This window comes from Prosthecobacter fusiformis (assembly GCF_004364345.1).
In the GTDB taxonomy this organism is placed as follows: domain Bacteria; phylum Verrucomicrobiota; class Verrucomicrobiia; order Verrucomicrobiales; family Verrucomicrobiaceae; genus Prosthecobacter; species Prosthecobacter fusiformis.
Genome location: NZ_SOCA01000002.1, coordinates 767,767 through 883,109 on the forward strand (window position 1 = coordinate 767,767; position 115,343 = coordinate 883,109).

Below are 115,343 nucleotides of genomic sequence, written 5' to 3' on the forward strand. Positions count from 1 at the left end.
CATGGAGACTGGATCTATGCTGACGACTATGGGTACGTTTTTCAGCCGATTGTGGCACAGACAGCAGATTGGGCACCTTATACCGATGGCTACTGGGCGTATACCGATGCCGGTTGGACCTGGATCTCTAATGAGGACTTTGGTTGGGCGACTTATCACTATGGCCGCTGGATCCAAATGCAGGGCGGCTGGGTATGGGTGCCGGGAACCGAGTGGGCGCCCGCCTGGGTATCCTGGCGGCAGACGGATGACCATGTAGGCTGGGCACCCCTGCCACCCGAGGCAAGCTGGTCAGTCAATATTGGATTTAACCAATGGTCAGATAGCTATTATGACATCGGACCATCCTGGTATAACTTTGTGCCTTTCAATCTCTTCGCCCGCCGCACATCGCTGCGGCCAGTGATTGTAAATCGCAGCCGTAACATCACTTACATCAACAGCTCGGTGAATGTGACGAACATCAGTTATAGGCAGAATGTGGTGAACAATATTTTTGTGGGCGGTCCTGATCCAGATCGCTTTGACCGGGGTGATAATCGCATTCGTCGGCTGAGCCTGCGCCGTGATGAAGACCGCTTTCGCCGTGACTGGATCGACAACCGTAGTGATCGCCCACGCAGTTTTGACAGCCTTTCCCGAATTGAGAGCAATCAACTCATTGTTGCCGCACCTTCTGTGAGAGGTGACCGTCCTGCCGGGCTGCCATCCCGTGTGCGTGAGCGTTTTGAACGTCCTGAAATCGACCGCGGCTGGCGTGATGCAGGAGACTCTCAGGCTGCTGAAGCTTTGCGTGAGCGCCAGCGTGCTGCCTTTGCCAAAGCTAAGCCTGCCGAGTTGCCAGAGAGAAAAGCTGTCATTTCCACAAGCAAGATACCGCCGCCAGCGATAGGCCGGTTGTTAAAGCCTGAGGAACGTCGTGGTGGAGGTCAGCGTCCTGATCCGCGTCAGGTAGATGAAGATGTGCGCAAAGGTCTCCCCCCTGGTGCTGCCGATAAATCTGGTAACAGGCCAGGAATGAGAGATGAGCCTCCTGGCCCGGGCGATACCCGCCGCCCAGGTATGGCTGACCGTGATGGTCGCCCAGGTGAGCGTCCAGAAGGTCGTCCAGGTATGCCAGACCGTGATAGCCGCCCAGGTGAGCGACCAGAGGGTCGTCCGGGGATGCCAGATCGCGATGGTCTCCCAGGTGAGCGACCAGAGGGTCGTCCGGGGATGCCAGACCGTGATGGCCGCCCAGGTGAGCGTCCAGAGGGTCGCCCAGGAATGCCAGATCGTGATGGCCGACCAGGTGAGCGTCCAGAGGGTCGCCCTGGAATGCCAGATCGTGATGGTCGTCCAGGTGAGCGCCCAGGTAGCCGTCCAGACATGATCCCTGGCAGCCGTGTTCCAGAAGGCAAACCGGACGAACGTCCAGGGATGTCTAAAGATGGTCCAGATCGCCGTCCCGGGGTGAAGCCTGAAGAGGCTCCACGTCCTCGCTTGGCCCCAGGTGTGGTTCCGAGTGATGAAGATCGCCGTCGTGGGGGAGTGCCGTCTGCGCCTTCCTCCACGCCATCCAGAACACAAAATGAACCGCCTTCAGCAGCGCCTGAACGGACGATGCCAACCCCGCCCAAGTCCCGTCCAGAGCTGCCTAAAGTGAATCCAAATTCACCGGGTAACCGTCCAGACCGTCCTTTCGAAGGTCGTCCAGGCAAACCATCCGAGGACCGTCCTTCTCCATCCACACGGCCATCTCAGGCGCGTCCAACACCAATGCCAGAACCCAAGGCGACACCGAATGCACGCCCAAGTCCGATGCCACGCCCGGAGCAGCCCAAGGCTAAGCCAGTTCCAATGCCGACTCCCAAGGCCAGGCCACCCCAATCCTCAAAAGGCGATGACAAGCGCCTCGAATCACCTTCCATCCGCATGACCAAGCCTCAGTCTGCACCTCAGCGTCCCGCTCCGCAGGTGAAAAAAGAGTCTCCTGCGGCCAAGCCACAAGTAAAATCAGCACCTCCAACTCCGAAGCCCCAAGTAAAAAAGACGTCCCCAAAACCTGAGGCAAAATCTGCCGCACCCAAGCCTCAGGTTAAATCGGCTCCACCCAAGGCTAAGCCCCAGGGCAGGCCGACTGCAGATAGGTCGCCAAGTGGGAAAAAGCAGGAGGAGCGGAGGAAAAAGGATTAACAAGAAGTATGGATGCTCGGCTGTAGTCAGCTTGTATAATTTCGAAGAACTATTTCCTGTCCTATCATTATCGAACGGCCCAGAGATGAATCATCTTTGGGCCGTTTTGTATGAGATTCGTTTCGTGGATAAACGGCATGATGAAATAACGAGTCAGATGATAGTGGGGTTTTGGTGAGCTAAAACTTTGGAGTACTTTGGGCTGGGTCCTTCTAAGGGGAGCGAGAATGATTGGAACGCCACTCTCCATGCGGAACTCATCGATCCGGCGCTCAGGGAACGGGTTTATCCTCAGCCGCAGAGTTCAAAGCGCCTGAGTGGTGCATGAACAGGCTATTGCCGTCCAATATCCAGTAGCGGTACTCAACAGGGATATAGCCCGCAAATTGTCCGTAACTGGCCGTCCACCCTTCAGGTGCAAATCGTTCGTATTCTAATGCCTCAGGAAAATTGGAGATAAGCACCCTTGAGTCGAAGTCGACGAAAAGGGCGGGAACTAGATGGCACACTTCATCTTAGTCGGATTGATCTGAAGCCTTTAACCTCGCACGAAGTTCGCCCGTGGTAATCAGATCAGGCTGCATGCAGGAGAGGAATTGATCTAGGGACTCCTCATTGACTATTCCGATGCCGAACCGGTCGGCGAATCCATGAGGAGTAGCGAACCCTGCATTTTCAAAAAAGGCCTTCCATTTTACTTGGTCGAGCACCCACCGTTCCTTTTCACTCGCATACCAGTTAAACGAGCTGGAGCGGAGAACTCCAACGATAATGTCACGTCCATATTCAATTTCGCGATACATAGTTTAGCCTCATCCAACTTTTCCACTGCCTAGCACTGCATACTCTTGCAGCCACTTCGACCACATCGAATGCACTATATGCCAGGCATGAATGCGTCGCGTTGCGGATCAGGGGTTTGAGTCGCTCTCATACGTTGGAATTAGCAGGAACTGAGTCGAGCCATCAATCACTGTTTGCCTGGCATCTTTTTCGGCGGCTATTAGCTCAGCCATGAGGGGTGGAAGGCGGCGAGTCGACGGGCACGGGTGTTTCGAGTTGAAAAAGCCATCCGCCGAGACTTTCACGCTCCTCTGATGGTTCAAGCCTGAACACTGTCGCGTCCCGTAGATCCCCAGTGAGAAGGTTACCAATCGGGCATTTGTAACGTGATGTTGGACTCCCGCTCAACGGTGCTGGCGATAGTGCTTTGCCTGTTCTAGATAGAGTCATAAACACATGGGGCGGAGGCGCATCTGGGAGTTCATCAAGCCACTCTTGATGAACAATCAACATTGGTTTTGATGCCGTCAAACCCAGTGGTTCAAGGGAAGTGGCGTCTTTGGTCCATTGGACAAGCAACGCCAGTCCTGTCGAGCAACCTGCTAGTGGCCCCAAGCCTTCCGGCGGCGATTCAACATGCCGATCCGCGTGATAAGCTGCTTCACCAGTCTCGTTCATCCACGCGGCCGTATCACGTAGCCTGTTCGCCGCGCAGACGGAACTTATGTAGTCAGAGAGTTTCATAGTTAGCATCCCCATCCTGCGCCACGAATTTCTGTTGCCTGGCATCTTTTTTACAGAAGACGGTGACCGGAGGCAGCAGGCGCACCCGCCTGGCCTTCGCACCTGGAGCTTTGGCAAAGAAGGCATCCGGCAAAAACGCAGCCAGCAGCGAGGAGAGATCCGGCAGCGCGAGCTGGCGCAGATCCTGTAAACCGGAAGCAAGGCGGGAGGCATCAGGTCTCTTGGCGCGCCCCTGGAGCAAGCGGGGGAAGTTAGGCAGGAAACAGGTTTTAAGAGCCATGCTTCTGCAACCCGGAAACCCGTGGTGAGTTGTACCTGCCACCCCCATATTTTACACCTTTTCAGACGGCTCAAAATCAACGACTATCTGCCTTAACTGAGTGCCATTCATGACTGGCATCTTTTTTTGGGACGGGACTTTCCGCGCAGCAGAGAACTTTCTTTCAGGTCTATTCACAGCGGAATGCCCTGCTCCATACGCGCGGATCTAATTTTTATTTCCTAAATGATCATTTATCAGACCTCTCCATGAATGAGTAATCGACTTTAGTGCGTCGTGCATTATATCTAAATCTACCATTGTCTTGGAATTTTTTTCATAAAAGGTTAGCGTATCGTTCATTTTAAGCACTAACGAATCTGTTTTGTTCTGCGGAATTATAACCTCTCGTGAAAATTCCGCATGACATTGTTGCGCAGCTACTCTTATCATTGTCCACAAAGGTCCGTCCATCAATTCAGAAATGTCATCAGGATCGAACTGCGTAAAACCAAAAAAGCGTTCTATATACTCTTCAAACAGTTCAATCAGCATATTCAACCGATTTGAGCTTGACTCTGTAGAATCGAGTTGGGCCATTAACCCATCCTTATATTCATTTTTAATAGGATCTTGGCTGTTCATTATTTTCGCAACGTTTTTATGAATTCTGCCAGTGCTTTTAAAGTCTCTTCCGGCGCAGGAAGCATATATTTGATGAGTCCATAGCCCTCACAACGCCATCCTTAACATCGCAAGTAACAGCCCTCGCACCTGGTGGAAGCACGCCTTTAAACTTATCTTTTATGAAGTTTAAGTGTCCATAAGAAATATGTCCGGGCGTTACCTTCCCACCTTTTTCGACAACTGCAATAAAAGGATAAACATTAAGACCTCTAGTCTGGCAGCAGCAGCTTTTGCGGCCGCAGATGCAGTATTAACTCCAACCTTTCATAAAAGATCCCAGGCATAAAGTGAATGAACATTTGCCGTTTCCAGCCTCCATTCCGCCCATGAAAACCACCTCGGCTCCGGACTCTCAACGCGATCTGTTGGATACGTTGAAGCAACAGTTCCTCGGCATCCAGGCCCAGACTGCTCCTTATCCCGCCGCGCGGTCCTTGTCCGGCGGACGGCGGCGGGTCGTCGGCAAATGCCTTTTTGAGGATGGCAAATTCCACCTAACACGGCTGTTGCCAGATTCACAGGCAGGCGCGTAATTGAATGTGCATGAATGCCATCCCCGCCTTCCACAGCATCTTTGTTTTCTTGGCTGGAGCCTCTTCGGTTCTTTCTGCGGACTGGCCTATTTGGCGAGGTCTGGCGTATGATGGTGTATCGGCAGAAAAAAACTGGCAACTGAGCGGAGATCCCAAGGTTCTTTGGGAAGCGGAGGTAGGGCTTGGGTTCTCCTCCTTTGTGGTTTCCAATGGGAGGGTGCTGACGACGGGCCATGCAGATGACCAAGACACTGTCTTTTGTCTGGACGCGAAGACAGGGAAGGAAATCTGGAAACATACCTATCCTGCCGATCTGGGGGACAAGTATTATGAAGGGGGGACGTCGGCCACGCCCACCTTTGACGGCGACAAGGCTTATCACCTGAGCCGGTGGGGGGACCTTTTTTGTTTTGAGGCGGCGACTGGCAAGGTGGTTTGGGAGAAGAATGTCCAAAAAGAGACAGGTGCGAATATTCCAGACTGGGGTTTTGCCGGAGCGCCACTGGTGCAGGGAGAACTGCTGATCCTGAATGTGGGGAAAGCCGGTATGGCGGTGGAAAAGGCGAGTGGTAAAATTGTGTGGAAGAGCGAGGTGGATGCTGCCGGGTATTCGACCCCTTACCCGATAACTTGGAAAGGCAGCAAGCTGGCGGTGATAGGCTCTGCGGATGCCTATGTGGCTGTGGATGTGAAGACGGGCCACCAGCTATGGACGCACCGATGGAACACTCGCTATGGAGTGAATGCGGCTGATCCTATTCTCAGCGGAGATGCTCTTTTTATCTCCAGCGGATACAATAAAGGCTGTACCGTGCTCAAGCTGGGCAGTGGCGATCCTGAAAAGGTGTGGGAGAATAAGAGCCTGAAAAACATGTTTAACTCTAGCGTGCTGATCGACGGGTATTTGTACGGGATTGACGGAGACCAAAACAGCCGTGCCGGACTGAAATGCGTGAGGTTTAGCGATGGGCAGGAGATGTGGGCCGAGAACATCGGTTTTGGATCGCTGATGGCGGCGGATGGCCGCTTGATTGTCCTTTCTGCCAAGGGGGAACTGATCATTGTGAAGGCCGGGTCGGAAAAGTTTGATGAGGTCAGCCGGGCCCAAATCCTGAATGGCAAATGCTGGAGCGCCCCTGTGCTGGCGAACGGACTTTTGTATGCACGCAATTCCGAAGGCCGGGTGGTCTGCTTGGATCTCAGCAAGTAATTTGGGGCATCGTCTTCTTCCGGCTAGAACAGACCGGTGGCTGCCGTTGACTGCCCTCCCTTTTCCTCATGTCCCTCCCGACCGTCCGTTTTAAGCATGCCCGTTTTTCCGCCCGTTTTCCTGAGGCGTACAGTTATTCCCGCTCGCATTACTGGATGGCACCGGTGGAAGATCAGCCTGGACTGTGGCGGGTAGGTTTCACAAAATTTGCAACGCGGATGCTGGGTGAGCTGGTGGATTGCGAATGGCCGACGAAGGAGGGCGATGCGATTGAACCTGGCAAGAACATCGGCTGGGTAGAAGGCTTCAAAGCGGCCTCGGATGTGTATTCGGTGATGAGCGGCCAGTTCGCCGGAGGGAATCCGTATCTTAAACAGGATGCGTGTGTGGTCCGGACGGACCCGTATGAGGTGGGCTGGCTATATGCGGTGAGGGGCGAGCCTGAGGCGGATCACCTGGATGTACACGGATACATTGAATACCTATCGGGTATCATTCATCGCATGGCGGAGGAAGGCCATGGGGAAGAAGGGGCAGGGGAGGAGTGAGGGCTGGGGCTTTCTGTCGTGAGAATTTTTGGGAGGTTTCAACCCAAGCGGCCTTGAGATCGCTTTTCGGGCAAAGGCAGCCTTCTCGTGCTGAGATCACGCTCTCACTCCAATCCTTTCGTTTCGCGGCTACGCAACCCCAGCCCTGAGGGCGAGGGAGCATGATGCTGGCCCTATTTGGGCTCTACACGCGCTCAGCTTTCGGGATACACGGCGACGGCCATGACCCCTTCATTGGGCATCCAGCCGACGACTTCGACACGACGAGGTGTCTTGGAAGTCTTATTGCCCATGCCCTGGCTGACGGTATCCAGAAGCTGTTTTTGTGTAGCTGCGTTGACGTCGCTGCCAAAGAAATTGGCCAGTGTGCTCAAAATAGGTGCGGGGGCATCCATGCCAAGGATGGTGACCGGGGTACGGTTTTGGCCGCTAGCCACCATTTGCTCACGCATCATTTCCGGGGACAGGCCACCAGGCATGAGAATGAGGCGGCGCAGGCGGGCGACTGTGGGTGTATGGACCTGCGGTGAGGCTGGCGCTGCGGCATTGGCCGTGCTGCTGGGCGGCTTGATGGACTTCGTCGGCTTCAGAAAAACAGTTTCTGAAGGGAGTGGGTCATAAGCTGGAAACTCAGGGCCACCCTCAGGCAGGGGCAGCAGGCTATCCTGTGCCGAAACGGTGGCGCAGAGGAGACTGAGGAGGATGGAAAAACGAGCCTTAAAAATCACGGATGCGCGGTTTTATCAGGGCGGGCTTTTTTCGACAATCTTTTTTTCGCCTAGAGGACTTAAATCGTCATGGAACTGTAACCGCCGTCCACAACCATTTCCTGTCCCGTGATGAAGCTGCCAGCCCCATTGGCGGCCAGCAGCAGGGCTGCGCCGACGAGTTCATTGGCGGTGCCAAAGCGGTTCATGGGGGTGTGCCCCATGATCTTGGCAACGCGGTCTGGGGTGAGGACTTTTTTGTTTTGCTCAGCCGGGAAGAAGCCGGGAACGAGGGTATTCACCCGTATGCCCAGGGGGGCCCATTCGCGTGCCAAGTTCTTGCTCAGGTTATGAACGGCCCCTTTGGACATGCTGTAAGTAAAGACACGGCTCAAAGGCAGGAGGCCAGACATGGAGCCGAGATTAATGATGGAGGCATTGATCTTCTGCTCGACGAAGTATTTGCCGAAAACTTGGCAGGCGAGGAACACGCCCTTGGTATTGATGCCCATGATACGGTCGTATTCATCTTCGGAGATATCGAGGAAGGGCGTGGCGGAATTGACCCCGGCACCGTTGACCAGGATGTGACAGCCGCCGGAGCGCTCCAGGACCTGATCCAGGAGGAGTTGCAAATCGGATTTGCGTGAGGCATCTGCGCTGACGAAGTATCCCTGGCCGCCAGCGGCATGGATGGCCTCAAGGCGTTTTTCGGCTTTGGCAGGATCCCGGCCAACGAGGACAACCTCAGCTCCGGCGCTGGCATACCCTTCGGCGATGGCACCACAAAGCTCGCCCGTCCCGCCGATGACGACTGCGGTTTGATTCTGGAGGGAGAAGAGTTCGAAGATGGAAGACATGATGAGAATGAGAAAGTGGCTCTGTTGAGTTAGAGCAAGGGATAAGGGGATGTCGAATGGAGAACGTTCGTCAAGCAGAGAAGGTGGTGTTTTAGAGACGATGTAAAAGTGGCACGGCGCGTGCTTATTCTGAAGTTTGTGGAAGCAACCAGAATCATTCCCATCACTAGCAACCGTCCCGTACAGGGGCAGCAACCCGCGAATGTCATCCGCATGGAACCCGACCCTGGTTTGATCAAGATAGACACATTGCAGGGGCGGGAATCCGTCTCAGGAGGGGATGCGGAGTCATCTCAACGCTTCGCCAGCGAGGTGAAGTATGTGTCCTATTATGCGCAGAAACTGGCTGAGACGCTGGGAATGCACCAATTACAAATGGGAATCGTGGAGGATCGGGAGGGCCAGACGGCTTTTCATCTTTCCTCAAGCGGATGGCACGGAGTGGTAAGCAGTAACCGTCGCTCATTGAAACAATTGAAGGAGTCCCTGGCGCGTAGCTGAGATCCTGTATGACTCTGAATTCTCTTATTGCAGCGGTGGCTGCCCTGCAGCGCCTGGAAGGTGTGGCGGGTGTGATGCTCTTCAAGGGCCGGAATACGATCCACCGGCACATGCCTTTTTCCGAAGGCCGGTCACTGGATCTTACGGATACACTGGGGCAAATGCTGGATGGATACCGGCAGGTGCGGCGAAAAATCAGGCAAGTGTATCTGGAATTTGACGGGGGGGTGCTGATGGCTCTCACCCAGGATGAATGTGTCCTCGTTTTTCTCCTGACCAACCGTGCCGATGCCGACTTGGCTGCTAGTGCTGCGACGGTATTGCTCAATGACTATGCAAGTCTGATGGCTAGGCTGCCCACAGAGGCGGGAGCCTCCATGCCACGCACTCAAGACGGCATTGAAGAACTGGTGGTAAGCAACCCGCGCCGTCTCCAGGAGATGACAGAAAAGGCGGAAGTGGTCGTCAACAACTGGGGGCAGGTGCGCAAGCAGGTCGAAAGTCTTTTGGGGAAGGTCATGGGGCGCGCGCAGTTGACCATGATGATTGACCGAGTGATGGCCCGGCGCGGTATCCAGGACCCATACCGTCTGCCTCCGGCGGAGATCCGCAAACTGGCTGAGGCCCTGATTGAACAAGTGCCTAACACGACAAAACGACAAGCCCTACTAAGCGAGCTGGACACGCTGCTGACTGATTAATTTTCCCCAAGATCCCTTTCCTACCCGATCAATGAATCCCCTCCGCCATCTCTCCCTTCTGGCTTTTCTTTTAACAACGACGCTTGCGTTTGCGCAAGACGGTAGCGTTCCTCCTTCTTCCCCGCCGCCACTGGAGCAAAAACTGGACGGCATCCTGGGTAAGCTGGATGCAAATGATCGTGTGAATACCCGCCTGGACGGTATTCTGGAAAAGCTGGATGCCAATGATCGTGTGGCCGATAAGCTGGACGGTATCCTTGAAAAGCTGACGGAGCATGAAAAGACGCTGGAAAGACTGGCTGTGACGCCATCTGCGCCAACGCCGATCCCAGCGGGTGAAGCTGCGACCCCTACGACTACCGCTGCTCCTAATGTTGCAGTGGCTGAGTTGCCAGCAGGTGTCGCGGAAACGCTTCAGCAAAACATCAACTATGTGTGGATTGTCATCACGGCTGCTATGGTGTTTTTCATGCAGGCTGGATTTGTGATGCTGGAGATCGGGGCCTGCCGAGCTAAGAACACGATCAATATCGTGATGAAGAGTTTCCTGGACTTTTGCATCTGCGCCATTGTGTTCCTTTTCGTCGGGTTTGCGGTGATGTTTGGCACATCCTGGAAGGGATTTTTAGGGACGGATGGCTTCTGGCTTTCGAGTTTCCCTGCAGATCATGGAGTGTGGGCTTTTTGGTTCTTCCAATTGGGGTTTGCAGGGGTTTCGTGTACTATCCTTTCTGGCGCGGTGGCGGAGAGGACTAAATTTCTCGGCTATCTCATTTACTGCGCATTGTTTACCGCGCTGATCTATCCAGTCATCGGTCACTGGGCTTGGGGCAGTTTCGGTGGGGCTTTTGGGGTGGGTGGTGAAAAAGGCTGGCTGGAAGCTCTGGGCTTTGTGGACTATGCAGGATCCAGTGTTGTACACGCCTGTGGCGGAGCCTGTTCTCTGGCTGGCATCCTGGCGGTGGGGCCGCGTGTGGGCCGGTTTGGTAAAGACGGGACACCACGTTTGATTGCGGGTCATAATATTCCGCTCGTGGCTCTGGGGGTGTTGTTGCTTTGGTTCGGCTGGTTCGGATTCAATGCAGGCTCCTCGCTGAGCGGCAGCGGTATCATTGGAAGACTGGTGGTGAACACGACGATTTCACCTTCAGCAGCGGGTATCGCTGCGATGGCGGCGATGTGGTTTATCCAAGGGAAGGCGGATGTGAACATTGCGATGAACGGTGCTTTGGGTGGTGCGGTAGCCATCACTGCCTGTTGCGGAAATGTGACGCCAGGGGCGGCAGTGATCATCGGACTTTTCGGCGGTATCATCACCACCGTGGCAACCATCGGGCTGGAGCGTATGCAGATTGATGATGCTGTGGGTGCAGTCCCAGTGCACTTGGCCTGTGGCTGGTGGGGAACACTTTGCGTGGCCTTGTTCGATGAAAAGGGCTTTAGCATTGAGCGACTGGGCGTACAAGCGCTGGGAACACTCTGCATCAGCGTTTACGCTTTCGTCGTTTGCTCCATCATTTTTGCCCTCATTAAAGTCATCGTCCGCACCCGTGCGACTGAGGAAGAACAGATCAATGGTTTGGACTTCTCTGAGCATTCAGCGAACGCTTATCCTGACTTCCAGACAACGGAGCAAGCGTAAGATTGAGCAAAGCGGGGTCGGAGAAGCCTCACGGTGAAGGGCGGGATGTGTTTTGGGCGCTGGCTGCAAAACACTCCTGCTTCGAGGGGGGCTAAAAATGCAATTCCGCGTCCTGGGAATGCGGTTTGTCAGCGAGGAGGATGCTTTATACCATGCTGATCGTTTCACGAGACTGTCAGTTGGGTATTAGAATAAACGCAAGTCGGGCGAGCGTAACCCCTCGTAGATAAGGGTTTCGGGCGGGTATTAGAACGTGCGTGGGATACACAGACCGGATGAACCCCCGAAGGAAGGTCTTGATAAGAAGTGCCTGAGTTGGGTGGGATCAGGATTCTTTGGCTGGTTCATCCATGATGAGAAATGCTTGTTCCATCACTTCGGGGACGGGTTCGACAGATTTGGCTTTGACCAGTTTGAGAGTCTCCAGGTCGTGGGTGAGCATGTCTTTTTCAGCGATGAGGCTTTTCACTTCGGCGAGCAACTTTTCAATTTCAGCGGCCTGGCCCTCGGTGGCTTTGAGTTTGGCTGCAGCCTCACTTGCTTCACTGAGACGGTACTCAAGCTCGGCGATTTTATAGCCGTCCTCGCGGGCTTTTTTCCGGGCTTCAGCTTCGGTCTGGGTGATCTTTGCCTCCAGCTCGATGATGCGCTTGTCGTTAGGTGCGGCGACTGCGGCGGCGGAGGGTTCAGGCAAGACACCGACTGCGCTCATGAATTCTTTTTGGACAAGAGCGGACTTGGCTTCGGCGGCGGCGAGTTGACGCTGGAGGCTGGTGATGCGTGCCTCGGCAGAGGTCTGGTAAGATGTATGGTTTTCTTTCAGCCGGGATATTTCTTCGTCCACGGTGGAGAGACGTGCCTGGTCTGAGGCGAGGGATTGCTCCCGCTCGGCCAGTTGCTGCACGAGGTCGGCTTCGCGTGTCTGGGCTTTTTCCTGATGCTGGGTGAAGCGGGACTGAGTGTCATCAAGTTTCTGCTCGATTTCCTGGGCCCGTGTGCGGGTGACTGACAGGGCCTGCTCCAGGGCCTGGATGCGGCCACGCTCTGCGGTGAGAGTTTTTTCCAGATCCCCGATGCGTGCCTGGGTGGAGGGGAGCTTGGCGGCAAGTTCACGAGTGGTGGCGAGATCTGCCTCAAGGGATCCTATGCGAGCCAGGGAATCATTTTCACGGCGCTGGGCGGCCTCCCGATGGAGTGCGAAGCGTTCCTCCACAACGGCGCATTCCGCTTTGGCATCGGCCAGGGTTTTGAGGGCCAGGGTGGCTTGCTTGGCGGAGATCGCTTTTTCATGCTCCATGGCGGTCTGCCAATTGCCCTTTTCCCGCTCCATCTGAAGGGTGAGCTGGCTGATGCTCCGCCCGTGCAACCAGCGGGCAATGCCAGCAGTCACCAGGGCTGCCAAGAGGGCGGCGCCGAGTGTTTCTACTTGAGTAAAAGCAGCCAGAAGAACGGGAGAATTCATCCGGGCAGTGAAACGGACATCCGGCCTGCTGTCGAGCACGGATCACTCTATGCGGGCATTAACCATTAAAAAACATGTTGGAGACTGGAAAGGCATCTGTGGCCACCGTCAGTCATACTTCAACTGGGCGGTGACGATGGCTGAAGTATCGCTAACGAAACGTAGCCAATAAGCACCATAGGCGGCGGGAAAGGTGTGATGAACGGGTGCAGCAGGGGCGACTTCAAACTCTTGATAAGGAACCCACAAACCGGTGCCGGTGATGTCCGCCTCAAGGCGAATTTTGGCTGGCTTATCGCTGGTGAGGGTGAGGTGCTTTTGGTCGTAACCAGTGAAGAGGTAGGGATCGCTGGGCACATTGGCGGTGACGGATGTATCCTTCCATGGGCCACCGAAACCGCGTGGTTTGCCGAATTTCCAAAGGTCATCCACGGCACCAGTCCAGAGGGCGGTTTTGCCGTCGGTGGAGCGAGTAATATGAGGGCCTTCCGCATCGGTGCGCAGGCCGCTGATGACAAGGAGACCACGATAGCTGGCGTAGTCCTTAATACGTCGGTTGTGGGTGGTGACGGGGCGGATTTTGGCAAAACCGCCGGCGTTTTCGGCTGGCAACTCAAAAAAGGTGCCGCCTGCATTGAAGAGGTCGCGTTCGGTGCAGACTTCACGGCAGACACGCTCTGCGCCTAACGAACTTTGCTGATCGGAGGCGGAATGACCGCGAGGGAGGCGCCAGCGGCCCTTTTCATCCGTGTACAGAATGGAGGCTGAATCGTATTCGAGCACGCCTTCGGGGATGGCGGCATTTTTGGAGGTCCACGAGAGGCCTGCGGGGTCGTCTTTGGGAGAAAGATCGAAGGCGCTGCCCATATCGTAAATAGCAGGTGGCTGGTCGGGGGCAGAAGAAAGAAAACGAAGGGTCCTGAACCCGGCTCCACGGGCATGCAGGACACCTCCGGTGACAGACTGGTCCTCTGGACCGGCTATGCCGTCAAAGATGGAGGAGGCCGTGACGGGGCGGGTATCGTCATTGCGGTAATGGAACACGGCACTGATTTTTTGAGCCTCAGTGGTGGAGATCAGCCGGATCCATACGCCTGGCTCCGTAGATAAAAATTCGAGCCACTGGCTGCCATGGGGGGCAATGTTGACGGTCTGTTTTTCCAGCCACTTGCCATCGCCCTTTAAGTCCGTTTGAATGATGATGCTGACCTCATGGTCACTGTGTGAGACAAGCTGTAAGGAGCGATGTTTATACCCAGCAAAAAGGTAAGGATCGCTGGGTGTCGATGCTTTGACCTCATCTTCCAACCAGACTGCGCCGCGACCAATGACTGGGCCAAGTTGATCGAGAGTATCGGGTGTGACGAACCATAGATTGGACTGTGATTTTCCTGGACCTGCAAGATTGCCTTTGGCTTTGCGGACATTGAGAAACTCTTTGTTAGCGGAGTCGTCGCAGCCCAGCACCAGGCGGTCGCCCCAGCGGGCGAAATCGCCAATGACTTTGAGGTAGTTGCTTCGTGGTGAAATGCCCGCGCTGCTGCCGGGGGTAAAGTTGCGGGGAAATTTCCAAAAGGTGCCGTGCATGGTCATCAGGAGATCGTCTTCACCGATGTCACGGATGCGTGGCCACTCGGTATTCCAGCCGTGGGCACCGTCATAGCTGTGGCTGGACTTGGGGAGACGATAGGCGTGCCAGGCAGGAGTGTCCGCACGATCTGTAGGCTCGCTTGCGCTGAGGCACATGAGGATTAAAGACCGGTGATCCCAGCCAATGCTCCAGATTGGATCTTTTTCTGGATGTGCATTGCCCATGATGCCGCCAGGGCCGGTGACTTCCGTGAACTGGTTGCGGCGTACGAGCTGCCAGTCCTGGCCGGGGGATGTCCATTCAGCCAGCGCTCCACTGGGGGTGGAGGGGTCGGTGAGGACTTTTTTGTCGCGGTCGCCATTGTTGGCGTAAACGAGGCGGCCGTGGCCGGAAAAGAGACCTTTGCCATGATAACCGGGTAGCTCAGAGGCGACTGTAGCAGGTTGGGTTTCTTTGGAGAAATCAGGCTTGGGTTTATTGCCGTCTCTAATTAGTCCGGTCACTTCGAGGCTACGCAGGTCCACCTCGTATAGGCCTTCCTCCATGGTCGCGTAATAGGCTTTGTTGGCAGGATCGGTCAGGTGCCGGGCATTGCCGGTGAGCCTGCCGGGCATGAGGGCAGGGGGAATGATGCGGACTTTGCGCTCTTGGTCGATGACGTAGGGGCCGATGAGGAGTTGCTGCGTTTCCGTGTGAATCATGCGGTTAGCCGGTGTGCCGCCGATGCTTTCAGGGCGGACGACCTGCTTGAGGTCCGGGGTGATTTCGTAGAGTTTGTCACTGGAGCCGAAGGGCAAATGTGGCCCATAAGTGATGACCCAAAGACGGTCTGCCCACGGCACAACCGCACCGGTCCCGCATTCCCCCTCATCGTTAAACATAGCTAGATGAGGATAGATGCCGCTGATGTGGCGCGGCTCCTGAGCAGTCAGGGTGGCAAGCGCGCCCAAAAGGAGCAAGCTGGTGAGGGTTGGTTTCATGCTCACAGTTCAGCATGGAGTGCAGGGCTGTGACAAGAGCGGAGGCTTATGCATTGATGAAATCGCTTACAGATTGAGACACGGTGACTCTGGAGTTGCGGATGCGTGCATCCACGCTCCGTTTTGTCATGCCCGCTTCCGTTCTCCTGACCCCAGCACTCTGGCAGAGTATTGTCTGCGAGTGGCTGTGGGTCTATGACGGCATAGCTCCGCGTGCGCAGGTCTGGTCGCAAAAAATCACGGTGCCTCCAGGTGTCTTCTTTGTACAAAGCGGGCAGGTGAAAATTGATGTTGGGCGCGAGGTCATCGTGGTAGGGAAGGGGGATGCCTTCTTTTCAGCCCCAGGGACACGGCGGCAATGGTTTGATGAAGATACACGTCTGCTATCTGTGGGGTTGCACTGCCGCTGGCCGGATGGTCTGCATCTCTATCAGACAGGGTTGGACGTGGCGGTGCCGGGCAAGCGGCTGAAGTTATTGCATGAGGCCACCCGCACACTTTTCACGCAGGTGCATGGCCGTCGAAAGCAGGTGGGGTATGTCGAAGCGACGACCACTGGCAGTCGAAGCTTGCAGGACTGGACGCGTCACGAAGCCGCCTATCGGCAATGGTTTGCTGAATTCGTGTCCACATTGAAGAGGCTAGGCATCACACCAAATCCGCGCAAGCGGGCGGAGGACCGGCGGCTGGAGCATCTGCGCGCTTGGTTGCAGTCCTGGCCTCTGGACCGGGCGCTGGATTTGAAGGCAGTGGCCTTGGAGGTGGAGCTCAGTCCTCGGCGCATTCATCAACTGCTGCGAGATGACCTGGGCATGACGGCGCAGGTTTACCAGGAGCGCCGACGCCTGGAGCACGCCCGTCAGCGGCTGACGCAGGGTACGGCTCCGCTAAAGGAGATCGCTTTTGGTCTTGGGTTCCGGCATCCGCCCCATTTCACGGCTTGGTTCCGCCGACATACGGGGATGACGCCGACGGCTTGCCGTGCGGGGTATGGGTTGGAAGGGGCGTGAGGAGGGCCCGGAGGCAAGTCATAGATCCCGGTTCGTCGAATGTCTCACCAGGAGGGCTTCCACCAGTTTTCGAGAGGCGCGAAAATTTGTGGATTTTAAGCGGGATAAAAGAGTTTGGAAATCACCCAGTCCTCTCAACGCCGCAGCATCGAGTACACCCAACGTTCCCATAAGTGTAAGGCCATTGGACCGGGCAATAGTTCTGCCATCCTGATCGTCCATCAGTAGGAGCTGAGCACGTTCTTTGAGTGCCAACTCAATAGCGGCTACCTCACCTCAATGAATGTGTGATCATTCAGGGCGTGCCAAAAAAGCATCCGTATGGACGATTAACCAATCAGGACGCTTCTCGGCCCATTCTCGCACCGATTGGGGGGCTGCGGGATCGGTTAATTCATCGATTACGGCCTGAAGAACGTGTATGGCACCATGCAGGGAGTGAAGTAGTTCTACAGCGTTGATTTGAATCAGGTAATTTAGCGGAGAAGTGTTGCTAACCACCATGTCTCAAGGATGGTTGCGCTGTTGAATGGTCTCTAGTTCAAGGGACACTTCTTCATCGGTCCAGTCGCGCTCTGCATGATGCCGCGCCACTAAAGTCTCAAAGGCAATGCGGCTGGTTATTCCCAGAGAGTTCATGGCGTCTGTTGAGGATAGCCTTCCTTCACGATATAAACCGCAGATCCGTGTCTGCTCTGCAGAGCGGACAATATCGCCCCCTTCTTCTCGCAGGCTAGCGAAGACAAAGTCAGGCAGGTTTAAAGCAATGGTCCTGAGTTGATAATAAGCACAACGGCACGATAGACAAATTTTCCTTTGTGAGCGCATGGCCAGTTCATCGGATGGTCGATAAACAAATTCGATGTAATGAGCTCAAAATGGCGGGCCCTGCATTAAGCGGTTTCATGATTTTCCTCCGCTCTCAAGCTGAGGCGAGGAAAAAAGAACACTGAACACCCCAAGAGATGGCCTTGTCTTTCGTCATGCGCATTGGTAAAAACCCATCCAGCGGTATGAAACATTTTTTCTGGCTCCCTTTTGTCTTTCTTCTCATGCCCACCCTCAGCCAAGCTCAAACAGCCGAAGAGGTGCAGAAGCGCATGGAGGCCCTGATCAAGGAAGGCAATCACCGGGAGGCGGCAGACCTGGGCAAAAAGATGGTGCTATCCCTAGCAGGCACGCCGAGTCTGCTGGAACTGACCACCCTGGCATTGAACCATCTCCAGGCTTTTCAGGAGCAGGAAGAGGTGATCGAGGCGGTGGTGAAAGCGCATCCGCAGCAGTGGGATATTCTGCTTCAGGCCGGCAAGAGTTATCGCCACTTACCTCAGGGGGGCATGCTGGTGGATGGTAAGTTCGAAAGAGGATATCCCCAGTGGGGTCGGGGCGGCGGCACCTATGTGCAGACGATGCTGCGCGACCGGGTGAGGGTTTTGCAGCTTTTAGAGGCGGCCTGGAAGGCCCTGCCTGCGGATGCGACGTCTGGAAACAAGATCGATATTCTCCCGGCGCTTTCGTCTGCGCTTGGTCAAAATCAGCATGGTGCAAACCAGGCCTGGGCGCTTCAACACCTAACAGATCTGACCGCCCTGCCGGATTACGATGACCAGAGCGGCCTGGACAGTCCTGCCACGGGTTACCCAGTGGATGCCGATGGCAATCCTGTTTACTTCAAAGCCGCCCAGTCTTGGGAAACCGCGAGGAACGATGGCGAGCGCCTGCTTTGGAGTATGCAGGAAATGCATAAGCTGGTGGATTCGCCCATCATGTCCACCAAGCCTGAGGTGGCTGACCTGGGTAGAGACTGGTTCTCCGTGCGTACGCTTGCAGGGTATGGGTTCCGTTTTGATGCCGATGAAACCGAGACAGCCCGTCGTGATGGCATTGCCGCCTTGCACACCCTTAGTGATGATGAAACGGTGGTCAGGCTGGCCACTGGACCCAAAAGGCTAAAACTGCCGGAGGAATGGCAATTTCTGAAGATCTATCGATCAGTCGCGGAGGATGTGCAGGTGGCTGCCACTCAGCGGGTGAGTTCGTGGATGAAGATCGCTGACGAACTAAAAAATCGCCGCCAGTATTCCCGTGCGGTGGAGGCTTTCCAAAAAGCACTGGAACTGCAGACTGATGAAGACCAGAAAAAACACCTTCAGCAGGAGATCAGCCTGATCATCGCACAGCAAGGGGAATTCGATCCTCAGCAACCGAAGCCAGCGGGAAGTGAAGCCGCGCTGTCTCTGACCTTTCGCAATGCGACCCAGGTCAAGCTCAGTGCACGCCGAGTGGATGTGGCGAAACTGCTGGCCGATACGGAGGCTTACCTGCGCACCTCCCCGCAGCAGCAGGACTGGCAGAAAACCAATGTGGGCAGCATCGGACAGCGTCTTTTAAATGAAGGCTTGGACAAGTATCTGATTGGTGAAGCGGTGACCTGGGAACAGAAGCTGGAGCCTCGCGCTAATCACTGGGACCGTCGCGTGAATGTGCCCACTCCTTTGAAGGAAGCTGGGGCCTGGCTGGTGGAAGGCCTTTTTGAAGGTGGGCACAAATCCCGTGCCCTCCTTTGGCTGGAAAGTCTGGTCATCGTGCATACCCGGCAGGAGGGTGCGGGCCATTATTTTTTGGCGGATGCCGTCACCGGTGCACCTGTGGCCGGAGCGACAGTGAAGTTCTTTGGCTACAAGCAGGAATGGACAGATAGCCGACGGAATAACAAACCTGTTTTGAAATACAGTTTCAAAGATTTTCAAATCATCTCTGATGCCCACGGGCAGGTAAGGGTAAAGGACAGTCAAGTGAATGAATATCAATGGCTCATCCAGGCCAAAGGAAAGGATGGACGCCTGGCTTACTTGGGATTTGAGCACCTTTACTTTGGGGATGGGCGCAACTCGTTCGGTGAACAAACCCGACTTTACACCATTACCGACCGCCCCGTTTACCGCCCTGGGCAGGAGGTGAAGTGGAAGGTCTGGGCACGGCGCGTGGGCTATGATCCCAAGGTGAATACCAATCCTTTTGCCGGTGCAAACATCGAGATGATCATCACCGATCCACGTGGTGAGGAGATTCTGAAAAAGACGTATAAGGCCGATGACTCTGGAGCCTTTGATGATGTGCTCACACTTGGCAGTGAAGCCACTCTTGGCCAGTATAACTTGAAGATGGAAAGGAAACATGCCCTGGGGGGGAGCGAGTATCTTGGCAACCATTACTTCCGGGTGGAGGAGTATAAAAAACCTGAGTTTGAAGTGAAGGTGGATGCTCCCTCCAAGCCTGTTGCTTTGGGTGATAGTTTCGAGGTGAAGATCAAGGCCGACTATTATTTTGGCGGTCCGGTGAAACAGGGGAAAGTTAAGTATAAGGTGCAACGAAGTGCCCACACGGAACGCTGGTTTCCTGCGGGACGTTGGGATTGGCTTTTCGGTGAAGGATACGGCTGGCGGGCGAATTATTATTCCTGGTATCCAGGCTCGGCAGACTGGTGCTTCTGCATTCCGCGATATCCCTGGATACGCTGGCATACTGACCCACCGGAACTGGTGGCCGAAGGCGAATCCCCACTGAATGCGGACGGCAGCTTTACCGTGAAGGTGGACACTTCGCTAGCGAAGGAACTGCATGGAGATGAAGATCATCGATATGCTATTGAAGCCGAGGTGACGGACGAATCTCGTCGCACCATTTTTGGCAGCGGCAGAGTGTTGGCGGCGCGTCGTCCGTTTGAGGTTTATGTCTCACTGGACCGTGGTTATTATCAGGCGGGTGAAGAGGCTACTGTCACTGTCCATGCCCGCACTATGGATGGACGTGAAGTGGATTGCGCAGGTCCGTTGACGCTTTATCGAATTACTTATGACAAGGACGGCAACCCAAGTGAAGAGGCTGTGCATGAGGAGCAGATCAAACATCCTGATGTGAACGGGAAAACGACGGCCATCCGGTTAAATTTTCAAAAGGCGGGACAGTATCGCGTGTCTGCCAAAATGAAGGATCTGGTAGGTCACGAAATCGAAGGCATTACCTTTGTCACTGTCCGTGGAGCAGGATTCAGTGAGGGCAAAGACTTCCGTTTTGATGATCTGGAACTCATCACGCAAAAGGACGAATACGAGCCGGGAGAAGAGGTGGAGATCACCCTGAATACCAATCGCCCCGGCAGCACGGTGGCGTTGTTTTTACGGACGCAAAATGGTGTCTATCCAGAGCCCGTCTGGATCAAACTAGAGGGCAAAAGCACCACTTACCGGTTTAAGCTGAGCGAGGCAGATCAGCCGAATGTTTTCCTGGATGCTTATACAGTCAGCAGTGCCCGAGTGTACCAGGTCACGCGTCAGATCATTGTGCCTCCGAAAAAACGCATCGCGACTGTGGAGCTCACACCTGACAGCGAAACCTATCTGCCTGGGCAGGGCTCCAACGTGAAGGTGCTGGTGAAAGACCAGGATGGAAAACCTTTTGCAGGAAAGGTGGTCCTGACCGCCTATGACAAGGCACTGGAGTACATTTCCGGGGGCAGCAATCAGGAGGACATCCGGCCCTTCTTCTGGGGCTGGAAGCGCAGTCATTATCCGCAGGTGAGGGATTCACTGCATGACCTGGAGACTGGATTGCGCAAAGACAATGAGCAATGGATGCAGCCGCTGGGAGTGTTTGGCGGCAGCGTAGCAGATGATGAAGGGGGTAAAAGTGGGCTGCAGGCTGCCAATGGCCTGGGGGATGGCCGACTCTATAAACGTGGAGGGGGGAGCTTGGGTGAGATGCGGGCCATGGCTGCTCCTCCTGCCCCGCCTGGGGCACCGATGGAAATGGCGGCCGCAGCTCCTGCCATGGCAGTTGCGGATAGTTTTGCCGCAGGTGGTGCTCCAGAAGGGGAAGCCCCGCAGCCGATGATCCGCAGTAATCTGGCAGACAGTGCGGTGTGGATCGCTGACTTCACCACGGATGCGGAAGGCCAGGGCGAGTTCAGTTTTAACCTGCCGGACAACCTCACCACCTGGAAGCTTCGCTCATGGGTGATGGGTTCTTCAACACAGGTGGGGGAGGCGAGTGTGGAAGTCATCACACGCAAGAACCTCATGGTGCGGCTGCAAGCTCCGCGCTTCTTTGTGGAAAAGGACGAGGTGGTCATCTCTGCCAATGTGCATAACGAAATGGATGTGGAGCAGAGTGTGAAAGCGGTGCTGGAACTGGAAGGGGGTGTGCTGGAGCAGTTGAAAGCAGAGGCTGGAGGCGAAGCTCCTGTCGTTGTCGCCGCGCATGGCGAAAAACGCTTCGACTGGCGGGTCAAAGTGACGGGCGAGGGCGAAGCGAAGATTCGCGTGAAGGCCCTGGCTCAAAAGGACAGTGACGCCATGGAAATGACCTTTCCCGCTTACATTCACGGGATGCTGAAAACGGATGCCTGGAGCCTGGCCCTGCGGCCCAATGAGACTAGCGGCAAGATCAGCTTCAAGGTGCCAGTAGAGCGCAAGCCGGAGCAGTCGCGTCTGGAAGTGCGCTATTCCCCTACTCTGGCCATGGCGTTGGTGGATGCGCTGCCTTACTTGGTGGATTATCCTTACGGCTGCACGGAGCAGACGCTGAATCGATTTGTACCCACGGTCATCACTTTGGGCGTGATCAAGGATCTCGGCGTGGATTTGAAGGATGTGAGGGACAAGCTGACCAACCTAAATGCGCAGGAGATTGGCAAACCTGAGGAACGGGCCAAACACTGGAAACATGGGTCTAACAAAGTGCCTGTTTTTGACGAAGATGAGGTCAAAAAAATGGCGAAGTCCGGGCTGGCGCGGCTGGAGGCGATGCGCAGTGCGGATGGTGGCTGGGGCTGGTTCCCTGGCGGCCGTGAATCGTCCCCGCACATCACCGCTGTTGTACTGCATGGACTCAAGGCTGCGGAAAGAACCGGTTTTGACATCAATGACGGTCTCATCCGCAATGGCGTGAACTGGCTCACCCAGCATGAGACGGAGCAATTGCGTCGCTTGGCGCTGCCAGAGAAAGATCGCGAGCACAAATCCGCTCCAGACAATCTGGACGCGCTGGTGCATAGCGTGCTGGTCGAATACCAGGCTGGTAACAAAGCGATGCGTGATCGGCTGTATGAAAAGCGTGAGCGTCTCTCCCGATACAACCTGGCCCTGCTCGGTCTAACTTGTGATGCGGTGGAAGAAAATGAGCGGCGCGATATGTGCCTTCGTAATTTGAAGCAGTTCCTCAAGCAGGATGATGAAAATCAGACCGCTTTCCTGGAGCTGCCGCAGGGTGGCTGGTGGTGGTATTGGTATGAGGACCAGATTGAAACACAGGCTGCTTTCTTGCGTCTGCTAGTGGCTGCTGAACCGAAGGGTGAAACAGCATCCCAAATCGCTAAATATCTGCTCAACAACCGTCGCAACGGTACTTACTGGAACAGCACTAAAGATACGGCAGCGGTGATCGAAGCATTGGCTGTCTATGCCAAAGCCAGCGGGGAATCCAACCCAAGCCAGACCATTGAGGTGCTAGTGGATGGCAAGTCCGTGAAGAAGGTGGAGATCACCAAGGAAAACCTTTTCACGTTTGATGGCACACTGGTCATTGAAGGGCAAGACCTAACCACGGGTGAACATACCGTGGAACTGCGAAAAACGGGGGAATCCCCTTTGTATGCGAACGCCTACCTGACTATCTTCTCCCAAGAGGACATGATTCCCGCAGCGGGATTGGAAGTAAAGGCACGGCGTAAATTTTACAAGCTCATTGAGGAGAAGCCTGAGCAGCAGGTGGCAGGATCTCGCGGTCAGGTGGTGACACAGCAAGGACTCAAATATCGGCGCGAGGAAATCGCCAGCGATGCCCCCATCAAGAGCGGTGATCTCATCGAGATCGAACTCTCAGTAGAGAGCAAAAACGACTATGAATATGTGCTCATCGAAGACATGAAACCGGCCGGTTTTGAGCCAGTCAAAGTGCAAAGCGGCTGGAGCTATGAGGGCCTGCCGGCCTATCAAGAATTCCGCGATGAGAAAGTGGCCTTCTTTGCCGAACGTTTGCCGCGCGGCACGCACAACCTCAGCTACCGTGTCAAAGCCGAGATCCCCGGACGTTTCAGTGCTCTGCCAACCAAGGTGGAGGCAATGTATGCGCCGGAGCTAAAGGGGAATTCGGATGAATGGAAGGCGAGTATCAGCGAATAAGGTTCTGACAACGGAAACCAGAAATAGATCTTCACAGCGGGCGGCCTGTATGGATGGGGCCGCCCGCTCTGTTCGTAAGAAGTCCTGAGCCACGGCGTATTCTGGCCATGCCGCGTCTATTGCTGACTTCCATCACAACTCTTCTACTGGGCTCTTTTGCCCACGGGGAAGAGCGGGCGGTCAGCTTTGTCCATGACGTTATGCCGCATCTGCAAAAGGCAGGCTGCGCTGCTGGAAACTGTCATGCCAAACCGGAGGGACAAAACAATTTTAAACTCTCCGTCTTTGGTTATGATCCGGCCAATGACTATCATGAAATTGTCCGGGATGACCGTGGACGTCGTGTTTTCATGGCTGCGCCGGAAGAAAGCCTGTTGCTAAAAAAAGCCACCGGTGCGGTGACTCATGAAGGCGGGGCTGTTATCACCAAAAGCAGCGAGACTTATGAGCTCTTGGTGCGCTGGCTGAAACAAGGTGCGCCTGCTGTGCTGGTGGGCGAGGCACTCGTGACAGGCGTCAATGTGGAGCCACGGGAGCGCAGCTATAAGAAGGGGGAGAAGCAACCGCTGAAAGTCACGGCGAAGTATTCAGACGGAAAGACAAAGGACGTTACTCCATTGACCGAATTTTTATCACAGGATAAGGAGATGGCCAGCGTGGATGAGCATGGCATGGTGCAGGCAGGACTTACCAGTGGCGAGGGCGTGGTGCTGGTCCGATATATGGGACATGTGGATGTGGCACGCGTCACGGTGCCTGCGGAAAATTTGCTGCCTGACGGCATGTATGCCGATCTGCCCGTGAATAATGAGGTGGACCGGCTGGTCTATGCCCGGCATCAAAAGCTGGGCCTTCTGCCCTCCGACATTTGTACCGATGAGGAGTTCATGCGCCGCTCATCATTGGATGCGATTGGGATGTTGCCCACAGCGGAGCGAACCAAGGAATTCCTGGCCGACAAGAGGCCTGATAAACGGGCGCTTTATATCGACGAACTTCTCGATCATCGTAATTATGCCGACCATTGGGCGATCAAATGGGGAGACCTCATCCGGCCCAATCCATCCCGCGTTGGGGTAAAGCCAGTTTATCTCCTGGACCAATGGTTACGGGATGCCTTCCGCCAAAACATGCCATATGACCAGATGGTGAAGGAACTGCTCACTGCTGAAGGCAGCACCCATGAATACGGTCCGGTGGCGGTTTTTCGAGATAAACGTGAGCCCATTGATGCCAGCTCTTTTGTTAGCCAGATCTTCCTGGGAGTGCGCCTGGACTGTGCCAAATGCCACCATCATCCGAGTGAGAAATGGACGCAGGAGGACTATTATCAGCTCGCCGCGTTTTTTGGACAGATGTCGCGCAAAGGGCAGGGGATCTCTGCGCCTATTTCAGGTGAGCCTGAATACTGGTGGTATGGCGGTAAGGGCGAAGTCCAGCACCCGGTGACTGAGGCTGCCATGGTTCCCAAGCCCCCCGATGGACCAGAAATGCCTTATGTGGCCGGACAGGATCCACGTGCCCGGCTGACCGACTGGATGGCCAGCAGTGAAAATCCTTTTTTCGCGAAAGCCATTGTCAACCGCCTGTGGTCCGAGTTTCTGGGGCGTGGTATCGTCGAACCCGTGGATGATTTCCGCGTTTCCAATCCCGCGACTAACGAGGCATTGCTAACTTGGCTGGCTGAGGACTTCACCGCTCATGGCTATGACCTTAAGCATCTGATGCGCACCATTTTGAATTCGAGGACGTATCAGTTCAGCTCCGAGCCCAACAAGCACAATCTGGCAGATACCAAGAACTTTTCTCGTTCGCAGAAACGCCGCCTCAGTGCCGAGGTATTGCTGGATGCGCTGGATGATTTAACAGGTGTCCGTGACAGCTTCAGCGGTCTGCCGCCGAATTCACGTGCGGTCATGACCTGGAATCATAAGCTGGAAAGTACCTTTTTGGATGCTTTTGGCCGGCCTAATGCCAGCCAGGAATGCCCCTGTGAACGTGAGAGGAAATCCAGCGTCATCCAGGCCCTGCACCTGATGAATTCCAATGATCTCCAGGCCAAGCTTAGCGCCAAAGATGGCAAGATTACTGGGTGGGTGAAGAGTGATCTTGCTGAACCGCAGATCGTCAAAGAGGTGTATTTATCCGCTTATAACCGCCTGCCGAATGCTGAGGAGTTACGGACAGCATTGAAGTTTTTCACCACGCCGGGTGCGACGAGGCAGACGGCGGTGGAAGATCTGGCCTGGGCGCTGATTAATTCTGCGGAGTTCGTCTTCAATCACTGAGGGAATTATTACCCACGTGAGGAGGCTGTCTTCCAGATGACCCAGCATTCGGGCGGATTGGCGCTGCGGTTAACCGGGCGCAGATTCTGGACCTCAAAAGCGCGCGGAGGCAGGGACGCAGCCCATTCGGTGAGGGCGACCAATTCCTGGGCACCACCTTCGTGGCCTGGGTAAACGGCGATGGTCAGCAGACCGCCCGGCTTTAGAAGTTCCAGTGCGGCGTTCACTGCGGCAAGGGTGGTCTCGGTGCGAGTGATGATCGTTTTATCAGAGCCGGGAAGGTATCCCAGGTTAAACATGATGCCCGCCAGCCGTCCGTGGTGATCTGGTTGAACGGCCTGAAGCATGGTCTCATGTCCGGCATGGACCACGGTGGACTGACTTTCCGTTACCCCTGCTTCGGTCAAACGACGACGAGTTTCCGCGACTGCGGCGGCCTGTACGTCCATGGCATAAACATGTCCCTCTGGGCCAATGCAATGCGCGAGGAAAAGCGTGTCGTGGCCATTCCCTGCGGTTGCATCCAGGACTATGTCCCCGGGTTGCAGCCGGTCCGTCAGGAGCAGTTGAGCCCAACGAACAGCGGAGGGCAGGCCACCTGTAGCACTGGCCAAGCGTGGAGACGTCAGGGGTGTATTCATCTGGGATTTTGCATCGCGCCAGCCACCTGACAAGTACGGTGAGAAGCTGATTTTGTGACGCGCAGCACAATTGACAGGAGAATTTCATCCGCCTAATTTCCTTTCGGTTGCCTTCACCTGTTGAAGGCTGACTTGAAGATTGTCTCTGACGCCATGAGCCAGGCTTCTGTTTCCATACTCGATTGGCGGCCCCTGATTCAGACCTTCAATGAACTTATACGTCAGCAACCTTGCGTACAGCGTGACTGATGATGAACTGCGCAGCGAGTTCGCCGGGTTCGGCAATGTTTCCAGTGCACGTGTCGTGATGGACCGTGAGACCGGTCGCTCACGCGGATTTGGTTTTGTGGACATGCCCGATGATGCGGAGGCCAAGCTTGCGATGGCAGGTTTGGAAGGGAGCAATTTGGCGGGCCGGGCGATGAAAATTGTCGAAGCACGCCCCAAAGAGGAGCGGCCCCGGCCTGTCGTAGGTGGCGGAGGCTACCCGGATGGCCACAAAAAGAAACCGGACCGTGGTCACGCGGGCGGTTTTCGGTCTCCTCCACCTCCCTCCTACAACGACTGGGATGATCGGGACCGGGGTGGCAAAAAGGGCAAACCACGTGATCGCGGACGTCGCAATCCAGAAAACGACTGGGACTAAGACCGAAACCGCCGCCACCGAATGGAGTAATCCACGGTGCTAAAATGTGAGTCACCAAGCTTTTTGCTTTGGTTTACCTAAACTTAAGCCTTTGCAAAATGAACGCCTGGGACTAAATTTCTGTAACAGACATAGTTGCTATGCCTGAAATGGCTAGGCTGTCCTGCCCCGTGTGACTCCTGCACCCGGAACCATTGATAAAGTGGCGAGCGGTGGCAGCGCAGGCTGCTTGACCGGAGGCGGCAGCTACCTGTGATTTTAGGTGAAATGATTCACCGACTTGCGATTTCGGCAAAAGCACCCACCTTGCGCGCCCTTTTTGCCAACCAGACTGACCTGTGAGCCAATCCCACCCTACCGATGACCTCCGCGTGGCGGAGATCCTGCCCCTGATCCAGCCAGCATTGCTGATGCATGACATTCCGCTCGGGGAGAAGGAGGCGGTCTTTGTGGAACAGGCGCGCCGTAGTTCCGAAGCCATTTTAAAACTCAAGGACGACCGTTTATTGGTCGTCGTAGGACCATGCTCAATTCATGACCGGCTGTCGGCGCTGGAATATGCACAGTTAATCGTGGATGCCCGGCAGAAATACGCGGCGGATTTGGAGATCCTGATGCGCGTTTATTTTGAAAAACCTCGCACCACTGTTGGGTGGAAAGGCTTCATCAATGACCCGCATTTGAATGAAAGCTACGACATCAACACTGGCTTGCGTAGCGCCCGCAGTCTGTTGATCGACTTGGCTAAAATGGGTGTGCCTGCGGCCACGGAATTTCTCGATGTCATCACTCCGCAATACATCGCTGACGTGGTGGCCTGGGGGGCCATCGGGGCTCGTACGACGGAGAGCCAGGTGCATCGGCAGCTCGCCTCAGGCTTGTCCATGCCAGTGGGCTTCAAAAACGGTACGGATGGTAGCATCCAGACTGCCCTGGACGCTATTCAGGCGGCCGCAGGACAGCATTGTTTCCTTTCGGTGACCAAGGACGGCGTGGCCGCTATTGTTAAAACCTGTGGCAACGATGCCTGCCATGTCATCCTACGCGGGGGCAAGGCCGGGACGAATTTCGATGCGCAGTCCATCGAATCCGTTGTCAGCCAGCTCAGCACACGCGGCCTTCCGGCCAGCGTAATGGTGGACTGCAGCCACGGTAACAGTCTCAAGGATTACCGCAAGCAACCCGGCGTGGCTGATTCACTGGCTGAGCAGATGAGCGCAGGCAGTCAGGCAATCACCGGTGTGATGATCGAAAGCCATTTGGTGGAAGGTCGCCAAGATGCCAAACCCGGTCAGGCCTTGACCTATGGGCAGAGCATCACGGATGCCTGCGTGAATTGGGCGGCCACTGAAACCATGCTGGAGACCCTGGCAGCTGCTGTGCGCGCACGGCGAGCGGTGTAAGACACTGGCCGTTTCTACTTTCACTCCTGGGAAACATGAGTTAACCCGAGACTTACTTTTTCAGTGATCGCCTCTCACATTAAATCATTCTCCCGCGCACGCATCCTCGTCATTGGCGATGTTATGCTGGACCACTTCATCTGGGGGGCCGTTCGGCGCATTTCCCCGGAGGCACCCGTGCCGATTGTTGAAGTGACGAAGGAGACCACCTTCCCTGGTGGTGCGGCCAATGTCGCCCGCAATCTTTCTGCCTTTACCTCGCATGCTTATTTGATGGGACGCGTGGGCCGTGACAGCGCTGCGGGTGAACTGCGGCGTCTGTTGCATGAAGAAGGCGTGAATACCGATCCGATGCTGGAAAGCAGCACGCTGCCCACCATCGCGAAGACCCGCATCATCGCCCGTCAGCAGCATTTAGTCAGGGTGGATCGTGAGACAATACAGAAGCTTTCGGCTGACGAGCTGGATGAAGTTTCCCAAGGTGTTGAGGCGATGCTACCAGAGCTTGATGGCCTCATCATTGAAGATTACGGAAAAGGCTTTATCACCCAGGCTTTCGTTGACCGTGTGCTTGGCCAGGCCAAAGCCGCAGGCAAACTGGTAACGGTGGATCCTTCACCACATAATCCGTTGAGCTGGCGTGGTGCGACGCTCGTCAAACCAAACCGGCTGGAAGCCTTCGCTGCTGCGGGCATCCAAGATCAGCGCACCCCCGGCCCGCCGCTGGAAGATCGGCGTCTTCTTGAGGTGGGCGAGCAACTGCTTGACCAGTGGGCCGTCGGCAAAGTTCTAGTGACCCTTGGCGAGCAGGGGATGATGCTTTTTCAGCGCGATTCTGCGCCTCACCATATCCCCACCCGAGCCCGCGAGGTCTATGACGTCTCCGGTGCTGGGGATACGGCGATCGCCTTTTTGACACTGGCCATGGCCGTCGGCCTCAGTGCAGAGGCGGCGGCTGAAATTGCCAACCGGGCCAGCGGCATTGTGGTTGGCAAACTGGGTACGGCCCGTGTGATGGAAGACGAACTTCTGCAATCCTTCGAAGACTGATATCTCATGTCCGATTTTAACTCCATGCTTCAAAGCCATCTCGATGGCCATCTTGCCACGCTTAAACGCCTGGATGAATGTCGGGACATTTTGGCTGCCATCGGCCAGGCTTGGGTGGATGCGTTGAAGGCCGGGAAAAAAGTCCTGTTTTTTGGCAATGGTGGCAGTGCTGCTGATGCCCAGCATCTGGCAGCGGAACTTTGCGTACGCTATCGCATCAACCGTCGTGCACTGGCAGGGCTGGCGTTGACGACTGATTCCTCAGTGCTCACCGCCCATAGCAATGACTATGGTTTTGAAACCGTCTTCGCCCGTCAGGTGGAGGCCTTTGCCCAGCCGGGTGATGTTGTCGTCGGCATCTCCACCTCAGGTACCAGTAAGAATGTTGTCGCCGGATTGAAAGCCGCACGCGAAGCAGGCTGCGTCGTGGTTTCATTCACCGCAGAAAAGGGGGCTGATTGTGCTGCTCTGGCTCATCATGCTTATTGTGTGCCAACTCCGGTAACGGCGTATGCGCAGGAATGCCACCTGATGGCTGGGCATGTGCTCTGCGAGTATGTGGAGGCGGCCTTTAAAGATTAAGTATTCACTCTTTTGTTAGGCGAAATTTCTTTGTGGGATTAAGCCGTAAAATAATGATGGCTGCTATCGCTCTGCGATTGGGCCGGAGGATTGAGGACAAGCTGGCGCTCATGCGTCTGTGCGCCTGTTATGGTGGAATCAGCCGGTTTCGTGGTGGTGAGATCACTCTTGAAACCAACGTGCCAGGAGCGCCGAGACTGCATCTAAGAGCGGCCCTGCCGGATACGATTCTGATGGTGGAGGTGCTGATGGAGCAAGATTATCGTTGCCTGCGCCACCTGTCTTTCGTCCCGGCAACTATCCTGGATATCGGTGCCAACATCGGCTTGGGCAGCCATTACATGAAATCGCTTTTTCCAAAAGCGCAGATCATCGGTTTTGAACCCTCACCAGCGGAGTATAGGATACTTTCAGCCAACTATGCTGGATGGGATGACTGCAAGGCCCTTCAATGCGCCATCGGTGATGAAGACGGTGGGCAGATACGCTTTGCCGTCCATCCTGAACGCACAGGCGGTCAGCATGTTCTTGGGGATGGCGAGTCCGGCGACTGGAACGAGATTCTTGTTCAAATGCGACGGGCCGACTTTCTTATCGAAGCAGGAGACATCGCTATTCCAGACCTAGTTAAAATGGACATCGAGGGGGCTGAAGTCACGGCGTTAAAAGGCTTTGGTGATTATCTCTCCAAGGTGCAGGCCTTTGTTTTGGAAACGCATTCCCCCGCACTGCACGCGCAGTGCATCGCCATGCTCACGGCTGCTGGACATCGGGTGGTGAATGACGTGCCTCGTTCTTCTGACGCTCGTATCTTGCTGACTGAACAGCAGACTAACTGTTAATTAATAGAGACGCCATGGATCGTGCTTACTGGAGAAGCCTCTTTGCTTCGATGCCCTACGCTCTGCTGAGTGGGCTGCGTCAGCATGGATGGAAGGGAGGCTATCTGGCCCTGGCTGTATTTGTATTCAAACGTTTATGGATGCCGATGGAGATCCTGCCAGGAATAAGGCTGACGAACTGGCGGGAGGCGGCCAATTATTTGGACAATTTTGTGCTGAATGAGCTGCGTCAACCCGAGGTGGAAAAGCTGATCCGGGAGACTGAAGGCGAGGTCATAGAAGCGGGTGTCAATGTGGGCATCACCACACGCTGGTGGCTGGCACTGAATCCTGCCGTGCATGTGATCGGGCTGGACATGATGCAGGAGTCTTTGGATTACACTGGCAAGTGTATTGGAGCATTGAACCAGTCCAGCCGCTGGCATCCTGTCGTGGGCGCTGTGGGGGATTCTGCAGGTCAGATGACCGTCACTTTTGATGATCCTCTGGAGGGCACTAACAGCTTGGACAATCTTCAAGGAGGCATTCAGAGGACAGTGGAGGTCAATACGGTGGATGCATACTTGCAGCGTGCTCCATTGCGTCGCCCACTGCTTTTTAAACTGGATATTGAGGGTCATGCCGCTGCCGCCCTGCGAGGCGCTAGCCGCCTGCTACAAACGGTGCGCTGGGTGGTGGTGGAAATTCATCACGAAGAAGAGCTTTCCCAGTCTGCGGCACTGCTGACAGAGAAGGGGTTTGGGCTGCGTCATTTTCATGGCCGCACCATGTGGTGGGCACGGCTGGACTGATATGATTTTACGCAACCTTTCATGGCTCACGGTGTCTCAGGCAGTGCGTTTGTTCACAGGCTTGTTTGTGGGTGCTTGGCTGACACGAAGCCTGGGACCAGAGAAGAACGGCTTGTTAGGCACGGCCATGGTCATCAGTTCGCTGATGGGGTTTGCTGCGGAATTGGGGCTCCGCCAGATATTGATCAAAGAGTTGTCCGTTCGTGTCGGCGATGCCGGACTGGTTTTTGGGACTGCCGTGCGACTGATGTTCTCCTGGGGACTGGTTTGTTTCGCTATCGCCTGTGGAGTGGCCTGGTGGTGGGGTGGGGCGGAGATGCTAATAGTTGCCAGTATTCTATGCGCATCCTTGCCTCTGAATGCTTATCTGGCAGTGCTTTCACGGTGGGATGCAGCGCAGCAAGCGCAACGCACGGCCCGACTGGGCATCCTGGCCAATACACTGGCGGCACTGGCCCGCATCGTGTGCATCCTTTCTGGCGCGGATCTTCGTTGGGCAGCCTTCACTCTTCTTTTGGAGGTGGTCATCTCGGCAGTCGTTGCCTTTGGCTGGTCATTCAAAAATGGCTGGGCTGCGGATCTACGCCTCTGGGATGGCAAGGTCGCGCGATCCCTTTTGCGGGAATCGCTGCCTTTGTTCCTGGCCCATTCAGGCACCTTGCTTTTGCTGCGGGTGGACCAGTTGATGATCTACCATCTACGGGGAGCAGCGGAAGCAGGCGTGTATGCTGCTGCGACTCGTTTGTCTGAAATTGTTTATGCGGTGGGTCCCTTGATGATCATGACTTTCATGCCCGTCCTCGCCAGATCTTTCCAAAAGGATCCCTTTAAATACCAAAGGCAATGTGCCTGGCTGTTTGGTGGACTTAGCTTGCTGGCTTATGGGTCCATCCTGTTCTGGTGGGCTCTAGGCCCCTGGGTGGTGCAGGTTTTGTATGGAGATGCCTTTGAACAGGCCTCCATGATTCTTTTCGTTCATGGCATTGCCGCACTGCCTTATTTACATGGGGAGCTGCGTAGTGCTCTGCTGGTCATCGAAAGAAAAACGCTTTGGAGCGTCCGCTGTGCTGCGGCTGGGCTGCTCATCAATGTGCTGCTGAATCTCTGGCTCATCCCACGCCATGGTGCGGTGGGGGCCGCCTGGGCCACGGCCATCGCCTACACGCTTGTGTGGCTAGTCGCATCTTGGGTTGTGCCTGCTCTCAGATCCATTGGCAGTCAGCAATTGGCTGGTCTGGTTTCACCTTTCTGGTTGTGGAGGCAGTTGCGCCAGTGGAGGCTTCTCATGTCATGAAATCTGAATTTCTGGACCTCTTCCATCTTCGACGCATCGCCATTGTGCGCTGTTGCGGGCTGGGCGATGTCGCCCAGATGACACCGTTGCTTCAGCAGATCCGTCAGGATGCACCGCAGGCTCAAGTGGAGGTTTTTTTGAATGCCAATGTGGCTTCATTGCTGGAAGGTTCACCCTGGGTGGATAAGGTTCACGCATTACCCGTCAAAGATTTTCTGCCCTCTCCAAGGAATCTGTTCATCAAGCAGCTTTGGAAAAAAGTCGGTCAGCAGGGACCATTCGATGCCCTCTTTTGCCTGGACCTTTCGTGGTCGCGAACGGTACATGCGCGGGCTGTTCCGGCAGACTGGCGCGTGGGTTTCCGTACCGAGGCTTGGAAGCCCTTCAGTCCTTTGGATTTCACGGTGACCGTCCCAGTGGATTATCCACGAAACGCGGACCATACGTCGCTCTGGTTTTTACGTTTGTGGTTAGGCTCCACAGACTCTGAAGACCATGGCTTCACGGCGGATCTGCGCCATCTGAAAGACCGGCGTCGCTCCCCCTTGCCCGGTCATGTGGCCCTGGTGCCGCGTGCAGGAAATGATCTGGTATCGGGAGATCTCAAACAATGGCCCATGAAGCATTGGCCGAGGTTGGCGCAATGCATCCTCGCACAAGGCTGGACGCCCGTCGTGATGGGCCGGGCAGGGGATCTTGATATGAAGACAATGCCCCGTGGCACGTTGGATATGCAGGGTAAACACAGTGTCACGGAGGCTGCCCGTTATATTTCTAGATGTGCGGGTTTGATCGGAAATGACTCGGGGTTATTCCACATCGCGCTGGCGGTTGGCACTCCTGCTGCCGGGATTTTTGGGCCTACTGCGGTGGCGCGGACAGGACCGTTTCGTGCTTCTCACGGTCTGTCCATCACGGCACCACTGGCCTGTGTCCCTTGCTGCTCAACCCAGTGCCAGGTGGCGGCCGAAGGACGAAAGGAAAGTGAACGTCCCTTCTGCCTGTCCAGCTTGACTCCTGAATGGGTGTGTGATCGCGCACTCAAACATTTTACCCATGCAAAATCATGAATGAAGGCCGTTCCGGTGCTTTGTTTCCCCTGATCCTGCTCGGCGCTGGCGGCTTTTTCGCTCTGGCTTCCATTCTGCTGACGGAAGGCAATACGATTGGCGAATTTTGCCGCTATCTGCTGGTGGGTGGATTCCTGCTGAGCGTCGTCGCGCCACGCGTGGGATTTTATACTTGGCTGACACTTTGCGGATACAATGATCTGTTGAAGCGGCTCATGATCATGGGGGGACGGGTCAGTCATGAGGATTTAAAGTATGTCTTGGGAATCACGCCGGCCATGTTTGGCGGGGTGGTGGTGGCTCTTGCTGTGGGTGGACTGCTAGGCACTAGGCGGCTGATGTTTCGGGATCTTGTGGCCATCCTGGCGGGATGTGTGCTGATGGTCGCTACCGGTGCCTTGGCTTATTTAAAGGAACACAGCGGCCTCAATGGTGTGTTGCAGGCCATGGCCAACAATGGCCTCTATGCCCTGCTGCTTTTTGTGCTGCCGCTTCTCTATCGCTCCGTCGAAGATCTCCAACGGTTGTGGCGTTTTCTTGTCATTATCTTTTTGCCAGTTGCCATCTATGGAGTGATCCAGCAGGTACAGGGATTTGCCGAGTTCGAAGTGGACTATCTAAAGACGGGACTCAGCATTGAGGTCAAGCAGCTCGTGGCGGGAGAAGTGCGAGCCTTTTCCACCCTGAATTCTCCCAGTGCGTTGTCCGTCGTCTGTGCCACCCTGGCAGTGGTGAGTTTGTTTTTAGGGTTTGCTCATCGTGGGAAAGACAGTCGGCCAGTGCTGCGCCCTTCTGTGGCGCTCATATGTTTCGGGATTCATTTTGCAGGGCTCATCGCAGCCACCAGCCGCACTCCTATCCTGATTGTTCCCATCGCTCTCATGGGGGGCTGGTGTTTCTTTTCGAATGTCCGTACCCGGGTTTTTTATGTGCTCGCCGTGGGCAGCTTTTTAGCCCTGGTTGTCGCCTCACCCTGGCTGGTGCAGCGCATGGATTTTCTGAATGAATTCATTGGAGGCCTTGCCCCACGGGATAGCTTCATCGGGCGGATGATCATTGTGGGCACCTACTGGGATCGTCTTGAAGGTTTCGCCACCGTGCTGATGAATCCTGATGCCTATACTTTGTTAGGCTGGGGCATTGATGAGCATGGGGAGGGACGCTTTCACTTCCATGATCCCCTGAGTGAAATTCTGGTCCGGTTTGGCTCGCTTTTGCTGCTTTTTTTAATTGTGGTCGGCATCTGGTTCCTGCGGCTGAGCCACCGCCAAGCCTGGGACTTGAATGAGGATGCAGATCGCCAGTTTGCTGCGCGGATGATTGCGCTGGCCTTTGCGATTGTGGCTGTCTCCATCATCAGCGGTAGCATCCTCTCAGTCTTTCCTAACAACGTTTTCTTCTGGCTTTGTTTGGCCGGAGTGGCGGCTCTGGCACGGCAGCAGGCGATGAGTGAAAAATTGCAGCGGGAGAAAGCCGCATCTCGTCCCATTACTTCACCCCTCCTGCCACCTGGGCACATTCGGCCTCGCTTCCGCAGGTCCGGCATTCATTCATGAATCCTGGCTATCATCTTCTGAGCGTCGGGGCAAAGATCTGGCCGCTGGTCAGGGGGCGCGATTTCATGATCAGAAACGTGCTACGTCGGCCAGCTTGGCGCGATGCGCTGGCTGGAAGGACCTCTCTGGTGAAAACTCGCGCAGGCTTCCCCATGCATGTGAATCCGGGAAATGATTTCATTTCCATGGGCCTCAAACTCTTTGGTAACATCGAGCCAGTGACGGAAAGATTTATTCTGGAGCATGTCCCTGAGTCAGGTGGTTTTGCCGACATTGGAGCTAATGTCGGTTACTTCTCCCTTCTCGTTGCCAGTCTTCGTCGGGATGCCCTCGTGCATTCCTTTGAGCCGAATCCACCCATCGCCAGCCTGTTGGAAAAAAGTGTGCAGCTGAATAACCTGTCTGGGCGGGTCACGGTGAACCGGCTGGCGGTGGGGGATCAGGCTGGCGTGCTGCCTTTCTGCCTGCACGATACAAATACAGGCCATTCACGCCTGGCTGCCGACGGCGTTGGTGGAGATATTGAAGTGCCGGTGATTGTCTGGGATGATTGGTGGGCACTGAAGGTTCCTGAGCCGCGTATTCACTGCGTGAAAATGGACATTGAAGGCGCTGAACTGCTAGCACTGAGGGGGATGAAAAACTTCCTGCTAAGGCAAAAGCCAGCGCTCATCGTCGAGGGCTATGAAGAACAGCTTCGCGAGTTTGGCTGCACCGTGGCGGGCATGAAACAGTTCATTATGGATCTCGGATACCGCGAGGCATGCCCAGCCGATGGCAATTTATACTTCACCCACTCCCACGCCTGATGTCAATGCTCCGCTCCATGGCCCGCCGCTGGCTTTTCACATTCAATACCATCCGATACCGGGTGGAATGGCCACGGATCGAACTGGCGATGAAAAAGTACACGCCGTTGAAAGGGGTGATTTTCGATGGAGGTGCAGGTTCTGGCGAGTTCATCCGCCGTTGCCTTGAACTTGGCTTTGATGAAGCCGTTGCTCTGGAATACGATGATCAAAATTACGCCCTTCTTCAGAAGAATATCGGGCGTCTGCCAAAAGTGCGGACGATGCGGGAATCCTTGCTGGATATTCCCTTGCCGGATGAAAGTGTGGATGTCGTTTTGTCCACTCAGGTATTGGAACATATCACGGATCACAAGCGTGCTGCTTCGGAACTTTGCCGCATCTTAAAACCCGGAGGTCATGCAGTCATCACCGTGCCACGTCCTCCAGAGCCATTTCCAAATCCGGAGCATATGCGTGAAGGCTACACGGAGGTTGAGCTCGCAGCTTTGTTTGCACCGTATGGGATGAAAGCTCTGGCCAGTGACTGGTTCCTGACGCGTGATACGGTGGACAGGATGCTGAGCTGCGCACGCCTCCCCGCACGGGGCATGTTTGTTCCTGTGGCTTTGGTAGATGCGGAGACGCAGCTCACCCCGAAAGAGCGGCGTGCCCTGCGTCCCTACGGACTGCTGACCGTATTCCAAAAGGAAGTCTGATGGCATCCTCCGCACAGACTCCGGCTGCCAGACTGCTCTGGATAGATCCGTTTTTCCAAGCCACTCGTCCAACGACGCAAAGCCTTTTCCAGGCACTGCCGTTTGTGTTGGAAAAAGGCTGGCCGCTAGAGCTATGGTGCCTGGATCACGATCCGCTGGATGCGCGGGTAAAAGTGGTGAAGCTACCGCATGCACGGGTATTGAGGCTTTTGGAGCCACTGTGGTTTTGGTTCATGGCTTGGTGCAGGCTTTCCTGGCTGAGATTGTGCGGGCAAAGCTGGGCGGTTGTCCACACCAGCGGACCGGACATGGCTGGCGCTGATGTGATGTCACTGCACTTTCATAACCGGACATGGTTGCGCCTCCAGTGGTGGGAACAGGCAGACTCCTTTAAAGACCGGCTGCGAATCCTGCATACCCTCATCGGAGTGGTTCAGGAAACCTTCGCCTTCAAATCCGGCCGCTGGCGTGTCATCCTGCCTGTGTCAGAAGGGCTCGCCAACCGGATACGTCCTCAGCTTGCAGTAGGAAAAAGGATCCATGTTTTGCCCAATGCACTGGATGAATCCCGATTTCATTCAGGCGTCCGTGAACGTCATCGTGAGAGCATGCGCAAGGAAATGCAGGCTCAATCGCAAGACTATGTTTTCATCTTCGTCAGCACCGGCCACTATCATCGCAAAGGTTTAATGCCAGCGTTGCTGACTGTTCAGGCATGCCGTGATATGGCCCGTGAGGAACTGGGATTGAATCTGCGTTTCTGGGTAGTCGGGGCAGGGGAGCGGGCACAGTCTGCATTGATCCCTCAGTTGGAACAAACAATCGCTGACTGGCGGGAGTGGGTGCAACTGGTGCCTCCCACCCAGGCAGTGGAGCGGTACTATGCTGCTGCGGATGCCTTCTTGTTTCCCTCCCGTTATGAAACGTTTTCGCTGGTGGCTCTGGAGGCAGCTGCTTGTGGGCTTCCTTTGCTAGTCACCGCCTACGATGGTCATGAGATGTACCTGGAAGACGGAATCAACGGCTTCCTCATGCCCTGGGATAGGGAAGGCATGAAAGAACGCGTTACCCATTTTTTACGGTCAGGTCGGCATCTCTTGAGACCGGGGCCATCGGAGTGTATTCATGCTTCTGGTTATGCCGAGTGCCTGGATCGAGTCTATGGGGATGTCATCCGCGAACGAATTGCATGAGACACAGCGCTCAAGTTCATCTGGCACCAGCACATCCATGCATGGGCTGGGTCAGCATGAACCGGTACTGGCAGGCGCTGGTCACGGAAAGTAAGTCTGACGCGGGTGTGCGATCATTGTTTCCCGCAGGTCCTGTGGAGACTCCTGCCAAATCCCGCTGGCAGAGGCTATGGCTGCGCCGGGTTGCGTATCCTTGGATGATCAAAACACAAGTCCGCTCAGGTGTCCTACACATTTTGGATCATAGCTTTGCTGACCTGCTTTCCTCTGTCCGGCCCGCTGTTCGCACCGTAGTCACTGTGCATGACCTGATACCGCTGAGTGATCCAGCCGACCTGACTTCTTCGCAGTGGATGAGGTATCAAAAAACAGTGTCGTGGATACCCCGGGCGGACAAGGTGGTGTGTGTTTCCAATCATACCCGCCAGGAAGTCCAGTGGCTTTTGAACGTGAGCGAGGACAAGCTGCATGTGCTGCCCAACGGTACCTCCCAGCTGCCATTTCCGGATGCCGTCATGAGCGAGCGTTTGGCGATACTGCCGCCTTTTATTTTGAGTGTGGGGGGAACTCGTCCTCGCAAAAACCTACGACTCTTGGTTCCGCTGACACAATGTTTGGCGGAACGAGGCTCACGCGTAACTGTGGTACGTGCGGGTCCTGCCCTGGATGAATCCTTGGCTGCCAGGATCCGAGAGCATGCTGAGCTGCATGAATTGGGAATGGTCAGTGATGCAGAATTGGCTGCGGCTTATGGCCGGGCTGCTTTGACCTTGGTTCCCTCCACTCATGAGGGATTCGGCCTTCCTGTGTTGGAGGCCATGCAGGCAGGATGTCCAGTCGTTTACAGTCAGGCTACCAGTCTGCCAGAGGTGGCAGGTGAGGCTGGATTAAGTTTTGACCCTGATGATCCTACTCGGGCTGCAGACTTATGTTGGCGTGTCCTATCCGAGCCGGACCTCCGTCAGCAGTTAATTAAAGCAGGCCGCGCACGTGCAAATCAGTTTACGTGGTCGGCACACTGGCGGGGGCTACGTGAAATTTATGACGGATTGCTGAATTCATGAGTGAGCTTTTTAAAAGTCATCGTTGGGCGCTTGCCGTTCTGGCTGCGGCTTTGGCATGCCTCATTGGCTGGCAGCCGTATGCGGCAGGCTATGGTGATTTTCGTCTTACGCTATGGCAGGAACTCCTCGTCCGTTGGCAGGATCCCACGTGGCAGCATGGTTTCCTGGCTCCGTTCATCGCTGGCTGGCTGGTGTGGCGTGAGCGTGCAGTACTATCCATATTGCCGTCCAAAACCAGTGCTTGGGGGCTGCTCATCATCGTGATGGCATTGCTGTTTTATTTTGCCGGGTACAAGGCTAACAATTATTACTTTGGAGCCTTTGGAATGCAGTGGTTCGTTGCCGGGGCTGTTCTGTGGATTTGGGGGAAGGACCATGCCCGGTGTCTAATTTTTACATGGTTGATGCTTGGGTTTATGTGGCCACTGGTATTCCTTGAGGAAAGTCTGGGGTACCGTCTTCAGGTCTTGATGGTGGAAAGTGTCTCGATTGTCCTGAATGCGCTACAGGTGGATACCATCCGTGATGGCACGGCCCTTTTGTCCGCACCGGATGCGGAGTCTGGGCGCACGATGGGGCAGCTCTTCAGCCTGAAGGTGGACGGTCCATGCAGTGGCATGCGCTCCCTCTTTGCTCTGCTGAAGGTGGCCGCTCTGTTTGGGTATTTTAGTCAAAGGACGATCTCACGGCGCCTATTCATCTTCCTGTGCAGCATTCCATTGGCTGTCGTGGCAAACATGGTGCGCATCTTCATCCTGCTTGGCGGCACAGTGCTTTTTGGGCAGGAATTTGCGGTCGGGAATCAAGAGCAGGACGTATCTGCCTTCCACTTTGCCTCGGGCATCGCCGTGTATCTGGTGGCCCTGCTGGGATTGCAAACAGTGGCTTTCCTGGTGAATCGTTGGTTAGGTCCAGAGGAATCATCTCCCGTAAGGCCCTCGGCTTCTACATCCTCCTGGCAGTCACCCTTTCTCAATGTGCGGCTGGGGCTGCTCCTTTTGTTAGTCGTCTGTTCCATCATCGCTTGTCGTCTTTCTCCTGAGGTTAAGGCTGGTAATGAAGCTGGCGTCTTGATGGAACTGCCAGTTGGCATTGGCCGCTATCTCGGGGATGTAGAGCCTCCAGATGAAGTCGAAAAAAAGCTGCTTCCGGCCGATACCCAGATTGTGAAGATGCGTTACCGTACGCTGTCGTCGCCTCCGCTGCGGGATGTGGCCAATGTCACTCTGGTTCTTTCCGGCGCAGAACGCCGCAGTATCCACCGGCCTGAAGTCTGCCTGGACGGCCAGGGTTGGACCCTCCTGAACTCGCGAGTGGTTCCTGTGAAGATTTCTCCAGGTCACATTTTAGAGGTGAAGGACCTTTTGATTGAGCGTGTATGGGTGGCCCCGGACGGCACGCGCAAACCTTTGCGGGCACACTATGTCTATTGGTTCGTCGGTACGGATGTCACCACGCCTCACAATGCTACACGGGTGTGGCTCAGCAGTTGGGATAACATCATGCGCAATGTCAATCACCGGTGGGCTTACCCAAGTGTCAGCGCCTGGGTGACAGAAAATTTCGATTCTAGCGAAACCGGCCAGCGCAGCCGCAGTTCAGAAGAAACAATGGAAGTCATTACCCAATTGATTCGTGATCTGGCACCCCGCTTTCAGAAATCGTTCATGCAAGAAGCAGCTAACGAACATTGATCTCATGGAGCGCAGCCTGGACAAGGATACCGAATTACTGATTGATGCCATGCGTGGCATCGCAGCTTTGCTGGTGGTATTCACCCATGCTTTTGACCTGGCTGTTTCTGAAACCTACGGCTGGAACTACGCGAACAATCCTGAGGCATGGCGCTGGGCACGGGCCAGCTTTGGACATGGTGGTTTTCTCGTCTGGTGCTTCTTCATGATCTCCGGAGTCTGCATTCACCAGTCCATCTCCCGCAGCATCGCCAGTGGGGAATTCTCTTTTTGGCGATATGCGGTCGCGCGCATCTCCCGGATTTATCCGCTCTTCATTCTTGGCCTCATCCTGGCGGTTCTCGCCTGGCTTTTGCATGAGGATTTTGGAGAGGGATACAATGAAGCTCCACTGCGGGAAATGGCAGCAAGCCTTGTGAGTTTGCAAATTTTCACGACTCCATTTCCGGCTTATGAAACCTCATGGAGCCTCAGTTGTGAGATGATTTATTATACCATCTGGCCGGTTGCCCTGCTCTTAATGCGGGGCCGTGTGAACTGGGCGGCTGCTTTCTCGCTGACTTCAGTACTGGTCATGGTCTGTATGATCATGCTGCTGTGGAAAGGTTTCCATTTCTTTGAACACAGCGCTTTTTTTGAGGGCTTGTGGATTGTGTCAGTTTTGCTGCCTGTCTGGGTCTGTGGGGCCTGGCTGGCAGGGCATTGGGGCAGTGCCAAGTTGCAAATCAGCCGTCGCACCTGGATTGCATCCATCCTTCTCTGCATCCTTTCGGAATGCCTGCTCATCGTTCTGAAGTTCAAACAATATCCCCATTGGGCGGTACATCTGGCTGGCTGGAGTTCCATTCCGGGCCTCATGCTTTTTCTACTGGGTGCACGGTTTACCCACCTTTCAGCCCGCAGCTGGGCGGAACCTGTTTGCCGTTGGCTGGGCCAGTTCAGCTACCCCTGTTACATTTTGCACATGCAATTGCTTCTCCTTCTGGACCATTTTGTGGACATTTATGGCAACGGTCTTGCGCATCGCTATCCTGTCCTCCATGCCGTTTTTGAGTTTCTTATCGTCCTCGGTGTCTTGGTTGTAGTCGGGCCGAAATTGGAACGGTGGACCATGCACTGGCGGAAAATCTGGCTTTCAAAGCTGCCTAAATCAGGGGGAAATCTCACTTTGAAGCCTGTTTAAGAGGCAAAATGCGCGATATAAATTTTAGGACGTAATCAATATCTCCTAGATTTATTATGAAATTTATGGCAAACTTAGGTTATGAAGCTCGCTTCTCGAATTTTCTATCTGCTTTTGACCACTACCAGTTTGGCTTTCGGCCAAACGGTGGCCGTCAACGGCGTGGACAATGATGGTTACATTGGTGTCTATGAGATCAATGATCAGCATTACTGGTGGCTGTGCATTGAGCCCGTCACCACCCCTGCTGCCATCGCGGGAGAGGGCTTTTTTGCTGAGCAGACAAGTTTGCTCAGTGGCTGGGACCAGCAAAACACAGAGCGTCAGCTTGAATACAGTAACAGTCTTCAGGCCCAGGCCGCCTTGTCCAAGCAGGTTTCCGTCATGCAATACGTGCTGGATACTTACCTGCCCATCACTGCGCTCACCACTCCAGGTCAGGTTTTAGAAGGCAGCGAAAACGCAGATTTTTACGAGTCTAACAATGACTTCTACAACTCCATGTATGCCGTTCAGCATTTCCTCACGGAAATGTATGGCAAACCGGAGCACACAGATTTCACCGATCTAGCAGACTTTGGGGACCGTTGGTTGGAGGAGTCGGATTTCTCTGCTTCAGGCATTGCCCGTTCGGACTTATACCAGGAAATCCTGGCAGATGTAGCTCTCAAAGATGGCGATGTGAATTTCTTCAATAATTATCTGGTTGAGAACGACTACTACATCGCCAATACCCTTTTTGGAGAGGCGAGTCCTGACAACTGGCAGGATGCCCTCATCATCGTTGCTCCGGTTCCAGAGCCAAGCGGAGCCCTTTTGATCGCCTGCTGCGGATTGGCCATGATGCTTCGTCGCTGGCGGAAGCTGGCTTAATGGCGGGTTAAAATTGTCTCCCGCATGAGGTAGGCGGTGAAACCTTTGAGGCCCTCACGACCCACATGTCGCTGTCTCCTCCATCCGGTCGGTTGCGTGCAGAATTGCACTGCCACACCATTGCCTCCAGCGATGGCATGATCACTCCAGATGGATTGTTGAAAGCAGCGGCGCTTCAAAAGCTGGACGTCATCGCCATCACAGATCATGACACGACCGCCGGAGCCATCGAGTTTCAAAAGTGGTTCCGCAAAAAGAATTCGGCCACGGAGATCCTCATTGGCGAAGAGCGCACCCTGTCCAGCAAGTGCCACCTGATCGGCCTTTTTTTGCGGCAGGACATTGTGTCTCAGGACCTTTCTGAAGCCATTCAGGAAATTCATGCACAGGGTGGACTTGTGCTGGTTCCACATCCGTATCGTTTGAAAGATGGTTTGTTAGGCCCCCGTGGTCCTGGATCCGGCGGCTTGGAAAAGGCGGACGCCTTTGAATTTCACAATGCAAAAGGAAGCCATGCGGATAATTCCCAAATGCGCGCACATTGGGAGTCCACCGGTCCGGCAGTCTTTGGTGGCAGTGATGCTCACTATGAGGCCGATGTGGGCCAGTGTGTGAATGAGATCGTACCCTGCGGTTCGGCAGAAGCCTCCGTCCGGGCCATGCTCATGCGCCAGACTTCCTTCCGTATTCTGGCCAGGCCCCAGGCAGCCAGTTCAGGGGAGCGTAAATACGCCGCCGGATACTATGCGGTGAAGCGTTTTGTATCCGTTCCCAGACCGCTGCTTCCACTCGCCAAAAAAGCCTACCGCCTATACTGGAATGCGCGTGGTGGAAACATGCCTCATGCTTTGACCGATATACTTTCCCATCCAGCCACGGCTCATGCATAAAAAGTCCATTCGCAAGCTGGCCCAGCTCCATGGCTGGTGGACGTATCAGTCCTTCCTGAAACGCACCCGATCCTACTCCGAGGATCAGCGCCAGGCCTGGATTCGACAGCAAATGCAGCAGACTTTGATTCGTGCTCATGAGGGTACCCGATACTACGCGGAGATCTTCAAAGGCATTGGCTTTGATCCGCGCACGGACTTCACTGGACCGGAGACACTCACTCGTCTTCCATTACTCACCAAAGACATCATCCGGGAGCGTTTCGACGACCTTGTCGATTCTCGTTACCGTCGTCTCAGCGCCTATGCTGAAACCAGCGGCACCACAGGTAAGCCGATGCGCATGCTGCTAAATGAAAGTTACATCGCCCTAGATTATGCCTGCATGTATGAGATGTGGGCCCAGGCTGGTTACCGTTTTAGAGATCCATTCCTCGCCCTCCGCAGTTATGTGCCATCAAAGGTCGGTGATCCGCTTTGGATTCATGACAAGGCGCAAAACACCCTGTTCATGTCAGCATATCATTTCTCGCCACGCACGGCTCAGGAATACATGCAGGCCATTGAGTCCTTTCAGCCTAAATTCATCCGCAGCTATCCCTCATCACTTCTTGTCCTGGCAGAATACCTTGAACGTACAGGAAAGACTCTGCCTTCCGTCAAAGGACTTTTCACCGCTTCAGAGACCCTTGCGCCGCATGAGCGTGAGGCCATCGAGCGCGTTTTCGGTCGCATCCTTTTTGACTGGTATGGCATGACGGAGCCCACACTTGTCGCCTATGAGGGAGCAGATCATGATGGCCTGAACATTGTCTGGCAGTATGGTCATGCCGAGTTTCTTCCGGATGATAGTTTGGCTCCTGGCGATAGCCGACTCATCGCCACCAGTCTGCAAAATCCGGTGATGCCCTTCATCCGTTATGACACGGGCGATATCGTTACACGCCATGTTTCAGAGACCCCGGAAACACTGTTTCCCCGTAAACTGGCCCGCGTCCAAGGTCGCAAAGACGATGTCATTCTCACCCCGGATGGCCGTCGTCTGCCCTCCGTTAATTTTTATTCCGTTTTCCGTTCAGCTCCTGGTGTCGTCCGTTTCCAGATCGTCCAGTTTGGGGCGTCCGATATCGTGGTAAACATCGAAAGCACCGATCCAGGCTTCGAGCGCCATCCAGCCTACCGCAAGGTGCAGGAAGAAATGCGTTCCCGCTTTGGCGATGCCATGTCCGTGGAGTATCGGATAAACCAGCGCTTCGAAACCAATCGCGATGGCAAGACCCCTGTCGTCCTCCGTAGGCGTGCCAATAAGGCCGTGGAGGAACGCAAAGAATACGTGCTTTCTTCCCAGGTAGCCTGGTCACGCTCCAGGGCAGGGGAGGATATTTTGAAGCTGGACTGGAATGAGGCGGATAAGCTCCCTTCTGACCGCGTCCGTGAAAAGCTCGTCTCTCTCGTTCAGGATCCTCATTCCATCATCTGGTATCCAGAGGCCTGGCCTGCTGCTCTGCATCAGGCCCTGGCCACGCATCATCAGATCCATGAAACCAGCCTTCTGGCCACGCATGGCTCAGACATGGCGCTCTCATACCTGACCCAGTGTTATGTCACGAATGGTGACAAGGTGATGATCGTCGCTCCTGGATACGATAACTTCCGCGCGGTGGCCGAACAGCGCGGAGGCCAGGCTCTTCATTTCACATTCAACGGAGATGGCGAATACCCTCTACAGGAGATGCTTCGCAGCATTCAGGAGGAAGTCCCCCGACTTATCTATCTGACCAATCCCAACAATCCTATCGGATACTGCCTTTCTCAGGAAGCCATCGCTGCCATCTGCACCGCCGCCGCCCGTGAGTCCGCCCTTGTTGTCGTGGACGAAGCCTATGCCGAGTTTGCGGATCATGACTGTGTGCCATTGATCGCTAGCCATGCCAATCTCGTCATCGTGCGGACTTTCTCCAAAGCTTTTGGTTTGGCCGGTCTTCGTGTCGGGTATCTGATCGGTGATCCTGCTCTTATTGAAACGGTCCGCCGTGTGGCCAATCCCAAGCACCTCACCACCTTTGCCCAGGTCGCTGCACAAACGGTTCTGGAAGATTGGCCGCAGGTGAAAATCCACATTGAAGAGGTGAAGCAACAGCGCGCCCGTTTCATCGCCTTCCTGCGCAACCGGGGGATCAAATGTTTTGATTCGCATGGAAACTTTGTCCTCTTTCAAATGCCTGAAGCGACCGGATTGGCCCAGTGGTTGGAGACCCAGGGCATTCTCATCCGTGACCGTTCCACTCAGCTCGCCAGCAGTGCCCGTGTGACCATCGGAGGCAAGGAAAGTACAGACCGCTTAATCGCCGTGTTTGAAGAGTATTGGCAGACTCATCCTATTCCATAAAGACGCTGTCCTTTCGTCCATGCACTTGCAACAAAGCACTCTCTGAACGATGTTAAATAATGTCCGGTTCAGGCATCATGCACAGTCGTTTCAAGACACGATTTTCCCCACGATATCCCCGGATGGGGAATGCATGGGGATACCCATTCCATCGCAATGCATTGATTACCAATTGGTTATGCCAAATTATCCCCAAATGGGGAAAATTCTATTTTTCTCCCCATCCCCACGTTTGATGCCTCAGATCTGACTGCATGCGCCAGCTCGCCCAATACCAGGATGGTCGTCTTGAACTTCAGGATGTACCTTCCCCCCTCCCTCCTCCCGGTGGCATTCTTGTCCAGACCACCTGCTCAGTCATCTCTCCAGGCACTGAGAAAATGAAGGTGGAGCAGGCCCGGATGTCCCTCCTTCAGAAAGCCAAAGCCCGGCCAGACCAAGTCAAAAAAGTTCTGGATACTGCCCGCACTCTCGGCTGGAAAGCCGCCGTGGAAAAGGTGCGTAACCGCCTGGAATCTCCCTCCCCCCTGGGGTATTCCGCCGCCGGTGTTGTCGTGGCTGTGGATGAATTGAATACCCGTTTCCGCATCGGTGACCGTGTGGCCTGCGGTGGGGCCGAATGCGCATTCCATGCGGAGATGATCTCCGTGCCAGATCTCCTGGCCTCGCGCATTCCGGAAGGAGTCGAAGACTGGCAGGCCGCTTACACCACACTGGCTGCCATCTCCCTGCAGGCCGTCCGACAGGCCAATGTACAGATAGGGGACCGTGTCCTGGTCTTGGGTCAGGGACTCGTTGGTTTGTTGGCCACCAGCCTGCTCCGGGCCTCTGGGGCTCGTGTCTTGGGTGCGGATTATGTTCAGGGCCGTCTCGATACCGCCCTGGCCATGGGGGCGGAGCGTATCATCAATCCTGGTCAGACCCAGCTCACGGATGCTGTTCATGACTGGACCGATGGCGAGGGCGTCGATGCCGTCCTTCTATGTGTAGGCGGTAAAGGTAGCGATGCTGCGGATACCGCCATCACGTGTCTGCGTGACCGGGGTGTCATTGTCATCGTTGGCATCTATGATGCCGAGCTTTCCTGGAAGACCGCATACATGAAGGACATCCAGGTCCGTTACTCTCGCAGTTATGGCCCTGGCCGATACGATCCCCAGTATGAATGGGGCGGTAAAGACTATCCTATCGGTTATGTCCGGTGGACCGAGAACCGCAATTTCGAGGCCTGCCTTCAGCTCATGAAAACTGGCCAGCTCGACCTGGCCCCCATTACTACCCGCCGTGCCCCTTTTGCAGAAGCGGTATCCATTTACGATGCCCTCATGCAGCCTGGGAATGCAGACATCGGCGTTGTTTTGGAATATGCTTCTAGAACACATGTCCAGCCGCAATCTTGCGCTGAAGACAACCCGCCCGTTGATCATACTGACTCCACGCCTGCGCCACATCACTCCAGTCCGGTCTCTGAACTGCATGTCATCGGTGCCGGTAACTTCGCCCGCACGATGTTGCTCCCGCATCTCAAGGGAAACATTGCTTTGGGATGCATTGTCAATGCCACCGGACTGAGTGCTCGCCACGTCAAAGAAAAGTTTGGCTTCGCCAATGCGGAAACAGACCCATCCCAAGTCTTCTCTCACCCTGGTGATGCACTCATGATCGGCACGCGTCATCATCTTCATGCTCCGCTTGCGCTCAAAGGCCTAGCTCAAAACCAGCATGTGTTTGTGGAAAAACCCCTTTGTCTAACGCGGGAAGAACTGCTTGAGATCGACGAGGCCATGCGCACCACCCAAGGCAGCCTCATGGTGGGATTTAATCGTCGTTTCGCTCCGGCCACAGTTGAACTTAAAAGTGTATTGGCAAAACTTCCGGGTCCCAAGACCCTGGCTTATCATGTAGTCGCCGGTCCTCTAGCCCCTGACCATTGGTATGCGAATGTGGAGGAAAGCGGTGGCCGCATCTTGGGTGAGGCCTGTCATTTTTTTGATTACGCATGCCATCTGCTCGGACGTCCGGTGAAGGTCATGGCGCAGACGGTCGGTCGTCAGGCATTCCCCGACTCCATGACTGCCCAAATAGAGTTCGCAGACGGTTCATCCGCCCAGATCGTTTATACCGCAGATGGAGACTCTGCTTACCCGAAAGAAAGCTTTCGCCTTTTCGCTTCAGGATTGGTGGCTGAATGTGAAAACTTCCAGAAGCTGGTGCTGCATAGGAATCGCAAGCGCACCGTCATATCCTATTCATCCAAAGGACACGCTGAAGAGATGGCGGCCTGGCTGTCTTTTCTCAAGCTTGATAAACCACACCCGATGACCTATTCGGATATCCATCGAAGCATGATATTGACGTTTGCCGTATTGGAAAGTCTGCGCCAGGGATGCGCGATCCCTGTTTGAGCGGATGAAGCTACCCCAAACCATCGCCTGGTATATGCACCGGCTGCGGGCTATGAAGCCTGCGGAAATCAGGCACCGTCTGGAGGAGAAGTGGCGGCAGTTTACTCAGCCAGGTTTTTTGGAAACCCTCGTTTCTTTTGATCCTGGGCCTGCATCTGCGCGGGGGCCGCGCTTGCCAGACAAGGCGACCGCATCCCTGGAATTGCGCACAAGGCTGGCAGCAGATGCGCAAAAACTCCAGGCTGGTCAATGGCTGCTCTTTGGCTGGCGCGAGCTGGAGGTGGGTTCGCCTCCATGCTGGCATCGGGATGCTTTCTGCGGGGTGGTCATAGATCCTGACAAACCGGCGCATCTCCTCAATCACCGGGACCTTCCAGACGGGGCTGATGCACGCACCATCTGGGAGATCAACCGCTGGGCGGAAATGACCCGGCTGGCCATGCATGGCTGGTTGAACGGTGATGCCCCGGCCATCCGGACCGCTCAGCAATGGCTGGAAGACTGGTGTGATCGCAATCCCCCAGGGCAGGGCATCAACTGGACCAGTCCGCTGGAAGCCGCACTGCGGCTTATCAATTTCACTTGGTTTGATGCTCTGGTCGCTGCCCATGGAGGTGAAAGTTTAAAGAAAGCCCAGGCACAGCTTGTCCGTCGCATCGTGCCTGTCCATGCCGCCTGGATCTGGCGTTATCGCTCGGCAGGTTCATCCGCGAATAATCATTTGTTAGGCGAACTGACCGCTCTGGTGGTGGCCGTCTCACGGTGGCCGGGTTTGTCTGAGGTGGCCTGTTCTGCAGAGACCGCGTGGGATGTTCTAGAGCAGGAGATACTGCATCAGTTTTCCCCAGATGGGGGTTCTCGTGAGCAGGCATTGCACTATCATCTTTTTGCCTTTGACCTTGCTTGGCTGGCAGTGCTCACCGTGGGATGCAAGGCTGGCCCGGTTTACGACCGCCTGGCTGCCGCCTCCGGCTATTTTCAGGCCCTGGCACACGGAAAAGAGCCATGGGACTTCGGTGACAATGACGATGCGCAGGTTCTACCCGTGACACGGGACCGCTCCCTGGCTGTTCATGAATGGCTGGAATGGCTGAATGGGGAATCTGGTGATCTACGCTTTTGGTTAGGTGTGCCACCTCCGGCGCTTTCTGTTCCCCCTCGATACATTTTTCCTGCAAGCGGCATGGGCATCGCAGCGGAGAATGGATGGAAGGTCAGAATTGATGCCTCGCCATTGGGTTTTGGCTCCCTGGCTGCGCACGGGCACGGGGATGCTCTCCATGTCTCCGTCTGGGATGGGGATAACGCATTGTTGGTGGACCCAGGTACGGGTGGTTACTACGGGCACCGTCAATGGCGCACAGAACTTGCCGCCTGGACCGCCCACAACGGTCCCCAGCCATTGCAAGGATACCAAACACCCCGGCGGCTTGGTGCTTTTTTATGGACCCGGCATCACAAAACGCCCGCGCTGTCCATGGATGCAAGCGTCATCACTGCGGAGCTACAGCATGAGGGGCACCACTTTAAAAGAAGTGTTAGCGTGACACCTGAGGGCGTGCAGATCAGGGATGTGGAGGCTGAGAAAAAGAACTTCAAAGTGCGACTGATGTTCAGCCCTGAATGTCAGATTAAGAAGATTTCAAGTGGCTCCGAAAATGGCTTTGAGATCAATCGCGAGACGCGCGGATGGACATTGTTTATCAATCCAGAGGTCGCAGATGCTTTGCTCACAGAAGGGCGGGCATCACCTGCCTATGGATGCATGGAGACTGTGCAAGTGCTTGAGCTAACCAGCAAGCAAGGAGAGCTGATGCTCACCATCCAAAGGCGCTTTTGATTTTCTCAAAGGGCTATCCTCTTGTTTTGTGTTTCAGCCTGCAAGTCTCTACCTTGTTTCATCGTTTTCTTCATCCCTTTTATCATGACCTGCCCGGCTCGCTTCTTCGTTATACTGACCCTTTTGACTTCCTCAGCTCTTCATGCGGAGCCGCAGTGGATCTGGTCTTCTAAAAAAGCAGCGGCGCAGGAAAAGGTGACCTTTAAGCACAGCTTCACCCTAAAGCTGACACCTAAATCCGCGAGCCTGAGCCTGACCTGTGACAATGGAGCCACTGCTTTCATCAATGGTAAACAGGTGGCTGTGAATCCCGACTGGCAAAAGCCCGTGAAGGTGGATGTTATTAAAGCTCTCGAAGTGGGGGCCGTGAATGTCATCGAAGTACGCGCAACCAACAAAGGTGGCAGCGCGGGCATGATCGCGAAGCTGGAGCTGGAAAAGCAGCAGGGAGGCGCGGAGGTCATCGAGACGAGCGGCGAATGGCAGGCTACTCCAACTGGCAAGACCGAATGGAAACCGGTGGCGGTGCTCGGTGCCTACGGGATTGGGCCATGGGGAAAGGTCTTTGATGGAAAGGCTGGCTCCTCTAAAAAAGATGCGCCGGTGATTGCTGCCGCTGGCATCACAGTACCTGCTGGTTTTAAAGTGGAGCTTTTATACTCGGTGCCGAAAGAGGAGCAAGGCTCCTGGGTGGCCCTAACAACGGATGACAAAGGCCACCTCATCGCCTGTGATCAGTATGGAAGCATCTACCGGATGGCTGTTCCTGCCATCGGCAAAACTGAACTTTTGAAACCCGAAAAACTCAAGCTGGATTTCGGCAAGGCTCATGGGCTTCTGTACGCCTTCAACAGCCTCTATGTCATGGTCAATGAGAATGGCAAAGAGAACGGTCTCTATCGGCTCAAGGATACGGATGGTGATGATCAGTATGACAAGGTGGAAAAGCTCATCAACATGGGCGGTGCTGGTGAGCATGGTCTGCATAGCATGACCCTCAGTCCGGATGGCAAGCGCATCTTTTTCAATGCGGGCAACAGCAGCGAACTGCCTGCTGAGCTGACAAAAAGCCGCCCTGCCAAACTGTGGGGTGAGGATCATGTGCTCCCTCGCATGTGGGATGCCAATGGTCATGCACGTGGACGCATGGCCCCTGGCGGATTCATTTGCAGCATGGATGCGGATGGCAAAGATGTGGAACTCTTCTGTTACGGATTCCGAAATGAATTCGACATCACATTCGACCTCAGCGGCGAGCTATTCACTTATGATGCCGACATGGAGTGGGACATCGGTTCTCCCTGGTACCGCCCTACTCGTGTGAACCATTGCGTGAGCGGTGCTGACTACGGCTGGCGCAGCGGCAGCGGCAAGTGGCCCGGATATTACCCGGACAGCCTCCCCACCACACTGGACATCGGCCCAGGAAGCCCCACGGGTGTGGTCAGTGGCAAAGGCGCCAAATTTCCCGCCAAGTATCAGCGCGCGGTATTCATCAATGACTGGACCTACGGCACCATGTGGGCCATCAACCTCCAGCCTAAAGGAGGCAGTTTTGTGGCAGAAAAAGAGGAGTTTGTTTTTGGTAAACCACTGCCTCTGACAGACGTCATCATCCATCCTCAAGATGGTGCTATGTATTTCGCTGTGGGTGGTCGCCGCACTCAGTCTGGAGTCTATCGTGTGATCTATGCCGGGAAAGAATCCACGGCACCCGTGGAGGCATTGCCAATGGATGAGGAAGCCCACACGCGCCTCACCTTGGAAACCCTGCACGCGGAAGGTGGCGATCCTCAAAAGACCCTTGCCACAGCCTGGCCCTACCTGAGCCACAGCGACCGCCATGTGCGTTATGCGGCTCGTGTCGCTATTGAAAAGCTGCCCAAGGATCTCTGGCAGGAAAAGGCACTGGCAGAAACTCAGCCTATGGCCGTCATCGAAGGCATCATTGCCCTTGCGCGGGTCAACGGGACGAAGAGCGAAGCCCCATCTGAAAAGCCAGCCGCAGGTTCTTCATCGCCGAGCCTCAGTGACGTTGCCCCCGAAAACGTAGAGCTTCAGTTGAAAATGCTGGAGACTCTCAGTCGCCTGGAAGGTGCAGAATTGAGCCTCAATCAGCACCTCGGTGCTTTGCGTGCTTTGCAGCTCGTCTTCACCCGTCTCGGCAAACCTGCTCCAGAAGTTTGTGAAGCGATTGTGGAAAAACTGGAGCCGCTTTTTCCAAGTGAGAATGAAAGCATCAACCGTGAGCTTTGCCAGATTCTCATCGCCCTGGATTCTACACAGGCCCCAGCCAAGACGATTGCTCTGATGGCCACTGCCAAAGACGACTTCCAGGCCGTTGCCACAGATGCCGTGCTCAGTCGCAATGATGGTTATGCCAACGCTGCCCGTGCCGCTGCTGGCAGCCGCCCAAACTCCCAGCAGATCGCCTACATGTTCGCGCTGCGGAATGCCAAGGCCGGCTGGACGCCAGAGTTGCGCAAGACCTTCTTCTCCTGGTTCCCTCGCGCCCGCACATGGAAGGGTGGCAACAGTTTCAAGGGTTTCATCGAAAACATCCGCAAGGATTCCCTGGCCACATTTGTGCCAGAGTCGGAACTAGCAGAACTGGATGCCATCAGCAGCAAAGTGGAGGGTGCCGACATCCCCAATTACGTCGCACCCAAAGGACCGGGTAAAGCCTGGTCGGTGGATGAGGTTGTCGCCCTTACATCCGGCGGACTCAAAGGCCGCGACTTCAAAAATGGCGAGGCCATGTACCGCAGCGTCATGTGCGCCACTTGCCACCGCTTCAACGGTGACGGCGGCAGTATCGGTCCGGACCTCACCGGCAGTGGCAACCGTTATACCATGCGCGACCTCATGGAAAACATCGTGGATCCCAGCAAGGTTATTTCCGACCAGTATGACAGTCACCAAATCACCAAAAAGGACGGCAGTACCATCCTGGGCCGCATCGTCGTCGAGGAGAATGGCAAGGTCTTCGTGATGGCCAATCCCTTCGCCCCGAATGACCAACTCGCCATCAATGTGAGCGAGATCGCCAGCAAAGAAACGCGCCAGGTTTCCATGATGCCTCCCGGCCTCATCAACGCCCTCAACCAGGACGAACTCCTCGACCTGATCGCCTATCTCATCAGCGGCGGCAATGAGCAGGACAAGGTATTCAAATAGCACATCCTACGTGGACAAATTCCCCGTGATGCTTTAAAATGGCTTCATGACGGCCGCCGTTGAGCACATCAAAAAGGAGATCCGCAGTCTCGGTCCTGATGAGATCGAAGCCCTCCTGCGTGATCTCCAAAACGAGTACGTCCTGCCCCCCACTGATGACGAATTCGCCTCTATCGAAGCCGAATGGGACGCGGAAATAGACCGGCGCATGCAGGACGTTATCGAAGGCAGGGTGGAGTTGATTCCAGGCGAGGAAGCAGATCGTCAGACGGATGCTTTGTTTGCCAAATTGGGAATAACACGTCCGGTTTATCGTCCGTGATGAATTGGAAGATTCATCCTGCGGCAAAGCTGGAACATGATGATTTAATCATGTTATTCGGGGTGTTGATGAATCTCTTGTGATCAAGTTTGAAAGAGCATATTTGCGATGCAGGTATCTGATCTGTCAGAACCCTCTGCTCTATAACGTTCGCTGGAAAGATGTGCGGCGGGTTAATTTGGCTCCTCGCTTTGATGAATACTACATCCCTTATATGACCTGGAATGAGAAGGTGGTCATCCTCGCGATGTGAAGGGCCGAAGGGGGAGCTTTTATAGCGCCAGGTGCCCGAGGGCGAGCAGGCCGTAGTAGGTATATTCGGGGTCGAGGGTGTCGTCGGTCCAGTTGCCGTGAAAGCCGCCCTCGGCACTCCAGAGGCTGTCCACGAAGTCGAGGCAGGGTTCGCGCACACGTTCGATGGCGGCGTCATTGCCGGAGAGGGCGTGAAGGGCTACGGCGGTGGAGAGGAGGTCCGGGATGGGGGCACCTTGTATGGCCAGGAAGCCACCTCCGGGAAGGCACTGGCGGACCAGCCACTCCACACTGGCTGGAGGTGGGGGCATTTGCAGGTGGCGGTAGAGCGATAGCATGGCGGCTGTGGCGGTGGTGGAGCCAAGGCGGATGCCGGGTTCATTGGACCAGGCTCCATCGGGTGTTTCCAGACTGTCCATGCAGAGGGCGATGTTCATCGCATCCGGTGGCAGCAGCCCCAGGTCCTGATAGCCGCCCCAGGCAATGAGGCAGCCGTAAGCACTGCCATTCTTACGTCCAGGTGCCTGATGATAACCTCCGTCGGGGGTGCGATAGGCTTCGATGCGTTCTGCCAGTTTAACACGCGAGGCTTCGGGGAATCCAGCCATGCCAATGCCAGCCCAGCAGCGTGCGAGGCAGCACAGGTGGACAAAGTCAAGGCCTGCGCCATCCCCAAAATGGCCTAACCAGGAGCGTGTTAATTCAACGGGAGGACTGGCTTGTAAAGCCATGAGGCCTTCCATGCCAAAGACCGTGTAATAGAGATCCGGTTTACCGTCACGGTCCATGAATCCGCCATCCGGGTGGAGGCGGGAGTTTAAAAAAGTGGCAACAAGCTCTGTGGATTCACCCAGGAGCTTGGGGGCCACCCTGGCGACCTGAAGCATTTCGAGTCTGAAGGACATGCTTTTTTTATCCGGCAAACGCAACGCTGGGCACGCCCTGAGCACCTGGACGGCAGACGAAGAGACGGCCGGCATGGGCTTCTTCCAGGTCACCTTTGACACCTGTCGTTACGTAGAGATCACGCAGCTCCGGGCCACCAAAGGCGCAGGCCGTTGTCTCGACACAGGGGAAATCAATCTGCTGCACCACCTGCGAAGTGGCCGGATCAAAACAGACAACCTTGGCCCCATGACAGAAGGCGATCCAGAGGCGGTCCTCACTGTCGATCGTCATTCCGTCGGGGCTGCTGGAATCTGCGCTGGTATCCCAAATGACACGCTCGTTGCTGATGTCAGCAGTGGTAATATCGAAGTCAAAGGCACGGATCTTTTTACTCGGCGTATCGATGTAGAACATGGTTTCGCCGTCGCGGCTCCAGATGATGCCGTTGGAATTGGTCACTGGGCCGAATTTCTTTTCCACCGTGAGATCTTTGCGGAGACAATAAAGGGAGGCATCCGGGCGTTTCTTGAGGCAGATCGTGCCTGCCCAAAAACGGCCGAGGGGGTCGCACTTGCCGTCATTAAAGCGGTTGTCGAGGAGATCCGGCTCAGGATCGGCAATCGGGGTGCTGATTCCTGTTTCTTCATCCAGGAAAAAGAAACCCTGATCCCCCGCCCAGACGAGGCCGCCTTTTTCGCGGACCACCACCGTGCCTACACGCTGGCCTACATCCCAGATCTTTTCCTCCCCGGTGGCTGGGTAGAAGGCGATGATCTTATAGCTTTCGATGTCCACATAAAGCAGACGGTTTTTGTCCCAGATCGGGCCTTCGCCCCAGACGGAAGTGTATGTGCCGACAATTTCAGGTTTGGTCATGCACACGTGATAGGCGGGAGGAAGTGGAGGTCAAGGCATGAGGGAACATGAGGTTCAGGTCAGACAAAATTGGCCGACCTGAATCCTATCGCGGGACATGGTGATTACCTGTCTTTCAGCCGTGTAAATGTTTTGGCTTCGCCGAAAAGTTTATCCCAGTCTGGAGACTTGTCCTGGAGGGCTTTTTGAGTCGCAGCGGCGCTGACCGTATGCTCACCTTCTGTTTTCAACGGCCGGATCTGCATCTTGTCCCCAGCGGCTTTTTCGACCAGGAGCAGGGTATAGGTGGGCGTATCGTTTTTCGGCAGACCGTCTTCAAAGGTGGCGGCGAGCTTAACCTGCCAGACGTCTTTTCCCCCTACTTTTAATGGCCGGACTTCAAAGTAGGAACTGCCCTTGGAACCGACGGGATAGTTGAGCATGAAGGCATCCTGTCCGATGGGGGCAAGCACAGCAAATTCACGCCCTCGTGCATCGCCGGTTTCATCTTCACTCATCCAGACGCCGGCCACTTCTGGGTCAGCCATGACAAAACCGCCTGTAAAGACGGGTTCGGTAAACAGACAGGATGAAAGCCCCAGGGCGAGAGTGGCTGTGGCGAGAAGTTTGAAGATGGATTTCATGAGAATTAGGCCGCAATGTTGGGCGCATCTAAAGGAGACTGTGTTTTTTGCAGAGTATTCAAAAGTTTGTCTCTAAATCATGCAGCCAGCACGATTAAAGCGACCCTTTGTGGTGCATGATGCAATTAATGGGTGGGAGCTGTACCGATCTGCCTGGGAAAAAGACGATGGCACGCTCCTTGCCCTAACCAATTGCAGTGTGGCGACTGCCATGCCCAACTCAACCTATCGCATCATGAAACGCATTTTTATTACACTCATTGCCATCTCTTCGCTGGCCTCTTGCGCCACTGGTCCTAACGCACAGACCGGAACCGTCGTCGGCGGTCTGGGCGGTGCAGCCTTAGGCGGTATCGTCGGCAATCAAAGTGGTCGTGGCCTGGAAGGCGCTGCCATCGGTGCTGGTCTCGGAGCCCTAGCTGGAAATGCCATTGGCAACTCCCAGGACCAACGGAATTATCAGCGCGGTCGCTACTACAACAATGGTCGTTATTACAACCAGCGTGGCTATCGGAACAACCGTTACTATTACTATTGATACATGATGAATCAGAGGACGCGCCCTTGCTCCACAACAGCTCGGGCCGCCTCAATTTCATCATTGATCACTACCGTGGCACCGAAGCGTTTCAAGCGTTCAACGTCTGAAGCGAATCTTGCCCTTGCGAGCACCGGAATATCCTTTCGGTGCTCGCGTATTTGTGACAAGGCCTGCAAGGTCAATGTGGCATCAGGGAAGGTAAAGGCGACCATGCGGGCTTCAGAAAGACGGGTGAGTTCCCAGGTTTCCGCATGGGCGGCGTCGGCAAAGAGGACGGCCTGACCTTGACGCTTTAACAGGCTCACTGTTTCTGCATTCAGTTCTACGATGAGTGTGGAGACACCTTCGTCGTGTAGAGACTTGTTCAGTTGCTGTCCTACCGGACCATATCCGCAGATGATGGCGTGATCATGCATCACACTCATCTTTTGGCGCATGGGGGCAGATTCAGGAAGAGCAGGTTTTTTTCTTCCCCAGCCGAGTTTTTCCAAACGAGTTCCAAGAGGTTCTCCGGCGCGCATCAAAGCGGGAAGAAGCCCCATGCTGAGCGCGGCGCTGGCGATGAATGTCTGTTGGGTGCCGGAATCCCAAACTCCCGCGTGGCCGGCCTTCTGTAACAGTACCAAGGAAAACTCCCCTGCGCTGCAAAGTCCCAAACCGGCCATCAGTGACTGCCGGTGAGCTAGGCCGAGTAGGCGTGCAATGAGGGTGATCAATCCAGCCTTGGCCACCATGATGACTGTCGTGAGGGCCAGGATGGGTTTCCAATATATGGCTGCCACTTGAAGGTCGATCATCAATCCCACCGAGACAAAGAACAGGGTGAGAAAAAGATCCTTGATGGGCATGATGTCCGCAAGGATGCGATGTTTGAAGATGGATTCGCTGACGGCCAAGCCAGCGACAAAGGCCCCCAGGGCAAGGCCAAGCTGAAGAAGGCCCCCGATGAAAGCCAAGCCGAGGCAGGAGCCGACGACACTCAGGGTGAAGAGCTCACGGTTACGGGTGCGGGTGACGGCATTCAGCAGCATGGGAATGACCCAGCGTGCGGCTACGCCAGCGAGGATGACAAAGAGGCCACCTCGCCCCAGCAGTGAGCCGACGCGCTGCCAAATGCTCTGGTCTGCACCGCCTTCATGAAGAAGAAGGGGAAGGACCAGGAAAAAGACAATGATGAAGAGATCCTGGAAAATGGCCACCGCCAGGGCCATTCGTGCACCCGTGCTGGATTCGAGACCCAAATCCTGAAATGTTTTTAAACTGACCGCAGTGGAACTCATGGCCAGAGCCACGGCCAGCAGGATTGCACCTGTCATCGAAAGACCACCGATCCAAGCGCCTGCACCGGCAATAAGGATGCACAATCCCATCTGCCAACCACCCCCGACGAAAGCTAGGCGCCGGACGTAACGCAGGTCACTCAAGGAAAACTCCATGCCCAGGGTGAACATGAGCAACATCACACCAAACTCTGACATTTGTGCAATGCGTGCTTCAGATTCGCCACCACCCAGCAGATCCAAAACGCCGCTATTGGCGACGATGACACCGCAGATGAAGTATCCCGCCAGGAGGGACTGCTGAAGTTTTAGCAACAGCAGGGAGACAAAGACCACCGTGGTGAGCATGACCGCCAGGAGTGTAAAGAGAGGCGGCAGCCCCTCAGCAGCAGCGAGCAGGGGAGTCAGGCGGGGAAGCATGGTCTGTCATGGACAAGACATGCGCTTTGCTCAAGCGGAATGAGAGAGGAACTTAAAAATCTTGGTTGAGAAAAGACCCAAAGCTATTTGGACTCGCCGGATTCCAGGCGTGAATATGGGAAAAGGCTGTCCAATAAGCGAGAATTGAGTCCTTATGTAAAAACAGCTCTTTCCGAGCTGTTTTTTATTTTTATGAACCGCCGTTTATTTCTAACACAAGCTCTCGCTGCCAGCGCCCTCCCTTCCTTCATTTCGGCTGCCGATGCCGCTCCGAAAAAGAAGATCCTGCTGCGCTCCTCCTGGCAGACGGAAAATATTGGAGACATCGCGCATACGCCGGGGATGTTGAAGCTTTTGGAAACCTACCTGCCGGAGTATGAGGTCACTCTGTGGCCAGGTAGCGTGGAGAATGGGGTGGACAAAATGCTGATGAAGCGTTTTCCAAAACTCAAGATCCTGGCCAAGGGTGACACGGCGAAAGAAGAGGCTTTCAAGAGCCATGACTTCCTGCTTCATGGTTCAGGCCCAGGCATCTCCAGCGGGAGCATTGTTGACTGGACACAAAAGACCGGAGGCAAGCCCTACGGCATCGCTGGGGTAACCTGGGGCTACATAAATGCCAAGGCGGGGCTGGAGGTGATCAATGGCTCCCAATTCACCTTTTTCCGGGATTCAGTTTCGCTGGAGACGGCGAAGAAACTAGAAGCGACCTGCCCGATCATGGAGTTCGGACCGGATGCGACGTTTGCCTGCGATCTGGTTTCCGATGAACCTGCAGCGGCTTGGTTAAAGGAAGTCGGCCTTGAAGATGGCAAGTTCGTTTGCTGCATTCCGAAGCTGCGGCGCACGCCGTATTGGGAGATCAAAAAGCATGTGCCCTTCAATGAAAAGTCCCATGCATACAATGAGAAAATGAAGGAGCACGACATCGCTCCTCTGCGTAATGCGGTGATTGCGGTGGTGCGTGAAACCTCAATGAAGGTCCTGCTGTGCCCGGAAGATGCGAGCCAGATGAAACTGAACAAGGAGATGATCTACGACAAGCTGCCTGCGGATGTGAAAGACCGGGTGGTGTGGCGTGAGCAATACTGGCTGACGGACTTTGCCCAAGGAGTCTATAACCGTTGTGCGGGCTTGTTCGGCAATGAGCAACACAGCCCCATCCTGTGCATCGGTCATGGCATTCCCGCCATCGTCTGCCGCTATAAGGAGCAGACAAGCAAGGGCTTTATGTGGAAAGATATCGGTCTTTCGGAATGGCTTTTCGACCATGACAAAGACGAGGCGGAAAAAGGTCTGACACCGGCCGTTCTGGCGATCATCAATGACCAAGCTGCTGCGCGAGCCAAGGCGCTCAAGGCCAAGGGCATCGCCGATGACCGGATGAAGCGGATGATGACTGTCCTCCGTGAGGAGCTGGAAAAGTAGGGCTAAACAAAAAAAGCCCAGGCTTGAACGGCCTGGGCTTTTTTTTGGCGAATTGGTTTATTTGAGAGCCGCATAAACGCGATGTACGTCCGCGTGACCGTCCAGCCCTTGGAGGAAGTTGGTCACATCGTCGCGCTGGGCTTCGGTGAGTTCAGGATAGTCCTTCGGCTGGTAGTGCATTTCAGAGGTGGTGATGCTCCATCCGGCTGCTTTGAGCGCCTTGGTCACTGTGTCCAGGGAAGGGATGGGGCAGAAGAAACGGGCTCCGATGTGACCTGCGGCTTCTTCTTCATCCAACTCCAGCGGTTCCACATTGTCTGCTTCAGCCTCAAGGGCGGCGACTTCGATGTCGATGGCCTTGTCGGTATGCTGACCTTCGATCAGACCGCAATGATCAAACATCCAGGCAACGGAGCCTGGGGTGCCCATGCTGCCGGCTTTGAAAAGTACACGTACTTCTGAGGAGGTACGGTTGTTATTATCGGTAAGGCATTCCACCATGACGGGGACACGATGGGGGCCGAAGCCTTCGAACATCACGGTCTGGTAGTTGACCTGCTCACCGCCAATGCCTGCGCCTTTGGCGATGGCCCGCTCAATGGAATCGCGGGTGACGCTCTGTTTACGAGCGGCGGCGATGCCCGCGAAGAGGCGTGCATTGAGATCAGGGTCCGGGCCGCCAAGACGTGCGGCCACCTGAATTTCACGCGTCAGTTTGCCGACGAGTTTGCCTTTTTGATCGGCGGCCAGTTCCCGCCATTTTTGTTTCCATTGTGCGCCCATGAGTCAATAAAAGAGTGAATTCGTATCGAAAGGCAGGCGGGGTGAGAATGCAAGGGTGGATGCAAAAGAGGGGCGAGGAGGCTGCGAAAATAGGCGGGTAAACCTGAGGAAAATGCAGATTTTACTTTAGAACCCATTGCTTAAATGAGTGAGAATGTTAAAATTTCCAGAATGACGGATATTTCCAGAGCCAAACGCCTGCTTTTCGTTCTGGGTACACGTCCAGAAATGATCAAAGTGGCACCGCTTATTCTGGAAGCCCGCAAACAAGGATCTGAAGCCATTTTGGTAAACAGTGGGCAGCATGCCGATCTGCTGACGCCACTCTTTGATCTATTTGATGTGCATCCCGCGCATGACCTGGAGGCGATGGTAGCTGGACAGCCATTAAACCGGCTGCTTTCGCGGGTGATCGACCGTTTAGATCCGGTGCTGGAGGAAGTGAAACCGGACTACGTGCTGGTGCAGGGGGATACGGCGACGGCCTTGGGCGGAGCGCAGGCAGCTTTTCACCGCAAGATACCCGTGGGGCATATTGAGGCGGGGCTGCGCTCTGGCAATCCACTGAGTCCTTTCCCGGAAGAGATGAACCGTCGGCTTGTCTCGCAACTGGCTTCTATACACTTTGCAGCGACTGAGCGAAACCGTGCCGCGCTGCTGGCAGAGGGGATCCTGGACTCCCAGATCCTGGTTACTGGAAATACGGTCGTGGATGCACTGCACCATACGCTGGCCCATGCACTGCCTGGGGCTGACATGGGAGTGCTGAGGAAACAGATCGCAGGACGTAAGGTGGTGCTGCTGACCACTCATCGGCGCGAAAACTTCGGTGATACCATGCGGACGCATTTGCGGTTGCTACGCCGTTTCGCCGAAGCGCATCCTGAGCTGTGTGTGGTCTTTCCGATGCATCCGAATCCCGCAGTCAAAGAAGCTGCGGCGGAGGAACTGGGCGGTTGTGACCAGATTATCATCACAACGCCGATGGGCTATGCAGATTTTGTGCATCTCCTTTCGGATGCGTGGCTCATTGTCAGCGATTCCGGCGGTATCCAGGAAGAGGCGGCCTCCCTGGGCAAGCCCATCCTGGTGCTGCGGGAAAATACGGAACGGCCGGAAGGTGTGGATGCGGGCGTGGCGCGGCTGGTCGGCGAATGTGCAAGCGACCTGGAATCACTTTTGAATGAGGCAGTGGCTGATGCGGTCTGGTTCGCGCATGCCGCTGGGGCGGAGAAGGTCTTTGGGGACGGTCACGCCTCCGAGCGCATCATCGCCCATCTGCTGAAATCTTAACTTATGCTGAATCGTCCTTTGAACCGAATCCAAGCCAGCGTTTCCCTCGATCTGGACAACCAATGGGCCTACATGAAGACCCAGGGGCTGGACGGGTGGCAGGATTTCCCCAGCTATCTGGACTTAGTCACCCCACGTATCCTGGATACAATGCGCCGGGCCGGGTTGCGCATCACTGTGTTTGTGGTGGGAAAGGATGCTTCTTTGAAAAAGAACCATGCAGCGCTGCAAAGCCTGACTGAGGAGGGGCATGAAATCGCTAATCACAGCCACATGCATGAGCCGTGGCTGCACCTGTATAATGAAAAGGAACTGGAGGCGGAATTTGATCAGTCAGAAGAGGCCATCTTTGAGGCGACTGGACAGCGTGCGCGAGGGTTTCGCGGACCGGGATTTAGCACTTCAGCGGCGGTGCGCGATCTGCTGATCCGCCGTGGTTACCGATATGATGCCAGCCTTTTCCCGACAGTGATGGGGCCGGTGGCGAGAGCTTATTTTTTCTTTACCTCCCAATTGTCGCCTGAGGAGAAAGCGAAGCGCAAAGGTCTCTACGGCAATTTTTCGAATGCCTTCTCGCCGTTGACACCATACCAAATCCAGCCGGGCTTGCTGGAGATACCGGTCACTACGATGCCGGTTTTCCGCACACCGGTCCATCTGAGCTATCTGCTTTTCCTCGCCCAGTATTCGATGCCTCTGGCAAGGGCCTATTGGGATATGGCGGTGGGGCTTTGCCGACTGACGGATGTGGCTCCGTCCCTGCTGCTGCACCCGACGGATTTCCTCGATGCGACTGATGTGCCTGCGCTTGGGTTTTTCCCTGCCATGAAGGTGCCTGCGGAGAAGAAGATCGAGCTGGTCCGGCATGCGCTGAGCAGTTTGCGCAGTCATTGGGGGACCGCAACGATGGGGCAGGTGGCGCATGATCTCACTGCACCGGTGCATCCCGACCCAATGAAAACGGAAACGCCCAAATTTAATCTCCAACCTAACCGCATATGAAACGCATTGCATCGGTGGCTATTGTGCTGCCTGCCTTCAATGAAGAAAAAGATCTGCCTGCTCTGCTGGCGCGAATCAAAGAAACGCTCTCCGGGCAGGACTTTCGCTACGAGGTGATCGTGGTGGATGATGGCTCCAAAGACCGCACGGCTGAGATCGCGAAGGAAGGTGCCAAGGACATGCCGCTGACCCTCATCCAGCATGAAGCAAATAAAGGGCTGGGAATGGGAATACAGACCGGCCTGTCCGCAGCGATGAAAGTGGCGGATGCAGTGGTGGTGATGGATTCCGATAATACGCATGACCCTATCTATGTGATGGAGATGGTGCGTGAGTTGGAAACGAAAGACGTGCAATTGGTCATCGCCTCCCGCTATCAGACGGGAAGTGTGATCGTGGGACTTTCGGCTTTCCGAAAGGGACTTAGCCTGGGCTGTTTTCTATTGATGAAAACCCTGGTTCCTTTCAACAATGTGCGGGATTATTCCACGGGGTTTCGGGCTTATGACAGTGGCCTGCTGAAGCGTATGGCGACCGTCTATGGAGAAGACAAACTGGTGGAGGAAAGTGGCTTCGTTTGCATGCTGGAGGTATTGCTCAAGCTGCGTGCCATCGGTGCAAAAGCCACGGAGATCCCCTACACGCTGCGGTATGACCTGAAGGCTGGGGTGAGCAAGCTGCGCATCTGGAGAACGCTGAAGCGCTACCTTATCGTAGTGAACCGGTATCGGTCCAAAAGGCCGGATGCAGCTACTGCCGTGGCCATGACGGCCAAGCAGGCGGGTGCTTGAAGTGTTCTTGTTTTCATTTATGCAATCTGTTCCGAGTTCCAAGCTGCCGCATGTTCTTATCCTGGGAGCAGGCATCAGCGGCCTGGTGGGTGCGCTGAGGCTGGCTGAAAAAGGCCACCCGGTGACCTTGGTGGAAGGCTCTGACCAATTGGGTGGGCTGGGTACATTTTTCCAGCACGATGGGCGGACGTTTGAAAAATTTTATCACTGCATGCTGCCCAGCGACGGGCCGTTGCTGGAGGTGATGGAGACGCTGGGCCTAACCAAAGATATTTATTGGCGGCCGAGCTCTTTTGCCTATGCGGGCGGTGGCAGCATTTATCCGCTGAATACGCCGGTGGATCTGCTGCGTTTTGGACCGCTGCCATTCATGGATCGCATCCGGGTGGGGATTACAGGGGCCTGGGGACGGGTATGCTCTGACAAGGGGCTGGATGAAATCACGACGGCTCAATGGTTGCAGGGGCTTTCCGGCAAGCGGGCTTTCAGCACCTTCTGGCAACCCATGCTAGAGGCTAAATTTGGAGACCGGTTTCAGGATGTGCCGGCACTATGGTTTTGGACCCGCTTTAATCGGGAGAAAGGCGAGAGCAAGGGGGAGGTGAAGGGTTATGTGAGAGGTGGCTATAAGCGTATCACGGACACCTTTGCGACGCGGCTGAAGGCGCTGGGGGTGACCCTGCGAATGAATGAAAAGATCCATAAAATCGACCTGGATGCCACCGGGCATCCTTTTGTGGAAACGGATACCGGAGAGCTGCGGGCGGAGCAGATGCTGATCACGCTGCCATGGCCAACACTGCAAACTCTGGCCACGGACGCTTTTAAACAACGGGCGGATGTACCGGACTGGAACATCGATTTTCAGGGGGTGATCAATCATGTGCTGTTTCTGAAGCGACCACTGACGAAGCATTACTGGCTGGCCACGCCTGAGCGGGAGCATCCTTTTGACGGAGTGGTGGAGACCTCCACGCTGACGGACGAGGCGGATCGTGGGCAGGGAAGGCACGTTGTTTATCTGACAAAGTATGTCCACCGCACGGATCCCCGGTTTAACCAGCCGGAAGAGGAGATTAAAACATCATGGTTCGCTGCATTGCAGAAAATTTTCCCTGATCTGCGGCAGGATGAACTGGAGGCTGATTATCTATTCCGGGCACCCTTCGTGGAGCCTGTTTACACACGGGGCTTTCTCAAAAAGAGGCCGCCTGAAGTGCTGATTCCTGGGAAGGTAGCCCTGGCCACGACGGCTCAGGTTTATCCTGTGGTGACCTCCTGGAATGGCAGTGTCATCCAGGCGGAGAAGACTTTGGGGGCGATGTAGAGTGAAGGCGGGTCCGTGCAATTGGGCGCAAAGAGCATTCTATGACTTGCCCCGGCGCGAGTCCCGCGTTGAATGAGTCTGCCTGCCGACCTCACTTCTTGCCTGATGCATATCGCCGACATTCTTGCCAACCAGCGCCCGACGCTGTCCTTTGAATTTTTTCCACCTAAAACGGCGGAGGCTTCGGAGGCTCTGTATCAGACCATTGGAGAACTGGAAGCATACAAACCTTCGTTTGTGAGCGTGACATACGGAGCTGGTGGCTCCACGCGGGAGCTGACGCATGACTTGGTGGTGCGCATCAAAAAGACGACCACGCTGGATCCGGTGCCGCATCTGACCTGTGTTTGTCACAATGAGGCGGATATTGCTTCCATCCTGGAACGGTACGCGGAGGCCGGAGTGAGCAATATTCTGGCACTGGGAGGCGATCCGCCGCGCAATTTGGAAGGATATGAACGGAAGAACGATGCCTTTCAGCATGCAGTGGACCTGGTGAGCTTCATCACCAAATTTAACAACAGCCACGCGCACCCGGACCGACGGGGATTTGGCATTGGTGTGGCAGGGTTTCCTGAAGGCCATCCATCGACGCCGAACCGTATGCTGGAGATGGATTATCTAAAAGCCAAGGTGGATGCCGGGGCGGACTACATCTGCACCCAATTGTTTTTTGATAATCACGACTTCTTTGATTTCCGTGACCGCTGCAAGCTGGCTGGCATTCATATCCCCATCATTGCAGGCATCATGCCGATCACGAGTGCAAGCGGCATGCGGCGTATGGCGGAGCTGGCTGCGGGTGCACGCTACCCGGCCAAGCTGATGCGGGCTATTCAGCGTTGTGGTGGCGACGAGGAGGCGGTGCAGCGGGTGGGCGTACATTACGCTACGGAGCAATGCCGCGACCTGCTGGAGCATGGCGTGGATGGCATCCATTTTTATACACTCAACAAATTTCAGGCTACTCGCGAAATCTATGCCAGCCTGGGTATTCGTGATTCTTCCGCAGTCCGCCCGTCATGAGTGCAGAATCCCCTCTCATTGTCGCCATCGAAGGTGGTGGCACCAAATTTGTCTGTGGCATCGGCACGGGACCGCATCAAATTTTGGACACAGTGCGCATCGATACGACGACGCCTAACGAGACATTGGAACATGTCAGTCACTGGATTTCCAAGATGAAGGTCACGCATGGGCCTATCGCGGCTATTGGCCTGGGCACCTTTGGGCCAGTGGATCTCAATCGCGAAAGTGAAACCTATGGCTTCATCACGACCACGCCCAAGCCGCATTGGCAGCAGACGGATGTGGTGAAGTTTTTCAAGCATCGTTTCAAGGTGCCTGTCGGCTTTGATACGGATGTGAATGCGGCCGTATTGGCCGAGTATCTCTGGGGTGCAGGGCAGGGGATGGATCCGCTGATTTACATCACCGTTGGGACGGGTGTCGGTGGTGGAGTCTTAGTGAACGGGCAGCTTTTGCACGGACTTCTCCATCCTGAAGTGGGGCATCTCATTGTGCCGCCGCCGCATAACAGCCTGGCCATTCAACGAGAAGGACAGTGCCCGTATCATAAGAGTTGTGTAGAAGGTTATGTCTCCGGGCCGTCCATTGCGAAACGCTGGGGCGTGAAGGCAGATGCGCTGCCGCCGGATCACCCGGCCTGGGAAGAGGTGGCTGATGTGATGGGCTATGCGCTCATGAATATGACGCTGACGCTGTCCCCGAAGCGCATTATCCTGGGCGGTGGTGTGATGCAACAGCCACATCTCATCCCGCTGATTCAGGGCAAGCTGATGCAGCACATGAACGGTTATTTAGCCGTGCCTCAGTTGAGCCATGACATTGAGCATTTCCTCGTGACGCCGGGTCTGGGGACGCGCTCTGGTTTGTTAGGCGCGCTGGCGCTAGGTCGCATGACTTTGGACGGACCAGCCTGAATACGTGCTGAGGCAATGGAGGCAGGTGGCTGTAGTTATCGTGCCGCTACCTCGTCCTTGGTATAATTTGATCAAGGATTGGTCCATTTTGACTCTAACGTGTGACATTGAGTCAAAGCGGTCATGCTGGCGTAATACTTGGGTATAACGCCCGTATCCCCTGCGATGATTTTAGTGCGCCTTCACGTCATTTTGAGTTTGATCGCCCTTCACGGTAGCCTCTTCGGCGCCAGTACGGGGAAGGTCATCTTCAATCAAGACATCCGTCCGATCCTGGCGGATGCCTGCTTTCACTGCCACGGTCCTGATCCAGGGACGCGTAAAGCGGGTCTGCGACTGGATACGGAGGCTGGATTTTTTACTGCCAAAGAAGGTGAGACGCCGACGGTACTCAAGGGTAAGCCTGAAGAGAGTCCATTGTATCAGAGGCTGCTATCCAAGGATGAAGAGGAAATCATGCCGCCACCGGATTCGCACAAGGAGCTGAAGCCTGAGCAGATCGCCAAGATCAAAGCATGGATCGAAGAAGGTGCGCCTTGGCAGCCGCATTGGTCGCTGATGAAGCCTGAGCGGGCACCGGAGCCGGAGGTTAAAAACAGCGCATGGGTGAAGACTCCTGTGGACCGTTTTGTGCTGGCCAAACTGGAGAATACCGGGCTGCAACCTGCCCCTGAGGCGGAGGCTGCCGCTTTGATCCGCCGGGTGAGCTTGGACCTGACCGGGCTGCCGCCGTCACCAGAACTGGTGCAGCGGTATATCCAGAAGGCGGAAGGCAAGCGACTTCCAGATGTGGCTTATAATGAGCTGGTGGATGAGCTGTTGAAGTCGCCACAGTATGGGGAGCATCGCGCGCGCTACTGGCTGGATGCGGCGCGGTATGCTGACACTCATGGGCTGCATTTTGACAAGCCTCGCGAAATGTATCCTTACCGGGACTGGGTGGTGAAGTCATTCAACCGCAATCAGCCCTTTGATGAGTTCACTGTGGAACAGATCGCCGGGGACCTGCTGCAGAAACCGTCAGAGGAGCAGCTCATTGCGACGGGTTTTCAGCGCTGCAACATCACCACCAATGAAGGGGGTACAATTGATGAGGAAAATTTGGCCAATTACGCGGCGGACCGTGTGCAGACGCTAGGCTGGGTTTACATGGGACTGACGACGAACTGCTCTCAGTGCCATGACCACAAGTTTGATCCTATTTCTCAACGCGACTACTACTCATTGGCTGCCTTTTTCCGCAACACCACTCAGAAGCCAAAGGACGGCAATGTGAAGGATGGCAATGGCCCCATCCTGGTTCTGCCGAGTGATCAGGACCGGCCACGCTGGAATGCACTGCCAGCGGAAATCGCAGCCAGCAAGGTGCAACTGGAGGAGAATCGCAAGCTGGCGACGGGCGAATTTGATCAATGGCTAACGACGGCCAAGCCGGAAGATTTGGATGATGATGTGCCAGCTAAGGGCATGGTGGTTCATCTGCCGCTAAATGAAGGTATGGGCAGCGAGGTTGCGGTGATGGGCGGAGCCACAAAAACATTGAAGACCAAGGGCGAGATATCCTGGAAGCCGGATGGCAAGATCGGCCCGGCACCGGTGATGAAGACCGACAGTACCTTTGAGATCGGGGATGTGGGTGACTTTGAAAAGGACCAAGCCTTTAGCTACGGTGGCTGGGTGCGTGCAAGCAAGGTGGGCCAGAGCGGCGGCATCATTTCGCGTATGGATGTGAAGGGCGGCTATCGAGGCTGGGACTTGCTCCAAGGCGACAACAAATACGCTGTCCACATCGTCAGTGAGTGGCCAAAAGATGCGCTGAAAGTGAGCACACGCAAACCGAGCATTCGGCCTGGCGTTTGGCAGCATGTTTATGTGACCTATGATGGCAAAGGCAAGGCACAAGGAGTGAAGCTCTATGTCGATGGTGTCGCCCAGGAATTGAATATTGAAAACAATACTCTCACAGGCAGCATCCGGACCACGATGCCAATGCGGATCGGCCAGCGCGGCACGGGGGGTGTTTTCAACGAAGGTTCCGTGCAGGATGTGCGAATCTATGATCGCCAGCTCGCTGCGACGGAAATTCAGACCCTTTCAAAAGTGGGGCCACTAAAGTTGATGCTGGCTGCGACCAAACGCGGAGCCAAGCAGAAAGAGGCTTTGCTTCAGCACTACCTGGTGACCCGTCATTCGGGCTATCAAACGGCTAACAAACTGTCTGGCAAGCTTGATGCGGAGCTGGCTGCCATCAAGGCCCGCAGCCCGATGACTCACATTCAGGAAGAGAAAATGGACACGCAGCCGATGGCCAACATTTTGATGCGCGGCCAATATGACCAGCTCGGGGAAGAGGTCGAGGCTGCACCTCCGATGGCGCTGGGCGCTTTACCTGAAGGCGCACCCAAGAACCGCCTGGGTCTAGCGCAATGGGTGGTGGATGAGGCCAATCCGCTGACAGCCCGCGTGACGGTGAATCGTATGTGGCAGGAGCTATTCGGACGCGGCATTGTGATCACGAGTGAGGATTTCGGCATCATGGGCAGCCCGCCTACCCACCCTGAACTGCTCGACTGGCTGGCGGTGGAGTTCCGTGAAAGCGGCTGGGATGTGAAGCGCTTCTATAAGATGCTAGTGACCTCCGCCGCTTATCGCCAGGCAGCGCTCATCACCCAGGAGAAGATTGACAAAGATCGCGACAATGCCCTTCTCAGCCGAGGTCCGCGCTTCCGAATGGATGCGGAAATGATCCGTGATTATGCCCTGGCTGCCAGCAGCTCTCTTTCTCCAAAAATGGGCGGTCCAGGCACCCTTCCTTACCAGCCAGAAAACGTCTGGGAAGTCGTGGGCATGGGGACTGAAAAGTATGTGCAGGATCAGGGTGAAAACCTCTATCGCCGGACTTTGTATAACTTTTGGAAACGCATGGCCCCGCCTGCGAACATGGACGTCTTCAACGCTCCGAGCCGGGAGGTGAGTTGTGTGCGCCGGGACCGCACCAACACTCCTTTGCAGGCACTGGTGGTGATGAATGACCCGCAGTTTATTGAGGCCTCACGTAACCTCGCCCAGCAGGCATTGAAAAGTGGTGGTGATGATGGGCAAAAGCTGGGCGCTATCTCTCAGCGCCTCCTTTGCCGCCCACTGAGCCAGCAAGAGGCTGCCATTTTGCAGGATGGGCTGGCCGACCTGCGTGCGCATTATCAGGCTACTCCTGCCGACGCCACAGCCCTCATCACCGTGGGTGAAACCAAGCCGGATGCGGCGCTGAATCCAACTGAACTTGCAGCCTGGACCATGGTGTCCAGTCAGGTGATGAACCTGGACGAAGTTTTAAACAAGTAATTTTTTTTGCGACACCGATCATGAGCATTCTCAACGAATGGAACACCTTTGAAACACGCCGCCAGTTTTTCTCGCGAGGAAAAAATGCGCTGGGCGCGGCGGCTCTCACCTCTTTGTTAGGCGAGGGGATGACTGGCTCAGCCAAGGCGGCCATCGGCAGTGTGGCGCCGCATTGGGCACCGAAGGCCAAGCGGGTCATTTACCTGCACATGGTCGGCGGGCCTTCGCAGATGGATCTGTTTGATTACAAGCCGGTGATGAAACAATGGTATGACAAGGACCTGCCGGAGAGCATTCGCAAGGGGCAGCGCCTCACCACGATGACCAGCGGCCAGGCGCGCTTTCCCATTGCTCCATCGGTCTATAATTTTGCCCAGTACGGGAAGTGCGGCATGTGGATGAACTCGGACTTGCTGCCGAACCTTTCCAAAAATGCGGATGACATCTGCTGGATGCGCTCTCTGCATACGGAGGCGATCAACCATGAGCCTGCCATCTGTGCCATGCAGACGGGTAACCAGATTACCGGGCGTCCGTGTCTGGGCTCCTGGGCCTCGTATGGGCTGGGGTCAGTCAATGCGAACCTGCCGAACTTTGTGGTGCTGATTGCCACGCCAACGAACCGCGAACAAGAGCAGGCGATCTCCTCTCGCTTGTGGTCTAGCGGATATCTGCCTGGCGAACACGCGGGCGTCTCCTTCCGCAGCAAGGGGGATCCCATCCTTTTCATCAACAACCCGCCCGGCGTGCCTAACAGTGTACGCAAACGGACCATCGAAGGGCTCAATGCGCTGAATGAACTGAACTACCAGCAGGTGGGTGATCCTGAAACGCATACCCGCATTCAGCAGTATGAAATGGCCTTCCGCATGCAGGCAAGTGTGCCGGAACTGACGGACATCACTAAAGAGCCTGACCACATCTTTAAGATGTATGGTGAGGAAGCGAAGAAGCCGGGGACTTTTGCGAATGGTGTGCTAATGGCGCGGCGTCTGGCGGAGCGTGGTGTGCGCTTCACGCAGATTTACCTGAACAACTGGGACCACCACCGCAATGTCACTGGCCGCATGCCTAGCCAGTGCAAAGACATCGACCAGCCATGCCATGCCTTGATCGAAGATCTCAAACAGCGTGGCATGTTTGAGGATACGCTCATTATCTGGGGCGGAGAATTCGGGCGCACCATCTATAGCCAGGGTGGCCTGACCCAGGACAATTATGGACGTGACCATCACCCGCGCTGCTTCACCATGTGGATGGCCGGAGGCGGCTCCAAAGGTGGTGAGATCTATGGTGAAACGGATGATTTCAGCTACAACATCGTCAAGGATCCTCTGCACATCCGGGACTTCCACGCGACTGTTCTGCATTTGCTGGGCTATAACAGTGACCGCTTCACTTATAAGTTCCAGGGCTTGGATCAGAAACTGACCGGGGTGGAGGCTGCAAAGGTGGTGAAGGCACTGATTGCCTAAAAAAAAAAAGGCAGTGTCCTCTCGCGAGCGACACTGCCTCTTGGATGAGCATTTGGACAATTTTATTTTACGCCCATGACTTCCTTCAAGTAGCTGATGCTCTTGCGGGCGATGTTTTCCGGGCCTGGGGTGTAATCGAAGACTTCGACGGAGAGGTAACCTTGGTAATCCACCTCCCGCAGTGCGCCGATGATGGGTTCGAACTTCACTTCGCCCATGCCTGGGCCGAGGAGATTTGGATCATTGGCATGAAAGTGGACGAACCAGTCCTTGCTGTCCCGAATGATGTCCGGGATGGATTTGGCCTCATCGCTCATGGCTTTCACGTCCAGGTGAAGTTTGCAACTGGGGTGGTCCACCATCTGGCAAAGGCGGATGGTTTCCTCAGCCGTATTCAGGAAGTTGGTCTCTCTTTTACCCAAAGGCTCCATGGCGATGACGACGCCGTATTTGCCTGCCTCTTCAGCTACGGCGCGCACGGATTCAGCGGCGCGTTTGAAGGCGTCTTCATATTCCCATTCAGGCAGGATGTTGCGGGCTTTCGGGCTGCCCCAGACCATGATGCGGCCGCCTGTGGTGGCGCAAAAGCGGGCGAGATGCTGACCAAATTTTGCAGTCTCTTTGCGCTGAAGGGCGTCTGGTGTGGTGATGTGAAACCAAGCTGGCTTGGTGAGCAACCAGTGCAGCCCCAGGATCTCCAGCCCGAAGGAAGAGGCAATGTGGCTGAGGCGCAGGGCATCGGCTTCCGTGAGATCGCGCGGATCCTCTTTCAGGGTGAAAGGTGCCAGCTCCAAGGCGTGATAGCCTGCGGCGGCGGCATCTTCACACACTTTCTCAAAAGGCCAGTTGGGGTAGGTTTCGTTACAAATCGCAAAGCGCATAGGGAATGCAGATTCGGGTGCGTGCAGGCAGGCGTCAACCCTGCTTTTACTCTCCGAGGTGCGAAGACAATTGCTCGATGGCTTTAGCGATGCGTTCTTTGGCTGTCAATTTTTCCAGCCAGGCAGAGGGTATGCCCTCAATGCCATGGGCTGCACCCAGCCAGGCACCGATCATGCTGGCACGCCCTGCATTGTCCCCGCCTGCACGCAGGGTATTCAGCACCGCGTCTTCAAAGGAATCTTGGTGACGCCAAGCTGCGTGCAGCGCTGAAGGGAAGCTCTGTGGCAGCGGGCAGCTCTGGCCAAACCGGCCGGTTGCGGTGATGACATCCATCTCCCGCAGCATGTAGGCAAACTCAAAATAATCTGAGCCGTCACAACTGACTTCGCGGGACTTGCGGGTCAGCTCAAAGGCTTCGCGAAATGGGGTGCCGCGCAAGAGGGTGCGTAGCAGCATGCCGTGAGCGGTGGCGCATGCGACGGCCGTTGGATGATTTTGCGTGACGTGGGTGAGCCGACGAATGGCATCAGCCACCAGTGTGAAGTCATCTCTTTGATAAGAGACAACAACAGGGGCTAGACGGCTAACCGTGGCGAGTTGGTCATCATCTGCGCCATTTTGAAAATTGCCGGGCTGCTTCTGCAAGTGCTCCAGGGTTTCGCGGGTGGAATGATCCTTGTAACTACGGCAGTTAGGGCCAGTGAAATAACTCTCAAACCGCATGCCGAAATCGTTTTCACGAAAACGTCCGCCACACGCGGCCACGGACTCCAGCAAAAGCAATGCAGTATCGCCGTAATGAGTCTGGTCCCCGGGCTGCTTGCCTTCATGATAATGGCCCGTCTTGGGTTTTTCAAAACCATGGATGCCTTTCGGGAATTTTTTTGAGAGATCCTCCAGATCATAGATCCAATGCGTGCCCAGGGCGGCAGCATCGGCGACAAATTGTCCCCACAGGGCACCTTGAAAACGGGACGTGGTAGAGATCACAATCCTGTCCTTTGCCCTATATCGGACGGGAGGGCAAGTGCGGACGTGCGAATGTTTGGCCTTCAATCCCTGGCCAGAGTCACACGGATCGCGCAATGTTTGTAACTGGGCTGCCGACTGTGGGGATCCATAGCCCAGTGAGTGAGTTGGTTGACCCTGGCGTCATGCATGGGAAGGAAGGCCTGTCCTCGTCTGACTCCTGGGGTAAGCCGGGCCCTGGTCTTTAAACTGGCACGCCTGGATGTGACGATAACGAAATCGTTGTCACGGATCTGAAGAGAGGTCGCATCTTCCGGGTGCATCTCGATGAATAGTTCGTTAGGTGCAAGAATGCGAAGAACTTTGGACTTGGATGTCCGTGATTCAGTATGCCATTGGGCGCTGGATCCACGACCGGTGAGGAGCACGAAAGGATACTCGGCGTCAGTTGGCTCAGCGGGCGTTTCCGGTGGATCAAAGATGAATCGGGCGCGCTGATCCGGTGTGAAAAAGAGTCCATCGGCAAACAAACGTCGCTCTGTTTGAAAAGCAGGGGGGGTATCAGGATTGTGCGCACCAGCATCGCTTTGCTGTTTCAGCGGCCACTGAACACCGCCACGAGATTCCAGCATAGTGTAGTCTTGAATGCCGGTGATGTCACATGGCTGTCCCTGGGTGCAGCGTTTCATCACCTGAAACACAGCTTCAGGCGAGATCCATTCTGCAAACATGTCGCCCAGACCCCAGGTTTGGGCGATGAGACGGAAGATTCGAAAGTCGCTCAGCGCCTGGCCGGGAGCACGTCTGACTTGCCGACTGAGTCCGATGCGGCGCTCAGAATTGATGAAGGTCCCTTCTTTTTCACCCCATGCGGCGGCAGGCAGGAAGAGGTGCGCACGCTGTGCGGTCTCTGTGGTGGCATACATGTCCTGCACGACGAAGAAATCGAGTTTTCCCAGAAGGGCATTAAAGCGGTTTTGATTAATCCAGGAGTGGCTGGGGTTGGTGGCGATGATCCAGAGAGCTTTGATTTTGCCAGACTCGATGCCTTCCAGGATCTGGTCGTAAGCCAGGCTGGGCTGATCTGGAATGGTCTCCACCGGAAAGCCCATGGCGGCGGCGATTTTTCCGCGATGCTCGGCATTTTTGAAATCATGACCACCCATTAGATTGGTGGTGTTCGAGAACAGGCGGGAGCCCATGGCATTGCACTGTCCAGTGATGGAATTGGCACCGGTTCCAGGTTTGCCGATGTTGCCCGTCATGAGTGCCAGATTGATGATGGCCTGGGCTGCGCGGGTGGCCTGGTGGCTTTGGTTGACCCCCATGGTCCACCAGAACGAGACGCGCGGGGTGCCTTTTCTTATCGTATCAGCAAAGTGCTGTAACTGCTCCATGCTCAGGCCTGTTTCGGCGGCTACATGCTCTGGGGTATAGGTTTGTATGAAGGCGGCAAACTCTTCGAAGCCGGTGGTGTGGTCGGTTACAAAGGGGGTATCCACAGCGCCATCCCGGATGAGCAAATGGGCGATGCCGTATAGCAAAGTGAGGTCACTCTTGGGCTTGATGGCGTAGTGTTGAGTCGCCGCCATGGCCGTCTCCGTCGTGCGTGGATCCACGACGATGATTTCCGGCTGGCGCTTGTTGCGAAGCACACGCTGCCACATGATGGGGTGCGCGATGCATGGATTCGCCCCGATGAAGACGAGGACGTCACTCTCCTCGAAATCGGCATAGGTGAAGGGCGGGGCATCAAAACCGAAGCTTTCTTTATACGCGGTCACCGCCGTGGCCATGCACTGGCGGGTATTGCCATCGCCATGAATCATGCCCATGCCAAACTTGGCCAGGGAGCCGAGGAAGGCCATCTCCTCACACATGATCTGTCCGGTGCTGATGAAGGCGGTGGACTCTGGCCCGTGCTGAGCCATGACGGCTTTCATCCGCTTGCAAAAGATCTGCATGGCGTTTGGCCAGTCCACGGGTTGGCCATTGAACAAGGGGGTGGTGGCACGGTCCGGCGCATCCAGTGGCGTTAATGCTTCCCAGCCTTTGGGGCAGGCTGTGCCAAGGTTAACGGGGTAATCTGGATCTGGGGTGGCATTGATGGCGATGCCATCCTTGAGGTGCAGTTTTAAACCGCAGCCAGTCGAGCAGAATCCGCAGATGGATTTGGCTGTGCCATTGGGCTGCAGACGAAGCGGAAGCTGCCCGAGACCGAAGCGTGATGGCTCACGAACAAGGTCCGTTGTCAGCGGTCCGGTCCATTCACGAAAGGTGGGGGCGGGCAGGGTGATCATGATCAGTTTCCAGGCATCTTGGAACCCGAGGCAGCCGTGAAGAAATAAAGGCGCTCAATGATCTGGCTGGTAAAGGTCAGCGAAACGGAAAGGGTGAATAAAATGGGGGTGGCAAGACCGCTTAGAATCATGACGGGGATGATGAAGCCGGTGGCCGCAAGCAGTAGGCGACGGGCTTCAAGGGGCTTTGAATGAAGTTCATCCAGAATGCGTGCTGATTTATGCCAGGGACTGCTTTCATTGGTCAAGGCTTGAGCGTTTTGATTCAGTTCAAAGAGTGAAACGATCCATCGCATAACCAGTGTGCTGCTGATGGCCACGAACATGATCTTCACATCCAGCCAACACCAGACGATGCCGGTCAAGCCTGCGCCGAGAAGCAGCATAGTGCCCAAAAATTTACCTGCGGTGAGTTTAAACGACCAGTAGGGACGTCGGGTGTCCACATACACCATGATTGAAGTGAGGACGGCCAGGATGCCGATGAATGCGGTGCCAGTGACGGCCAATTTTAAGAGATGCAGATCTCCCCACCACCAGGCGGCCATCACCGAAGATGCTGCACCGATGAAGCCGCCAAAAGCCAAGATCTCCCGTGAAAGCCAGGATTTCCTCCAGCCCATGAATGCACGCCATGCTTTCAAAGGCTGGCCGAGATGGAGGACGCTAAGCTGGATGCCCATGAAGCCAACAAAGAAAGCCACGGCGCTGGTGATACCAGCCTGCTGCAAGGTGAGTGCATCCATCCACAAGGCAACTGCACAGGCGATGAAGGCTCCGGTACTCATCTGTGTCATCACCAGCATCCATGAAAGCGGTGCATGTGAATGATCCCGCTCCAGACGGCTGGCATCTGCTGCGTGTGCATGGGCTGGTAGCGGACGTTTGCTGACGTAGCGAGTGGAGGGGCGAGTGTAGCTGCTTTCGAAGGCCCCGCTAATGATGCTGCCGTGACTTGAGATATCGACAGTTCTTACCGCTACAATTTTAATAGCTTCATTAGGACAGGCCTGCACACAGGCTGGTGCTTCGCCTTCCGCCAGCCGACCGTGACACATGTCACATTTGCGGACGATGCCACGCTTGAGGTTAAACTTGGGCACATCATAGGGGCACTTCAGAATGCAATAGCTACAGCCGATGCATTGATCATCCAAATGTCTGACGATGCCAGTGACGGCATCCTTGTCATAAGCGAGGACCGGGCAGCCATCCGCACAGGCGGGATCAGCGCAGTGATGACAGGCGGTGGTGACTGTCTGTAAATAAGGCTGTTTGCGAGTGCCCACCAGCAAACCCATATCCCGCCAGGATTCATTGTCATCAAGGCCGTTCAGTGAGTGGCAGGCTACGACGCAGGCTTTGCAGCCCGTGCAGGCATCCAGATTGACTTCGAAGGAATATTGCTCACCGGGTTGAGGTTTACTTAATGGGATGAGGTGAGCAAAACGCTTGAACGGAGTGGCTTGATCATAAGCCTCCGAGAAAAGAGTCACCGGGGTTTTTAAGGTCTGCTGCTCTTCTAGCAAGTTTTCCAGCAGGAGAGAATCAAGGATGTTCGATTTATCATGGCCTGTTTCACAAGCAGTCTTTCGACTGCCTGCGAGAGGATCTGCTAAATCAAAAATCATAGATGGCTGAAAGGCTCTTGGTTAGGCCGCTTCGCAGAAGATCTCCTGGAGCTGACCCACTGTGTGGCGGTTGCAGAAGCTGTGGAATGATTCCTCGCCTTCGCGCTTTTGTTGGAAGCCTTTCAGCATGGTCTCAAGGGTGCTGCCCAGAGATTCAAAGGGAACACCGCTAAAGATTTGTCGGCCGATTTTACGGTTCTCACCAAAGCCGCCTCCGACAGTGATGTGATATCCTTCACCGGACTCTGATTTCACTTTGGTGCCGAGCAGGCCGATGTCCCCCATGAAGTGTTGGGCGCAACTGTGGGCACAGCCGGTGAAGTGGATGTTGATCGGCTTGTCCAGTTTCACCCTCTTATCTAAGTACTCCATGATTGCGATGGCATGGCCCTTCGTATCCGTCGCGGCGAATTTGCAATAACGGTTGCCTGTGCAGGCAACAAAACCACTCTTCAAATTTGACTGTTCGCAGGGGAGCCCAAGCTTTCTGAGGGACTTGGCCAAGGTGGCTGCATAAGCGGCTTTGACATTTGGGATGATGAGGTTTTGCCAAACAGTTAGGCGAACTTCACCGGAGCCATAACTTTCGGCCAGATCGGCGACGCGTTCAAGCTGCCGGGCGGTGAGCTGCCCCACGGGCACGCTGGCTCCCACATAAACGAGCCCTTCCTGTTTTTGTGGATAAGTGCCCACATGGGAGTGACCTTGCTGGGAGAAGCTGCGTTTTTCCTGGATGGGCGAAGTCGGTGCGAGGCGGGTGAGTTTAAACGGCAGCAGTTTTTCCGTTTCTGCCATAACTCCCTCCAGGCCCATGCCTTCAATGACATATTTGAAACGGGCCTTTTTCCGGTTGGTGCGGTCGCCATGTTTGATGAAGACGCGCAGCAGAGCCACCATGACATCATTGAGTTGCTCTGGCTTGACGATGACACCCCAGTCACTGGCGAAGGTTTGGTGTCCGGTGACGCCGCCCAGAGCGATGCGGAAGTAGATGCCTGGCTCGATGCCATCGCCATCATCAAGAATGCGGACTGCACTGGCACCGATGTCATTGGTATCCTCCACGGCACTGATCAAACCGCCGCCATCGTAGGCGATGTTGAACTTGCGAGGAAGATCATAAAACTCTTTTGAAGCGATGATGAGCGTAGCCAGTTCATTCACCAAAGGTCGCACATCGATGAGCTCATGCGGATCATAACCCGCACAAGGATTCATCGTGATATTGCGGATGTTATCTGCGCCAGCACCTTTGGAATGCAGGCCGCAAGACTGGATGCGCCGCAGAACTTCGGGGCAGTTTTTTGGCTCGATGAGGCGAATTTGGAAATTGTTCCGCGTCGTAATCTGGATGTAACCTGTTGTTAGGTCGCTGGCGATGGCCGCGAGTTCACGCAGTTGATAGCTTTTCACCACGCCGCCGGGGATGCGCAGTCGGCACATGTAACCGTCTTTGACAGGATTGAGCCAGAAAAGGCCATTCCATTTATAGCGGAAGACGGACTCTGGCTCGGGTTTGGCATTCCAGCGTGCATCCATGACCAGTTGCTCAATGGCATCAAAAGGATGGAGTTCGCGTTTGATGCGTTCTTCTTTAGTTAGGTCTTCAAGGGACGGGCCTTCGGGGATCGGAGCCTTGGCTGCTGGGGGGGAGGATAGATCTCCAAAGCTGATGCCGCCCGCGGAGATACCCGCGAAGAAACCTTCAAGGTAGCGCTGTTGCTCTGGCGAGAAGTCTTTGCCTGGCGAGGATGGGGCGGCAAGGGCAGTCATCATATAAAAGGTGGGGGTGAGGGACAAATTCGACTGAAGAACTCAATACACATCCCGTTGGTAGCGTTTGTTTTTCTTCATGTCGGCGATGTAAGCGGTGGCTTCTTCGGCGCTATTGCCACCGGCGGTCTGGATGATTTCGTGGAGAGCTGCGTCCACATCTTTGGCCATGCGTTTGGCATCACCGCAGACATAAAAATGCGCGCCTTCTTCGAGCCATTGCCAGAACTCTGCTGCGGCTGTGAGCATCCGTGTTTGAACGTACACTTTTTCTTCCTGGTCTCGGGAAAAGGCGGTGTCGAGGCGGCTTAGCACGCCTTTTTGTACCCACTCAATGATCTGATCATGATAGAGGAAGTCGGTGGCGCGGCGCTGGTCTCCAAAGAACAACCAATTTTTCCCGGGTGAGCCGGTAGCTTCACGTTCCTCGAGGAAGGCGCGGAAGGGAGCGATGCCGGTGCCGGGTCCGACCATGATGACGGGTTTAGTACGGTCGGTGGGCAGGCGGAAATGCTTGGCAACGTGGAAGAAGATGCCGGTGGTTTCCCCCAGGGGCAAGCGCTCCGCCAAGAAGGTGCTGGCGACGCCTTTATGGACGATGCCGTGGACTTCATAACGCACGGCTCCGACGCAGAGGTGAACTTCTTCTGGATGTGCCTTGAGGCTGGAGGCGATGGAGTAAAGACGCGGCTGGAGCTTGCGCAGATTGGTGACGAAGTCGGCCACGGATCCTGGATTGCCAGGCGTGATACCGTGCAAATGACGGATGTCATAATGGCTGATCATGGCATCGCGAAGAGAGGCGGTGCCGATGTCTGGCAGAGGGACTTCACAATGGGGATCGAAACCGTGAGCCGAGATGATGGAATCGACCACTTCAGCGCAATTTTTGACATAGACGCCGAGGGCGTCACCGACTTCATAATCGAGGCCGGAACCGGCCAGTGAGAAAGCGATGTGACGGGTGTCCTTGGCACTGCCGGTGGCATTGAGCTCTAGGTTGGCGATGAGTTGTGCCTGGAAGGGATTCTTTTTAGAGTAGCCTGATTCTTCAACGATTTCAGTCGTGATAATGGGGTTTGAAGAGGCTTGCAGTGAAAGGGTGGCGGTGCTTTCCAGAGCCGCAAGGACTGAGGTACTCCAGGTTTTGGCCAGGTCGTCAAACTCCACATCGCAGTCCACTCTTTCCACCACACGTATGGCTCCAAGTTCAGCAAGACGCGCATCAATTTTTTTACCGGCGAGGCAGAAGGTATCTCCATAGTTTTTATCGCCGAGAGCGAGCACACTGTATTTCACTCCGGTCAGAGCCGGGCTGCTGCCGTTTTGATTGATGCTGTCCCAGAAGGACATGGCATTGTCCGGCATGTCGCCTTCACCCCAGGTGCTGGTGATGAGAAGCACATTTTGTTCGCGGACAAGGTCGGCCGGTTGCAACGAGTCGAGGCCTGCTGCGCGCGCAGCAAAGCCCCGGCCCGTTGCTTCCCTGGCCAGCCGCTTGGCCAAACTTTCTGCATTGCCGCTCTGACTGCCAAAAGCAATCAGCAGCGGACACTGGGGTGAGGCAGAGGCCCCTGTCGGGGCGGGGCCGGAGGAAGCTCCACGATTGAGGAGTCCCGCCAAAAAGCCATTGAGCCAGGCTCTTTGCTCTGCTGAAAAAGGGGCAGAATCAGGTATGATCGGTACAGTGTTCATTGGAATGAAAGCGGCTTCTTCCAGAGACAGAGGTTTTTTGCGGCCAATTCAGACGGCGGACTCCTTGGAGGCTGCCTTCATTACATCGGCCAGGAGGGTGTAGGTCTTTGTCCAGGCCTCGGCGACGGCCGGGGTGTAGGCATCACCCAGGCCCTTGCCAAGAGTCCAAAGCAGGGCTCCGGCCACGGTGTCATAGTGCTCGTCCTTTACACCATACCCGACATGCCGCCGTCCTAGCGACTGGACGGCGGGTACGATTTCGTCCAGGTGATCCAGGCCCTTGACGGCGATGGTGATCATCTGCATGAGCTTTTTTCCCTGCTCCTTGATATCGGAGGTGAAGAGCGGACGAAGAGAGGGATCCATCTCAAAGAGACGGTTGTAAAACAATCCGGCGGCGGTCTCTGAGATCGGGATGACCTGGGCCCAGGTTGTTTGGACGAGTACTTTTTGTTCGGGTGTGATCATGGCGGGCTGATTAGGGTGGGATTAAGACAAAGATGGCTCTCTAGTTGGAGACGGTGAGCGGGATGCGGATCACCACGCCGCCCATGACATCACCTTCTTTGAAGTCGGTGCGAGGGGAGTCGTCGTGGTTGTTGTGGCACTTCACGCAGGCTGCGGCGATGGCGATGTCTGGATAGACGGCGGTGAAGTATTTTTTGCCGCCAAGGGTCTCCTCCGTGTAATAGTTCTGGCCCACGTTTTTGACGATGTGCGCCAGGCCTGTCTTTTCAGCATCGGTCTTGGGTGAGTTCTGCTTGTTGATGGGCCATTCGGAGAGCAGGGCATAGGTGAAGCCCTTTTTCTTCTCGGCCACCATTTCTGCGCCCATGCGGAACATCTGAGCGGGCAGCGGCAGGGCTTTGTCATCCTGCCAGTGTTCGCTGGCTTTGATCACCTTTTCTTCGTTTTGCAGGCGGTTGACGACGGCCCGTGTGTAAACGGTGCGGTCAGATTCCATCACTGCGTGCAAGCCGTCGGCCATTTGTTGTGGGGAGATACCGGCGGTGACAGCGGTTTCTGATTTGCCTCCGCAGGAGCTGAGAAGGCCGAGGATTGCTGCGAGTGCCGGGATGTGGAACGTGAATGATTTCATAAGTGTGGGTGGGATGAGGTCATTGTTTTTTGACGGATGATTTCCGGCGGCTGAGCACCATTTCGATGGATTCGATGTGGTGTTCTGGATGTCCGTCAAAATTGGAAGGGCCGAGTTTGGGATCGGCCAAAGAGTCCATGGTGAAGCCGAGACCGTGGCAGTTCATGCACACTCCCCTGGCCATCTTTTCCACCGGGCGCAGATTCATGCTCTGGTTATGCTGTACACTCACCGTGGTGAGGCCGCCCCTGGCATGAGTCTCCCGAGGCATGTGGCATGTGGCGCAGCTCACGCCGCTGCCTGCCGGGGCCTTGCCGCTGATCTCCGCCATCCAGAGCTGATAGTGGGAGGAATTCTTGTAGGCCAGGCTGTGATTGTCGGCATGGCATTGGAGGCAGGATTCTACCGCAGCGCGGCGGGTATCGCTGTCATGCGGGGTGTGGCAGGAGGTGCAAGTGAGGCTCAGGTGAGCGGATTTTTCCTGCATGGGCAGGCGGGCTTGGCCCGGTTGCATCGGGGGCAGCCCCTGGGCTACCCTCATGCCATGCAGCCCTGCGAGAAATCCTTCGTTCTCCTGCTTGTGGCAGTGGGTGCAGGAGTCCATGCCGGGGCTGTCCTGCCACGAATTCTTCGTACCATGGCAGGCCGTGCAGTTGACGGCGGAGGCGGCGTGAGCGGAGGCGGCCCATTCATTGAGGATCCTGGAGGCAGCGGGGCTGCTGACGGGCAGATGACCATCATGCTGGGCAGAGGAGAGGGCCACCGTGGCCGAGGCGGCAATGGAGGCATTTGGGGAAGGAGTGCGCTGCGGCAGGATGGCGTTTAGCAGCTGGGCGGGCCCGGAAGCATGCTTGGCCAGGAAGTCTTCGTACAGGGCGGTGTTGTCGTGATAGTTATGGCAGCCGACATTTGTGCAGGTGGTGAAGCTCAGGCCTTCGTGGGTGGGGCGCTCTTTGGCCACGTCGGCATGGCAATGAAGGCAATAGTCCATGGGCTGCGTCAGGCCCATTTGCGAGGTTGCTTCTGGGCGGTGTTCGATGTGGCAGGTGATGCACTTGTCCGCAGCGATGGTACTCAGGCGGTCCGCATTCCGGGGATCGGCAAACTTGGCCATGGAGTGGGAGTCTTTGGCGGCAGTGAGGGCACCGCCATGGCAGTCTAGGCAGGATTGCTCACGCACGGCACCCCAGGGCTCATGACAGGCCGAACACTTCATTTCGATCTGGTAGTGACCGTGCGTGGTGGGCCCCGGCAGGAAGACTGTGGAGGCTCCGTCATCCTCGCGGAAGCGGCCTGCCAGATAGCTGCTAAGCACAGCGGCGGAACCGATGCCAAGCACCCAGGGCAGTATGGAGGCGGACGTATTCAATAGCGGTAAACGGTGAGGATGTGAAACAGCACCAGCACCACGAGGGGCCAGGTGAGGAGGGCGTGTACGCATGTCCAGCCCATCTGCAGCCAGCGGGCGGAGACAGGGGGCAGGCGATGGGAGAGGGCGATGACCGCGCCTGAAAAAGCGCCTGTCAGCGCCAGGGTCAGCATGTTCAGCATGAGCACTTTATTCAGATTGAATCCCAGGCGGAAGCCGGTGTGGCTGACCAGGACCAGGAGTGAAAGCACCCCCAGAGCGGTGTGCAGGAAGCGCCACAGGCCGTAATCCCCCACACGCACCAGCGCACGCACCCGCTTCCGCAAGGGCAGCAGGAGGGCAAGAAGCACCAGGCCTAACAAAACATACCCAGTCAGCTGCTTCCAAAAACCATTGAGCCAGAGCTGGTCATAGCGGAAGGCCGCCACCGTCCGGCTCAGCGGAATGGGCGGCAGCAGGCTGTGAGCGGCTGTGAACAGGATGGCGATGAGGCAGGTCCACAGTAGCGGTCTGGCCAGGCGTGCAGCGGGTGAGACCGTGCTGCCACAGAGCTGGGCCAGCAAAGGGCGGCAGGAACCGCACACTGTGCCGGCCCCCGTTTCAGCGGAGAGAGCGGCGACCGTCTTGCACCCTGCTTCAAACGCACAGCTTAGACGGCCACGGGTGACACCTGTACATTGGCAGACAGCGGTGGTGGCCGGCCATTGGGTCACCTCTGTGGCGGCAGGTTTCCAAGGAGAGCCGGTTTTGACAAACCGGGTCTGCTCCCAGGAGCGCAAGCGCCGTCTTTGAAGCAAGGCCGTTTGAAGCCTTCCCACATCCTCAGTGCTGCCAAAAAGGCTGACCCCGGACACGCGGCCTTCATCCAGCAGGATCTGCTTCAGCATGCCCTGGCTTTTCCATACCAGGAGACTGCCTTCACCCCGAATGTCGCCGATGGTGACTACATCTGTGCCGGCGAGTTTTAGCCGGACAGGATATTCGCTGGGGATGAAGAGCGAATTGCGCCCGGCCAGCCTTTCTGCGAGCACGCGAGCCATGTCGAATCCAGGGGCTGCAAATCCATAGAAGACCCCGCGTGGCAAGGCACATTCGCCAATGGCAAAAATCGCGGGATCTGAGGATTCCAGTGCTTCATTCACCAGAATGCCGCCACGGGCACCAGTTTGCAGGCCGCAGGCCCGGGCCAGTTCATCGCGCGGCTCTACCCCGGCGGCCATGACGATCATGTCCACCGTGAGGCTGCGCTCATCCCGAAAATGCAATTGCAGAGCATTTCCTGTCTGTGTGATGGCCGTGGTGATGCAACCGGTGAGGACCTTCAGGCCGGTGCTTTTGACGCGATGCTCCAGCATTTGCGAAGCCTCCGCATGAAGCTGCCGACTCATCAGGCCGTGGGCGGCCTCCAGGACATGAGTCTGAACGCCCAGGTCCAGCAGGGCACGGGCTGCTTCCAGGCCTAACAACCCCCCGCCGAGAACTGCGGCGGTCTGCGCTGTGGCAGCCTTCTGCCGGATGGCTGCCAGGTCCGCCAGAGTGCGATAGACATAAACTCCGGGAAGCTCTGCGCCGGGCACCGGCAGGCGACGCGCCGAAGAGCCGGTGGCCAGGATTAAAAAATCGTATTCAAAAATGCGGCCCTGGCGAGTAGTGACCTGCTGATTTTTCCGGTCAATGTGGGCCACCGCATCTCCGAGGGCCAGCTCAATGCCATGCCCGGCATACCATGAAGGTGGGGCCAGTTGTAAATGGGCTTCTCCCTCGATGCCCAGGCCCTGGGTCAGGTGGATGCGGTCATAAGCCGGTACGGGTTCTTCTGCAAGGATGGTCAGATGAAAACCCGGAGGGGCCAGTTTGGTCCACTCCACACAAAAGCGGTGGCTGACCATGCCGTGGCCGATCATAACCAAACGGCGTCCTGATGCCGCAGCCCCGCCCGCCACTGCCTGGGATACAGGCAGCGCGGGAGCTTCAGCGGGCGGGGGTGTTTTCATCTGGCGTGGTTTTTGGTGGTGCGTGTCCGGACGGTAATGGAGGGGTTAGAAATCAATCTGCACCTGAACGTAGCCGAAGTGCGCATTGTCGTCGGCACCGGTATCGGAGAGGTAATCACCGGCGACGTAGAGGCTGTAACCGGCCTGAAAGGCTACATGGGGGTTCAGCTTGTAAATGGCGGTCAGGTCAAACTCCTGGCCACGGAAGCTGCTGGCATCGCGGGCTGCTGCATTCACGGGGCGCACAGCGGTGACGCCGTTCACACGACGCCAGGCGTCGTCGTTGCTGGCATTCCAATAGAGGTGGTAATCCATCATCACCTTCAGCTTGGGAGTGGGGGTGAAGCTGATGTTCAACTGCGGGTTGTGTAAGTTTACCCAGCCGGAGGTGTCCATGTATCCATAGAACAGGTGGTTGGTGGGATAGAGGTTCTGGAAGGTTTCAATATCGCCATCAGCGGGGTCTTGATCACCCGTGGCATAATTGTATTGGAGGCCGACACGCGGCTTCCAGGAATGCTTGAAGTTATACCCGATGCCCCAGTGACCGGCGAAAGCGGTGAGGTCACGGCCACTGACTTTGCCAGTCTGGAAGGCCATTTCAGTCTCATAATCCCAGCCGCCTAGTTTTTGAGGGTCTCCTTTCCACAAGGTGCCTAGGGTCAGAAAGCTGGTCTCACCCAGACGGGGGCCGAAGGTGCCGTTTCCATCGTCGCGCTTGTGCAAGACGTAGAAGTCAGTGGTGGTGTTTATGGGGATCCACTTGCTGCTGAGGTAGATGCCGCTGAAAAGCTCGTTGAGCTGTGTGTCATCATCCAGGAGGGTGGACTGGTTCCACTTGTGATCTCTGAACACAACGGGGCTGCCGCTGAAGAGGTCCAGGGACCAAGTGGGGGCTGCGTAGCGCAGTTTCAGTGCGTCAAAGGCCCGGGCACTGTTCAGCCACTCCAGGGGGCCAATCAAGCGCTGGTCTCCATAGGCGAGGAACTGGCGTCCGACGGTGGCGCTCATGCCTTTTTTCAAATCACCGGCCTGGATGTAGGCCTTCAGCACGTCAAAGGTGTCATCACCTTCCGCACCGAAGACGCCCATCTCATTCGGGCGGCTGCCTCCGATTTCGCGCAAATCCTGGCCCTGGACATAAAGTTTGAGCCAGGGGGTCATGCTGTAGCCAATGCCTAACCGGAAGCGTTGCAGGAGCCAGGAGGCGTCCTGTGGGCCGTTGACATCGCTGTTGAAGTCGAAGTTGTTTTCACGTATTTCAGCACGCATCTTTTCCTGGATGTCCACGGTTATTTTACCGTCGAACAGGGTGATGGGTGCGTAGCCCGGCGGGGGCAGGGGAGCGGGTGTCGCCGGTGGTAGGCTGGGGGTTCCGGCTTGGGCCATGGAGACCGTTGCCAAGAGGAGTGCTAACCTTTTCATTCAGTGTATATGGGAGTTGGATACGTTGTTTGTTCTCGGCTAAGCGGCGGCTGCAGGGAAAGGGAAGGCATGGGCGGCCATTTCGGCGGCCATGTCTGCGGAGGGTTGAAACTCCGGCTCACGGCTGGGGCGGATGTGTGAGCGGTCGTTAAGAAAGGTAATGAGGCGTGCGCGCAGCTCGTAGTAACGTGGGTCTTCCATGATCTCCTTGCGGTTGCGTGGACGCTCGAACGGGATGTTTAAAATGTCGCCCACTTCGGCTTCCGGGCCGTCTGTCATCATGACCACACGGTCAGAAAGGAAGATGGCCTCATCCACATCATGGGTGACCATCAGTGTGGTGATGCGGTTGCGCCTCCAGAGTTCTAGCAGCACTTCTTGAAGCTCATATTTGGTCAGTGAGTCAAGCATGCCAAAGGGCTCGTCCAGGAGGAGCATCATGGGTTGCAAGGCAAAGGCCCGGGCAATGCCCACACGCTGGCGCATCCCCTGGGAAAGCTCGCCGGGATACTTATGCATGGCTTCAACCAGTCCCACGATGCTGAGATAATACTCCGCCACTTGGCGGCGCTCAGCTTTGCTGGCGGTGAAATAGACTTGGTTCACACCGAGCATGACATTTTCAAAAGCAGTCATCCAGGGGAGCAAACAGGGGGACTGGAAAACAATGCCGCGATCAGGCCCTGGTCCGAGGGCCTCTTTGCCCGCTAGAATCATGTTTCCTTTGCTGGCATCACTCAGGCCTGCGACCATCATGAGAACTGTGCTTTTACCGCAGCCGCTATGGCCAATCAGAGTGGCGAATTCGCCTTCTTTCATCTTGAGGTTGAAGTTTTTAACGATCGTGGCCGGACCTTTCGGAGTATCGTAGATCTTCCACAGACGATCCAGCTCAAGCATTTTTGGATTCGGAATACTCATGCTGTCACCTCCACTTCTTCGTTCTTGATTTCGTTGCGGCGTTTCGGCCCTCGGCGGCTGAGAAACTCAAAGCTGTTGGCCTGGCCAAGGTCTTCCGGCAAAATGTCTGGAAGAACGAGCTTGCGGTTAGACTTCACTTTGTTTTTGCCTTTGGATTCCAGCAGTGTGGTGATGAGATGGGCACGTAGTTTTTTGAATTCAGGGTCGTGGTTAATGGCCTTGCGGTCACGTGGTCTGTCCAGGTTCACTGGGATGGATTCGCCTAAAGTTGCCGGTGATGTGGGCAGCAGCGGAATGACGCGATCAGCTACCAAGATGGCTTCATCGGGATCATTGGTAATCCAGACCACCGTGGTTTTGTTATTGAGCCAAATTTCGGCTATTTCATCCTGTAGCGTAGCACGTGTGAGGGCATCCAATGCGCTGAGGGGTTCATCCATCAGCAGCACCTTTGGATTCATGGCCAGAGTGCGTGCGACTGAGACACGTTGCCGCATCCCGCCAGAGAGTTCCTTTGGCAGCTTTTTGGCGGCGGATGTGAGTTTTACCATGCCAATGTATTTGGCCACATGCGCTGCCCGTTGATCCTTGGTCCAGTCTTTGAAAACTTCATCCACAGCGAGGGCGATGTTCTCTTCCACCGTGAGCCAGGGCAGCAGAGAATAGTTTTGGAAAACCAGCCCCCGGTCAGTTCCCGGTTCCGTGATGGGTCTGTCTTCCATCAATGCGACTCCGGTGTCTGGCTTAACCAACCCAGAGATGAGATTGATAAGGGTGGTCTTACCGGTTCCAGAATAACCAACAATGACGACAAACTCTCCTTCCTCGACAGCTAGATTGATGTCCTTCAGGACTTCACTGCGCTGGCCAGGAAGGCCAAACCCTTTTGAGGCGTTTTTGATTTCGATGAGCGGCATATCGAATGAATTTCTCCTGTTAAGCGGTTTTGAAACGGCCTTCGATCAGGCTCATGATCCGGTCCATAAAGTACCCCGTGAGGCCGATGGTAAGAATGCAGAGGATGATGTGCGCGTAGCTGCTGGAGTTATACTGCTGCCAGAGAAAACCACCGACACCAGGCCTACCCGTGAGCATTTCCACGGCGACAATGACGAGCCAGGCGATGCCCAGGCTGAGGCGGAAACCAGTGAACATGTAGGGTAATGTGGCTGGCACGAGCACCTTCCATAGAGTCTTAGCCTTCGAAAGTTTAAGCACTTTAGCGACATTCATGTAGTCCTGAGGAACTGCACGTACCCCCACGGCGGTATTCAACACGGTGGGCCACATGGCGCAGATGGCGATGGTGAAAAGAGCGGCAGCATCAGAGGCACCGAAAAAGGTCCGGCCCGCAGCATCCGTTAGCTTCACATTGCTAAAGAGCACCAGTCCCAAAGGATACCAAGCGAGCGGTGATACCGGACGCAGGACCTGGATGATCAGATCCAGCGCCATCATTGCCCTTTTAGATAATCCAAGAATGAACCCCAGAGGTGTGCCTAAAAGCAGTGCGATCAAGTAACCTTGAGCCACCAGTTTCAGGGACAGCCAGGTAAATCTCAGGATTCCCTGGTCCAGTTCGCCACGCTTGGCCAGCGGTTCAGTCACATACAGTTTGCTGGCAGTCCAAGTTTCTGACGGCGTCGGCAGGTCCTTGGAAATGCCTTCACGTTTAACATCTTCAATCATGTCTCCAAACCCATCATCTTTGGTATATTTGACGGATTTTCCGGCGATGGCATACCACAGGATTCCACATGCCAGGATGGCAATCATGGGCAGCAGAACGTGGTCAAATTTATAGCGTTGAAGCAGGTGCATGGCAGTGGCGGCGGCTTTGGGATAAAATCAGGCTTTCAGACTCTTGACCGCGAATCCTGCGGCGTAGGCCTCGAGGTCGGCTTTGGGATCAAAGGTTACTCCATCGAAAAGAGTCTCAGGCTTTTCGTCGAGACCGGCGTGCGTGTAGCCGATCTCCTTCATCGCTTCCTCATAGATGTCTGTGCGCATCACCTGTTTGGTCACGGCTTCATAGTCCGGTGCTCCGTCCGTGAACCCCCAGCGGCGTAATTGTGTGAGCCACCATTTCGCATATTTTGGCTGCGGGTAGTTACAGTTGCGATCACTGAAAATCATGTAATCGGGATCACGAAACTTACGGCCATCCCCCATGTCATATTTGCCCTGCAGACGAAGCAGCAGGCTCTGCGGTGGACAGTTGATGTAAGTGGCTGCGCTGACGATGTTCGCCTGCTCCTCTCGGTTTTCCATCTTATCCAGCCACACACTGGCTTCGTGCAGCGCTTTGAGCACAGCCTTCACCGTCTTTGGATTTTTATCTGCGAATTCTTCCGTAAAAGCGCAGACCTTTTCTGGGTGATCTTTCCAGATGGCCTGGGTATTGATGGCTGTGAATCCGATGTCTTCTGCAATGGCGCGGGCGTTCCAGGGTTCGCCAACACAAAAGCCGTCCATTTTACCAACCTTCATGTTAGCCACCATTTGGGGAGGTGGCACGGTGATGAGCGAGATGTCAGCACCGCCTCCCATGGCATCTCCAGGATGAATGCCGCCAGCCGCCAGATAGTAGCGCATCCACATGGCATGTGTACCCGGTGGGAAGGTCATGGCAAAGGTCATCGGCGTCCCTGCTGCCTTGGCCTCATCCGCAAAAGGTTTTAGGGCTTTGGGGTCGGCGGCCACTTTGCCTTTAAGGCTATTGGCGAGAGTGATGGCCTGACCGTTGCGATTGAGCAGCCAAGGGATGATCATTGGCTTTTTCGGTGCGCCACCCAGCCCCATGGTGCTGGCGATGGGCATGCCGATGAGCATGTGCGTGGCCTGGAGGTCATTGTTGCTGAGGGAGTCTCGAATAGCTGCCCAACTTGCCCCCTTGGTCACTGTAGATTTGATGCCATACTTTTTGAAAAGCCCCTTCTCATGAGCCAAGACGATGCTGGAGCAATCTGTCAGGGCGATGATACCAAAGTTAAGATCGGGCCGTTCTGGTGAATCATCCGCATAGGCACTGCCCACCCAGCCTTGAGGAAGGCCGGAGAGTAATGTGCCGAGACCAGCGGCCGTAGAGCGCTGCAAAAGGCTACGACGCGAGATAGGGGTGGGGAGGGGTTTCATGCTTGGGCAGGTTTAGCGTTTTGGGTGGATTTGCGCAGGGTTTTGACGGCGGTTTTAGGGGCAGGGGAAAGGAGTGAGTCCGAGGTCCAGCAGGCAGACATGGCCTCCGTAGCTTCGGCTCTTTGAGAGGGAAGAATCAGTCCATGGGTGATGAACTCTTCCAGTAGCCAGCGACCACGTTCGCTGGTGGGCACATTGGCTTCACGGCGATGAAAGATGTGAAAGTTAGCTGCATCCGCAGTCTTGCCAGTGCCCAGGTCAAAAGGACCCACGAGGGATCTGCGCATGATGGCCTCGCCATTGCTAAAGTAACTGCTTTCCGCGAGGATACGGGCCACTTCGGGACGGTTGTCCATCTCATCGCAAAAGGCGCAGGCTTCTTTTAGTGCGGCAGTGATGGCCTGGGCTTGGTCAAGGTGCTGCTCAATGAATGTCTCATTCATCAGCAGGACTTTCTCTGGATGATTCGGGGCGAGGTCCTCGCTGGTGGCGGCTACCCAGCCGATGCCTTTCTCGACAGCGACGGAGTTCCATGGCTCACCCACACAGTATCCATCAATCAGCCCGGCAGCCATATTGGCAGCCATTTGAGTGGGAGGCAGAGCGACAATGCGGACATCCTGATCGGGATTGATTTCCCCCCTGGCCAGCCAGCGGCGAAGAAGAAAATGGTGGGATGCATAGCGGGAGACCATGCCAAAAGTGAGGCGCCGGGAGGTGGTGCTGCGGATCAGTTTCTTCAGACTTGGAGCATCGCGGACGCCACGATTCCACAGGTCACGGCTGAGGGTGATGGCATCTCCATGCAGATTGAAGACGAATGGTGCCACCACCCTGCAAGGGGGCGTGCTCAGGCCCAGACGCATCGCAAGCGCCAGCCCGGCGATGGCGTGTGCGGCGTCCACCTGGCCATAGAGCAGCTTTTCCCGGATGGTGGCCCATCCGACTTCACAACTGAGTTCGACCTTTACTCCTTGTTTGCGAAACAGCTCTTTCTCTTTGGCCACCAGCAGGGGTGCGCAGTCCGCGAGCGGAATGAATCCGATGCGGACCGGCTGAATAACCCCGGTGAGGGCAGGGGGGGAGATGTTGGCTGACTTCGGCATGACAGCCATTCACATCAGCAGCGGAGATGCCAGCGTGCCAAACTCATCCAGAAACAACGCGCAATCTTTTTCACATGATGTATGAATCAAATTCATGGATCAACCGCTCGATACCCGGCAGCTTCGCGCCTTTATCTCCCTCGCTCGCAGTGGCAGCTTTACCCAGGCTGGTAGGGAGCTTCATCTCACCCAGTCAGCCATCAGCCACGGAATCAAAGCGCTGGAGAACGATCTGGCCTGCCAGCTTTTCCACCGGCAGGGCAAAAGCGTGCACCTGACACATCACGGCCGTGAACTGCTGCCGCATGCGGAAACCGTCATGCAGGCAATGAGCCAGGCGCGGGCATCCTTGGGCGCGCTGGACAAAACGCCTCGTGGCCGCCTAACCATCGGTTGTACACCAGCAGCGTCCCAGTTTATTTTGCCCACAGTATTTCGAGAGTTTAAGGAGAGCTTCCCCCAATATGAAATCCGGGTGCTTCCGGGTGAGACACCGCAGACGATCGAGCGGCTGTTGAACAATGAAGTGGACCTTGCAGTGACTCTCCGCCCCCCCGAGGTGACGCGCCTGGAATGTCATGGCATTTTTGAAGATGAGCTCGAATTTCTAGTTTCACCATTACACCCCTGGGCGACAAAGGCACCGAAGGTCAAGGATGCCACGCTGGAGACTTTCATTGTATCCAGCCGCAGCAGTCTAAACTTCACCATGATTCAGGAGTTCTTTTTGAAGCAAGGGGTGCGTTTGAATCACTTCATTGAACTGGGCAGCAGTGAGGCCATCAAAGAACTGGCCAAGCTAGGTCTGGGCATTGCCATTGCTGCACGCTGGATCGCGCGGACGGAGATAGCAGCGGGGCAACTCGTGCCGGTGCCATTGCCCAAAGCGAAATTAAGGAGACGCTGGGTAACTTCCTCTTTGAAAGGTAGGCCATTAAATTTGGCGGAGCGGACTTTTGTGGGCTTGTGTGAGGAAGTCGGACGCAGGATGAATTGAGTTCCGATGGATTTTCATTTATCACCCACATGATCACGAACTCGCCCTATCAATACTGCTCCCGCTGTGGAAGCGATGAGATGACGCCGGCGAGCGAACGTGAGTATGTCTGCGGTCAATGTGGCTACCAACATTTCATCACGCCCTTTCCTGCGGCGTGTGCACTGATCCTGGATGTGAATAAACGCCTCCTCGTCACTCGGCGGGCGCATGAGCCAGGCCTGGGTAAGTTAGGCCTTCCGGGGGGAGTGATCGAGCCAGGTGAAACGGGTGAAGAAGCGGCTGCGCGTGAGACCCGCGAGGAGGTAGGGCTGGATATCCCGCCATCCGCCTTCAGATATTTTGCGGCACTGCCCAATCTCTACCTATTTCAGGATTACCTGTGGCCTACCATTGATCTTTTTTATCTGGCTGAAGTCACGGACTTTGCCTCGTTAAAGGCCAGTCCTGATGAAGTATCCGAAATGACCACACCTAAGTTGGCTGAGGTGGCATTGGATGAATTCGCTTTTGAGTCGAATGCTGAGGCGGTCCGAAGGTTGCAGGAATACCACGTCTAAGCTTGAGCGTGAAAAAGCAAGTTGCCACTGCTGGGGGGATGGCTTAAAACCATGCGGTCTCAAGGAAAAGCGCTTGTAGCTCAACGGTTAGAGCAGGGGACTCATAATTCAAAATCAACGCTTTGCGTGGTTTTGCAGAGCTTTGCAACGAGACAAAAATTGTTCATTATCAGTGTTTTAGATTCCGATATTGTTTTCGCAGCTTTGCACAGGCTTACGGGAAAATTCCGACAGACCGTGAAATTCACTGTGAAATTTCACTGAAAATTTCTGGCTGACTGACCTGGAAGATTTCAGTTAATGCGGCATTTACATTGTGCCTGATGGATGTTCCCGTTTTAACGCAGCCGCACGCGCCGAGGAAATCATGCACCACAAACTGCTTGAGGATGGCAGATGTAGCGCCATTTTGATCCACCTAAACGCTCCTGTAGCTCAATGGTTAGAGCAGGGCACTCATAATGCCTTGGTTCTCGGTTCGAATCCGGGTGGGAGCACATATTTCCAGGTTAGAGTACCAGATTCTACTTGAAAATGAACGCTTTACAAAAGCCTGTAGAATACCGATGAAAAAGTTTCCTGCGGGTCAATTTGTTCAAAATTTTTTGCGTGGCTAAGCCTGGATTTGGGCCGCTTTTCAGCAGACCGCAGAAAACGACCGTGAATTTTCCCGGTCTGGAGCTGAACCCTGCAAGATGGTATGGACTCAGTTTGCAGCACAATGTTGAGACTGTAATAAGAGATTAGCGATTTAGGTGAATCCCGAAATTTGGGCCTGGAGCTATGTTATGAAATGATGGTGGTTGCAGTCAGCACGGCTTAATAATCGCCGTAAACTTTCCCCAAGGTTATGCCGCGTGGACTACAATGTTTGACGCCAAGCCGGGTCGAGTAAAGGTTCTGCTAGCGTTTAATCTGCCATTATGTCCGAGGCACAATATTGTAGACGGCAGCAAGCACTTGAAAGTTTAGAATCTTATTTCATAAGCAAACACATTAGCCGAGTAAGAATTCCATTTGTAAGATCAGGGCACTTAATTTGATGCCATGCATCTCATGGACCTGCCTATTGGTAAGCACAGTCTATATGAATATGTAGGGCGTGGAAATTATTGCGGACTGATCTATCATCATAAAAGATGTGCCAGTCTTTCTTATGACAAATTGCTGATTAAATAATGAAACCACCACTTAACGTTCAATGCAGCCAATTTTTGGTTAATTCCTTAGTTATAATACTTACTGTAATTTTACCAATGGCGAATGCTCAGAACATAACGGATTCATTCAATTATGTCGTCAATGCTTCTATAGGAAATTATTCGGGATGGAGTGTGTCTTCCGGCAATGCCCTGGTGGTAAATCAGTATGTACATTCAGCCTCCCGTTCGCTGCGTTTGGTCGGCGGCTTGCAGACTGAAGTTAGGCGTGAGCTAGGCGGGGCAAGCGGCGCTTCCGTTCTATATGTTGACTTATGGATTCGGCCCGTGGTTTACGACGGAACATTTGAGACGGCTATCCTGCTCGACGGTTCTCTTGTAGGATTCACGAAAGAGGGGGCGGAAGGAAGGATATGGTTTTGTCATGGTGAAACTCCAGAAGGAACCGCAAATTGGGTGGACTCTGGATATCGGTTCTGGATGAACCGTGACGGTTGCACCGCCAGTGATTGGCTACGGATTGGCATCCGCCAGGACAGCATAAACGAAAATTGGGATCTCTATGTGGATGGAAAAATGTTCGCGGGTAGTATCGCCTTCAAGAACAGAGGGGTTGAGTCCGGGTATTTGATTCTGATGGGCGGTGATTTACCAGCCGATGTTTATGTGGATGATCTGAAGATTTGGACTTCCAATCCTCTGTTTGCTGATGCCGATCTCGACGGGATGGATGATGCCTTTGAAACGAATCACTCATTTAACACGATGACGAATGATCGCGAAAATGACAGTGCCGAACCTGGAGTTTCCCGAATTCAGTATTACCTGAACGAGACGCACAATTGGTTTGTCGGTCAATGGGCGGCAACGACAGCCGACACTGACATGGACGGCATGCCAGACCAATGGGAGTTGTTCTTCGGACTGGATCCAAATGACATCACGGATGGTGACCGTGATTCAGATGGGGATGGTGTTTCGAATGCGAAGGAATATCATCTAGGCACATCACCCGTGGGAAACTTCGTGGTCAAAGATGTTGGGGAAATTATGAGCACCCATGGCACTAATGGGAGGATGTTCCAGCCGTATGGGATAAATAATGCAGGAGATATTATTGGTTATTATCCCGAATCATCTTCAACACGCCGTTACGTTGTTCTACATCCGTCTGGAAGCATTCATGTAGTCTTTACCACCACGGAGAACTCAGTGCCTCGATCCTTGCTGGCGATCAACGACTTGGGGTTGGTCGTTGGACACTACAAACCGCTTACTCCGGATAATGCATCCTTATTTTGGTGGAATGGAAATGGTCTTCAATCTGCTGGGCTGCCGGAGACTGGCACTCAAATAACAAGTTCTCCGCTGGGTATAAGCATAGACCTTGAGGCAGGTGACATGGACCCTGGCTATTACACGTGGAATGAAGGCTCGTCTGTCTTCAACGACATCAGCAATGAATTTGAATCGACGTTTACACTCGATGGCCCGGGTGAAGGTTTGCTAGTAGATTCCGACACACACTATGATATCGATCTTGTTGAGACTAAGACACTCTCGTTTAACTCATCCTTTATCGGCCTCAGCAACCTTGGTAAGGTAGTGGGCGCTTATACATCAAACTTTGCCCACTATTTTGATGTAGAACCACCCTTCGGCGGATTTGAGATGTATATAAGTGCGGAGCGACGAACATCTAGCGGTTTCTATGGTCTCCAACTGCCGGTTGGTGGGAATGCATTGACATATTCTCAGTTTCCTCAAAACGTTTGGTCTGGAACTGAGTACCGTCCACTGGAGGTGAACTGTGCAGGGGAAATCCTTGGCACTATGAAAGTATATGAGGACGGTAACGCACCGTTCTCCCCGTCAGGTGCCTACGTGGAAACATTCGATGGTATGAAGACCATTTTGGAGCATCCAAATGGCCTGCCACTAACACCACTCAAACTAAATCGCTTCGGCCACGCACTTCTCAAGGTTACAGGTTCGTCGCCTCCCGAGTATGGACTGGCCAAGGGGCAGGAATGGGTTCCATTAAGCTACTCGCTGCCGAGTGGGGCAAGTTTTGTTCCAAAGGGAATTGATGACAGCGACGTTGTTGTCGGTCATGTGAATGCATCTGGGTTTGGGCCAGCGCTACTATCGGACAAGGGTTTGATGCGGTTGGCTAATGCAGCGCCTGAAGGCGGCGGCTGGAGGTTTAATCAAGCTACGATAGTAGCCGTTAGCGATTCAGGGCTCATTCTTGGCACCGCCCCAATGCTTGGCCACAGTGGTCCACAACGCTGCTTCGTTATGTGGCGGTTCGATGACCAAGATGGAGATGGGCTGCCGGATGATTGGGAGCGCCAAATCGTGGCGGCGGATACTAGCGGCTTTTTAGTCAGCATCTGGGATGTGCAGCCCGGCGATGACCAGGATGCAGATGGGCTGAACAATCGGGATGAACACCGGAATGGCACAGACCCAACAGAAAGTGACGGAACTCTTTTTGAGCAGGTGGGTCTGACAGTTTTTACCCTGCTTGAATGAATCGCCACCAGCCTTCCTCCCACCAAATGATCAAATTTCGAGAGTTGAAGGAGCTTTCTCCTTCCAAAGCAAAACATTGCTTAGAGTGGTTTTGTTACCTCTTCGCTGCTGCAAGTCTGCTGCTGGCACCCTGCATTGTCGTGGCGGAGCATCCCCATACAGAAGGCGCTTTCCTGGTTACTCCGGTCGTCTCACCGGCAACCTATCTTATCCGCTTTCCCGATGAGATTCTGCATGTCTGGCCCTCCCCATTGAAGCCTTCAGGCCCCGGGCGAGTGAACGAAAACGGGGAGCTTTTGAGAGTCGTGAGAGATCATCTGCCACCGTCCTTTCGCCTAGGCGGCGGAACTGGCGGCCGGATCACAAAAACTTCCTGGGATGGCAAGGAAGTCTGGAGTTACACCATGGCCACTCCCACGTTGCTGATTCATCATGATGCACTGCAACTGCCCAATGGGAATGTGCTCGCACTGGTTTGGCAGCGGCACTCTCCAGAAGAGGCTACGGCCAAGGGACGAGACCCAAATAAAGTCGGCAAGGCGGGTATCTGGAGCGATTCAATCTGGGAACTACAACCCCTGCAGCCCAGGGGGGCGCACGTGGTCTGGGAATGGAACGCCTGGGACCATATCCAAACAGTATTTTCTAGCGATGAGACGCGGGACACGCAATCCCAGAATCCCGATGAATACATAGATATCAAAGGGGGGTGGGATAAGAGACCTGCATGGGCGGGGGTGACACGGATGGAATACTCGGATAGCCTGGATCAAGTACTTCTGGTCGCAAAAGGTTTTGGCGCAATCTGGATTATCGACCATGGGACCACCACTACTGAGGCAGCGTCAGGCACGGGCGGAAAAGCAGGCAAAGGAGGCAGACTGCTCTATCAGTGGTCAGGAAGTCCGCCAGACCACGACGCACAAGCAACCAGCTTTATCATTGATGCGGAATGGTCAAAAGGTATCGGATCAAAAGATGCTTCCATTGAAGTTCTTCGTGGTACCTGTCGAAACGGATCTGTCAGCTATACGGTCGAGGAGTGGCAACTCCCAAGGCTAACGGGAGGAAGCGGTTATTTGCTGACTACAGCGGGGCGGTATGAGTCGCCCTCTCTTTTGAACAGCAGACCGCTGACGATGCCTGAGTTGTCGCACCATGAGTTAAGCCGACCAACGGCCCTAAGTAATGGTGTTGTTACTTTTGGAGCGGCGGGCGTTATCCGAAGTTTAAACCCAGCGGGCATGAGCCTCATGGAATACAAGAACGGGAAAGGGGTGACCTCAACCCGTATCTCTAAAACGCCAGTTGATCCAAGCCTCTGCTGTGGGGGGAGTCAGACCGGAAAAGAAGATAGCTTCTCAGTTCCCACTCAGGAAACTTTTGAGTTAAAAACTGCCCCGGTCATGAAGAGCAGACGGGTCAACCTTCAAAAGTCATTGCTCAATCATGAGAAGTTGCAGCTGGATACTACCGGCAAGACCCTTCAACCCATCCAATAACTTGGCAACTATGACCCTGCATCAAACGATACTGAAATGGCGAACAACTGGTAAACGTCCGCCTCCATCTTTCGCCTCTGCACTGATATGTTTCGTAATTTTGCTGTTTTGGCCTATATCAGGCAAGACACAGTCTTGCGCACCCTGCAATTCAGGCGGTGTTACCGTCACTGCACGCGTTTACGTAGGTGACTCAGCCTCGATAGTCGTGCACATAGGGGCGAAGTCTTATCCCTTTACCGGTCCGGGTGAGTATCATCCAGAGGTCGTAATTCCAGATGCCATAGGGGGCCGTGTTGAAGTCTCCATGGACTTTTCCGTTGACGAATCTGGCAGTGATCCGGTACCCCTGACCTCGGCATACTTTTCCGCTGAAACCTGCGATCTTGTGGGGGTGATAGGGGCCGCTAGTTATTACGAGGATGGTGGGTGCTCCATAGAATATGACGAGTACGGGGAGCCTTATGAATACTGTGGTGGAGGTGGCGATATTTATTATACGGGATCAACCAGCGTTACAGGGGCGCTCAAGGCGAAACTAGATTCATCTTTGGTCAAGAAAGGCCAAGCGTCCCCTCCCAGCTATCTCCCCACCGCAGGAGGGGGGGGAAGCACTACCGATTATGCGCAAATGCCGACTGTGTTGAGCCAATCCTATGGGCTAGGCACCCAGACCATGCTAAACGGGACTAAGGTGGCCCTCGGCACATTGATATTCGAGAAGGCGCTCGACGCCATCACCGCCCCTTCCATTAGCGACATCAAGATCGTCCCATATCTGGCCACCATCGGGCCGTTCAGCGGTCCGGTGGAGTATGTCAGGACTCCAGGCGGCACAGGGCCGGTCCTGCAGTACAAGACAGAAAATTTGCTCGCGGATCTGACAACTTTAACCAACGGGGTGCAAATCCGTTTCTATGATTTGAGTGTCGTCAGCCAAACAAAAAACAGTACCACTCACCGTTATACCACCTCGGGTGATCCGTTCGCAGCACATATCATCACCAAGGTCACGGTTGGTGGTGAAACAGGCATCCAGATTAGTTCAACCGAGAATGGCGTCACCAAGACTCATCAAAGCTTTGCCACTCCCAATGTGGATGGCAGTGGCGCACGTGTGACGATTGATGGCGATATGAAAACCGAGATCCTGGATGTGCGCCCTAATGGTGCTGCGGGTGAGCGAATCATCAGCACCACGGTGACACGCCTGCTTCCCGGTGGCGGCAGCGTGCCTGTGTCCGTGTCCGAGAATCACTATGAACTGGTTTCTTGGGGGCAGGCTCTAGTTAGCAGTGTCAGCGATCCTGCTGGAGCTAATCTGGAGACTCAGTACTTTTATAATGCAAGCGGTTTGCTCACCTCCGAGATTTATCCAGATGGTTCGTGGACGTCCTTTGTTCGAGACGGGAATGGAGAGGTGACTTCCACCTATCGTCCATGGCTTGATGGTCCGGCCAATCCTGCCGCAGCGGCAGCTGGCAATTCAGCACGGACCTCATACAGCATCTCCACGCAAACAGATACTATGGGTTATACCATTTCAGTAACCAAGACGACGATTCAATCCGTTTTGGGAACTCAGGTTTCAAAATCTGTTGAGATCGAAAGCAGGGGGGTGGATCCCTTGGGAAGCGGAAGCGTCTTTATTGTGGAAAGTCAGAGTTTTCACGGCACATCCTCAACCCCAAGCGAGGAAAGCACCTCAGTCCATGAGGCGGTTTGGGACTATGATTTGCAGGAACACGTCCGAGGTCGGCTCCTGCATACCATTTCCCCGACAGGCATTGTGACGACGTACACCGAGGGGGAAAATGGTCTCACCTCACGGCAGACTGGCACGTTGGCCAGTCCCGAAGGCGTCAATGGGAAGTCGATTCTAGAAGAGACGATCACGGGAGAGTTCGGTGTTACCAACCAGACTACGAAGATCTATTCTGGTAGCAGCTATCAAACCATTTCAGTCAGGGAGACGGCATACACAGCACCAACAGGCTATCCCATCACGGAGACATTCGACGGGCATACCATCCGCACTCTTAGCCGACCTGACGAAACGACCACAATCGAAGTCGATGCTGAAGGAATCACGACGACCCGGGTTGAAGATGGCAATGGCAATCTCATTGAGGTTAGCCGAAATGGCGTGACCACAAACTACACCTGGAGCAGCACGTTGGCAGGACTCCCGAAGCAGACCACCTCCAAGACCGCAGGCCTCCTTACAATCACTTCGTATCAAGTGACCGATCTTGCAGGCAGGCTGCTGGAGAGCTGTGATGAGAATGGCGTGGTGACTACTTACGCGTATTCGTCAGGCGGCAGGGTGATCACTGAATACAGTCCCGGGACGGGTGGGGAAAGGCGTGAGCGAACAACGACGACGTATCTTGACGGCCAGCTAAAGAGCATCACCGGTTCAGCAGTGGTTGATCAGTTCCATAACTATGAGGTCGTCAGCGGTACAGACCCAATTCTGTCGAAGACCATCTTGGAAACAGCTTATTTTGGCGACGGCTACACACTTCAGACCGGAAACCGATCACCGCGCTGGCAGAAAACTTACACCGATGGGCTGGGGCGCAAACTTCTCGAAGAACGCCCCGGTCCCGCCAGTTCGACATTGGCGGCCGCTTACCACTACAATGAGGCCGGGCAACTCATTAAAATGACCCAAACTGCCATGGCGGACATGCTCTACAGCTACGATCCCGATACGGGAGAGCAGATCATGAGTGGCTATGATCTGGATGGCTCGGGGGTTTTGGAGCTAGCTTCCAACGAACCGGTCAGCAAGACCACCCGCTATTACGAACAGGCGGCGGGCGAGTGGTGGGAAATCACCGAGCAATCCAGGCTTACCAACGACGCCAGCGCCACGGAAGGTGCATTGACAAAGCGGCGGCGAAAATTTGGTGTGGGTTTGAATTCTGTGGTGGAAACCACACTGCCGGACGGCACGGTGCTGACGGAAACAACGGCCATTAACTCTCTGAATCACACGCGGACGGTGACTGCCACATCCAACCGCAGCAGCCTCTCTGGAGTTCAGACATGGATCAATGGACTGCTCACCTCTTCAAGCAGATTGGGCAGCATCGGTTCCGTAACTTATGGTTATGATGATCTTGAGCGTCAGACCAGTGTCACCCCCACCGGACAGACTGCCACCACCACTCAGTTTGTGACAGGTACGCACCTGCCGGAAATCGTGAGCGGCCCCGGCGGCAGCTTTGTCTATTCATATTATGGCACGAGCTCGCCCTGGGTTGGTCAGGTCCAGACTGTCACGGACGGCGAACTCGCCGTCACCAACATCGCCTACACGGATCGCGGGGATACGGCGGCTGTCTGGGGCACCGCGACTCATCCGGTCCGTTATGAATACAACGCCTTTGGTGAAAAGTGGAAGATGCACACTTTCCGTACCGACCCGGCCAATGACACACCCATCACCGCCGGAGATGTCACAGAATGGGTGTACGAGGCCGCCTCCGGACTGCTAGAAGAGAAGCGGGATGCCGCAAATGCCTCCGTCATCTATACACATGACTTTGGCGTGACCGGCCGTGTTGTGCAGCGCGCCTGGGCAAGGGGTGGAATTACCACCAGCAGCTACGACCTGGCGGGCCGGTTGACCTCTGTAAATTACAACGATGGGGTTACACCCAATGTCAGCTACCAGTATCTGCGAGATGGCACCTTGAACCAGATGACGGACGCGGCCGGCATCCACAGCTACGCTTACGAAGGGCCGGCACGCCAGGAAGTCACCGAAACGATTTCGGGCAGCGGCCTGCTCAGCGGTTACGTGATGGAGAGCGCCTCTGGACATGCAGGCACGAACGGATATGTTGAGGCCCGCCGGGGAGCCCAGGTTATTTATCATTCCACCCGTATGCATGCTGCTGACACAGGCCTCCTCCAGAGCACCACAGGTGTCGGCGGTGCCTGGACTTACAGCTACGATTCAGGCAGTGGAACCATCAGCGAAATCGGTTTTACCATGACGGGGGGCACTCCGCATGTGGCGGTGCATGAACGTGACACCTTCGGCAGGGTCGCCACTATCCGCTATCAGCACGGCGATGCCACGGACGCCTGGAGTTCGCATGGCATTCTTGGCTGGTCCTACAGCTATCACGCGAACTCGCCGCAGCGTCGTGAGAAAACATTGCCTTATCGCCTGGCAGGCGGCTCCCCTCTCCCGGCCAGTCCGCCCAGTTGGAGCCATGCCTACAACTCACGGGGCGAAGTCGCCAGCGCCTCCCGTGGCGATGCCGAAGGAGATCCCATCAGCGGACAGGCCTGGGGCTATGCTTATGACGCCATTGGCAACCGGTTGACGAGCACTCAATCCGGTCACTCCACAGGTTATTCGGCCAATGAACGCAACCAGTACAGCAGCATCGCCTACCCTGACAGCGTCGAGATCAGCGGCCTGACAACGCAGGGTGTCACACGTGTGGCGGTCAATGGCCAGCCCGCTACCGGCCGACCGCCTGAGAATGGCGAGCCGGATGGGTTTTCCCAATGGCTCAGTGTGCCCAATGCCCAGCAGCCGAAGTGGCTCACCGTGAAGGTGGAGGCGAGCCGCCCGGGCGAGCCACCTGAAAATGCGCCCTTGGAAATGCTGCGCCAGGGGAAACTCTGGGTGCCCTCGTCTCAGACAAGTCCTGCTTATGATGCGGATGGAAACCTGCTCTTCGACGGGCGCTGGCGCTACACCTGGGATCTGGAGAACCGCCTAGTCGCTGTCGAGACAGATCAGGCCGTGGCATTGCTGCCCAATGCCCCGGCGCGGATGCGCCTGGAGTTTGCCTATGACGGCAATGGCCGCCGGGTGAGCAAGGTGGTGAAGCGCTGGCAAACCGGCGCAGAACAGTGGCTGACGGTGGGTTGGTGGAAGTTTCTCCATGAGGGATGGAACTTGGTGGCAGAACTGGATGCTCTGCGCGGAGAAGCCGTGGAGCGTGCCTATATCTGGGGCAAAGATCTTAGTGGCACGATGAGTGGCGCTGGAGGTGTAGGGGGGCTGCTCGGTTTGTATGACGGTCGCACAGGCAAAGTGTACAGCGTATGCATTGAGGTCAATGGCAACGTCATGGGATTGATCGACAGTACCACCGGAGATCTTGCCGCCCGCTATGATTACAACGCCTTCGGCAAAAAAATCACCGCCGTCGGCCCCGCCGCAGCCGTCTGCCCCATGGGTTTCAGCACAAAGTATAAGGATGTTGAAACGGGACTTGTGTACTACGGCTACAGGTATTACGCGCCTGAGATGGGCAGGTGGATCAGCAGGGATCCGATTGAGGAGAACGGCGGCATCAACCTGTATGGGATGTGTGGGAATGATCCGGTGAATGGGGTGGATGTGCTGGGGTTGAACATGTGGCAGTTGAATGTTGTTGGTTCAAACCCTGCTCGTGACCGTACTACGGGTAGTTCAGGTGCGCCTGTAAGCGGTCAACATGTTGCAGCTATGGCGGCAGCGACTGAGTTTTTCCCAATGTGGAGTGCTCAGGATGGCTCCGAGATTAACGCACCAAAGTATCTATTGGATGGAGATCCAAGTCAGGATGAAGCTTGGGTTCTGCTTGTCGCAAAAACTAGCCGTGGACGTTACAGGCACGGGCCTGGTTTTCCCCCTCCGAATGGCCTCAGATTTGGCGAGAGCCGAAACCCTTGGAGCGATCGAAATTCAGACCAGAATTGGCCCGCCTATCTTCGTAACAATGTTAAAATAAAGATGAAAGATGGTGGCGAGATTGTTGTCGAACAAAATCCTGGTGAGGTCTGGAATGTTCCGAGCGAAGGAGCTGCAAATGGCTTAGGTTCCGCTCTCGCCGCGCAGATTACATATACTCAAAAGCGAATCGAAGGTGGATGGGAGTTGGAACTCACATACTCTGTTTCAGGCGGGTGGAGCAGTGAAGGAGTTGTCAACCACAACGGTTCTGGATTCTTCCCACCATCAGAAAGTGGGTCGCCTGGATTGGAACAGTTTATAGTTGGGGGCGGACGGGTGAATGACGACATGAGACATCATCCGCGTTCAAGGCCGCGGGACCCTCAAACCGGGCAAGGCGCCCCTATCCGGGTTAAGTTAAAAATTCGGTCCTACTGTGGGCCGAAGAAACCAGCCAACTAGTTCTTGCATGAAAAGCCGGATTATTGTCTATTTTTTTGTCGGGGCGTTCCTTGTATGCTGCGGTTGGTTTGCCGCCCGATGGTCCGCTATATCTGTACTAGACGCAGAAACTGCTGCGGGCCTCAATGTGAAATGGAGGACAGTACTTAACACAAGGTTTCTGCCAGGGGCAAGTCCACTCGACATGCACTTGAATTACGATATTGTTTCTGCTTCGAAACTCGCAAATGCTGTCAAGCATTTTGGTGATGTTGAATCGCTCAGTATCAACCACGGCGACGAGCGTACAATTATTTTTTTGGCCGAGATTGGACGGCTGAACAGTCTCACCAAATTGTTGATTTTTGATGCGCCGGTTAATGACAAGATTTTGCAAGGGTTTACGTTTCCTAAACTACAAAAACTGTCCCTTGTTAATTGTGATATTACAGGAGTTCATTGGCCCCTTTTGCCTGAACTTCAAGAGGTTGATCTTGGGGGCTGCCCAATCAGTGACGAGGGCTTTAAGGCAATCTTGAAAAGCCCTAAAATAAACTATTTGATTTTTGAAAACGCCTCAATCACACCAAATGGGCTGCTAATGTCAGGTGCTGCTCTACACCCTAACCTTATTCGCTTGCAGTTTTCAAATTGTGCTTGGCCTCGTGTCTCTATTGAAGAAGCCGAGGCTCGAATTCGTAAACTTAACAGTCGGCTCCAACTATCGTGGTAATTTTTAAACAGTAATAACCCATGGTAGGCACCGCGCTACAGTGCCTACTTCGCAAAAAGTATACCCCCGAAGCAAGGTTCCTCCTGCGTCGGGCTTCGTTAACTCAGCGCAGAGGTCCGAAGGACATGTCGCTTTACCATCCGAACTCGTCGATGCACGGTCTCCTACCATTCAGGGCATTCTCTCTGATGAAGGGAGCTTTGGAACGTGGGCATAGTGGTTCAGCAAGCCATCTGTGCCAGACGATAAGCCCTAATCGCATCAGCTGGGCCGCCCGCCTGGAAGCGGTAAACTTCCAAGGTGGCTTGAGCGATAATGAGGCTGCAGGTGCTGCTGCCGAGCGTGGTCGACTCGTAGGCATAGCCGGGGCCAGCGGGCGGCTTTGTCAGAAAGATGATCGGTAGGTTTTAGCGAGACAGCGCCACCTGCAAATAAGATATTTTAACTACCTTTGATATACCCTGCTCTTTTCAACCACTCAGTGAGCGCTTCGTTCACAATGTCCTGAACCGCCGCTCTTGATCTCCGCTCGATCTTCCGGTCGGTCGAAGCTCTTAAAAGTGCGGCATTAATATGACGCCCCACACGAGTATTTAGTCCCACCATCTCAGTGTGAACTGAGATAGCAGTCTCTTCATCAAGCACTGGAGATGTCGATTTGACCTTGAGCGACGCAGCTAGATTTCCAGCAGGAATTGCTGCCTGGTTGCGACTTCCAGATTTTGGCATAGAAGCTTCCGAAGGGTTGTTAAGAAATGGTGCGGCACCCTCGTTGAGAAATGCCGTTTCCTCTGGGGTCAAGCCGTCTCCAAGTGTTCTGCGTTTAACCACGGGTCATCTCCTTCATGAGTTGCTGCATTTCGTGAGAAGCCACGAGGGCTGATGCTCCCATTTGCCAGACCACTTTCGCCTGCCCGGCTGCATCAACAAAGCTTTGGCGCTGTGAAAGCCCGGCCAACAAAGGAACACCGAGTTTTTGTGCAGCGCCGAGCATCTCACGACTCAGCCGACCGCGTTTTTGCAGTTTGTTTGGAATGATCGTTCCAACAGGCGGACCCTTCCGGGATTTTTGAGCTTCACGCAGCAAGAGCACTGCTTTTGAAGCTGCGCGGAGATCGAGAATGGATGGTCCACATGGAAGAAAAACACGGTCCGACCGCAACATGATCGCCCTTGTGGTTGTGGAAAGCCCTGCGGGTCCATCTATGACGATGTCATTAGCGTCAGTCGCCAGTTGCGCGACTCGACGAATTATCTCCTCCGGCTCGGACAGTTTTTCGAGCTGAATGTCCAGATCGAGTTCACTGATCCACTGCGAGGCGGAAGATTGAGGATCAGCATCAATGAAAATGACTGTCCGTTTCTTTTTGACGAGCCAAGCTGCCAGGTGGACGGCAATCGTTGTTTTGCCAACGCCGCCTTTAGAATTTGTTAAACCGTAAATCATACGGCCATCATAATGGAATGCGGTTCACCTCGGAAGCTTCCTGAGCTTTGGCTTCTTTCTGAAGCTTCATATTTTGCGGTCGGTTGCAATGTTGCAACACCGCAATCACGTTTGCGAGCTTGCGAGTTTTCTCGCAAAGGTTGTAGTTAGAGTATTGGAGGTTGAGTTGCCCTCCCCCTTGGCGTTGGCAGGCGAGCCTATCTTATGGCTTGCCGCCTGCCAGCGGCGTTTAAGTGTTTAAGAATTAGTTTAAAAAGGTTTCAGGTTACGCTAAAGCCCAATGGCTCAAGGTTTGAGGGTGATTTGAGTCGCTGGCACCCCGATAAAGGGTCGTTGGTCCCCCGATGGTAAGGTCGCTGGCACCCCGACTTGTGGTTGCTGGTCCCCCGATACGGTCGTCAGTCCCCCGATATCAAAGGTCGCTGGTCCCCCGATAGCAGAAGGATAGATCCTGAATGGGCGAAAAGTCGCTGGCACCCCGACAGCGTGATGTTTTCTCACTAACACGGGCGTTTGAGGCCCAAGATGATAGATTTTTGGCACCTAACGGCCAAAAGGATACATCCAGAACACCCGAAAAGTCGCTGGCACCCCGATAAGTCTATTGTGAAATCTTCACAGAGTCGTTAGCCCCCCGATATCAAAGTCGCTGGCACCCCGATAACATAAATGACACACTCAAAACACCCAAAAAGGTCGTTAGCCCCACGATATTGTTTTTCTAAATGAAGTATGCTATGCCCATGTAATGGGCAGGAAAATCGAGGGTGGAATCAAGGAACATCAAGACCTTACACGGTTTACAGTTTCCGCTGCCGATGTCGCTGCAAAAGACCAGATAGACTTGATGTCGCGTAATTGGTTTAGTTTAGTTCCAGGCAGGACGGAGCCTATTGATCACAAATATGTCGATCAGAAGACTGGAATGACTGAGTCAGTTCGGATTACAGGAAGCAAAGAGCATGGAGGCATCGCCACGATTCATGACCAAGACTTGCTGCTATTTGCCATTTCTCAATGGGTAGATGCTCAACGCCTTGGCTTGGCAACATCCCGAAGGATTCACTTCACGCCGTATCAGTTCTTCGCTTGGTTGAAAATAGCACCCCACGGGACGGCCTATGACAGGCTCAAGGACGCGCTTAACCGTTTGAAAACGACCAATATTCAGACCACGGTTCGCGCCGAAATTGGCAAACGGACACGAAACCGAATTAAACAGTTTTCGTGGATCACAGAATGGGAGATCACTGAGGAGCAAGGAGAAGTGCGCGGCATCGAAGTGGTGCTCGCGGAATGGTTATTTGAAAGCATCCAAAACTTCCATGTCCTCACTCTGGATAAACGCTATTTTGAAATTCCGGGGGGAGTCGAACGCTGGTTGTACCTGTATGCCCGTAAAGCCACAGGAGGTGGTGCCGGCATTTGGAAAGAGACATTCAAAAGTCTTTATCTCAAATCGGCTTCCCAGCAGGAATACAAACATTATGCCAGCACGCTGAGGAAGCTGATCAAAAAGAATGAGCTTCCTGGGGTTCGCCTCGAAAAGGTCAGCTCCGTTCAGGGCAAAGATATGCTCTTGATGGAGAGGACGGATAAAAGGCCTCTGGCGGAAAAATTGCCCGCCGCTGATCGGGAAGTGCAAATGGCTTTGATTGAGAAAACGCCACTTGAAGAAGCGTGGGAGAACGTGTTGGAAATCCTCAACAAACATCTTGGGGATGCGACGGTGAATGCCTGGATCAGGATCTTGAATCTGGTCGGCTATGAGGATGGCACCCTCACCTATCGCGCATCGACACAGTTCATTGTCGATACCGTGGAAATCCAATACAAGCCGAGGCTCATGCAGGCGTGGGAGAGCTTGGGTTACGATCTGAAAGCCATCCGCTTTGAGGTGAAGTCGTCGAAGAAAGGTTCTGCCTCAACCGTGGGTTCGGCGAAAAAATGAAATTGCTTCATTGAGGTGTGCGGCGAGCCCTTCATCAGAATCCAGACCCTCATCCTGATCAGAATGAGCATTTTTGATCAGCCTCTCGTAATTCCGCTCCGCTTCATCCAAACGATAGGGAGGCATGAGCCTCAAAACTTGGGCATGTTGCCGTTCTGTGATTTCGTGAGCTGCTGAACGGGTGCTGGCTCTGGCGCGTCGGATTTTAGCTTTCCCGATGGGTTTGGGGGCATCCACTGGGGTGGTGGCGGGTTCATCCTCGAAAATGTCTTCAGCATCGTCTCTGGAGTCTTTATGCCTCTTTTTCTGGCGAACCTGGAACCAGTAGTTGAGCAACTCTTTGACAGAAAGACAGGGAGCGGTGAAAACCAGCCAATAAGAGAGATGGCGTTCTTTAACGACAACACCTAGAAAAAGGCCGGCCAGAAAGACGGAAATTGGCTCAACCCAGATATGCCATTTCATCTCGAAACTTGGTGTGCAGGGTCTGCCTAGCAGTCGCAACACGCGCAGCGTATGCGGGGTGCCCGAGTCGTTATCATGGGCACCTCCCCGGAACAGCTCACCGAAGAAGGCGCTGAGTATATGGGTGAGATAAAGGAGGATGGTCGCCGCGCCATAGAGGCATAGCAGGCGATATTCCTGCCAAATGTCCTTTTCATTCCAGGCGTAAATGAAAAACAGCACGAAGGCCCAAGAGAAGGCAAAAAATACGCTTTTAGGACGGAGGTAGGAGTAGCCGAAGGAACTGCGCAGAAACACGATGACGGTCATCGAAATGCAGTGCAGTGCTGCACTGACAAATGGCACCCGCATTTGCAGCGGAGTTTGTGGGGTTTGCCTGTCCTTCATGAATAAAGCTGGGGGAAGACATGCCGGATGAAATTCTGCGTTGTCTTAGCGGTTTTGCTGGCGGTAACCCAACGCCGCCCTCCCTGGAATATGATGGCATCGACTTGCAGCTCACATTCCTCCCCGCCTGTGCGCAGCATGGTGAATTCCTGGGGCTGAATCAGATATTCAAAGACCTGGCTGCCCCCTGCACTCTGGTTCATCCCTCCCCCGCCTCGGGCTCCGGTTCCCTCAGACATGCCACCATAAAATTGAACCTGCCGGGTTCTTCCGATGGAGTCAGCCGCCCAGTTATTGGTGGTTGGGTCGCCATTGGCGTGGAAAATCTTGGTCTGGAGATTGCCCAGAAACGTCTCCGCCTCGGCCCTGGAATTGGCTCCTGAGAAGGTGGCCAGATAGCTGGGCAGGTTTTGGGTCAGATAAACGGTGCAAGCCCGCGAGCTGCGGGCGGTGCTTTGGAACAGCGCGTCATAAGAATTGACGAAGAACTGAGATTCGTCAGCCCAAAGGAAAACAGGGCGGATGGTTTTCTCTGCCTGAGCGCGGGGAACGCCTGGCGGAATTCGGCGTTCGACAGCCCTCTGCCAGACGAATTTGAATAGCACTTGGGCGAACTGGCCCAACTCGTTATATTCCTTCACGGGCAGATTCAAAATGATGATCCTGCCATTGAAGCTGTCCTCTGGGGTGAAATTGAGATCCGTGCAGAAAAGATCCCGGAGCATGCCCCGCAGGAAACAATCAGCCATGCTGGTGAAGGTGGAGACAATCACAGAGCGGGTTTCGACGGCGAGCCCAGGGAATTCCTTGAGCCAATAATCCCGCGTCAGTTCGTAATCCTGCACCCTCCCCTTTTCCTTGGCTTTGTCCTTGGAAACCTCAATCAACGTGAAGCAGACCGAATCTGACTGCCACTTTTCGTCAGCCGCCTCGGCAATCGAACGCGGTGCGGTAGCGATGATTTTATAGAGGGATGGGAGATCCACATCATCAGCCGCCAGGATGGCCAGATCAACGGCGTTGCGCAAAAGCTGCTTCAAGGTGCGCTGCCAATAGCTGTCATTGCCCCCGCCCTGACCATGTCTTCGGTCCGAGGCCTCGAGTACGCTACAAAAGAGATTAACGAGGTTTTCCGTATGCCCTGCCCCGATGCCTGGACGCCTCAGCTCATACCGGAGGAAGTTGAATTTGAGCGGTCCGCCCTGCTCCACAATGAGCAAATCTGTCTCTCTCCCCGCCTCCTTCGCGTATTGCTTCCAGGTAAGCACCTCGTCGGTTTTGGCGGTCAAAACCAGACCGCCCAGATTAGCTTCCATGAATGCGCGGGCAATAGCCTGCCCGCTACCTGAGGATTTGCCGGAACCTGTCCCACCGAAGATCTGCACGCCCTCAAAGGCATCCTTCATCAGCCACAAATTCTCCCGCTGCCGGTTCTTGGGGTCGGGGCTGAAATCGAGAAGCTCCTCGTCATTATCCGGCCAGTCTTTGACGACCGGCTGGGTCGGATGCCCCTGGCCAGTTCGACTATTTAAAGGGGGCGGAGGTCGGTCCATGCGGCAAAATAGGTCGAATTGAATCTAGCTGGATTGGGGCCAGCGGGCGAGCTGAATTGACATCCTAAGCTGTGCTTAGGGGAGATGTCTGAATGAAGAAAATTGCAATATTGCAACCTCGCAACCTCGCGAGGTTGTCTGCTGGCAACGGGGCAATCTCTGTTGCGATATTGTTACATTGCAACATCACTTGCGACCTCTCAACGTAGCAATCTTTCAACCCCGCATGCGATTTTGCTCGCAAGAGTGGAAGCGAGGTTTTTCTTCTGATAGGGTAGTGGAATGTTACGAGTCGTGTCTCATCAGAGCGCGGCGGCTGCCCGCCAATATTATGCCGAAGGGCTGAAGCGAGAGGACTATTATTCGGAGGGGCAGGAAGTCGCGGGCAAGTGGTATGGCAAGGCGGCAGAGAGACTTGGGCTTTCTGGCGGGGTAACCCCTGAGGCATTTGCAGCCCTGGTTGAAAACCGTCATCCAACGACTGGCGAGAGGCTGACGCCGCGAACAAAAGCTGACCGGAGGGTTGGCTATGACATCAACTTTCATGCGCCAAAAAGTCTCTCTGTGCTGCATGCCCTCACGGGAGATGATGACATCTTAAGGCTGTTCAGGTCGGCAGTTCAAGAGACCATGACCGAGATGGAAGAGCGGGCAGGAGCAAGAGTTAGGCGCTCCGGGGCGGCGGTCAATCGCACCACCGGGAATCTCGCCTGGGCTGAATTTGTGCATTTCACTGCCCGTCCCGTGGGGGGCATTCCCGACCCGCATCTGCATGTCCACTGCTTCACTTTCAATGCCACTTTTGACGGGGTTGAGCAGCGATGGAAAGCCGCCCAATTTGGCGACATCAAAAAGGAGGCTCCTTACAGTGAGGCTGCCTTTCATGCCAGACTAACGGCGAAACTCGCGGACATCGGCTATGGCATCCGCCGGACCAAGGCAGGCTGGGAAATCGAAGGCATCCCTCAATCTGTCATTGATAAGTTCTCACGCCGGACGGCTCAGATTGAGCAGTTTGCGGAAGAAAAAGGCATCAAAGATGCCAAATCGAAGGATGGACTCGGGGCGGCAACACGCGAGGGCAAACGGCATGGCATGACCTATACCGACCTGCTTGCCGCCTGGGGAGTGCGACTGACGGAGGCGGAAAAGGTCATCATCTCCAAGGTGCGTTTCGACCGGGATGGAAACCGCCCTGCGGAGAAAATCACGGCTTCCTTGGCGGTTGATTATGCCACTGAGAAGATGTTTGCCAGGAACTCGGTGGTCGAGCAAAGACGGCTGGTTGCTGAGGCGCTCCGCTATGGGGTGGGGCAAATTACACCGGAGCAGGTCTGGCGGGAATTGTCCCGCCGGGAAATGGTCGTGGGCAAGGTGAAGGACACGGTTCTCTGTACCTCTTTAGACGTGCTGGCTGAGGAGGTGGCTTTGATCAACTTTGTCCGGTCTGGTCGGGGCATGTGCGCAGCCATCAACAAAGGCGGCATCCATTTTGGGAATGAGAAGCTGTCGGCTGAGCAGAAAGGGGCCGTCCGCCACATCTTGGGCTCAACGGATCAAGTCATTGCCATCAGGGGTGGAGCTGGGGTTGGCAAGACCACACTCATGAAGGAAGCGGCGGAGCAGATAGAGGCAAGCGGTCGCCGTGTGTTTGCTTTTGCTCCCTCGGCGGTCGCATCACGCGAGACGCTGCAAGAGTCTGGCTTTGTCGGAGCCAATACGGTCGCGCATTTGCTGTTGAACAAAAACCTGCAACGTCAGACCCGGGGGCAGGTCATCTGGATTGATGAGGCGGGTTTGCTGGGTGCCCGTGAGATGTGGGAGCTGATGCAGGTTGCCGGAAGCTCCACCAGGATCATCCTGACCGGCGATAGTGGGCAGCATGCTCCCGTGGCTCGTGGGGATGCTTTTCGGCTCCTGCAAAAATATGCTGGGCTGAAAATTGCCGAGGTAACCGAAATTCGTCGCCAGGAAGGCGAGGTCTATAAAAAGGCGGTGGCGGCATTGAGCCGGGGAGATTTGCCAAATGCCTTCATGAGCCTGGACAAGCTTGGAGCCATCATTGAGGTGGCAGATGATGGTGAACGATACCGGGCGCTGGCAGCGGATTACATGGAATTGAGCCGCAAAGGCAGCCCGCCGCTGGTGGTTTCTCCCACGCATGGCGAAAGTGCCAAGGTTACAGAAGCGATCCGAGAAGCGAAGCGCGGTGCAGGAAAGCTGGGGGATGAGCGCAGCTACATCCGGCTGCATAATTTGCAGTGGGAGAGTGCGGATAAAAAGCGGCTGGAAAATTACCGCGAGGGGCAGGTCATTCAGTTCCATCAAAACGCGCAGGGCATCCGGCGTGGGGAGATTTTTTCTGTTACAGGACGTGCCGAAAACGGTATTACCTTGGTAAGGTCTTCAACGGGTCGTGAAATGCCGCTGCCGATTAAATTCGCGGAGCGATTTCAGGTCTTTGAGGAACGGGAAATCCGAGTCGGCAAAGGTGAGCAAATCCGAATCACACGAAATGGAAAAAGCGCCAATGATCGCAGGCTTAATAATGGCAATGTTTTCACGGTCGAGAAGATCAAAAAGAACGGCGACATCGTGCTTTCAAACGGCGCTGAATTGGACCGCAATCACGGACACTTCACCTATGGTTACTGCCAGACTTCGCATTCTTCACAGAGCAAAAGCGTTCGCGACGTTTTGGTTGCACAAAGCGAGGATTCATTCGTTGCCAGTTCGAGGGAGCAGTTTTATGTTTCCGTCAGCCGTGGCAAAGAGAGCATCAGGATCTACACAGACAGCCGCCTTGGACTGCAAGAGGCGGTCGGCAATACAGCGACCCGCCAATCGGCGCTGGAGCTGGCAGGGATAAGCAAACGCGATATTTCCTCTATGAATTCTGACCTCCCTAACAAGCAGTGGCGTGAGGTCGTCCAGAGTCGCAAGGCAGAGGGGGAGGCTCGCAGCCATGTGAAAAACCTTCTGGATGCACGTAAGCAAGATGTGTCGAAGAAAGATGCCGATATGAGCTGGCGGCAATATGTCGAGATGCGGCGCGGGCTGGTCAGTGCAGACGGGCGGAG

General features: G+C 55.0%; 84 protein-coding genes, 1 tRNA gene and 2 pseudogenes (2 of these 87 only partly in view). 52 read left to right on the top strand and 35 right to left on the bottom strand.

The features are described 5' to 3' along the window. Positions 1 to 2,175: the 3' portion of a DUF6600 domain-containing protein gene (locus EI77_RS23975; RefSeq protein ID WP_133794843.1), read on the top strand. 117 nt of this gene lie to the left of the window's left edge; 2,175 of the gene's 2,292 nt are visible here — the last part of the coding sequence; the start codon falls outside the window, past its left edge; the stop codon is at positions 2,173 to 2,175. Between the two features lie 515 nt (positions 2,176 to 2,690). Here the strand turns inward: EI77_RS23975 and EI77_RS09005 are convergent. The 3 genes from EI77_RS09005 to EI77_RS09015 form a co-directional block, all read right to left on the bottom strand. Further along, positions 2,691 to 2,978 carry a hypothetical protein gene (locus tag EI77_RS09005; RefSeq protein WP_133794845.1) on the bottom strand — a complete coding sequence of 96 codons (288 nt, stop codon included), beginning with the start codon at positions 2,976 to 2,978 and terminating at the stop codon, positions 2,691 to 2,693. 710 nt (positions 2,979 to 3,688) lie between these two features. Then, the gene (locus EI77_RS09010; RefSeq protein ID WP_133794847.1) at positions 3,689 to 3,982 is read right to left on the bottom strand and encodes a hypothetical protein; all 294 of its coding nucleotides are present in this window, start codon (positions 3,980 to 3,982) and stop codon (positions 3,689 to 3,691) included. A 207-nt stretch (positions 3,983 to 4,189) separates the two neighbouring features. After that, positions 4,190 to 4,606, bottom strand: coding sequence for a hypothetical protein (locus EI77_RS09015; protein ID WP_133794849.1), 417 nt, complete (start codon positions 4,604 to 4,606; stop codon positions 4,190 to 4,192). Positions 4,607 to 4,974: 368 nt separating this feature from the next. On the opposite strand from EI77_RS09015, the gene EI77_RS09020 reads away from it, so the two are divergent. The 3 genes from EI77_RS09020 to EI77_RS09030 all read left to right on the top strand — a co-directional run bounded on the left by EI77_RS09020 (position 4,975) and on the right by EI77_RS09030 (position 6,939). Then, complete coding sequence (locus EI77_RS09020; protein ID WP_133794851.1) at positions 4,975 to 5,181, top strand: hypothetical protein; 207 nt, start codon at positions 4,975 to 4,977, stop codon at positions 5,179 to 5,181. Positions 5,182 to 5,191: 10 nt separating this feature from the next. Further along, positions 5,192 to 6,391 (top strand): outer membrane protein assembly factor BamB family protein, encoded by a 1,200-nt coding sequence (locus EI77_RS09025; protein WP_133794853.1) that lies wholly within the window; start codon positions 5,192 to 5,194, stop codon positions 6,389 to 6,391. A 68-nt stretch (positions 6,392 to 6,459) separates the two neighbouring features. Beyond that, complete coding sequence (locus EI77_RS09030) at positions 6,460 to 6,939, top strand: glycine cleavage system H family protein (RefSeq protein ID WP_133794855.1); 480 nt, start codon at positions 6,460 to 6,462, stop codon at positions 6,937 to 6,939. Positions 6,940 to 7,133: 194 nt separating this feature from the next. Here the strand turns inward: EI77_RS09030 and EI77_RS09035 are convergent, their stop codons facing one another. Continuing rightward, entirely contained in the window at positions 7,134 to 7,667 is a 534-nt protein-coding gene (locus EI77_RS09035; RefSeq protein ID WP_133794857.1) for a hypothetical protein, read from the bottom strand. Between the two features lie 59 nt (positions 7,668 to 7,726). After that, a complete protein-coding gene (locus EI77_RS09040) occupies positions 7,727 to 8,506 on the bottom strand; it encodes an SDR family oxidoreductase (RefSeq protein ID WP_133794859.1) in 780 nt (259 codons plus the stop codon). A gap of 138 nt (positions 8,507 to 8,644) precedes the next feature. Between EI77_RS09040 and EI77_RS09045 the strand changes: the two genes are divergently transcribed. From EI77_RS09045 to EI77_RS09055, 3 genes are read left to right on the top strand one after another with little or no spacing between them, the layout of a single operon-like run. Then, positions 8,645 to 9,007, top strand: coding sequence for a hypothetical protein (locus EI77_RS09045; protein WP_133794861.1), 363 nt, complete (start codon positions 8,645 to 8,647; stop codon positions 9,005 to 9,007). Positions 9,008 to 9,015: 8 nt separating this feature from the next. Beyond that, complete coding sequence (locus EI77_RS09050) at positions 9,016 to 9,708, top strand: hypothetical protein (protein ID WP_133794863.1); 693 nt, start codon at positions 9,016 to 9,018, stop codon at positions 9,706 to 9,708. A 31-nt stretch (positions 9,709 to 9,739) separates the two neighbouring features. After that, positions 9,740 to 11,350, top strand: a complete 1,611-nt coding sequence (locus EI77_RS09055) for an ammonium transporter (RefSeq protein WP_133794865.1) — start codon at positions 9,740 to 9,742, stop codon at positions 11,348 to 11,350. Between the two features lie 325 nt (positions 11,351 to 11,675). Here the strand turns inward: EI77_RS09055 and EI77_RS09060 are convergent, their stop codons facing one another. Together EI77_RS09060 and EI77_RS09065 are read right to left on the bottom strand one after the other, a co-directional pair. Next, positions 11,676 to 12,812 (bottom strand): coiled-coil domain-containing protein, encoded by a 1,137-nt coding sequence (locus EI77_RS09060; RefSeq protein ID WP_133794867.1) that lies wholly within the window; start codon positions 12,810 to 12,812, stop codon positions 11,676 to 11,678. A 108-nt stretch (positions 12,813 to 12,920) separates the two neighbouring features. Beyond that, positions 12,921 to 15,383 carry a hypothetical protein gene (locus tag EI77_RS09065; RefSeq protein WP_133794869.1) on the bottom strand — a complete coding sequence of 821 codons (2,463 nt, stop codon included), beginning with the start codon at positions 15,381 to 15,383 and terminating at the stop codon, positions 12,921 to 12,923. Between the two features lie 128 nt (positions 15,384 to 15,511). Between EI77_RS09065 and EI77_RS09070 the strand changes: the two genes are divergently transcribed. After that, positions 15,512 to 16,393, top strand: coding sequence for an AraC family transcriptional regulator (locus tag EI77_RS09070; protein WP_166647138.1), 882 nt, complete (start codon positions 15,512 to 15,514; stop codon positions 16,391 to 16,393). 18 nt (positions 16,394 to 16,411) lie between these two features. Here the strand turns inward: EI77_RS09070 and EI77_RS24245 are convergent. Continuing rightward, positions 16,412 to 16,897 (bottom strand): annotated as a pseudogene (locus tag EI77_RS24245) (PIN domain-containing protein). Between the two features lie 3 nt (positions 16,898 to 16,900). Beyond that, positions 16,901 to 17,221: a UPF0175 family protein gene (locus tag EI77_RS09080; RefSeq protein WP_133794875.1), complete on the bottom strand. Its 321-nt coding sequence runs from the start codon at positions 17,219 to 17,221 to the stop codon at positions 16,901 to 16,903. A gap of 224 nt (positions 17,222 to 17,445) precedes the next feature. Here EI77_RS09080 and EI77_RS09085 point away from each other — a divergent pair, with 224 nt between their 5' ends. Both EI77_RS09085 and EI77_RS09090 read left to right on the top strand, forming a co-directional pair. Then, positions 17,446 to 23,574, top strand: a complete 6,129-nt coding sequence (locus EI77_RS09085; protein WP_166647139.1) for an alpha-2-macroglobulin family protein — start codon at positions 17,446 to 17,448, stop codon at positions 23,572 to 23,574. Positions 23,575 to 23,681: 107 nt separating this feature from the next. Further along, positions 23,682 to 25,862, top strand: coding sequence for a DUF1549 and DUF1553 domain-containing protein (locus tag EI77_RS09090; protein WP_166647140.1), 2,181 nt, complete (start codon positions 23,682 to 23,684; stop codon positions 25,860 to 25,862). 8 nt (positions 25,863 to 25,870) lie between these two features. Here the strand turns inward: EI77_RS09090 and mnmM are convergent, their stop codons facing one another. Beyond that, positions 25,871 to 26,503 (bottom strand): tRNA 5-(aminomethyl)-2-thiouridylate-methyltransferase MnmM, encoded by a 633-nt coding sequence (gene mnmM, locus EI77_RS09095; RefSeq protein ID WP_133794881.1) that lies wholly within the window; start codon positions 26,501 to 26,503, stop codon positions 25,871 to 25,873. Between the two features lie 208 nt (positions 26,504 to 26,711). On the opposite strand from mnmM, the gene EI77_RS09100 reads away from it, so the two are divergent. From EI77_RS09100 to EI77_RS09205, 22 genes are all read left to right on the top strand, one after another. Further along, positions 26,712 to 27,149 (top strand): RNA-binding regulator, encoded by a 438-nt coding sequence (locus EI77_RS09100; protein WP_133794883.1) that lies wholly within the window; start codon positions 26,712 to 26,714, stop codon positions 27,147 to 27,149. A 338-nt stretch (positions 27,150 to 27,487) separates the two neighbouring features. Continuing rightward, positions 27,488 to 28,552 carry a 3-deoxy-7-phosphoheptulonate synthase gene (locus EI77_RS09105; protein WP_133794885.1) on the top strand — a complete coding sequence of 355 codons (1,065 nt, stop codon included), beginning with the start codon at positions 27,488 to 27,490 and terminating at the stop codon, positions 28,550 to 28,552. A 63-nt stretch (positions 28,553 to 28,615) separates the two neighbouring features. Continuing rightward, on the top strand, positions 28,616 to 29,602 hold the full coding sequence (gene rfaE1, locus EI77_RS09110) for a D-glycero-beta-D-manno-heptose-7-phosphate kinase (protein ID WP_133794887.1): 987 nt from the start codon (positions 28,616 to 28,618) through the stop codon (positions 29,600 to 29,602). Positions 29,603 to 29,608: 6 nt separating this feature from the next. Then, complete coding sequence (locus EI77_RS09115; protein WP_133794889.1) at positions 29,609 to 30,184, top strand: D-sedoheptulose 7-phosphate isomerase; 576 nt, start codon at positions 29,609 to 29,611, stop codon at positions 30,182 to 30,184. A gap of 53 nt (positions 30,185 to 30,237) precedes the next feature. Next, positions 30,238 to 31,026 carry an FkbM family methyltransferase gene (locus EI77_RS09120; RefSeq protein ID WP_133794891.1) on the top strand — a complete coding sequence of 263 codons (789 nt, stop codon included), beginning with the start codon at positions 30,238 to 30,240 and terminating at the stop codon, positions 31,024 to 31,026. 50 nt (positions 31,027 to 31,076) lie between these two features. Beyond that, on the top strand, positions 31,077 to 31,817 hold the full coding sequence (locus EI77_RS09125) for an FkbM family methyltransferase (protein WP_208300307.1): 741 nt from the start codon (positions 31,077 to 31,079) through the stop codon (positions 31,815 to 31,817). A gap of 1 nt (position 31,818) precedes the next feature. Further along, positions 31,819 to 33,111: a flippase gene (locus EI77_RS09130; RefSeq protein WP_166647141.1), complete on the top strand. Its 1,293-nt coding sequence runs from the start codon at positions 31,819 to 31,821 to the stop codon at positions 33,109 to 33,111. Next, on the top strand, positions 33,108 to 34,181 hold the full coding sequence (locus tag EI77_RS09135; protein WP_133794897.1) for a glycosyltransferase family 9 protein: 1,074 nt from the start codon (positions 33,108 to 33,110) through the stop codon (positions 34,179 to 34,181). The genes EI77_RS09130 and EI77_RS09135 overlap by 4 nt, the downstream gene beginning before the upstream one ends. Continuing rightward, entirely contained in the window at positions 34,178 to 35,737 is a 1,560-nt protein-coding gene (locus tag EI77_RS09140; RefSeq protein WP_133794899.1) for a hypothetical protein, read from the top strand. Before EI77_RS09135 ends, EI77_RS09140 begins: the two co-directional genes overlap by 4 nt. A 65-nt stretch (positions 35,738 to 35,802) precedes the next feature. Further along, a complete protein-coding gene (locus tag EI77_RS09145) occupies positions 35,803 to 36,546 on the top strand; it encodes an FkbM family methyltransferase (RefSeq protein WP_166647142.1) in 744 nt (247 codons plus the stop codon). Positions 36,547 to 36,563: 17 nt separating this feature from the next. Beyond that, the gene (locus EI77_RS09150) at positions 36,564 to 37,244 is read left to right on the top strand and encodes a class I SAM-dependent methyltransferase (RefSeq protein WP_166647143.1); all 681 of its coding nucleotides are present in this window, start codon (positions 36,564 to 36,566) and stop codon (positions 37,242 to 37,244) included. Further along, positions 37,244 to 38,437 carry a glycosyltransferase family 4 protein gene (locus EI77_RS09155; protein WP_133794905.1) on the top strand — a complete coding sequence of 398 codons (1,194 nt, stop codon included), beginning with the start codon at positions 37,244 to 37,246 and terminating at the stop codon, positions 38,435 to 38,437. Before EI77_RS09150 ends, EI77_RS09155 begins: the two co-directional genes overlap by 1 nt. Positions 38,438 to 38,493: 56 nt before the next feature. Then, positions 38,494 to 39,501 (top strand): glycosyltransferase family 4 protein, encoded by a 1,008-nt coding sequence (locus EI77_RS09160; protein WP_166647144.1) that lies wholly within the window; start codon positions 38,494 to 38,496, stop codon positions 39,499 to 39,501. Continuing rightward, complete coding sequence (locus EI77_RS09165) at positions 39,498 to 41,195, top strand: exosortase/archaeosortase family protein (RefSeq protein ID WP_133794908.1); 1,698 nt, start codon at positions 39,498 to 39,500, stop codon at positions 41,193 to 41,195. The genes EI77_RS09160 and EI77_RS09165 overlap by 4 nt, the downstream gene beginning before the upstream one ends. 4 nt (positions 41,196 to 41,199) lie before the next feature. Beyond that, on the top strand, positions 41,200 to 42,378 hold the full coding sequence (locus tag EI77_RS09170; RefSeq protein WP_133794910.1) for an acyltransferase family protein: 1,179 nt from the start codon (positions 41,200 to 41,202) through the stop codon (positions 42,376 to 42,378). A gap of 81 nt (positions 42,379 to 42,459) precedes the next feature. Continuing rightward, entirely contained in the window at positions 42,460 to 43,251 is a 792-nt protein-coding gene (locus EI77_RS09175) for a hypothetical protein (protein WP_133794912.1), read from the top strand. Positions 43,252 to 43,316: 65 nt separating this feature from the next. Further along, positions 43,317 to 44,141 carry a PHP domain-containing protein gene (locus tag EI77_RS09180; protein ID WP_133794914.1) on the top strand — a complete coding sequence of 275 codons (825 nt, stop codon included), beginning with the start codon at positions 43,317 to 43,319 and terminating at the stop codon, positions 44,139 to 44,141. After that, entirely contained in the window at positions 44,134 to 46,530 is a 2,397-nt protein-coding gene (locus EI77_RS09185) for an aminotransferase class I/II-fold pyridoxal phosphate-dependent enzyme (RefSeq protein WP_133794916.1), read from the top strand. Before EI77_RS09180 ends, EI77_RS09185 begins: the two co-directional genes overlap by 8 nt. Before the next feature lie 254 nt (positions 46,531 to 46,784). Then, positions 46,785 to 48,935, top strand: coding sequence for a bi-domain-containing oxidoreductase (locus EI77_RS09190; protein WP_133794918.1), 2,151 nt, complete (start codon positions 46,785 to 46,787; stop codon positions 48,933 to 48,935). Positions 48,936 to 48,939: 4 nt separating this feature from the next. Then, on the top strand, positions 48,940 to 50,775 hold the full coding sequence (locus tag EI77_RS09195) for an alginate lyase family protein (protein ID WP_133794920.1): 1,836 nt from the start codon (positions 48,940 to 48,942) through the stop codon (positions 50,773 to 50,775). An 84-nt stretch (positions 50,776 to 50,859) separates the two neighbouring features. Continuing rightward, positions 50,860 to 53,952, top strand: a complete 3,093-nt coding sequence (locus EI77_RS09200; protein WP_133794922.1) for a c-type cytochrome — start codon at positions 50,860 to 50,862, stop codon at positions 53,950 to 53,952. 46 nt (positions 53,953 to 53,998) lie between these two features. Further along, on the top strand, positions 53,999 to 54,274 hold the full coding sequence (locus EI77_RS09205; RefSeq protein ID WP_133794924.1) for an addiction module protein: 276 nt from the start codon (positions 53,999 to 54,001) through the stop codon (positions 54,272 to 54,274). Between the two features lie 272 nt (positions 54,275 to 54,546). On the opposite strand, the gene EI77_RS09210 is transcribed toward EI77_RS09205, so the two are convergent. The 3 genes from EI77_RS09210 to EI77_RS09220 form a co-directional block, all read right to left on the bottom strand. Continuing rightward, positions 54,547 to 55,431 (bottom strand): prenyltransferase/squalene oxidase repeat-containing protein, encoded by an 885-nt coding sequence (locus tag EI77_RS09210; protein ID WP_166647145.1) that lies wholly within the window; start codon positions 55,429 to 55,431, stop codon positions 54,547 to 54,549. Between the two features lie 7 nt (positions 55,432 to 55,438). Further along, positions 55,439 to 56,290 (bottom strand): SMP-30/gluconolactonase/LRE family protein, encoded by an 852-nt coding sequence (locus EI77_RS09215; RefSeq protein WP_133794928.1) that lies wholly within the window; start codon positions 56,288 to 56,290, stop codon positions 55,439 to 55,441. 104 nt (positions 56,291 to 56,394) lie between these two features. After that, positions 56,395 to 56,913 carry a hypothetical protein gene (locus EI77_RS09220; protein WP_133794931.1) on the bottom strand — a complete coding sequence of 173 codons (519 nt, stop codon included), beginning with the start codon at positions 56,911 to 56,913 and terminating at the stop codon, positions 56,395 to 56,397. Between the two features lie 235 nt (positions 56,914 to 57,148). Here EI77_RS09220 and EI77_RS09225 point away from each other — a divergent pair, with 235 nt between their 5' ends. Next, positions 57,149 to 57,451 (top strand): glycine zipper domain-containing protein, encoded by a 303-nt coding sequence (locus EI77_RS09225; protein ID WP_243838737.1) that lies wholly within the window; start codon positions 57,149 to 57,151, stop codon positions 57,449 to 57,451. Between the two features lie 11 nt (positions 57,452 to 57,462). Here EI77_RS09225 and EI77_RS09230 read toward each other — a convergent pair whose 3' ends face one another. Continuing rightward, complete coding sequence (locus tag EI77_RS09230) at positions 57,463 to 59,154, bottom strand: cation:proton antiporter domain-containing protein (protein ID WP_133794934.1); 1,692 nt, start codon at positions 59,152 to 59,154, stop codon at positions 57,463 to 57,465. Positions 59,155 to 59,346: 192 nt separating this feature from the next. On the opposite strand from EI77_RS09230, the gene EI77_RS09235 reads away from it, so the two are divergent. Continuing rightward, positions 59,347 to 60,582, top strand: a complete 1,236-nt coding sequence (locus EI77_RS09235) for a polysaccharide pyruvyl transferase family protein (RefSeq protein ID WP_243838740.1) — start codon at positions 59,347 to 59,349, stop codon at positions 60,580 to 60,582. Positions 60,583 to 60,639: 57 nt separating this feature from the next. On the opposite strand, the gene EI77_RS09240 is transcribed toward EI77_RS09235, so the two are convergent. Then, positions 60,640 to 61,365, bottom strand: a complete 726-nt coding sequence (locus EI77_RS09240) for a YebC/PmpR family DNA-binding transcriptional regulator (protein WP_133794936.1) — start codon at positions 61,363 to 61,365, stop codon at positions 60,640 to 60,642. Positions 61,366 to 61,536: 171 nt separating this feature from the next. Here EI77_RS09240 and wecB point away from each other — a divergent pair, with 171 nt between their 5' ends. The 8 genes from wecB to EI77_RS09280 all read left to right on the top strand — a co-directional run bounded on the left by wecB (position 61,537) and on the right by EI77_RS09280 (position 72,538). Next, positions 61,537 to 62,658, top strand: coding sequence for a non-hydrolyzing UDP-N-acetylglucosamine 2-epimerase (gene wecB, locus EI77_RS09245; RefSeq protein ID WP_166647146.1), 1,122 nt, complete (start codon positions 61,537 to 61,539; stop codon positions 62,656 to 62,658). 3 nt (positions 62,659 to 62,661) lie between these two features. Next, entirely contained in the window at positions 62,662 to 63,660 is a 999-nt protein-coding gene (locus tag EI77_RS09250; RefSeq protein ID WP_133794940.1) for a polysaccharide deacetylase family protein, read from the top strand. Further along, positions 63,657 to 64,451, top strand: a complete 795-nt coding sequence (locus tag EI77_RS09255) for a glycosyltransferase (protein WP_133794942.1) — start codon at positions 63,657 to 63,659, stop codon at positions 64,449 to 64,451. Before EI77_RS09250 ends, EI77_RS09255 begins: the two co-directional genes overlap by 4 nt. Positions 64,452 to 64,470: 19 nt before the next feature. Continuing rightward, positions 64,471 to 65,778 carry an FAD-dependent oxidoreductase gene (locus EI77_RS09260; RefSeq protein WP_133794944.1) on the top strand — a complete coding sequence of 436 codons (1,308 nt, stop codon included), beginning with the start codon at positions 64,471 to 64,473 and terminating at the stop codon, positions 65,776 to 65,778. A gap of 105 nt (positions 65,779 to 65,883) precedes the next feature. After that, entirely contained in the window at positions 65,884 to 66,804 is a 921-nt protein-coding gene (gene metF / locus EI77_RS09265; RefSeq protein ID WP_133795022.1) for a methylenetetrahydrofolate reductase [NAD(P)H], read from the top strand. Next, positions 66,801 to 67,721, top strand: a complete 921-nt coding sequence (locus tag EI77_RS09270; RefSeq protein ID WP_133794946.1) for an ROK family protein — start codon at positions 66,801 to 66,803, stop codon at positions 67,719 to 67,721. Before metF ends, EI77_RS09270 begins: the two co-directional genes overlap by 4 nt. Before the next feature lie 165 nt (positions 67,722 to 67,886). Beyond that, positions 67,887 to 71,063, top strand: a complete 3,177-nt coding sequence (locus EI77_RS09275) for a DUF1553 domain-containing protein (protein WP_133794948.1) — start codon at positions 67,887 to 67,889, stop codon at positions 71,061 to 71,063. A gap of 20 nt (positions 71,064 to 71,083) precedes the next feature. Beyond that, positions 71,084 to 72,538: a DUF1501 domain-containing protein gene (locus tag EI77_RS09280; protein ID WP_133794950.1), complete on the top strand. Its 1,455-nt coding sequence runs from the start codon at positions 71,084 to 71,086 to the stop codon at positions 72,536 to 72,538. Between the two features lie 62 nt (positions 72,539 to 72,600). Here the strand turns inward: EI77_RS09280 and EI77_RS09285 are convergent, their stop codons facing one another. From EI77_RS09285 to EI77_RS09360, 16 genes are all read right to left on the bottom strand, one after another. Further along, positions 72,601 to 73,419, bottom strand: coding sequence for a sugar phosphate isomerase/epimerase family protein (locus tag EI77_RS09285; RefSeq protein ID WP_133794953.1), 819 nt, complete (start codon positions 73,417 to 73,419; stop codon positions 72,601 to 72,603). A gap of 46 nt (positions 73,420 to 73,465) precedes the next feature. Beyond that, complete coding sequence (locus EI77_RS09290; RefSeq protein ID WP_166647147.1) at positions 73,466 to 74,410, bottom strand: ADP-ribosylglycohydrolase family protein; 945 nt, start codon at positions 74,408 to 74,410, stop codon at positions 73,466 to 73,468. 62 nt (positions 74,411 to 74,472) lie between these two features. Further along, positions 74,473 to 76,689 carry a molybdopterin oxidoreductase family protein gene (locus EI77_RS09295; protein ID WP_133794957.1) on the bottom strand — a complete coding sequence of 739 codons (2,217 nt, stop codon included), beginning with the start codon at positions 76,687 to 76,689 and terminating at the stop codon, positions 74,473 to 74,475. Between the two features lie 2 nt (positions 76,690 to 76,691). After that, positions 76,692 to 78,320 carry a DmsC/YnfH family molybdoenzyme membrane anchor subunit gene (locus EI77_RS09300; RefSeq protein ID WP_133794958.1) on the bottom strand — a complete coding sequence of 543 codons (1,629 nt, stop codon included), beginning with the start codon at positions 78,318 to 78,320 and terminating at the stop codon, positions 76,692 to 76,694. 21 nt (positions 78,321 to 78,341) lie between these two features. Beyond that, entirely contained in the window at positions 78,342 to 80,096 is a 1,755-nt protein-coding gene (locus tag EI77_RS09305) for a NirA family protein (RefSeq protein ID WP_133794960.1), read from the bottom strand. 39 nt (positions 80,097 to 80,135) lie between these two features. Further along, positions 80,136 to 81,788, bottom strand: coding sequence for a diflavin oxidoreductase (locus tag EI77_RS09310; RefSeq protein ID WP_133794962.1), 1,653 nt, complete (start codon positions 81,786 to 81,788; stop codon positions 80,136 to 80,138). 48 nt (positions 81,789 to 81,836) lie between these two features. Continuing rightward, positions 81,837 to 82,256 (bottom strand): globin family protein, encoded by a 420-nt coding sequence (locus tag EI77_RS09315; protein WP_133794964.1) that lies wholly within the window; start codon positions 82,254 to 82,256, stop codon positions 81,837 to 81,839. Positions 82,257 to 82,296: 40 nt separating this feature from the next. After that, complete coding sequence (locus EI77_RS09320; RefSeq protein WP_133794966.1) at positions 82,297 to 82,887, bottom strand: Tll0287-like domain-containing protein; 591 nt, start codon at positions 82,885 to 82,887, stop codon at positions 82,297 to 82,299. 19 nt (positions 82,888 to 82,906) lie between these two features. After that, complete coding sequence (locus EI77_RS09325) at positions 82,907 to 84,256, bottom strand: cytochrome c3 family protein (RefSeq protein WP_208300308.1); 1,350 nt, start codon at positions 84,254 to 84,256, stop codon at positions 82,907 to 82,909. Further along, positions 84,253 to 86,250, bottom strand: a complete 1,998-nt coding sequence (locus EI77_RS09330; protein WP_133794970.1) for an FAD-dependent oxidoreductase — start codon at positions 86,248 to 86,250, stop codon at positions 84,253 to 84,255. Before EI77_RS09330 ends, EI77_RS09325 begins: the two co-directional genes overlap by 4 nt. A 45-nt stretch (positions 86,251 to 86,295) precedes the next feature. Continuing rightward, on the bottom strand, positions 86,296 to 87,639 hold the full coding sequence (locus EI77_RS09335) for an alginate export family protein (protein ID WP_166647148.1): 1,344 nt from the start codon (positions 87,637 to 87,639) through the stop codon (positions 86,296 to 86,298). 75 nt (positions 87,640 to 87,714) lie between these two features. Continuing rightward, complete coding sequence (locus tag EI77_RS09340; protein ID WP_208300309.1) at positions 87,715 to 88,596, bottom strand: ABC transporter ATP-binding protein; 882 nt, start codon at positions 88,594 to 88,596, stop codon at positions 87,715 to 87,717. Next, a complete protein-coding gene (locus tag EI77_RS09345; protein WP_133794974.1) occupies positions 88,593 to 89,513 on the bottom strand; it encodes an ABC transporter ATP-binding protein in 921 nt (306 codons plus the stop codon). Before EI77_RS09345 ends, EI77_RS09340 begins: the two co-directional genes overlap by 4 nt. 19 nt (positions 89,514 to 89,532) lie before the next feature. Further along, a complete protein-coding gene (locus EI77_RS09350; RefSeq protein WP_208300310.1) occupies positions 89,533 to 90,417 on the bottom strand; it encodes an ABC transporter permease in 885 nt (294 codons plus the stop codon). A gap of 27 nt (positions 90,418 to 90,444) precedes the next feature. After that, positions 90,445 to 91,731: a CmpA/NrtA family ABC transporter substrate-binding protein gene (locus EI77_RS09355; RefSeq protein ID WP_133794976.1), complete on the bottom strand. Its 1,287-nt coding sequence runs from the start codon at positions 91,729 to 91,731 to the stop codon at positions 90,445 to 90,447. Further along, the gene (locus tag EI77_RS09360; protein ID WP_166647149.1) at positions 91,728 to 92,837 is read right to left on the bottom strand and encodes a CmpA/NrtA family ABC transporter substrate-binding protein; all 1,110 of its coding nucleotides are present in this window, start codon (positions 92,835 to 92,837) and stop codon (positions 91,728 to 91,730) included. The genes EI77_RS09355 and EI77_RS09360 overlap by 4 nt, the downstream gene beginning before the upstream one ends. A 94-nt stretch (positions 92,838 to 92,931) precedes the next feature. On the opposite strand from EI77_RS09360, the gene EI77_RS09365 reads away from it, so the two are divergent. The 7 genes from EI77_RS09365 (at position 92,932) to EI77_RS09395 (ending at position 106,460) form a co-directional block, all read left to right on the top strand. Further along, on the top strand, positions 92,932 to 93,834 hold the full coding sequence (locus tag EI77_RS09365) for a LysR family transcriptional regulator (RefSeq protein ID WP_133794979.1): 903 nt from the start codon (positions 92,932 to 92,934) through the stop codon (positions 93,832 to 93,834). A gap of 29 nt (positions 93,835 to 93,863) precedes the next feature. Beyond that, positions 93,864 to 94,394 carry an NUDIX domain-containing protein gene (locus tag EI77_RS09370; protein WP_133794981.1) on the top strand — a complete coding sequence of 177 codons (531 nt, stop codon included), beginning with the start codon at positions 93,864 to 93,866 and terminating at the stop codon, positions 94,392 to 94,394. Positions 94,395 to 94,818: 424 nt separating this feature from the next. Next, positions 94,819 to 94,891, top strand: a tRNA-Ile gene (locus EI77_RS09375). A 681-nt stretch (positions 94,892 to 95,572) separates the two neighbouring features. After that, positions 95,573 to 98,092, top strand: coding sequence for a hypothetical protein (locus EI77_RS09380; RefSeq protein WP_133794983.1), 2,520 nt, complete (start codon positions 95,573 to 95,575; stop codon positions 98,090 to 98,092). A 26-nt stretch (positions 98,093 to 98,118) separates the two neighbouring features. Continuing rightward, a complete protein-coding gene (locus EI77_RS09385) occupies positions 98,119 to 99,594 on the top strand; it encodes an aryl-sulfate sulfotransferase (RefSeq protein ID WP_166647150.1) in 1,476 nt (491 codons plus the stop codon). 307 nt (positions 99,595 to 99,901) lie between these two features. Beyond that, positions 99,902 to 105,748 (top strand): RHS repeat-associated core domain-containing protein, encoded by a 5,847-nt coding sequence (locus tag EI77_RS09390; protein WP_166647151.1) that lies wholly within the window; start codon positions 99,902 to 99,904, stop codon positions 105,746 to 105,748. 190 nt (positions 105,749 to 105,938) lie between these two features. Next, on the top strand, positions 105,939 to 106,460 hold the full coding sequence (locus EI77_RS09395) for a hypothetical protein (protein WP_133794988.1): 522 nt from the start codon (positions 105,939 to 105,941) through the stop codon (positions 106,458 to 106,460). A gap of 441 nt (positions 106,461 to 106,901) precedes the next feature. Here EI77_RS09395 and EI77_RS09400 read toward each other — a convergent pair whose 3' ends face one another. Continuing rightward, positions 106,902 to 107,261 (bottom strand): hypothetical protein, encoded by a 360-nt coding sequence (locus tag EI77_RS09400; protein ID WP_133794990.1) that lies wholly within the window; start codon positions 107,259 to 107,261, stop codon positions 106,902 to 106,904. Between the two features lie 22 nt (positions 107,262 to 107,283). Further along, entirely contained in the window at positions 107,284 to 107,907 is a 624-nt protein-coding gene (locus EI77_RS09405; RefSeq protein ID WP_133794992.1) for a ParA family protein, read from the bottom strand. A 748-nt stretch (positions 107,908 to 108,655) separates the two neighbouring features. On the opposite strand from EI77_RS09405, the gene EI77_RS09410 reads away from it, so the two are divergent. Then, positions 108,656 to 109,858 (top strand): replication initiator protein A, encoded by a 1,203-nt coding sequence (locus EI77_RS09410; protein WP_133794994.1) that lies wholly within the window; start codon positions 108,656 to 108,658, stop codon positions 109,856 to 109,858. On the opposite strand, the gene EI77_RS09415 is transcribed toward EI77_RS09410, so the two are convergent. Further along, on the bottom strand, positions 109,832 to 110,710 hold the full coding sequence (locus tag EI77_RS09415; RefSeq protein ID WP_133794995.1) for a hypothetical protein: 879 nt from the start codon (positions 110,708 to 110,710) through the stop codon (positions 109,832 to 109,834). The two genes, EI77_RS09410 and EI77_RS09415, sit on opposite strands and share 27 nt — an antisense overlap. Continuing rightward, positions 110,707 to 112,263, bottom strand: coding sequence for a type IV secretory system conjugative DNA transfer family protein (locus tag EI77_RS09420; protein ID WP_133794996.1), 1,557 nt, complete (start codon positions 112,261 to 112,263; stop codon positions 110,707 to 110,709). Before EI77_RS09420 ends, EI77_RS09415 begins: the two co-directional genes overlap by 4 nt. 282 nt (positions 112,264 to 112,545) lie before the next feature. Between EI77_RS09420 and mobF the strand changes: the two are divergent. Continuing rightward, positions 112,546 to 113,346 (top strand): annotated as a pseudogene (mobF, locus tag EI77_RS24195) (MobF family relaxase); the annotation flags it as partial. 135 nt (positions 113,347 to 113,481) lie between these two features. Next, on the top strand, positions 113,482 to 115,343 hold the 5' portion of the coding sequence (locus EI77_RS09425; RefSeq protein ID WP_243838743.1) for an ATP-dependent DNA helicase. It continues 553 nt past the right edge of the window; 1,862 of the gene's 2,415 nt are visible here — the first part of the coding sequence; its start codon is at positions 113,482 to 113,484; the stop codon falls past the right edge of the window.

Bases quoted from the DNA above. Each gene is read 5' to 3' on its own strand.
- EI77_RS09005 (WP_133794845.1), bottom strand. From the start codon at position 2,978: ATGTATCGCGAAATTGAATATGGACGTGACATTATCGTTGGAGTTCTC.
- EI77_RS09010 (WP_133794847.1), bottom strand. From the start codon at position 3,982: ATGGCTCTTAAAACCTGTTTCCTGCCTAACTTCCCCCGCTTGCTCCAG.
- EI77_RS09015 (WP_133794849.1), bottom strand. From the start codon at position 4,606: ATGAACAGCCAAGATCCTATTAAAAATGAATATAAGGATGGGTTAATG.
- EI77_RS09020 (WP_133794851.1), top strand. From the start codon at position 4,975: ATGAAAACCACCTCGGCTCCGGACTCTCAACGCGATCTGTTGGATACG.
- EI77_RS09025 (WP_133794853.1), top strand. From the start codon at position 5,192: ATGAATGCCATCCCCGCCTTCCACAGCATCTTTGTTTTCTTGGCTGGA.
- EI77_RS09030 (WP_133794855.1), top strand. From the start codon at position 6,460: ATGTCCCTCCCGACCGTCCGTTTTAAGCATGCCCGTTTTTCCGCCCGT.
- EI77_RS09040 (WP_133794859.1), bottom strand. From the start codon at position 8,506: ATGTCTTCCATCTTCGAACTCTTCTCCCTCCAGAATCAAACCGCAGTC.
- EI77_RS09050 (WP_133794863.1), top strand. From the start codon at position 9,016: ATGACTCTGAATTCTCTTATTGCAGCGGTGGCTGCCCTGCAGCGCCTG.
- EI77_RS09055 (WP_133794865.1), top strand. From the start codon at position 9,740: ATGAATCCCCTCCGCCATCTCTCCCTTCTGGCTTTTCTTTTAACAACG.
- EI77_RS09060 (WP_133794867.1), bottom strand. From the start codon at position 12,812: ATGAATTCTCCCGTTCTTCTGGCTGCTTTTACTCAAGTAGAAACACTC.
- EI77_RS09065 (WP_133794869.1), bottom strand. From the start codon at position 15,383: ATGAAACCAACCCTCACCAGCTTGCTCCTTTTGGGCGCGCTTGCCACC.
- EI77_RS09070 (WP_166647138.1), top strand. From the start codon at position 15,512: ATGCCCGCTTCCGTTCTCCTGACCCCAGCACTCTGGCAGAGTATTGTC.
- EI77_RS09080 (WP_133794875.1), bottom strand. From the start codon at position 17,221: ATGCGCTCACAAAGGAAAATTTGTCTATCGTGCCGTTGTGCTTATTAT.
- EI77_RS09085 (WP_166647139.1), top strand. From the start codon at position 17,446: ATGCCCACCCTCAGCCAAGCTCAAACAGCCGAAGAGGTGCAGAAGCGC.
- EI77_RS09090 (WP_166647140.1), top strand. From the start codon at position 23,682: ATGCCGCGTCTATTGCTGACTTCCATCACAACTCTTCTACTGGGCTCT.
- mnmM (WP_133794881.1), bottom strand. From the start codon at position 26,503: ATGAATACACCCCTGACGTCTCCACGCTTGGCCAGTGCTACAGGTGGC.
- EI77_RS09100 (WP_133794883.1), top strand. From the start codon at position 26,712: ATGAACTTATACGTCAGCAACCTTGCGTACAGCGTGACTGATGATGAA.
- EI77_RS09115 (WP_133794889.1), top strand. From the start codon at position 29,609: ATGTCCGATTTTAACTCCATGCTTCAAAGCCATCTCGATGGCCATCTT.
- EI77_RS09120 (WP_133794891.1), top strand. From the start codon at position 30,238: ATGATGGCTGCTATCGCTCTGCGATTGGGCCGGAGGATTGAGGACAAG.
- EI77_RS09125 (WP_208300307.1), top strand. From the start codon at position 31,077: ATGCCCTACGCTCTGCTGAGTGGGCTGCGTCAGCATGGATGGAAGGGA.
- EI77_RS09130 (WP_166647141.1), top strand. From the start codon at position 31,819: ATGATTTTACGCAACCTTTCATGGCTCACGGTGTCTCAGGCAGTGCGT.
- EI77_RS09135 (WP_133794897.1), top strand. From the start codon at position 33,108: ATGAAATCTGAATTTCTGGACCTCTTCCATCTTCGACGCATCGCCATT.
- EI77_RS09140 (WP_133794899.1), top strand. From the start codon at position 34,178: ATGAATGAAGGCCGTTCCGGTGCTTTGTTTCCCCTGATCCTGCTCGGC.
- EI77_RS09145 (WP_166647142.1), top strand. From the start codon at position 35,803: ATGATCAGAAACGTGCTACGTCGGCCAGCTTGGCGCGATGCGCTGGCT.
- EI77_RS09150 (WP_166647143.1), top strand. From the start codon at position 36,564: ATGGCCCGCCGCTGGCTTTTCACATTCAATACCATCCGATACCGGGTG.
- EI77_RS09155 (WP_133794905.1), top strand. From the start codon at position 37,244: ATGGCATCCTCCGCACAGACTCCGGCTGCCAGACTGCTCTGGATAGAT.
- EI77_RS09160 (WP_166647144.1), top strand. From the start codon at position 38,494: ATGAACCGGTACTGGCAGGCGCTGGTCACGGAAAGTAAGTCTGACGCG.
- EI77_RS09165 (WP_133794908.1), top strand. From the start codon at position 39,498: ATGAGTGAGCTTTTTAAAAGTCATCGTTGGGCGCTTGCCGTTCTGGCT.
- EI77_RS09170 (WP_133794910.1), top strand. From the start codon at position 41,200: ATGGAGCGCAGCCTGGACAAGGATACCGAATTACTGATTGATGCCATG.
- EI77_RS09175 (WP_133794912.1), top strand. From the start codon at position 42,460: ATGAAGCTCGCTTCTCGAATTTTCTATCTGCTTTTGACCACTACCAGT.
- EI77_RS09180 (WP_133794914.1), top strand. From the start codon at position 43,317: ATGTCGCTGTCTCCTCCATCCGGTCGGTTGCGTGCAGAATTGCACTGC.
- EI77_RS09185 (WP_133794916.1), top strand. From the start codon at position 44,134: ATGCATAAAAAGTCCATTCGCAAGCTGGCCCAGCTCCATGGCTGGTGG.
- EI77_RS09190 (WP_133794918.1), top strand. From the start codon at position 46,785: ATGCGCCAGCTCGCCCAATACCAGGATGGTCGTCTTGAACTTCAGGAT.
- EI77_RS09195 (WP_133794920.1), top strand. From the start codon at position 48,940: ATGAAGCTACCCCAAACCATCGCCTGGTATATGCACCGGCTGCGGGCT.
- EI77_RS09200 (WP_133794922.1), top strand. From the start codon at position 50,860: ATGACCTGCCCGGCTCGCTTCTTCGTTATACTGACCCTTTTGACTTCC.
- EI77_RS09205 (WP_133794924.1), top strand. From the start codon at position 53,999: ATGACGGCCGCCGTTGAGCACATCAAAAAGGAGATCCGCAGTCTCGGT.
- EI77_RS09210 (WP_166647145.1), bottom strand. From the start codon at position 55,431: ATGTCCTTCAGACTCGAAATGCTTCAGGTCGCCAGGGTGGCCCCCAAG.
- EI77_RS09215 (WP_133794928.1), bottom strand. From the start codon at position 56,290: ATGACCAAACCTGAAATTGTCGGCACATACACTTCCGTCTGGGGCGAA.
- EI77_RS09220 (WP_133794931.1), bottom strand. From the start codon at position 56,913: ATGAAATCCATCTTCAAACTTCTCGCCACAGCCACTCTCGCCCTGGGG.
- EI77_RS09225 (WP_243838737.1), top strand. From the start codon at position 57,149: ATGAAACGCATTTTTATTACACTCATTGCCATCTCTTCGCTGGCCTCT.
- EI77_RS09230 (WP_133794934.1), bottom strand. From the start codon at position 59,154: ATGCTTCCCCGCCTGACTCCCCTGCTCGCTGCTGCTGAGGGGCTGCCG.
- EI77_RS09235 (WP_243838740.1), top strand. From the start codon at position 59,347: ATGAACCGCCGTTTATTTCTAACACAAGCTCTCGCTGCCAGCGCCCTC.
- EI77_RS09240 (WP_133794936.1), bottom strand. From the start codon at position 61,365: ATGGGCGCACAATGGAAACAAAAATGGCGGGAACTGGCCGCCGATCAA.
- wecB (WP_166647146.1), top strand. From the start codon at position 61,537: ATGACGGATATTTCCAGAGCCAAACGCCTGCTTTTCGTTCTGGGTACA.
- EI77_RS09250 (WP_133794940.1), top strand. From the start codon at position 62,662: ATGCTGAATCGTCCTTTGAACCGAATCCAAGCCAGCGTTTCCCTCGAT.
- EI77_RS09255 (WP_133794942.1), top strand. From the start codon at position 63,657: ATGAAACGCATTGCATCGGTGGCTATTGTGCTGCCTGCCTTCAATGAA.
- EI77_RS09260 (WP_133794944.1), top strand. From the start codon at position 64,471: ATGCAATCTGTTCCGAGTTCCAAGCTGCCGCATGTTCTTATCCTGGGA.
- metF (WP_133795022.1), top strand. From the start codon at position 65,884: ATGCATATCGCCGACATTCTTGCCAACCAGCGCCCGACGCTGTCCTTT.
- EI77_RS09270 (WP_133794946.1), top strand. From the start codon at position 66,801: ATGAGTGCAGAATCCCCTCTCATTGTCGCCATCGAAGGTGGTGGCACC.
- EI77_RS09275 (WP_133794948.1), top strand. From the start codon at position 67,887: ATGATTTTAGTGCGCCTTCACGTCATTTTGAGTTTGATCGCCCTTCAC.
- EI77_RS09280 (WP_133794950.1), top strand. From the start codon at position 71,084: ATGAGCATTCTCAACGAATGGAACACCTTTGAAACACGCCGCCAGTTT.
- EI77_RS09285 (WP_133794953.1), bottom strand. From the start codon at position 73,419: ATGCGCTTTGCGATTTGTAACGAAACCTACCCCAACTGGCCTTTTGAG.
- EI77_RS09295 (WP_133794957.1), bottom strand. From the start codon at position 76,689: ATGATCACCCTGCCCGCCCCCACCTTTCGTGAATGGACCGGACCGCTG.
- EI77_RS09300 (WP_133794958.1), bottom strand. From the start codon at position 78,320: ATGATTTTTGATTTAGCAGATCCTCTCGCAGGCAGTCGAAAGACTGCT.
- EI77_RS09305 (WP_133794960.1), bottom strand. From the start codon at position 80,096: ATGATGACTGCCCTTGCCGCCCCATCCTCGCCAGGCAAAGACTTCTCG.
- EI77_RS09310 (WP_133794962.1), bottom strand. From the start codon at position 81,788: ATGAACACTGTACCGATCATACCTGATTCTGCCCCTTTTTCAGCAGAG.
- EI77_RS09315 (WP_133794964.1), bottom strand. From the start codon at position 82,256: ATGATCACACCCGAACAAAAAGTACTCGTCCAAACAACCTGGGCCCAG.
- EI77_RS09320 (WP_133794966.1), bottom strand. From the start codon at position 82,887: ATGAAATCATTCACGTTCCACATCCCGGCACTCGCAGCAATCCTCGGC.
- EI77_RS09330 (WP_133794970.1), bottom strand. From the start codon at position 86,250: ATGAAAACACCCCCGCCCGCTGAAGCTCCCGCGCTGCCTGTATCCCAG.
- EI77_RS09335 (WP_166647148.1), bottom strand. From the start codon at position 87,639: ATGGCCCAAGCCGGAACCCCCAGCCTACCACCGGCGACACCCGCTCCC.
- EI77_RS09340 (WP_208300309.1), bottom strand. From the start codon at position 88,596: ATGAGTATTCCGAATCCAAAAATGCTTGAGCTGGATCGTCTGTGGAAG.
- EI77_RS09345 (WP_133794974.1), bottom strand. From the start codon at position 89,513: ATGCCGCTCATCGAAATCAAAAACGCCTCAAAAGGGTTTGGCCTTCCT.
- EI77_RS09350 (WP_208300310.1), bottom strand. From the start codon at position 90,417: ATGCACCTGCTTCAACGCTATAAATTTGACCACGTTCTGCTGCCCATG.
- EI77_RS09355 (WP_133794976.1), bottom strand. From the start codon at position 91,731: ATGAAACCCCTCCCCACCCCTATCTCGCGTCGTAGCCTTTTGCAGCGC.
- EI77_RS09360 (WP_166647149.1), bottom strand. From the start codon at position 92,837: ATGCCGAAGTCAGCCAACATCTCCCCCCCTGCCCTCACCGGGGTTATT.
- EI77_RS09365 (WP_133794979.1), top strand. From the start codon at position 92,932: ATGGATCAACCGCTCGATACCCGGCAGCTTCGCGCCTTTATCTCCCTC.
- EI77_RS09370 (WP_133794981.1), top strand. From the start codon at position 93,864: ATGATCACGAACTCGCCCTATCAATACTGCTCCCGCTGTGGAAGCGAT.
- EI77_RS09380 (WP_133794983.1), top strand. From the start codon at position 95,573: ATGAAACCACCACTTAACGTTCAATGCAGCCAATTTTTGGTTAATTCC.
- EI77_RS09385 (WP_166647150.1), top strand. From the start codon at position 98,119: ATGATCAAATTTCGAGAGTTGAAGGAGCTTTCTCCTTCCAAAGCAAAA.
- EI77_RS09390 (WP_166647151.1), top strand. From the start codon at position 99,902: ATGGACTTTTCCGTTGACGAATCTGGCAGTGATCCGGTACCCCTGACC.
- EI77_RS09405 (WP_133794992.1), bottom strand. From the start codon at position 107,907: ATGATTTACGGTTTAACAAATTCTAAAGGCGGCGTTGGCAAAACAACG.
- EI77_RS09410 (WP_133794994.1), top strand. From the start codon at position 108,656: ATGGGCAGGAAAATCGAGGGTGGAATCAAGGAACATCAAGACCTTACA.
- EI77_RS09415 (WP_133794995.1), bottom strand. From the start codon at position 110,710: ATGAAGGACAGGCAAACCCCACAAACTCCGCTGCAAATGCGGGTGCCA.
- EI77_RS09420 (WP_133794996.1), bottom strand. From the start codon at position 112,263: ATGGACCGACCTCCGCCCCCTTTAAATAGTCGAACTGGCCAGGGGCAT.